Source organism: Pedobacter punctiformis, from assembly GCF_027213715.1.
GTDB classification, from domain to species: Bacteria; Bacteroidota; Bacteroidia; order Sphingobacteriales; family Sphingobacteriaceae; genus Pedobacter; species Pedobacter punctiformis.
Window position 1 is genome coordinate 346030 of record NZ_JAPWGM010000001.1, and the last position, 115343, is coordinate 461372.

Here is a 115343-nt window from a genome sequence, read left to right on the forward strand (position 1 = left end):
ATTGATAGATTAACTCCTCTTTAATAGTTAAAATTAAGCACACAAAAAAAGCCTTACAACTTTCATTATAAGGCTTTTAATCTGCTCCCTCTGCTGGGCTCGAACCAGCGACCCTCTGATTAACAGTCAGATGCTCTAACCAGCTGAGCTAAGAAGGAGTGCTGGTCTTCCCAAAATCAAGTCTAAATGTGCTTTTTAGTACATATACCCTTGTTCGTTTTGGGAATGCAATATTAGGGCTTTTAAATTATTTATGCAATATTTGCAGAGAAAAAAAATTAAAATAATTTAAAATAATTTATATGAGCCTGATAATCATAGGTAGTGTAGCTTTCGATGCTATTGAAACTCCCTTCGGGAAAACGGATAAAATTGTTGGTGGGGCAGCAACTTACGCAAGTTTAGCCGCTTCTTACTTCTATAAAAACACAAAAATTGTTGGCGTTGTAGGCGACGATTTCCCTAAAGAGGCAATAGATACTTTTACCGAACATGGCATTAACACAGAAGGCTTACAGATTAAAGCCGGAGAAAAATCTTTTTTCTGGTCAGGTAAATATCACAACGACATGAACAGTCGCGATACTTTAGTGACTGAATTAAATGTATTGGAAAATTTTGATCCGATTATTCCGGATAGTTATCAGGATTGCGAATATTTAATGCTGGGTAACTTAACGCCTATTGTTCAGCAAACGGTAATTAACCGTTTAAAAAACCGCCCCAAATTAATCGTAATGGATACCATGAATTTCTGGATGGACATTATGATGGATGATTTGTTGAAAACCATTAAAATGGTTGATGTTTTAGCCATTAATGATGCAGAAGCCCGTCAACTTTCAGGTGAGTACTCTTTGGTTAAAGCCGCTAAGAAAATTTTAGCCATGGGCCCAAAATATTTAATTATTAAAAAAGGCGAGCATGGTGCTTTGTTATTCAATGAAGATCAGATTTTTTCTGCACCAGCCTTACCTTTAGCTGAGGTTTTTGATCCAACAGGTGCTGGTGATACTTTTGCCGGTGGTTTTATTGGTTATTTAGCCAAAGTTGGAACCATTAATTTCAACAATATGAAAAATGCAATTATCTACGGTTCTGCATTGGCTTCATTTTGTGTAGAGAAATTTGGAAATGAAAGGTTGCTAAACTTAACAGACAAAGAAGTAGCGGATAGAATTAATCAATTTGTGAATTTAAGTGCGTTCACAATTGAAGCATAAATAAATTTGGAGGGCCGGTAAACGGCCCTCTCCTATTAAAACCCAGCCGGTGCCGGGTGCTTACCTTTAACGCTAATAATTGTTTACTGATTACAGGCTGCAAGCTCTGGCTTACATTAATTTAAATGCCGGAGATGATTTGCTTAACCTGGAAAGTGTAACCGCAGCCAATGGTTTTAGCGAAAGAACTTATCCAGAATTTTTCAATCGGCATTAAATATTTTTTTTTCAATATTTAAAACTGATGAGGATGACGAAGGCAATGGAAAAACTTTTAGAAAGCGATTTAATCATTAGCGAAATCGCCTATTCGGTTGGTTATAAAGGCATCCCCTCTTTCAGCAGTACGTTTTCAAAAATGTTTGGTAAAAGATCTTCGGAATTTAAAGATTCAAAGCACACTACACTAATCAAACTTTAGCTTACTTTAAAACACCGATAATGGTAAACTTTTCAAAAACGGTTTCGGTATGTGGTGCATCAGGCATTTCATCAGTTAAATCCTGCCCTGCCCAATGTTCATAATGTTTACCATTTCGCCATAAACGGCTTTCGGTTACTTCGTAAATAAATCCTTTATAGGCCACCCAAATTTGAGGTTTATCCTGCCCGTTGCGCAATGCAAGCTGTTGTTTGGTGTATACAGGCAAATCCATTAACGGGCTACCCTACTTTTAAAAAATTGATACAGATAAACATTCATCAGCAATAAAGCCATCAGGTAAAAATGATCCTCAAAAGGAATTGTTCCAACCCGCATGCCTAATATTTCTTTACTGTTATAAAGCACAACCGGAATAGAGGTTAAAAAACCATTAACGATATAAAAAGGAATTAATGAAACCAGGTAGGCCCTGTAAAACCGGTACATAAACCTGATTTTTTTATTGACGTATTCTACATAGGCCAGCACAATAAATAAAAAGCCGAAGTTGATGAGTGTATACCACTTACTATAGCCAAAAAACAAAATTGCTACACACAGGCCCAAAACCAGGTTGCTTATTGCCAGACTGTATTTTTCTAAACCATTAGCTGGAAAATAGGCGTTTAAACATTCATAAATAAAGATGCAGGCATAAGGCACCGTTAAAAAGAATAAAATTTCTTCAATCGGCAAGCCTAATAAGTTTATTCCGGTAATATATTTTGGATTAAATGACCAGATATCTAATTTCACAAACAAAAGATCCCAGGCCAGGAAAACAGCACCGGTTAACAAAATTGCGGGCAGCACGAACTTCCATTTACTAAAAAAATGAACCTTTTTATCGAAAGATAAAACCAGTGGAAAAAATAGTACAGCAAGATTAATAAGTAAATAAGTATAGTTCATTTATAAGTGTTTTTGGAATATTTTAATTTCCTGTGCCGTACAACGTTTACTGTCAATCATAAACTTAGCAACATTTTTAATCAGTTCTTCATCAGTGCTCCCAAAGTTATGATTTTGATATTGCTTTACAATTTCCTTTCTATCCACATCCAAATCTTTACTGAAACCCAGAAATGCAGGTGTAAAATGTTCTATCGAAAAACGCATAAAACGGATTTCCATGTTTTCCTTATCCATGGCTATCGCTTTTTTCATTGTTTTGAGCGACCTGCTTACAAATTTTATCTTATTGTAAGGATTCCATGAATGTTTGGCCTTCAGCGCTTCCAATGTTCCGGTATAGGCCGTAATTAATGCTGTTTTATTGGGTAATAGATTTAATTTTTTAAAAAGAGAGTCTGTTAATTTAGAATTCTCCACCGCTTTAACCATATTGGTTTTTAAGATGGCTATTTCCTTATGATTAAGTTGTGCATAGCAAAAATTGCCTGTTATAACGCAAAGCAATAAAAATATGGTTTTCAATTTAGTCATGTATCCGGCAAAAATAACAAAACATACCATTTTACAGGACTATAGTTTTTGAGGGATAATTTTCTTTAGTTTATCGGTTATCAACATTATACAAACAAATTCCCATTTATTTGCTTTATTTATATCAATGAATAAAAAACCTGTTGTAACGGTAATTGGTGCCGGTTTCGCCGGATTATCTGCTGCCGCTTTACTGGCTAAAAACGGTTGTGATGTTACGGTAATTGAAAAACACGATATGTCGGGCGGCCGGGCACGTACCTGGGAAAAAGATGGTTTTACATTTGATATGGGTCCAAGCTGGTATTGGATGCCTGATGTTTTTGAAAATTATTACAAGTTGTTTAACAAAACGGCTTCAGATTTTTACCAACTGGAAAGATTAAGTCCAGCCTACCGGATTTATTTTGGTAAAGCAGATACTATTGATGTTCCGGCAACGCTGGAAGCACTTTACCAGCTTTTTGAAACTTTAGAACCAGGAAGCCGTAAAAATCTTGATGTTTTTTTAGCCCAGGCGAAATACAAATATGATGTGGGAATGAACGAATATGTGTTCAAGCCTTCGCATAGCGTACTAGAATATTTCGATCCACGACTGGCCATAAGCGGCATTAAATTACAGCTGTTGGGCAATATGCGAAAACATGTACACCGCTTATTTAAAAATGACAAACTGCGGAAGCTTTTAGAGTTTCCGGTTTTATTTTTGGGGGCTACCCCTCAAAACACACCAGCTTTATATAGTTTAATGAATTATGCCGATTTAGTTTTAGGCACCTGGTACCCGATTGGCGGGATGCACAAAATTGTTGAAGCCATGCAACAAATTGCAGAAGAGCAGGGTGTAAAATTTGTTTTCAATACAGAAGTAACCAAAATAAAGGTTAACAATGGCCGGGCTGAAGAAATCCAGACCAGACAAGGCAATTTCAAAACGGATTTCGTTGTGGGTAATGCGGATTATCATCATATTGATCAAAAATTACTCGAACCACAATACCAGAATTATAGTGCAGCTTACTGGGATAAAAGAACCATGGCACCATCCTGCTTATTATTTTATATTGGGTTAAATAAAAAGTTAAAAGACATTTTGCACCACAATTTGTTTTTTGATGAAAATTTTGATCTGCATGCTGAAGAAATTTATAGCCGTCCGCAATGGCCATCAAAACCTTTATTTTATGTTTGTTGTCCTTCGGTAACAGATTCAACAGTAGCTCCTGAAGGATGCGAAAATTTATTTTTCCTGATTCCATTGGCTCCTGATTTAACAGATAGCGAGGTAGAAAGAGAGAAATACTTTGATTTACTGGTTAGCCGCTTCAAAGATTTAACGGGAAATGACATTAAAGATAATATACTGTTTAAACGCAGTTATGCCATGGATGATTTTGGGGAGGATTATCATGCGTTTAAAGGAAATGCTTATGGATTAGCTAATACCTTAGCACAAACCGCTTTCTTGAAACCGAAAATGAGAAGTAAGGTAGCAAATCTTTTATATACAGGTCAGCTAACCATTCCTGGGCCCGGAGTGCCTCCTGCAATCATATCCGGACAAGTGGCTGCCCGGGAAATAATAAAAAAATTAAAAAAGGCTTGACAAATTTAAAATTTCGCTTATCTTTATAACCACAAAACAAAAATACTGCATTTACCCTTTAAAAAAGACAATAAAATTTAAATCAGCAGGTGTTTCGGAATTAGAGAGAAGGATGTTGAAATACAAAATAAGAATCAACTAACCAAATATATGATAAGCAAAAAGGCCCGGAAGTTTCCAGGCCTTTTGCTTTTTAAGCACTTTCCTTTTTTCAAATAAAAAGATCTTGACGAACTAAAAATAAAAAAGCCCGGATAAACCGGGCTTTCATTATTATTTAAGGTTATGAAACCATTTCAGCAATTTGAATTTCTTTAGAATACGTTTTCAGGTATTTTTTAAGAATTCCTCTTGCCACATGAATCCTGGTTTTAACTGTTCCAATCGGAATGTGTAACATATCAGCAATTTCATGGTATTTATAACCTTCAAAATAGCGGATAAATGGCACATAATATTCTTCTGGTAACTGAGATAATGCTTTGTTAATATCTCCCAGTACAAATTTGCTTTCAGCATCATTCTTTGTGGCACTATAAGAAAGGTTTGCTGATGATATGTCTTCGCTTTGCGTAATTAAGGTATTAGTTTTAACCAAACGACGATAATTATTAATGAAAGTGTTTTTCATTATTGTAAACAACCATCCTTTTAAATTCGTACCTTCTTTAAACTTATTATAGTACGTAATCGCTTTAAGCATCGTATCCTGCACAAGGTCATTTGCGTCTTCAGCATCTTTTGTAAAGTTTAAAGCATAAGATCTAAGAGATACCGAGTGATGGTTAACCAGATGATTGAATTCAAATTTTGTCATGATGTTTTAGCTTTAGGTAAGATTTAATAAACAAATGAATTGTCCAATATTTCATTTAAAACCAAACAAACTTAATACCAAAAAACATTTATGAGGCAGCAAAACCATGACAAGCCGTTGAGGCTGCTTTTCGTCACAAAATATTTACTTCACGTTCTAAAGTGACTCCAAAAGTAGACTTTACACTGTCTATAATCTGTTCAGATAATTGGTATACTTCCTTTCCGGTCGCATTTCCATGATTAACCAAAACAAGTGCCTGGTTTTTCCAGGTACCGGTTTCACCAACAATTTTGCCCTTCCAACCACATTGTTCAATCAGCCAGCCGGCGGCCAGTTTAACCTTCCCCTCTGCTGTAGGATAATGCACAACATCGGGGTGATTTGCCACAACATCTGCAAATTCATACTTTTCAATAACCGGGTTTTTAAAGAAACTCCCTGCATTACCAATGGTTGATGGATCCGGTAATTTACTGACACGGATATGCGAAACCGCAGCAGAAACATCTGCAATGTTGGGTTTTTGGACACCTCTTTTTTCAAGCTCTGCCTCAATAGCTCCATAAGAAGTATTGATGTTAGGCTGCGTGCTCAAATTAAAAGTAACTGAAGTAATAATATATTTTCCTTTTAACCGTGCCTTGAAAACACTTTCACGATAACCAAAATGGCATTCTTCGTAATTAAAGGTTTTAAAAGTTCCGGTTTCAATTTCAAAAGCGGTGCAGCTTTCGAACACATCTTTTAGTTCTACGCCGTAAGCTCCAATATTTTGTATGGGCGATGCACCAACCGTACCTGGAATTAAACTTAAATTTTCTATACCGGCAAAACCATGTTCAACGCAATAATTTACCAGATCGTTCCAAACTTCTCCTGCTCCGGCAGTCACTTTAACGGTTTCACCAGCAATTTCATTGGAAATTCCTTTAATACTCATTTTTACAACCAAACCATCAAAGTCTTTCGTAAAAAGCATATTGCTTCCACCACCCATAATCAAAATCAGGTTGGATTTTACAATTTCTGATTCAAAAAGTGCTTTTAAATCATTTTCACTAAATATCTCTGCAAAAAAACTTGCTTTAACATCTATACCGAACGAATTGTATGGCTTTAGTGAAATATTTTCCTGAATATGGAACATAGTTGGTTTTTATTTTGTCCAAAAGTAAGAAAATAGTGTATGACTTGCAGAATGATTTCAGTTACGTTCTTTATAAAGGAATAGATAATCTTTTGGTTCACGACTTAAAGAAAGGCTTGTAAAATAAATAATCTTCTGAGGGTTTCTGTAGAAATAATGCCAAATAAGACGATTCAACTGTTTAGTAAATCTGACACGATGTACAAAACAAAGCGCCGTAAAGAGATATAAACCAGACAGAAACAGAATTATTGTCACAGAACTGCAAGGTTATGACAGAAATCTCCGTCATTGATTAACAAATAATTTTTTTAGCACTATTTTTGACCAAAATATTAAAAAAGTCAGAAAGTAGAAAAGTAAAATGATTGTTGCTGATAAAAAAAGAGAACTAATTATTGATGGTGCGATAAAGCGTTTTACACATTTTGGAATAAACAAAACCACCATGAATGATATTGCTGAGGACCTTTCCGTTTCAAAGCCTTCACTTTATTATTATTTTCCGGATAAAAAAAGTTTAATTGTAGGTGTTATTGAACGTGTTTTTAATGATTTTTTCGACCTTTTGAAAAAGAAACATAATCCCAATCAACCGCTTATAGATATTCTTTACAATACAATAGAGGTCAGAAATACCTTTTTTCAGAAATATTACATGCTGAGAATTGCAGAAGGTATTCCTGATTTACTGAACGATGATGTAATTAAGAAAAAACTTACCTCATTAAAAAGTTCGGAAAAAGAATTTTTTGCTCAAATATTCATCCAGGCACAAGTAAAAAAAGAGATTATCCATGAGGACATGAACCATATAGCTGAACTTTATCTTGAAAGCTTAATGGGATTAACCAACATGTGCATCATGGAAACCGGAAAGGATCTTTTTCCAGATAAAAAGGCACTTTCCAGAATGACTCAAAAGCAAAAAGATCTTTCTACCATTTTCACTAAAGGACTTAAATGCTAAAAGAGATCATTTAAAAATTTAAATACGAATAAACCTTAATCCGGTAAGAATTAAGGAACAGATAAGAACCCAAAAACAAAAATCAATACATTATGCTTAGAGTAAAAACGGTAAAAGTAATGCTTATCCTTATTGCAGGCATTGCTCTACCATCATTAGTATCAGCGCAACAGAAAGTCACACTTAAAGATGCACTTACTTTTGCGCTTCAAAATAACAGTAATGTTCGCAAGGCTAAACTGGATATAGAAAAAGGAAGGTACAAAGTTGAGGAAGTAAGGTCTCAGGCTTTGCCTCAAATTACAGGTAATGCCGGCTTAACGTACAATCCAATAATCGGACAACAGGTTGTTGATTTTGGCGGACAATTGCAAACGCTGAAGTTTGGCCAGAAATGGAATTCATCTGCCGGTGTTCAGCTTTCCCAGCAACTATTCAATCAGCAGGTTTTTACAGGCTTAAAGGCTGCAAGATCGAGTGAAGAGTATTATAATCTTACTTCTCAATTAAGTGAGGAGCAAATTATAGAGCTGGTTGCCAATAATTATTATCAGGTATTGGTAAACAGACAACAGTTAAATGTAATTGACACTAACATTAAAAATGTTAAAGTTGTAGAAAAAATTGTTTCTAATCAGTACAAGAATGGTTTGGCCAGAAAGATTGATGTTGACCGTATTAACGTAAACCTGACTAATTTGAACACACAACGTGAACAAATTGTTAATGCCATTACGCAGATGGAAAATCAATTAAAATTCTCAATGGGTATGCCGGTTTCAACACCAATCAGTTTGCCTTTTACTGAATTAACAGAGGTTACCCAATTGCCACAATTTGCAGACTCTATTGACCTGGCAAACAGAACAGAGATTAAACTTTTAGATAACCAGGATAAACTTTTATCGCTGCAGAGAAAGGCTTATGTAGCAGAATATTATCCTACCCTGGCGCTAACAGGAAATTATACGTATTCAAGTCAAAGTAATGGTTTCGACTTCTTAAATTCAAACAGCACCGCCATTGGTTTTGGTTCATCGGCTGTAGGTTTAACTTTAAGGGTACCAATTTTTAACGGATTTTTAACACGTTCAAAAATTCGCCAGGCTGATATTGACATTAAAAAAGCTCAGGAAGACAGAAGAGAATCAACAAACTCATTGAATTTAGCTTATGAAAATGCAAAGATTCAATTACGCAATAACCTGAATACCATTAATGCACAACGTAAAAATGCGCAGCTTGCGGATGAAATTTACAGAAGCACGCAAAACAACTACAATAACGGCTTAGCTTCGTTAACGGATTTACTGGAGACAGAAAATTCACTTACAGAAGCACAAAATAGCTATACACAGGCATTATTAAATTATAAAATTGCCGAAATACAATTAATAAAATCAAACGGAAATATTAAATCGCTAGTCAAATAGAAATGAAAAGAGTAATTACCATAATCGTTGTAATTGTTATTGCACTTGGTGCAATAGCTTACGTATTAAGCAACAATAAAAAGAAGAACGAAGAAAAAACTGCATTCATTGCTAAAGGTAGTGGCGCTGTAGCCGTTCGTGTTGCATCAGTAGAGAAAAAAGCTGTAGATCTGGATTTTAGTGCCAACGGCAACTTTATTCCTAAACAAGAATTAAACCTTTTAAACGAAAATGCAGGTCGTATTTCTGCTATTTATGTTAAAGAAGGCGATCGTGTTTCTAGAGGGCAATCTTTAGCTCGTATTGACGCTGAAATTATTAATACAGACAGACAAACTGCTGAAGCAACTTATCAAAATGCATTAAGAGACGAGGCCAGGTACCAAAGTTCTTATCAAACCGGGGGGGTAACTCAACAACAGTTAGACCAGGCTAAACTAGCCACCAGAAGTGCAAAACTTCGCTTACAGGCTTCGCAAAAAACATTAAGTAATGCTGTGATTAAATCGCCAATCAACGGTATTGTAAATAAAAAATACATTGAGATAGGGGCTTTTGTAAATGCTCAGGGTACGCAGTTATTTGAAATAGTTGATGTTTCTAGATTAAAACTAAAAGTTAATGTAAACGAATCTCAGGTCGCTAATTTGAAAATTGGTGATAAAATTGACATCAAATCTTCAGTATTCCCTACAGATAAATTTAGCGGTCAGATTACCTTTATTGCACCTAAGGCAGATGGAACATTAAATTTCCCAATTGAAATTGAAGTTGCAAACAATGCAAAAAACGCTTTAAAAGCAGGTATGTATGGCACTGCTGTATTCAACTTCCCTCAGCAAGCACCTAGTATTTTAATTCCACGTACTTCATTTGTGGGTAGTGTAAGCAGTAACGAGGTTTTTGTATTGGATAAAGCAAGCAATACATCAAAACTGCGTAAAGTTGTTGCCGGTCGCATTTTAGGAGAGAACGTTGAAATTCTTGAAGGATTAAACGAAGGCGAAACTGTAATCACCAGCGGACAAATTAACTTAACTGAAGGTTCTCCGGTGAGCATTGTTAAGTAAGGCAAATTTTGCAAATATAAATTCGCTTCACGTGTATAACGTGAGCAATATTAGAAGAAAATGAAGATAACAGATATATCTATAAAAAGGCCGTCGCTGGTGATTGTGGTTTTTACCGCACTTACTTTGCTGGGCTTGCTAAGTTACTTTTCGTTGGGTTATGAGTTATTGCCAAAATTCTCAAACAACGTAGTATCTATTTCAACCATCTACCCGGGTGCATCGCCAAATGAGGTAGAGAATACGGTAACCAAGAAAATTGAGGATGCCGTATCTTCAATGGAAAATATCAAGAAAATAAACTCTGTATCTTTTGAGAGTTTATCTACAGTTACCATTACATTAACAGATAAAGCCAATATTGACATTGCTTTAAATGATGCACAACGTAAGGTAAATGCTATTCTTGCAGAATTACCGGATGATGTTAAAACACCATCATTGAGTAAATTCTCGTTGGATGACTTACCGGTAATTACCATGTCTGCATCAGCTAACATGGATGATATTACCTTTTATGATTTAATTGATAAACGTATTGCCCCGGTAATTTCACGGGTAAGTGGTATTGCCCAGGTAAACCTGATTGGTGGTTCTGAGCGTGAAATACAGGTTGCTTTAGATGCAGATAAATTACAAGGCTACAATCTTTCTGTACCTCAGGTGCAGCAAATGATTTTAACTTCAAATCTGGATTTCCCTACGGGTAGTGTTAAAACCCAAAATCAAGACGTTTTAATCCGTTTATCCGGTAAATACAAAAGCATTGACGAACTTCGTAAACTGGTTTTAACAACCGGGAAAGACGGTTCTCAAATCCGTCTGGGTGATGTTGCTGATGTTCAGGATGCTCAAAAAGAAACTGAAAAAATTGCCCGTATTGATCGTAAAGGTGCAATTGCCATTCAAATTATTAAACAAAGTGATGCAAATGCTGTAGAGGTAAGTAAAGGGGTTCATGCCATTATTGAGCAGTTAAAGAAAGAATATGCTTCGAATAAGCTAGATATTAAAATTGTAAATGATAGTTCGATCTTTACATTAGAATCTGCTGATGCCGTAATTCACGATTTAATTCTTGCGGTAATATTGGTGGCATTCGTAATGCTTTTCTTCCTGCACAGTTTACGTAATGCGTTAATTGTAATGGTATCCATTCCGGTATCATTAATTGCAACTTTTATCGGTATCAGTTTATTTGGCTTTACTTTAAACTTAATGTCATTATTAGGGCTATCCCTTGTGGTGGGTATCCTGGTGGATGATGCGATTGTAGTACTGGAGAATATCCAGCGCCACATGGAAATGGGTAAAAATAAAGTTAGAGCAGCATCAGATGCAACAAGAGAAATCGGTTTTACCGTTGTGTCCATTACTTTTGTAATTGTTGTGGTGTTCTTCCCTATCGCTGTAAGTACAGGTTTAGTGTCTAATATTTTACGTCAGTTCTGTATTGTGGTAATCATTGCTACATTACTTTCGTTGGTTGCTTCATTTACCATTGTACCATTAATTTTCTCAAGATTTGGTAAGCTGGAGCATATAGAAGGTAAAAATATCTTCGGTCGCTTTATCCTTTGGTTTGAAAAACAATTAAAGAAATTTACCAACTGGATTACCGGTATTTTAACCTGGTCGTTAAACCATAAAGCATTAACCCTGATTATTGTTGTGGTGATGTTCTTTAGTTCTTGCGGATTATTGGCAACCGGATATATTGGTTCGGAGTTTTTCCCTAAATCAGATAAAGGTGAGTTCTTAGTTCAGCTGGAATTACCAAAAGATGCTTCTTTAGAACAAACCAACTTCTTTACGCAAAGAGCGGAAGCTTTTTTAAATAAACAACCAGAAATTACGCAGTTAATTACGACAGTTGGACAGGCAAGTGGAGATTTTGGTGGTACACAGGCTACCGCATATAAATCGGAAATTAATGTAAAGCTTGTTGAGCGTGATCAGCGTAAAGGTGTTTCATCTGATATCTTTGCAACGAAGATGAGCCGTGCCTTAGCCAAAGAATTGGTTGGTGCTAAAGTTAAAACCGTGCCAATTAGTATATTGGGTATTGCAGAAAATGCACCAATATCATTAGTTGTAATGGGTTCTGACCTGGATAGCGTTCTGAAATATGCCGAAGGTGCTAAAAGCGTTCTGGCTGGTATTTCGGGTGCTACGGAGATCAAATTATCAGTAGAAAAAGGTACACCTGAAATTAACGTTCAGGTAGACCGTGATAAAATGTCTGCATTGGGCTTAACCCTTCAAACGGTTGGTTCTACTATGCAAACTGCATTTAGTGGTAATACCGATGGTAAATATAGAAAAGGTGAATACGAATACGACATTAATATTCAGTATCAGGATTTTAACCGTAAAAATATTGATGATGTACGTAATCTTATATTTGTAAATTCTGGCGGTCAGCAAGTTAAATTATCACAGTTTGCAACCATTACAGAAGGTTCAGGTCCAAGTCAGTTAGAGCGTAAAGACAAGTCAACTTCAGTTGCAGTTAATGCGCAATCAATTGGTCGCCCAACCGGTACAATCGTTGGAGATTTCCAGGCTAAATTAGAAGAGTTAGAGAAAAATGGCAAACTTAAAAAGCCTCTAGGTGTAAGTTATACATGGGCGGGTGATCAGGAGAACCAGGCCGAAGGTTTTGGTACTTTAGGTATTGCTTTACTGGCTTCGATTATTTTGGTTTACTTAATTATGGTTGCGCTTTACGATAGTTTTATCTATCCACTGGTTGTAATGTTCTCTCTGCCACTGGCAGTAATCGGAGCTTTACTGGCGCTGGCCTTAACCAATAACTCAATTGGTATTTTCACCATATTAGGTTTAATTATGCTAATGGGTTTGGTGGCGAAGAATGCGATTATTCTTGTCGATTTTACCAACCACATGAAAGCCGAAGGAAAAACTACCAGAGAAGCTTTAATTTTAGCTAACCATGCCCGTTTACGTCCAATTTTAATGACCACCATTGCCATGGTGTTCGGTATGCTTCCAATTGCATTGGCAAGCGGTGCTGGTGCAGAATGGAAAAATGGTTTGGCATGGGTTATCGTAGGCGGTTTAACCAGTTCGTTATTCTTAACCTTAATTGTAGTACCGGTAGTTTACCAGATATTCGATAATATGTTAGACCGTTTAGGATTTAACAAAAAAGGTAAAACTATTGATGACTTAATGGTTGAGCCTTATGACCATAAAGATGTTCACGAATATGATATGGAACATTAAAATATAAAAAAGTAACAATCAATTTAAAGGCCGCCTTACCCAAGGGCGGCTTTTTTTGTTTAACCTGCATTACGCTCCGTTTTCGGACAAAGACAATATGAATCTGATTACTGGCGTTATCAACTCAGTCATTTTATTAATAATTATAAACCGAAACACTAAAAAATCATAAATTTCTGGTGTTCCTGCTTCAAAACAAATTGCCTGTCAATATTGTATATTTAACTATGTTTAAAATCATTCTAAGCCTCATTTTAATAAACTTAACCCTCTTTGTTAAAGCCCAGCACCCTCCTGTTTTCGATGGCATGTCTATCGATACCTCAGTTATAAAACTATACGATTTAGAAGTTCAGCTGGTTAAATACAGTTATAAACCTAATGGGGTAAAATTTTTAGCCGTCCATGACGATGAGGATACAGGGATTAAAGCCGGTTTTGATTACATCAGATGGTATGGCGGAGAAATTATAGACAGTCAGTACGGAAGCATCAGAGATTATAATTTTACCTATATGGACGATCCATACCGGATTGACCCTAATGCCATTTATACAAAAAGTGGTGTACACAGCCGGCTTAAAAAAAATCTTTACAGCACCGGCGAGGTAGAAGAATCTTTACTTAAAGCAGGCGAACAGATCCTGAATTTTTACGATCCCAAATCAACAGGTTATATCCTTACGCTGCACAACAATGGAGATGGTGGTTTTGGCATTTCATCGTACCTGCCGGGATACGATTTATCCAGTACGGCCGATTCGGTATATATTAATTTTCAGATGGATGGCGATGATCTGATTTATGTAACTGAGCCCCAGTTATTCAGTAGTTTTAAAAAAGCTAATGTTAATGTAATCCTTCAGTCTAAGTTTGCGCATAATGATGGCTCCCTTTCTGTTTATGCCATGCAAAATAATATTCCCTATGTGAATGTGGAGGTACAGCATGGGCATTTAGAGGAAAATTTAAGGCTTATAGAATTATCTGTAGCTGTTTTAAAAGAATATGATCTGATTAAGAAGGAATGATTATTTCACCACATGACTAAAAAATACATGGTCAGCACCACATCCATCCATTAATTTATCTTTTTAATCTTGGTAACTAAAAATGTGATCAATAAACCAAAAATGGAAATTATTCCAAAAGAATAACGCAGACTTGATAATTGCGAAACATAACCAATTAATGGTGGGCCAAACAAAAATGCAAAATAGCCTATGCTGGAAACCATTGTTATGGCTTTGCCTGCCGGCACTTCTTTATTATTGCCGGCTATGCTATAAACCATTGGAACGATACTGGAAACTCCTAAACCAATAAGCATAAAGCCAAAAATGGCAACAATAATATTAGGAAATATTACAGCAAGTGCCATACCAATGGATATAATTGTACCACTAATTTGCAACAGCTTTTTCCGCCCAAATTGTTGGATTAAGTATACGCCTAAAAATCTTCCACTTGCCATCATAAACATAAACGAAGCATATCCAATGATCGCTCTGTTATGAGGTAACTTTACCACATCTTCAAAGTAAATAGCGCTCCAGTCAAACATTGTTCCTTCGGTAGCCATACTGCAAAATGCAATAACACCCAATAATATTAAGATACCTTGCGGCATGGTAAACAACTTTGTTTTCTCCGCAGCAACATCCGGTTTTTTATAGTTTAGTAATTTTGCACCATTAAATGCAATATTTGTGAAAGAGATTAATGCAATAATCCAAAAATGAGTATACATGCCCAACTTTAAATTAACCAGCCCTAATGCAATTAATGCACCTGCTAAATTACCAATGCTCCATGCACCATGGAAAGAACTCATAATTGGTTTACCGTAGTAATTCTCGCCCGCAACTCCCTGGGTATTTAAGGCGATATTGCAAAGGTTACCTGTTATTCCAAATAGCACTAAAAAAGCTGCAAGCTGCCACCCTGTAGTTGATAAAGCCAAAAAAGTTAAAGCCAGGGCATAAAGTGGCGCCGTTGCTCTGAGCATTTTTTTACTCCCAAAATGTGTAGTAAGTTTTGCAGAAAAAAACATAGTAATAATTTGTCCGGCGGGTAATGCAAAAAGAATAGAGCCTAATTCTGCATCGTTTAGCCCCATTGAAGCTTTAAAGGTTGGTATTCGGCTTGCCCAACTTGCAAAACAAACGCCCTGCATAAAGTAGAAAGCAGATATGGCCAACCGGACTTGCTTTGGAGAGCTTTGCACAATTACAGGTTTAACTTCTGTTTGATCTAAAATTTCCTGATTTGCGTTTATTTCTTCCAAAGTGTACAATAGGTTATGACTATAATTGTTACAAAGGTCTTAAATCTATCGCTAATAGTGATAAGTTTTATCATTTATCTTAAAAATACTTGCATAATCTTATGATTTGTTTAACATTTATTCAAGCGGCAGTCTTTATTACCTAACTTACAATTTTATTGTACAATTAATTTTAAAGGGTTAAAAAAATGATTTAATGGGCCATTACCTTCGCCTGTTTTAATGCCCCTACCCGTTAGTATGGCATTAGTAATGTAGGCTTTAGCCTTTTTAACTGCGGTTAAAAGATTATTCCCTTTGGCCATTTCTGCCGCAATGGCTGAAGAAAGCGTACAACCTGTTCCATGTAAATTGCTGGATTTGATAAAATTGCCTTCCAATATCACTGGTTCTCGGGCTCCATCGATCAAAACATCATAGATTATCGGCCCCGATAAGTGTCCACCTTTTACAAGAACAGCTTTTGCACCCTGATTGATGATTTTTTGACCTGCAGAAATCATTTCTTCAACATTATTAATGCTTTGCCCCGACAGCATAATGGCCTCATCAATATTTGGAGTAACGAGTGTAACTAAAGGAAATAATTTTTCTTTTAACTGATCAATAGTATCTGGTTCAATTAAACGATCACCACTGGTGGCAATCATCACAGGATCTAAGATTATGGGTATATTTTGATCATATCCGGAAAGTTCTTCTCTTATCACCTCTACTACATCAGGCTGGTTAATCATACCTATTTTAATGGCTGCAGGTTTTATATCTCCTAAAATAGCCTGCAACTGATCTCTGATTATTTCTACCGGTAAAGCATGAACAGATTTTACACCCAAAGTATTTTGAGCGGTGACCGCAGTAATCACACATGTGCCGAAGCAACCCAGTGCAGAAAATGTTTTTAAATCGGCTTGTATTCCTGCTCCACCACCACTATCAGAACCGGCTATTGTTAATGCATTAATATAATTCATAATAAAGACTTCATTTCGTATATAACTTCAGGGGTCTTTAAATGCAGGATGCATTGCAAGCAGTTTTGCAGATAACTATTTCCTACGCCGGTATAATCCGGATCAGGTGATGAGGGTATAATCTCAGCCAGTAAATAAAGGCACCCCTAAAGTTTTATGAGTTGCAATATAAGGCTTATTTTTTATTGAGCATATGGATATTAAGAAAGGAAAAGCTGAAAGCTCAGAGACACAAGCGTAAAACAAACTTACTAAACGCTAAAATTTCTCTGTAGTAGCATTAAAATTGTGTATAAAAAAAAGCCGACAATTTCTTATCAGCTTTAAGTTTTGCATGAGGGATAGGCGTGTAAATCCTTTTTTGCTTTTTCTGCAAAAAAGATTGAAATAGATAGCCCGACCCTTGCGTAGCCTGGGGCATGCCCAAATTATTATTTTAAATGTGTATTGCTCTGTTATCAGTTGCAGCTAAAGCAGCTTCTTTTAATGCCTCTGTATAAGTTGGGTGCGCATGACAGGTACGTGCGATATCTTCTGCAGATGCACGGAATTCCATTGCAATCACCGCTTCAGCAATCATATCTGCAGCTCGTGGACCAATCATATGTACACCCAAAACTTCATCTGTTTCTGCATCAGCTAAAACTTTAATGAAACCATCTGTATCCATACTTGCTTTTGCACGTCCGCTGGCTTTGAAAGGAAATGAGCCTGCTTTATATTTTTTACCTTTTTCTTTTAACTGCTCTTCGGTTTGACCAACTGAGGCAACTTCCGGCCAGGTATAAACCACACCTGGAATTAAGTTATAATTGATGTGTGGTTTTTGTCCGGCAATGGTTTCTGCAACATAAGTTCCTTCATCCTCTGCTTTGTGTGCCAGCATTGCACCGGTAATAACATCACCAATTGCATAAACGCCTTTAACAGCAGTTTCCAAATGTTCGTTCACCGGGATTTTTTTACCTCTTTCTTCAACCGTGATTCCGATTTTATCCAAACCTAAACCTTCGCTATAAGCGGTACGACCAACGGCTACTATGCAATAATCTGCATCAAAACTAACGGCTTCGCCTTTGGCATTATTTGCAGTAACGGTAACGGTTTTTCCTTTTACAGAAGCACCGGTAACTTTATGCCCCATAAAAAACTCCATGCCTAAAGATTTCTTTAATACCCGCTGAAGTTCTTTACCCAGGCCGGCATCCATTGTAGCAATAATGGAAGGTAAAAATTCGATAACCGAAACTTTTGTACCTAAACGTGCATAAACAGAACCCAGCTCTAAACCGATAACCCCACCACCAATAACAACCATGGTTTTAGGTACTTCTTTAATATTTAAAGCTTCAGTTGAGGTAATGATCCGTTTTTTATCAATTGGTAAAAATGGCAATGCTGTAGGTTTAGAACCCGTAGCAATAATTACATTTTTGGCGGTTAATGTTTCTGTAGAACCATCGGCTTTTGTAACCAGGATTGTATTTTTATCAACGAAAGAACCAACGCCTTCGAAAGAATCTATTTTATTTTTTTTAAATAAATATGTAATACCCGCAGTATTTTGAGCAACTACATCATCTTTACGGGCAATCATTTGTTTCATATCAACCTTTAAATCTTTAAGGTTAATACCATGAGTGGTAAAAGTGTGGGCTGCGTTATGGAAATGTTCAGAAGAATCTAACAATGCTTTTGATGGAATACAACCTACGTTTAAGCAAGTGCCTCCAAAAGTTTTATATTTTTCTACTACGGCAGTTTTTAAGCCTAACTGGGCACAACGGATTGCTCCTACATAACCACCAGGACCTGAACCGATAACAACGACATCGTATTGCATAATTTATGGATTTTTTTTGATGACCCAAATGTAGAGAAAAAAGGTTAAACGTAAAAGGCAGAACATGCTATGCAAAAGACATAAAGCCGTAAAATTATGCTATCCTTACTGCTTCTGTTTACCTAAGTGTTTATGGCATTACTTCGAACAAAAAGAATTGCCCTCTCTCCGTTTTGGCAAAATTATCGTCTACCATAAAAATCAGGGTATTATGCCCATTAGGTAATTTTGGCCCAAATGTTACGCCTTCAAAATTATCGATGTACCGGTTTAAAGTATCAAAATCGAAAAGTAATTTCTTTTTTAAGGGTTTTGGTGGGTTCTGAATAAAAGAAGGATTATTGATTTCGTTCTCTGCATCGTTTAAATCAACCAGAAAAAGTTTAATAAAAGTATGATCATCGTTCCCTTTTGCCCAGGCCCGTTCCATAACCAGTAAGGTATGATCATTAACGGCCAGAATTTCTGATATGCCATTTACATTCCAATCCATATCAACCGTAGGTTTAACGGGCAATGCACCTAAATTATAAGCATATTGAGCAGTATTCTTTTTACTTTTGGCATCAAACTTCAAAATCCGGGTCAATGCCTTATCATATTCAAAAGCAGCCTTTGGTCCATCTTCATACCTGGGCTCTTCTAAGCTGGCATAAATGGTTTTATAATGATCGGCATAAGTTGTGCCCTCAAAAAGTGCATTTTTTCTTACGCCGTTTTCAGTTTTTGTAAATTGAAATCCGGCAGGCAATGGGATCGTATCAACAAATTTGCCCTCTAAAGTAATGTTGGTTAAAGTGGGTTGAACAATTATGGTATCACTACCTTTAAATAAACGTTCGCCCTCACTGCTCCACAATAATTGTTTGGTTAATGGATTGTAGCGAACCGATTCTCCATCGGCTTTTACCTTTTTGGTAGTACCCAGTTTAGGGTATTGCTCGCCATTTTCCTGCTGCATGTAAGTAACTCCGGTAAACTTTACCGTGTCGATTTTATTGTTGCTGATATCAATTTTTGCGGTATAAATCCTCGCCGTGCCAAACTGCGAAGGGTCATCGCTAATGATAAAGTATTGATTGTTTTCAGCATCGTAATCTATACCGGATAAACCACCAACAAGGGTATAGTTATAGGAAGAACGGTTTGGAAGTACATATTCACTTAAAAATTTGATAGACGAAATGGTTGTTTCCTTTTCGTGCTGATTAGATACCAGCCTTTGAGAAGAGCAGCCGCAGAATAAAGTAAAACTTAAAAGTAAAAAAGAGAGTTTAGCTGTAATTTGTTTCATTCTATGCTGGTGTATTGTAGAATGTAAAAGTATAGAAATTGATTAAATAAGCCTATAAAAAAGCCACAGAACCACAAAGCATACAGAGCAACTGTAAAACCTGCGTTTCTGTGGCAGAAAAATTAATTATAAATTATTAAAACAGTTTACCAATAACCCGGTAACTTGTTTTATTTCCATCTATCACTTCTTCGTAGTAAACATCATCAGGAGAAACCAGGTATTTCTCATTTTTAATGGTTACTTCTCTGCAACCTTCGGGCAACTGGTCAATAATATCACCTATTTGATAGTTTGGTGCAGCACTGTCGCTACCTGTATTTAAAACTCCATCTTTACCCGCTACAATATAAACGGCTTTACCATCGGCATTAGTGCTTTGAGTATAATAAACACCTTTATATTCATAGTAATTTTGTCCGTTAATGGTAACCTGCTGTGCATCAGAAGGCAAATTAGGCACTTCTGCACCCACCGGCGGAACCACTACTTCGTAATTATCATTATTTTGCTGATAAAACAAACCTCCTGAATAATAATACTGACTTGGTCCAAACCAAAACGGATAATAACCAAATGGCAATACATTAATACGGAAACCTAAAAATGGGCGGTAATAATTGTAATAACTATAATATGGGCGGTAACTGTAGTTTGACCTGTAACCATAACCTGGCCTGTAACCATAGCCTGGTCTGTACCCCGAACGATAACCCGAACGGCCTGAAACATATCCCGGGCTTGATGGTCTTACTGAACCATATCCAGGTCTGTAACTGCTTACACCAGGTGCTCTTGAAACTCTGCTGCCTGTTGAAGCCTGCATAGAAGGCTGTCTGGAAAATGAACCGCCCCTTGACGGACTTGCAGAACTTATTCTGCCTCCACCCGATCCTCCACTCCTGCTTGCCCGCTGTGCGGAAGCATCATCTACATTTAGTGCAGTTATCATCGCTGCTATAGCAATAACCGCTAATCCTTTATTAATTAAACTCTTCATTTTCTGTGCGTTTAAATGATTTTCTAGTAAGACGATGAAAGTGACCAAAAGATTATCTCATCATATAAATTTAACTAAATTCTGATATAGAAATGACGAATTGCAGCTATTAAAAATTATTATCTTTTGCTAACAAACCTTTTACCTGATGTTTTTTTCCTAATCAATCCTTATCTCTATCTTTAAATTTTATTCCTCAAAACCATTTTAAATGAACTTTACTAAATTTTACAGCCTTTTATTTTGTTTAATGCTCTCTAGCCAGCTATTTGCTCAACAAACAGATTCGGCCTATGTTAGAGAAAATTACACTAAAATAGAGCGCCAAATTCCTATGCGTGATGGTGTAAAACTTTTCACATCCATCTATATTCCTAAAGATCAATCTAAAAAATACCCTTTCCTGATTAACCGGACACCTTATACGGTTTCCCCTTACGGAGAAGACAAATACAAGACCAGTTTAGGTAATTTCCCGGCTATGATGCGTGAAGGTTTTATTTTTGTTTATCAGGACGTTAGAGGAAGATGGATGAGCGAGGGTACATTTGAAGACATAAGACCTCAAACCACCAAAAAAGGCAAAAAAGATATCGATGAGAGTACAGATACTTACGATACCATTGACTGGCTGGTTAAAAACGTAAAAAATAACAATGGCAATGCCGGTATTTACGGCATTTCTTATCCGGGTTTTTATTCGACTACCTCTTTACCAAATGCACATCCGGCTTTAAAAGCGGTGTCGCCACAGGCTCCGGTTACGGATTGGTTTATGGGAGACGATTTTCATCACCGCGGAACGTTGTTTTTAATGGATGCTTTCAGTTTTATGAGTTCTTTCGGCGTGCCCCGCCCAAAACCAATTACGCCCGATAAAGGCCCTAAAGGTTTTCAATTCCCCATTCAGGATAATTATCGTTTTTATCTGGAAGCGGGCTCTGTTAAAAACCTGAAAGAGAATTATTTTGCAGACAGTATTAAATTTTGGAATAACTTATTTAAGCATTCAAACCTGGATACCTTTTGGAAATCGCGTTTGATTCTTCCACACCTGACTAATGTTAAACCCGCAGTTATGGTTGTAGGCGGTTTCTTTGATGCAGAAGATGCATACGGAACTTTTGCGACCTATAAAGCTATTGAAAAACAAAACCCAGGTGCCAATAATATTTTAGTTGCAGGTCCATGGTTTCATGGCGGCTGGGTTAGAAGTGTGGGCAGCAGTTTTGGAGATATCCAGTTTGGACAGCCAACCAGTACACAGTATCAGGAAAATTATGAGCTACCTTTCTTCAGGCATTATTTAAAGGGAGAAGGTAATTTTGATGCAGCTGAAGCCAATATTTTTGTAACCGGAAGTAATGAATGGAAAAAATTTAAAACCTGGCCTCCGCAAGAAACAGAAACGAAAAACTTATATCTGCAACCCAACGGCAAACTTGCTTTTGAAAAAGTTGGCAGAACCGATAGCTGGGACGAATATGTAAGCGATCCTAATAACCCTGTACCTTACCAGGATGGGATTCAGGCTAAAAGGACCCGAGAGTATATGATTGATGACCAGCGTTTTGCTGCCCGCCGCCCGGACGTTAAAACTTTTCAAACCGATGCCCTGACGGAAGACATTACATTAACCGGACCTGTTTTAGCTAACCTGGTAGTGTCTACCACAGGTACAGATGCCGATTATGTGGTTAAATTAATTGATGTTTATCCTGAAGATGCCCCAAATCCCGTTCCTAATCCAAAAAACCTGATTATGGGTGGTTATCAAATGCTGGTAAGAGGCGAGATTATGCGTGGCAAATACCGCAATAGTTTTGAAAAACCTGAGCCTTTTGTTCCCGGTGCAATCACTAAAGTAAATTATCCTCTGCCGGATGTTGCCCATACCTTCAAAAAAGGACATAAAATTATGATTCAGATTCAAAACTCCTGGTTCCCACTGGCAGACAGAAATCCACAAAAGTTTATGGATATTTATCAGGCAGAAAAAGGAGATTTCCAAAAAGCAACACAAAAAATTTACCACGATACCTTTAACAGTTCTTACATTACCGTATCCGTTTTAAAATAAACCAAATGAAATACCTTAAACTTATTGTTTCCGTTTTTCTTTTCTCCTCATCTGCTGCATTTGCACAAGGTGATGCAGGTTACGCAAAAGAAAATTACACCAAGAAAGAAGTTTACATTACCATGCGTGATGGTATAAAACTTTTTACCGCAATTTATACCCCAAAAGATGCATCGGCACAGAAAAAATATCCGATGATTATGCAGCGTACCTGTTATAGCATCGCACCGTATGGTGAGAGTAAATTTCCTGCACGTTTAGGCCCTTCAGAATTAATGATGAAAGAAGGCTATATTGTGGTGATGCAGGATGTACGCGGCCGCTGGAAAAGTGAAGGCACCTGGACAAACATGACGCCAGTTATTGACAATAAAAAAGCAAAAACCGATGTTGACGAAGGTTCGGATACTTACGATACCATTGACTGGCTGGTTAAAAATGTAGCCAATAACAATGGAAAAATTGGTCAATGGGGCATTTCCTATCCAGGTTTTTATACCGCAGCAGGCATTTTAAGTAACCACCCTGCTTTAAAAGCTTCCTCTCCACAGGCGCCAATTTCTGATTTTTTCTTTGACGATTTTCACCACAACGGATCTTTCCTTCAAAGTTATTTTTTCACCTTTCCGGTATTTGGCGTTCAAAAAACTGATACCACTTCTAAAGCCTGGTACAGCAATCAAACAATTAAACCCAATACTAAAGATGGTTATCAATTTGCTTTAGATCTAGGCTCTTTAAACAATGCAGATAAATATTATAAAGATAATTTCTTCTGGCAGGAAACGGTTAATCACCCAAATTACGATGAGTTTTGGCAAAAACGCGGTTTATTAAAACACTATGGCACCATTAAACCTGCGGTAATGCTGGTAGGTGGCTGGTATGATGCTGAAGATTTGTCTGGCCCTTTAAATATTTACAAAACCATTGAAAAGAAAAACCCTGATGCCTATAACACCATCGTAATGGGGCCTTTCGGGCATGGAAGATGGAGTCGTGAAACTGGCCATACTATGCACAGCAATGTATATTTTGGCGACAGCATTGCAACTTTTTACCAGAAAAATATCGAGGCCAAATTCTTTAGCCATTTCTTAAAAGGCAATGGAGATAAAAATTCTGGTTTACCAGAAGCCTATATGTTTGATACAGGCAAAAAAGAATGGGAAACTTTTACCAAATGGCCAACAGAAAAAGCCACTAAACAAAAGTTATATCTTGCTGCTGATGGAAAATTGAGCATGACAGCACCCACCACTACCGGGTCAGTTAATTATGTGAGCGATCCGGCCAAACCCGTTCCCTACACTGAAGACATTACGACTACACTGGGTTTTACCCCTCATAACTACATGAGCGAAGATCAGCGTTTTGCTGGCCGCAGACCAGACGTTTTAGTTTATCAAACTGATGTACTAACAGAGGATGTTACTTTGGGCGGCGAAATTATGTCGCATTTAAAAATTGCCACCACCGGAACAGATGCTGATTTCGTTGTTAAGTTAATTGATGTATATCCGGGTGATGAGCCGAACAATCCGTATATGCCGAACAAAAACATCACTTTGAGTAATTACTGGCAAATGGTCCGTTCAGAAATTATGCCTGCACGTTTCAGAAATAGTTTTGAGAAACCAGAAGCTTTGGTTGCCAATCAAAAAACGGATGTGAATTTCCGTTTGCAGGATGTATTGCATACTTTTAAAAAAGGACACAGAATTATGATTCAGGTTCAGAGTACAGCTTTCCCTTTATTTGCCCGTAATCCGCAAAAATTTGTAGATAATCCTTATAAAGCTGCAGAAGCTGACTATATAAAGGCTACACAAACCATTTTTAATGATAGTTTTGTTGAAGTAGATATTATTAAATAAAAATGAAGAAACTCTTATTTTTACTTGCCCTGGGTTTGGGCATCTCTTCTGTTCAGGCACAAATGCTGGGTAAAGATCAGCCTAATGCCCGTGCAGATAGTTTGCGTGGAACTTTAACACCGCTACGCAGCTGTTACGATATTAATTATTACCACCTGGATATTAAAATAGATATTGATCAGAAATTGATCAGTGGCAGCAATGAATTTGCCTTTACCGCCACGCAGGATTTCAAAAAATTACAGTTTGACCTTTTCGCAAACCTTAAGGTAGAAAAAGTTGTTTATCAAGGTGCGGAATTAACTTTCACGAGAGAGTTTAACGCCGTATTTGTGACTTTCCCAAAAACCATTAAAAAAGGCAGTAAAGAAAAGTTTACTGTATTTTACTCGGGCAACCCGGTTATTGCGAAAAGACCACCCTGGGATGGTGGTTTTATCTTTAAAAAGGATGCAGATGGTAATCCATGGGTTTCAGTAGCCTGTCAGGGTTTTGGCGCCAGCTGCTGGTGGCCGAACAAAGACCATCAAAGTGATGAAGTAGACAGCGTTTTAATCAGCATCAGTGTACCAAAAGGCTTGCAGGATATTTCTAACGGAAGATTAAGAAGCACAGTAGAAAAACCAGATGGTTATACCCAATACAACTGGTTTGTAAGCAACCCGATTAACAATTATAGTGTAACTTTTTATGTTGGCAAATATGCACACTGGCAAGATAGTTATGCAGGCGAAAATGGCAATTTAAGCATCGATTACTGGTCCTTAAAAGCCGATAGCGCTAAAGCCCGCCCGCACTGGGATGCCGATGTAAAACCAATGTTAAAATGTTTTGAATACTGGTTTGGCCCTTATCCTTTTTATAAAGACGGGTATAAACTGGTGCAGGCACCACATTTGGGCATGGAGCATCAAAGTGCTGTTGCCTACGGGAATCAGTTTAAACAAGGTTATTTAGGTCGCGATTTAAGCGGTACCGGGCATGGCTTAAAATGGGATTTTATTACGGTTCATGAAAGTGGCCACGAATGGTTTGGAAACAATATTACTTCAAAAGATATTGCCGATATGTGGGTTCACGAAGGTTTCACTAATTACTCTGAAGTTTTATTTACAGAATGTACAGAAAACAAAACTGCCGGAAATGAATATGCTGTTGGTTTACAAAAAATCATTTCAAATGATATTCCTGTAATTGGCCCCTACGGTGTAAATAAAGAAGGCTCAGGAGATATGTATCCAAAAGGCGCCAATTTAATACATACCATTCGCCAGTTAATGAATAATGATGAAAAGTTCAGACAATTGCTTAGAGGATTGAATAAAACTTTTTACCACAAAACCGTAACCACTGCAGAAATTGAAAACTATATTGCTAAACAAAGCGGCTTAAAACTGGATAAAGTTTTTGATCAGTATTTACGCCATACCCAAATTCCGGTTTTAGAATATAAAATAAAAGCAGGCGCATTATCTTATCGCTGGCTAAGCGATGTTAAAGGTTTTGATATGCCTGTAAAAGTTACTTTAAAAAATGGAACATACGATTTAATAAAACCAACAAACGATTGGAAGACAATTAAAGTTGATGCAACCATAACCGCATCAAGCTTTAAAACTGATCCTCAATTTTACATTAAATCAAAAAATGTAGAGTAAAAATTAAGCCGTTAAAATCATCAGAAAAGTGGGAGAAAATTTAAAGTTTCTTCCACTTTTTTTATTCCGTTTAAAAGGTAAAAGATTATTTTTTCCGATGATGCAACTTTTTTGAAGTTCAATCGTCTTATAATTAAAGTTAATAACCCGCCCCAAAAACCTATTCGGGGCATAATATCTAAACCATGAAAAAATTATTCCCAATTTTATGTGCAGCTTTAATGCTTTCAGCAAGCTTCACCACAATAGCTTCACCTGTTAAAACCAACATTACTAAAATCTCCGACGATGAGCGTAATGTGAAAAATTTTAGTGGCGTTGCAGCAGGTGGTCCAATTACCGTTATTGTAAAATTAGGCAATACGGAGAGTTTAAGATTTGAAGGTGATGCCGATGCAATATCTACTTTAGTAACTGAAGTAAAAGGTTCAGTATTAATTATTCGTCCACAAACAAGCTGGACAAGCTGGTCTAAAAAATACGAAGGCAAAAAAATCATTGCTTATGTAACTGCTAAAAAAATAAGCAGTTTAACCATGAGCGGCGATGGAAGTATTTCTGTTGATGGCACAGTCAACGGTTCAGAACTAAATGCAACTTTAAGTGGTTCGGGCGAAATTAAGGTAAACGTAAATACCAATGATGTTAACGGTGTAATTAGCGGCTCAGGCAACTTAAACATCACCGGCAAAGCAGAAGAAGCCAACGTTACCATTAGTGGATCGGGCAGATTTAACGGCAAAAGCTTAACGGTTGAAGATCTTTCTACCCGCATTAGTGGCTCCGGAACGGTTAATATTCATGCAGAACGCAAAATCGACGCTGTAATTAGTGGTTCGGGCAATGTAAATTATACTGGTAATGCTGAGGTTGATAAAACTGTAGTCGGATCAGGAAGAGTTCGTAAAAACTAATAAAATATAAACAAATTAATCATTAGCGCTTGTGGTTTCACTGCAAGCGCTTTTTTTATGTTGATTTTTCAAAATTTGATTAACGATTACCATAAAAGCATTAATTTGCATATATGCTAACGGAAGCATTAAAATCACTGTTTAACAGAGACCTGAATAAGCTCAAATTTGAAATAGAATCTTATAAAACGGAACCAAATCTGTGGGTAATTGATAAAAGCATCCTAAATCCAGCCGGAAATCTCTGTCTGCATTTGGTTGGCAACCTGAACACTTACATTGGTGCAATACTTGGAAATACAGGTTATATCCGAAACCGGGAATTAGAGTTTTCCTTAAAAAATATTCCAAAGGCAGAACTTGTACAGAAAATCGAGGAAACCATTTCAGTTGTAAATAAAACACTTAAAGGTTTAAGCGACGAAGACCTTGCGGCTGAATATCCACTGTTGGTTTTCGAAGAAAAAACGTCTTCAGAATTTTTTCTTGTTCATTTAACTACGCATTTAGCTTATCATTTAGGGCAGATTAATTACCACAGACGTTTGCTGGACATATAAGAAGAGAGCGGTTTTTCCATAAACCCACCATGGTGACAAGCATCATTTATGGAATAATTCACCGGATACAACAGGAATGTTGTTCCGGTGAGCTTATGATTTTAAAACTGAACGCCTATTGCGAAAAAGTTTTCGATGTAATTAATTTTCTGACTCGCTTTATCCGAATCATCATGACCTGTAGTGTGCACTGTTTTTAAATTAGTAGCACCCAGCTTAGTCGTATTTTGGAAATAAACATGTTTCCATGGGTAGAACTTTAAACCCGCTTCAACAGAAAAGCCATAACCGGCCACATTCCAGTTATTGTTTCGGCCAAGCTGAAATAATCTTACGTCAGAACGTGGTACCATCATACCAAATCCAACACCTGTTTCCAATGTTAACGATGTGTTTCCAGAAGGCGCTACCCAAATGTCATCATATCTTGCAATCTCAATATTTGCATAGTTAAAGCCATCCGTATGCTCATAAGTGAGCATACTTTCTTTAACATTTATTTTTTCGCCATTGTAATTCCCTGCCAAAGCGCCTGTCGGAACATTATCTACCGTAATGTTTGGCCCGATATGCCCAGTAATTGCTACGGTTTGAGGAATATCCATTACATATTTCATGTGGTCCCAACCAATCGATACGCTATAATTATCTTTAATAAAATAACCCACACGAATATTATATTGAGGGACAGAAATAAGTGACGGATTTAAATAACTCCAGTCTAATTTCGATTGCCTGTCATGCGCAACTACATCTTTTAAAGTGAAGTCGTAATTTGGTCCCGTAAATCTGATATCACTTTTGTCATACCAGGAATGGTTATATCCCCAGTGGAAGAAAAAATTACCTTTACGGGAAAAATTTCTTTTATGTTCAGGGTTGAATAAGCTTTTTGAAGCCGGAGTATTTTCTGTTGAAGAAGTCTTTATTTCCTGGGCCTGCATCCGCCTGCCAAATAAGAGTGCGATAAATAAAATGGAAAATCGTTTCATTGCCGCAAATTGAGCAAAAAGCAATTTCATTTACAACACATTTAACAATTTGTATATCTCACTCTACAAAAAATGACTTTAAAACATTAAAACCTCGTATAAAGCGCAAGCTGAATTACATTATTTATTGTATTATGCTGCGCACCATGAGCGGCTTGATTTAAATACCCCACCTCGACATCTACCTTTTTAGAAAAACGATAACCTGTGGCCAGATACAACCTGTTCTGATCAAAAAAGCTATTATTTATCTGATCCTTATTTTGAATGTTTAAGAAAACCTCATTCTGTAAGGCTACAAAGGGCCCTTTTGTAAAAGTTGGCTGTGATTTTTGTAAAGGCTGTATCAGTCTGAAAAAATAACGGAACCGCTGGGCAAAAACATCTTCGCCGGTTCTTTCTATAAAACGCTGCTCCACCCTAACCCTGTGGCTGGCAAAAATTGATTTTAATTTATGGGTATAAATGTATTGCTCAAAAATCCGGTGTTCATTTAAGGTTGTGTTTTCTAAACCATCTACCCTGTTTTGCGTGGTTTGCCACAAATATCCTAAGGTAACATTATGTTTATCGTTGATAAAATAAGTAAGTCCGGGCCTTACCAGCGTGTTGCGTAAATAATCCCAATGATCGGCAGAACGCAATTGCAAATCGAATTGCAAACCCCAATGTTTGTTAAACCTGGTATTGTTAAGGTACATAAACCAGCCTGTATTTTGATATTGCGTTTGCGCAGACAATTTGCCCAATGCTAAAAACAGCATTATAGCACTAAAAAGTACTTTTCTCATGATTAGATTAATTCCGGTTAAATCTGTGTGCCGCTAAAATAATATAAATTGAATAACCAGGCAATTAACACGGCATTAATTCACCAGCCCGATTTCCATTCCACATGGATATTAGTGTTTTAAACATGCTAAAACCTGTAATATTTAAATTTCATTTAGCCATAAACAATTAAAAATTTATCTTCGTTAAAGATTTGGCTATTTTAAGGGTTTAAAATCCGTAGGATTTGCCTTAATTTTTAAAAATTACAAACATAAAAATCAAATAATAAGATGATTATTGAACCAAGAATGAGGGGCTTTATCTGTTTAACTTCGCATCCTGATGGTTGCGCACAAAACGTAAAGAACCAAATTGAGTATGTAAAATCTAAAGGTGCAATTAACGGCCCTAAAAAAGTATTGGTAATTGGTGCGTCAACCGGTTTTGGTTTAGCATCAAGAATTACCGCTGCTTTCGGTTCTGATGCAGCTACTATTGGTGTTTTCTTCGAAAAAGCGCCTTCTGAAGGTAAAACAGCATCACCTGGATGGTACAATAGTGCTGCTTTCGAAAAAGAAGCACATGCTGCTGGTTTATATGCAAAAAGCATTAATGGAGATGCTTTCTCAAAAGAAATTAAAGAAAAAACCCTGGCATTAATTAAAACTGATTTAGGTCAGGTTGATTTAATCATTTATAGCTTAGCCTCACCGGTTAGGAAACACCCGGATACAGAATTTCTGCACCGCTCAGTGTTAAAACCTATTGGTGCCCCATTCAGCAATAAAACAGTAGATTTCCACACCGGAAACGTTTCTACAGTTACCATTGAGCCGGCTAACGAAGAAGACATTGCCAATACAGTTGCTGTTATGGGTGGCGAAGACTGGGCCATGTGGATTGACGCTTTAAAAGCTGAAAATTTACTGGCAAATGGAGCCACAACCGTAGCTTATTCATACATCGGCCCTGCTTTAACAGAAGCTGTTTACCGCAAAGGTACAATCGGTCGTGCTAAAGACGATTTGGAAGCTACTGCATTTAAAATTGGCGATCAATTAAAAGACATTAACGGACAAGCTTACGTTTCTGTAAATAAAGCCCTGGTTACTCAGGCAAGTTCTGCAATTCCGGTTATTCCTTTATACATTTCGTTATTATACAAAGTAATGAAAGCAGAAGGCATTCACGAAGGTACGATAGAGCAAATTCAGCGCTTATATGCCGATCGTTTATATACAGGGAAGCCTATTCCTACCGATGATAAAGGCAGAATTAGAATTGACGATTGGGAAATGCGTGAAGATGTACAGGCTCAGGTGGCTAAACTTTGGGAAGAAGCAACAACTGAAACCTTACCAACTATTGGCGATTTACCAGGCTACAGATCTGATTTTTTAAGCCTGTTCGGTTTCGAAATTGATCAAGTTGACTATCAGAAAGATACTAATGAAATGGTAGAAATAGAAGGATTAGTATCTTAAAATAAACATCCGGTTGCCTGGTTGCGCTATTGCAATCATAGTAATTTGAATGTTTTTTTTCGATAAAAACATAATGGCTGGCGTTTCGTCAGCCATTTTTTTATTAATTTACCTCCATGAATTTCGAGCTACAACCCGTATTGGAAAATGAATTAATAAAAATGGTTCCCTTGAAGGAAACTGATTTTGAAGTTTTATACCAGGTTGCTTCTGATCCTTTGGTTTGGGAACAACATCCAAACAAAAACCGCTATCAAAGAGAAGTTTTCCAAAATTTTTTTAAAGGCGCTATGGAGTCTAATGGCGCTTTTCTTGTCCTGGAAAAAGCAACGGGAAATGTAGTAGGCAGCTCAAGATACTACGAGCTTGACGAAGAAAATAAATCTGTAGCGGTTGGTTATACTTTTATTGGCCGCGATTACTGGGGCAATGGCCACAATAAAGCTATGAAAAAACTCATGTTTGACCATGCTTTTCTTTTTGCAGACAAAATCATTTTACACATCGGTGCACAAAATTTTCGTTCGCAAAAAGCAACTGAAAAATTAGGAGCGATTAAGGTTGCTGAACAGGAAATTGCCTATTATGGCGAACCTACGAAATGGAATTTTATATACGAGATTAAAAAAGAAGACTGGCAAAAAAGATAAAGTCCATTTTTCTTAATGTGAAGTTCTTTAGCTTAAACCGTCATACTGTACACTTTACCTCCTGATTAAAAATTTGAATCTGCAGTTCGTCCATCAGGTTTAATTTACAGCGGTTTACATGCCCAGGAATAAAATCGTGATTGTAATTTAGTATTGTTATATTTGTACAAATCCCGGATATTTCATTCCCGGATCACAAAACAATTAAATAAAATATGGCTAAATCTCAGGCAACGTACAGTAAAAAAGAGAACGAAAAGAAAAGATTAAAAAAGAAAAACGACAAACAGGAAAAAAAAGAAGAACGTCAGGCAAATGCTAAAAAAGGCTTGAAGTTAGAAGACATGATGGCTTACGTTGATGAGAATGGTAACATTTCATCTACTCCACCAGATCCAAAGAAAAAGAAAATCATTAATACAGAAGATATCCAGATCGGTATTTCAAGACAGGAAGATATTATTGATGAAAACCCTGTTAAAAAAGGAACAGTTACGTTCTTTAATGATAGTAAAGGTTATGGCTTTATTAAAAATACTGAAACACAAGACAGTATTTTTGTACACGCTAATGGTTTAACCATGCAAATTAAAGAAGGTGATAAAGTGAGTTTCGAAGTAGAAATGGGTCAGAAAGGACCAACCGCTGTTAAGGTTGCTAAAATTTAATCTTTAAGTTTTACGCTCTGGTTTTAAGGCTAAAGCCTCAAAACGTCCAAATTATTGCAGAATATTCTGCTGCGCCAGGTTTTATAATCATTTATAATTCCGTCTATTTAAGCATAAAACCTTGCGCATAATTTTTTCTCTCAAGGGAAATTATCCATTAAAAAAACATTTACTTTTATTTATATACGGTTAAAGTTTCAGGTTTTACCTAACTTTAATTAGTGTTATTAATTAATAAATCAGGTAAGACAATATTCTTTTTAGACTGAGCGGGCATTTATAAAACAGGCAGAACTTTAAATAAAAGGAGATTTTTAATGCGATATTACTCCCTGACTATTAAGACAATACACCGGACCCGGAAAATAAAATAAAAAATAATCTGCCTTCAGTGTGGAATTGGTATGGTTTTTACATCATTAAGAAAACACACAAAGAAAATTAGTTATATGAAAAAGTTATTAATATTTGCATCAATTGCATTTTTTGGCTTAACAACTGCCATGGCTCAACAAGTAGATTTACGTAGAAAAATTAATGTTAGCGGTTCCGCTGAAACTGAGGTTACACCTGATATCATCTACATCAGCATTTCGTTAAAGGAATATTTAAAGGACGGTAACAGCAAGAAAAAAGTTGAAATTACTACTTTAGAAAATCAATTATTTACTGCCGTACAAAAAGCAGGTATTGCCAAAGAAAACTTAACAGTAAGCAATTTAAACAGCTGGAATTACGAAACTGAAAAGAAAAAGAATCCAGACTTTTTAGCAAGCAAACAATATCGTTTAAAAGTAAGCGACTTAAACAAGTTTAACGATATTATTGGTTCAATTGATCCTAAAGGAATTTCAAATACCAATATCGAAAGCTACGATTATTCTAAAATCGAAAGTTTAAAAAAGGATTTAAAGATTAAAGCTTTACTATCCGCAAAAGAAAAAGCGGCTTACATGGTTGAGGCGCTAGGAGATAAACTAGGTAGTGTAATCGAGATTCAGGATGGTGGCGACAATGTAATACAACCTGTTTACAGAAATTACACGATGAAATCGGCAATGGCTGACGGAGCTGCTGAATCTGCCCCTGAAATTGATTTTAAAAAGATTAAATTAAACTTCACTGTAAACGCAGTTTTCGAGATTAAGTAATCATCTAATATTTAATTACAATTATTTTAAAACCTACCACAACATTTTGGTAGGTTTTTTGTTATGAAATCATCAGAACACTAAATTTTAAATATTATGAAAAAATTCATTTACACTTTAGCTTTAATTTTCAGCTTAGGACTTAGTTTTAATGCTGCACAAGCTGCTGACAAACCAGCAAAAAATCCTACTGAGTTAACGGCTGAACAAACGGTTCAATTGGAAAAAATCAAAAGCCGTGTTGAAGAAATCAGAGACATGGATAAATCTAATTTAACTAAAGCAGAACGTAAAGCGTTGCGTAAAGAGTTAAGAGAGATGAAAAATCAAGCCCGTGCAATCTCCGGAGGTGTTTATCTTTCAGTTGGTGCAATTATCATCATCATTTTACTGCTTATTTTGATCCTATAATCTATTTTAGAAAACATCACATTTCTCTAATAAAAAAAGCTTCACAATTTAAATTGTGAAGCTTTTTTTATTTTGGCCCCTGAGCCAAAACGATTGAGTTGAAACTTAGTCAATCCTATCGAAACCTGTATATTTTACCAGAGCTTCCGGAATTTTAATTCCATTTTCTGTTTGGTAGTTTTCTAAAATAGAAGCTACAATACGGGGTAAAGCCAATGCACTTCCATTTAACGAATGTGCCAGTTGAGTTTTTCCGGTTGCGCCTTTAAAACGTAATTTTAAACGGTTGGTTTGATAGGTTTCAAAGTTTGAAACTGAAGACACTTCTAACCAGCGTTCCTGTGCGGCACTCCATACCTCCATGTCGTAAGTCATTGCTGAAGTAAAACCCATATCACCACCACATAAACGCAATACACGATAATGTAAACCCAGTTCTTTCAAAAGAGACTGAACATATTCACTCATCTGTTCCAGCGTTTCGTAAGATTGATCCGGATGCGTAATTTGAACAAGTTCTACCTTATCAAATTGGTGTAAGCGGTTTAAACCACGAACATGCGCACCATAAGAACCGGCCTCTCTGCGGAAACAAGGTGTATAAGCTGTATTCCTGATTGGAAGATCTTCCTCTTTTAAAATTACATCCCGATATAAATTGGTCACCGGAACTTCAGCTGTCGGAATTAAATATAAATCGTCAACAGTTGAATGATACATCTGTCCTTCTTTATCCGGCAACTGTCCTGTTCCAAAGCCTGAAGCAGCATTAACCAAATGAGGTACCTGCATTTCTTTATAACCAGCATCAACCGCATGATCTAAAAAGAAATTGATTAGGGCACGTTGTAATCTCGCTCCTTTGCCTTTATAAACCGGAAAACCTGCGCCGGTAATTTTTACACCAAGTTCAAAATCTATAATATCATATTTTGCAGCCAATTCCCAGTGTGGCAAAGCCTTTCCAGGTAATTTTGCAGGTTCACCATACGTATAAATGGTTTCATTCTCTTCTGCAGTTGATCCTTTTTTAACCAATTCTCCCGGTAAGTTAGGTAACTGAACCAGCAAATTAAACTGACTGGTTTCCAGTTCTGCTAATTTTTCAGAAAGACCTTTAATATTTTCTTTATGAGAGGTTGTTTGCGCTTTTATTGCTTCCGCTTCTTCCTTCTTACCGGTGCGCATTAAATCACCAATTTGTTTGGCAGCGGCATTTGCTTCTGCAGAGATGCTATCCAGCGAAGTTTGAGTTTGGCGGCGTTCTTCATCAATTTTGATGATTTCATCTACCAATTCTGGTTGTTTAAAATTACGTATACTTAAACGTTCTAAAACTTTCTCTCTATTTTCGCGGATATAGTTAACTTGCAGCATTATTTTAATTTTTAACAAAGATAAGATTGAATTACGAATTACGAGTTACGATTTGAGATTTTTATATGCAACTTCCAATCGTATTTCGTAAATCTAACATCTAAAATTAATGGACGGTAAACTATTTCTTGTACCAACACCAATTGGCAATTTGGAAGACATGACTTTCAGGGCTATCCGGATTTTAAAAGAATGTGATTTAATTTTGGCCGAAGATACACGTACCAGTGCACCAATGCTTAAACATTTCGGTATTGACAAAAAGGTTTTTGCGCATCATCAGCATAATGAACATAAGGCAACTTCTGAAATTATCAGGTTTTTGAATGAAGGCCAAAAGATCGCCCTAATTTCTGATGCAGGAACGCCCGCCATATCCGATCCGGGTTTTTTTCTGGTACGCGAGGCAATTAAAAATGAAATTGCCGTTGAATGTCTTCCGGGAGCAACAGCTTTTGTACCGGCGCTGGTGAATTCTGGTTTACCTGCGGATGCCTTTGTTTTTGAAGGTTTTTTGCCCGTTAAAAAAGGCAGACAAACAAAATTTAAAAAACTGACAGAAGAAGACCGCACCATTATACTTTACGAAAGTCCGCACCGTTTATTAAAAACCCTGGAAGAATTTGCTCAGTACCTGGGCGCAGACAGACAGGCATCGGTAAGCAGAGAGTTAACCAAGATGTTTGAAGAAACCGTACGCGGAACGCTTGCAGAAATAAAATCGCATTTTGAAAACAATATTTTAAAAGGAGAATTTGTAATTTGCATTGCAGGAAAGCCTGCAGGAAAAACAAAAAACAAATATGAAGATGCTGAATAAATCAGCAAACATAAAACACATCAATTTAAAAAAGAATTATGATTAGCATAGATAGATTTTTAAGTGACGAACAGGATCCAAAGGCTGTTGAAAAAGTGATTGGAAAATTAAATGACCTTTTAACAACCGGTGAGGAAATTTTATACTTAGCGGTACAAAAAAAACCAGCCGTTAACCTTGCTCCTGACAGCATTGCCATTACCAACAAACGTATTTTTTACTGTGAGCCAAGTAATTTGGGCCTGACCATGAATTTTAAAGATATTTCGTGGAAGAGTGTTAAAGAAGTTTCCTTTAAAGAAGAGTTTTTTGGTTCAAAATTTATCTGTGTTCCGCAGCATGGCGAAAACATCGTAACTGAATTTATTCCAAAAGTACAGGCGAGAAAATTACACCAGGCTGCAAACGACCAGCTGGAGCAATACAAAGAATTGTTAAGGCAACAATTATTGGAAGAAAACAGGGCTTCAGCTGCAGCCGTTAATTTAACGCCGCAGCCACAAGCCTTTGCAGATATTCCGGTAGCAGAGCCTGAGCCCGAACAACCTGTAATTCAAATTGCCGAGGTTGTAGAAGAGCCCGAAGATGAAACGACTTTAAAATTGCGCAAGCTTAAAACTTTATACGATAAACACCTGATTACGCAGGAAGAGTACGAAGCTAAGAAAGCAACTATTTTAGATAGTTTGTAAGTAATCCATTCGTCAGCCTGAGACTGGAAGCATCTCTAAACCTAGTTGCACTGCATCATTTATGTTAAAAAACAAGGTCAGTTCCTGTCGTACAGAGACTTTTATTGTCTCAGGCTAACCAGTAATCTTATATGAAATCCAAACAAACTTACCTCCTCGCCTTACTTAGTGCAATTTTACTTTGGCTGGCATGGCCACCCATGCCTTACACCACGCCATTATTGTTAATTGGTTTGGTACCCCTATTTATTGCTTTGGATGCCATTATTAAAAGTGATGTTAAAAAAACCGGCAAAAAATTATTTTTAACCGCAGGTTTAACTTTCTTAGTTTGGAATACGGCTTCAATTTATTGGGTTTACAATGCTGTAAAAGCCTACAACGGAGCAGCGGTTGCACTTCCTGTTTCTTTAATTCCTTATGGTTTAGGTGCCTTTTTAATGACTTCGGCTTTTTGGCTGTATTATCGTTTAGGCAGGTATGTTAATCAAAAGATAACGTATGCAGGTTTAATTTCTTTTTATATTGCGTTAGAATATCTGCAACAAACATGGGATTTAGCTTTCCCCTGGATGACCTTGGGTAATGGATTAGCAGGTATGCACCAACTGGCCCAATGGTATGATTATACCGGTGTTTATGGTGGTTCTTTATGGATATTAATCAGTAATATTCTGGCTTTTGAAGCTTATAAAAAATTAAAATCTCAAAGTGGGTATTTGAAATACAGACCAACTGCCATTTGGTTATTGGTGGTATTGATCCCCATCGGGATTTCTTTAACTAAATATTATAATGCCGGGCAAAAAGGAACACCTTCCAATGTTGTAGTTGTTCAGCCGAATATAGATCCGTATCAAAAGCTGGAAAATATTCCTCCCGTTGAGCAAATCAGAATTTTGACTCATCTATCCGATTCTATAGGACAAGTGAACACAGAGTACTTTATCTGGCCCGAAACCGCCATTCCGAACTATGCTGATGAAGACAGAATCAGATCAAATCCTGATTTTATTAGTCTGCAGAATTTTATAAGCAAATACAAAAACGGATCTTTAATTACCGGTATTGAAAGTGTGAGGTTTTATCCGGACAAAAAAACCATCTCCGCAAAATATGATGAACAAGGCAATAGGTATTGGGATAATTATAACTCTGCCATGCAGGTTGAAAATTCTTCCAATGTTCAGTTTTATCATAAATCCAAGCTCGTACCCGGTGCGGAGAAAATGCCCTTCCCAAAAGTTTTTTCATTCTTAGACTTTGTTTTTGCAAAACTGGGAGGAAGTGTTAGCGGATGGGGATGGCAGGATGAACCTGGTGTTTTTTATGCACAAAGTGGAATTGGTGCGGCGCCTGTAATTTGCTACGAAAGTTTGTGGGGCGATTGGATCGGGAAATCTGTTAAAAATGGCGCTCAGTTTATTGCCATTATTACCAACGATGGCTGGTGGGGCAATACATCAGGTAAAGATCAGCATGAAATGTATGCCAAATTAAGGGCTATTGAAACCCACAGAGATGTTGCCCGATCAGCCAATACAGGTATTTCATGTTTTATTAATCAGCGGGGCGATGTAGTAAAAAGAACAGCCTGGTGGACAAGAACTGCAATTAAAAATGATATTAATTTAAATGACGAAATTACTTTCTATGTAAAAAGTGGTGATGTTATTGCTAAACTATTAAGCTTTGCTGCCATTTTATTAGCCTTAATTATTCCTTACAGAAAGTGGATAAAAAAATAAAACCTATGAAGCAAAAACAAACCATGCGTTTAATTTTTTTAGCGCTTATACTGGCACTTAATATAGGTTGCGATCAGGTTTCTAAAAATATTGTCAGAAATAACATTAGCGAATATGAACACATCAGTGTAATTAAAGATCGCTTTACTTTAACTAAAGTAGAAAACAGCGGCGCCTTTTTAAGTTTGGGCGATAATATGCCTTACGTTTTCAGGCTTATTATTTTATCGGGCTTACCCATCTTATTTTTAGGCTATGGCCTTTACTTCTTGTTTACAAAGCAAAACCTGCCCAAAACCTTTCAAATTGCGTTATGCTTTTTAATTGGTGGCGGAATCGGAAATCTTTACGATCGGATTGTTCATGGTTCGGTTACGGATTTTATGCACATGGATTTTAAAATCTTCCAAACAGGTGTTTTTAATTTTGCAGATATATCCATTATGATTGGAGTTGGCACTTTGCTCTTCCAATCAATTAAAGGTAAATTTTTCAAACAAGAACCCACTTTAACAGAAACAGATTAAGGCAGCTTTTTAGAGCAATTGCTTAAACAAACGGCAAAACTCAAGAAAATTAATGTCTTTTTCATAACGATTTAATTTTTAGAATTTAGATACGCTACGTAATCAAAAGTTTATCAATTGATCATAAATAATTGTACTTACTAAACAAACATTCGATTATCTTTAATTGTTTGTTTAGCAATCATCAAAAACCCACATAGAACATGAAAAGAAATGCAACAGCCGTTTGGCAAGGATCAGGAAAAGAAGGTAAAGGTAATTTAACCACTCAAAGTACAACATTAAGCAATACACAGTATTCTTTCAACTCCCGCTTTGCAGAAGGCGTAGGTACAAACCCCGAAGAATTAGTCGCTGCAGCGCACGCAGGTTGCTTTACTATGAAACTTTCTTTTAATATAGATGAAGCAGGTTTTACTGCCGAAAAATTAGAAACTAAATGCGATATTAATTTAGATCCTGCACAAGGCGCAATTGTAGAATCTCATTTAACATTAACTGCTACCGTTCCTGGATTATCAAAAGAAAAATTTGATGAACTGGTTGCAGATGCAGAGAAAAATTGCCCGATTTCTAAATTATTGAATACTAAAATAACAGTTGATGCTACTTTAGCTTAAACAAAAGCGGAAAGACGAAAACTAATTTATCCCCTTGTTAGGATTAACTTAACAAGGGGGTTTTTATTAAATCATATATTTTCCTACAATCGGCATTCGTCTGCCCATGCCGAAAGCTTTTGGTGATACCCTCAAAATTGGTGGGGTTTGATAACGTTTAAACTCAGCGATATTAACCATTTTCAAAATTCTTGTCACCAGGGCTTCATCATAACCTGCGGCTACTATTCTGGCCGAGCCTTTTTTTAATTCGATATGCTCATAAAGGATTTTATCCAGGATGCCATAATCAGGCAGCGAATCAGAATCTTTCTGATCGGGTCTTAATTCAGCTGATGGTGGTTTAACGATGGTATTAACCGGAATAATTTCTCTTTCCTTATTGATGTATTTAGCCAATTCAAAAACCTGCGTTTTGTAAACATCACCAATTACACCAATAGCACCACACATATCGCCATATAGCGTACCATAGCCTACCGCACATTCACTTTTATTAGAAGTATTAAGCAAAATGTATCCAAATTTATTGCTCATCGCCATCAACACGGTACCGCGGATTCTGGCCTGTATGTTTTCTTCTGTCAGGTTAAAAGGCAAACCTTTAAAAGCAGGTGCCAGCATATGATCAAAAGCCTCCGCAGCTTCTTTAATTGGAATAATTTCGTGCATGCAGCCAATATTGTTGGCTAAACCTAATGCGTCTTGTACAGAGTGATCTGACGAAAATTTAGAAGGCATTAAAACAGCCATCACATTTTCTGCACCTAATGCCCGGCAAGCCAGTGCGCAAACTACAGCAGAATCTATCCCGCCAGATAAACCCAAAACAGCTTTGGTAAAACCAGATTTTTTAAAATAATCCCGGATCCCTAAAATTAAGGCATCGTGTATTTGTTCAATATCAGTAGCGCGTGGGCCTTCGGGGTATTTATTGCGCACACTTTCTACTTCTTCCAAATCAAAAACCTGAAGATCTTCTTCAAAAGATTTCATTTCGGCTTTTTTCTCTCCTTCCGCATCAAAAACTAAAGAGCCTCCATCAAAAATAATTTCGGTTTGCGCACCAATCTGGTTTACATAAAACAGCGGAAGTTTATATTTTTTGGCATTATCAGCCAAAACCCGGATGCGCTCTTCATCATGTGTATAAGAAAATGGTGAAGCCGCAATATTAATCATCACGTCAGGTTGCTCCTTAATCAGCTCGTCCATTGGGTTAGAAACATACAAAGGATTATCATTGATGTTCCAAAGATCTTCACATATGGTTAATGCAATTCTTTTTCCTTTAAAATCTATACATTTAAAACGTGTTGCAGGCTCAAAATAGCGATACTCATCAAATACATCATAAGTTGGCAAAAGTGCTTTTTTTGTAATGGCCTTTACCTTACCTCCTTCAATAAAATAAGCTGCATTAAACAAGTCTTTACCTTGCAAAACATCATTTCTAACTGGCAAACCTACAATACAGGCAATATCTGTACAATGTTTGGCAATTTCCCGGGCTGCATTTTCACAAAGCGAGATAAACTCATCAAACTCCAAAAAATCACGTGGCGGGTACCCACAAATAGCCAGTTCGGCAAACACAACTAAATCTGCGCCCTTACCTTTAGCGGCTTCTATATTGCTGATGATTTTTTGAGTATTAAACTCAAAATTGCCAATGTGATAATTAAGTTGTGCTAATGCTATTTTCATTAGAATATAATTGTTTTTAAAAGGTTATGCACCTTCATGATTTATTTCTTAGTCATTAAAAATCAGGATAGCTACATTTCAATAATAGGGTATTAAAAGAATATTCCCGGGTTTAATGCGATATAATGGTTTTTAACATTTTTGCTCTTATCTGTTACAATATTAATAAAACCATTATTTAAAGTCACACCTGCGAGAATACTCATATTTCCTATTTTTTTCATGCTTTATGTGTTTATATTTGTTGTACATGATGTATAACGTAAAACACAGGCAAATTTATCTATTTTTTCTTTTTGCCATCACATTTATTTCCTGTAAACAGAGCAACCGGCCTGATGTAAGTAAAATAAACCTTGATATTAAAGTAGAACGATTTGATCAGGCACTATATGCAGGTAAAGGGAAAGACATTTCGCAAACCGATGCCTTTTTAAATAAAAATTATGGTTTATTCTACGATGATTATATCCACCGTATGGTTGGAACGCCTGAATACAGTAATGCAGAAATACTAAACACGCTTTATAAAGATCAGGCTTATACCGATTTAACTAAAGAGGTTGACAGCGTTTTTCCAAACTTAAAAGCACAGGAAGCAGGCTTAACTGAAACTTTTAAATACATTAAGTACTATTATCCACAAGCAAAAATGCCAAGGTTTATTGCCTTTGTATCGGGGTTTTCTTATCAAATGCCCGTAGGCGATCAATATTTAGGCATTGGTTTGGATATGTTTTTGGGTAAAGACAGTAAATTTTACAAAGGGATTATTGAAAGTGTACCCCTGTATTTATCAAAGCGGTTTACACCGGAATATATTGTTCCGCGTGTTGCAGAAACTTACGCACATGAGGAGCTTTTTCCTGAACCGGATGAAAACAAATCGCTTTTATCGAAAATGATTTTTCAGGGAAAAATTTTATACTTCCTGGATAAGGTATTACCCGAAAATATTACCGACTCAACTAAAATTGGTTATACAACTGATCAATTGGGCTGGGTCCAAAACTTTGAAGGCGACATTTGGGCTTATTTCCTGGAAAATAATTTCCTTTATCAAACGGATTATCAAAAAATCCAGGTATTCCTTTCCGAAGGACCATTTACACCGGGGCTTGGAGAAAACCGTGACTCTGCACCGAAGCTTGGCGTTTGGACGGGCTGGCAAATTGTTCGCAAATATATGAAGGAAAATCCACAGGTAACTTTACAGCAATTAATGGCCGAAAAGGATGCACAGAAGATTTTAAATTTGTCGAAATATAAACCCAAACAGAAGTAGTATTTAGCTGACTAATTTTCAATAAAATCAAATATTTGTAACAAATAATCGTTCTCAAATCTAATCACTATCATCTCACATATATAAATGAAAGTTGGAATCGTATTATCAGGCGGAGGCATCAGAGGAATAGCGCATTTAGGTGTTTTAAAAGCATTCAGTAATTTAGGGATCACTTTTAGTCATATTAGTGGCACCAGTGCAGGCGCAATAGCAGGCGCCTTTTTTGCAGCAGGCATAGATCCCGAAGAAGGTTTAAATATTTTTTTAAAAACCAAGTTATGGCGCTTCGTTCGTCCTTCGGTGGGGTCGCTCGGTTTAATTAATATTGAAAATACAGCCAAAATTTTAAAAGAATATTTTCCGGACGACCATATAGAAAAACTTAAAATTCCTTTAACCATTGCGGCTGTTAATTTTAGCGAAGGCAGGTTAACTTACTTTACAGAAGGTCCGTTGATCCGTGCCATACATGCGTCCAGTTGTATCCCAGGCATTTTTAAACCGATTATGATTGATGGGCAGATGTACGTAGACGGTGGAATTTTAAATAATTTTCCTGTTGAACCGTTGATGGAAGATTGCGATTTTATTATCGGATCGTCCTGCAATCACCTTAAGCCTGTAGATAAAATTACCGGAATCACCAATTTAATGGGCAGAGCCGGCATTATGTCGATTAATCATGATATGGAAAGGAAGGCCAAATTCTGTAATGTAATGATTGAACCTAAAGGCTTGGGTGCCATCAGCACTTTCGACATGAAAAGAGCAGAAGATATTTATTGGCTGGCGCATGAAGAGGCTTTAAAAACCATTAAAAACAGCCCAACAATCAGAGCACTGATTACAAAATAACTTTATTAATCTTGCCAGGAATGCTTTAGCGTATTTCGGCAGGATTATTTTTTAAGTGCAACCAATCGCTCGCCCTCTAAAACCGGGATTGATTCGCACACATCTAGCTGCAGACAAAAAACAACATCTTCTTCAATATTTAATTCGGCCAAACGGTGACTGTGCGAAGATTTATGTAAATATTGTCTTAAATCATCTTTTGCCAGCAAGTACAAATCTTCAGCAGCTACGCTGGAATCATCAAAATGCTCGAAATTTTTTCTAAGTTTGTTTACTACTGCACCGGCAAATAAAGTATCTTCTAAATTAAACTGATCTTTCCATCCCGCACAAAGTAAAAGCACATTTTTATCCTGATTTTTTAAATAAGTACAAAGTGAATCTAAGTTTAAAAAAGAACCTATTACCACCTGAAAAGCTCTTTTATTAGCCAAATGCAAGGCTTTGGTTCCATTTGTTGTAGTTAAAACAATGGTTTTTCCGGCAACCTTATCTTTGGTATAAGAAAAAGGAGAATTACCAAAATCGTAGCCGGCAACCACCTCGCCATTTCGTTCAGCGGCAAGTAAATAACCTTGATCACTATAGTTCAAACAATCTTCAACGTTTGCTACCGGAATAATCGCTTCTGCTCCATTGTCAATTCCGTAAGTAATGGAAGAGGTTGCTCTTAAAATATCAATAACAACAACAATGCTTTGCTCAATATCATATAAATCAATCAGCGCCGGTGTTAAACAAACTTCTATTTTTTTTGACATTGAAGTATAGGTATAAGGCTTAAAGTGTAAGGTTTAAGGCTCTGGCATTTTAACGCTGAACCTTAAACCTTACCCATTGCCTGAAAATTATTTATAAAAAGGAAACTTAACAATTTTTGCCTTAATTGGTGTGTTGCGAATGCTGATAAAGATTTCAGTACCTTCTTTTGCAAAATCTTTTGCTACATAACCCATACCAATTGCTTTTTGCAAGGATGGAGCCTGTGTTCCTGAAGTTACTTTACCAATAACATTTCCTTCAGCATCAACAATTTCATAATCGTGACGTGGAATACCGCGATCGACCATTTCGAAACCTACTAATTTTTTTTGAATGCCAGCTTCTTTTTGTGCCAGTAATGCCTCAGAATTGGTGAAAGCTTTTGAGAATTTGGTAATCCAGCCTAAACCAGCCTCAATTGGTGAAGTTGTATCGTCGATATCATTTCCATATAAACAGAAACCCATTTCTAAACGTAAGGTATCACGGGCACCTAAACCAATTGGTTTAATGTTATAGGCAGCGCCTGCTTCAAAAATTGCATTCCAGATTACCTCTGCATGCTCGTTTTCAAAATAAATTTCGAAACCACCAGCACCGGTATAACCAGTTGCAGAAATTAATACGTTTTCAACGCCCGCAAAAGTTCCTTTAACGAAAGAATAATATTCCATCGATGCTAAATCAACATCTGTTAAACTTTGTAAAGCATCTGCTGCTTTAGGACCCTGAATAGCTAAAAGAGAAGTTTTATCAGAAATGTTGTGCATTTCTACTGCTTTGGTATTAAACTGCTGAATCCAGTTCCAGTCTTTTTCAATATTCGATGCATTTACAACAAGCATATAGCTTTTTTCATCCAGGCGATAAACCAAAAGATCATCTACAATACCCCCGTCTTTGTTTGGCAGGCAAGAATATTGAACCTTACCATCATAAAGTTTAGAAGCATCATTACTGGTTACACGTTGAATTAAATCTAAAGCATTTTCACCCTTTAAAATAAACTCACCCATGTGGCTTACATCAAAAACACCAACTCCATTACGAACAGTTGCATGTTCTGCGTTTATACCTTCGTACGTAACAGGCATATTGTAGCCTGCAAATGGGACCATTTTAGCGCCTAAAGCGATGTGTTTTTCTGTTAATGCCGTATTTTTCATTCTTGATTTTCTTGTCGGCAAAACTACTAAGAAAAAGACAAAAATTTGAGGTTAATTTTAAAGGAAATTTGCTTTGTTATTTGGAAATGAATAGCAGCATTCTATGGCTATTTTAGCCCCGCTTTTTGTTTCTCCCGGAGAAAAACCGGAATTCACTCCAATCGGGTTTATTTAACTAAAAAAAGTACAAGAAATAAACCATTAAATGAAGAAAAACTAAACACTAACCAGTCCTTCATAAATTTTGAGCATTTTAGAAGTAATCAACTGGATACTGTGGTCATTTTCGACAGTTTTACGAGCATTATCACCGATTTCCATCCATTTTTTAGGGTTTATGATGCATTGAAGAATGGAACGGTAAAATTCATCGGCAGAATCTGCTATTAAAATATCGTGCCCATGTTTACAATTAATCCCTTCTGCAGCCGTTGTGGTCGCAATTATACATTTCTTCATTGCCATCCCCTCAATAATTTTTACCCGCATACCCGTTCCTGAAATAAGCGGAACAATCATAATGGCCTTTGAATTCATAAAGTCTACGGCATCGAACACTTCTCCTTCCACAATCAGGTTTTCAGAATCGTATTCGAAGAAATGTTTTTGCATATTTTTTCCGGCGATATAAAAACGAAGATCTTTGTTTAATTTTTCAATATCTGGCCATATATCATCCAGAAACCACTCCAACCCTTCCTGATTGGGCCGCCAGTCCATAGCACCTAAATGAAATAAAGTAGGGAAACTGGTTTTACTTTTATCTACTTTATATTTTTCTAAATCGATAGCTACCGGAAAAACACTCATCGGAACTTCGCAACCAAACCTTAAAATATCCTGTCTGTCGGGCTCACTAATGGCAAAAATTTGATGAAAGCGGTTAATCTGATCTGTTTCGTAAGCTTTTAACCGTTGCGCAAGGAAAGCAAGATATTTACGCCTTACAATAAATTTTTCCAAATGTGAAAGCCGTTCCCACATCGTAAATTCAATATTGTGTGCTCTGTAAATCAGCTTTGCATTACTGTTTGCTTTTACCGTGTCCAGGTAAGGAACCACAAAAAGACCTTCAAACTGAATGATATCAAAAATATTTTCACGCAAAATACTTTCCAGTTGTTTTGCAGCATCTTCACTAAAATACCTGGAGACGTTATATGATTCGTTTGTGAAAATATTAAAAAATGCAGACCATACATTTACATCGGTATCCAGATCGTAAGTATAATATTTGATCTGGTCAAAAATAGGGTCATAAATATCTTCAATATCGATTTTGCCTTTTGATGGGTTAAGGCTAAACAAAGTAATATCTGCACCAAGCTGCAGCAAGCCTTTTATGGTATTATAAACCACAATTGGATAACCACTATTTGGCGGAAAGGGAACCCGCTTAGTAATTAGCAAAATCTTCACAATGCCGTGAAAATACGAAATTTAAGCGTTTTTTAAAAACAGTTCCAGCTGCGGATCGCTAACATTAAAAGTTTTACGGTGAAATGGCGATAAACCAATTTCTATTACCGCTTTGCGGTGGGCAACTGTAGGGTAACCTTTGTTCTGTGCCCAATTGTAATGGGGAAAATCTGTGTGAAGATTACTCATAAATTGATCACGATGGGTTTTAGCCAAAATAGAAGCTGCGGCAATGTTTAAATACTTTCCATCACCTTTTATAATGCAACTATGCGGAATTTGCGGATAAGCCTTAAAACGGTTTCCATCAATAACCAAATACTGTGGTTGTGTTGCTAATTTTTGGATGGCCCGGTGCATAGCCAGAAAAGATGCATTTAAAATATTAATCTGGTCTATCTCTTCGTGATCTACTGAAGCTACGGCCCAGGCCAGCGCTTCTTTTTCTATAATTGGCCGAAGATCTTCTCTTTGCTTATGACTCAGTTGTTTAGAATCGTTTAAACCCTCCAGATAAAAATCTTTAGGTAAAATTACCGCTGCTGCAAAAACAGGCCCTGCAAGGCAACCTCTCCCCGCTTCATCACATCCGGCTTCTAAAAATTCTTGCTGATAGCAGTTTAACAACATAGGTCAAATTTAATATTTATTAATATTGGTAATGTTATTTTCCGCAAAATTATTTATTACTTTTAAGAAAAATGAAAAGCAAAACGGTATTTATTGTATTACTCTGGCTTTTTGGTTTCACTTCTTTTGCACAAAAAATGAAAACCAAATCTATGCCACCTCCAATACCTCCAGGTAGGAAAGAATATAACAACCAAATCAATAATCAAATTTGCAAATACAGAAATAGCTATTCAGCGCAATATAGATTAAAATTCTATCCATTTAATAAATACCAAAAGGTTGCACTTATTTCATTTGAACAATCCAATTATCCTGAACCAAAGCTAATAATGATAGATTCTTCTAAAAACACCCCAATTGCAAATGTAGAAATTGATTCTATTGGTTATTTCCCAGTGAAAAATCATAAATTTTATCCAAGTAAAGCAAAAGAAATAAAAATTTTATCCCCGTTACAAATTAATGCGCTTACAAATATCTTATACAATTATGGATATGCTTCCGTTAAAAAAAATCAGGTTTTGGTTATTGAAAGATTTGGGTGTTATAATCCCAGAAATGCGATTTTATTCTTCGATGAAAAAGATAACGTTGCAGCATATATTGAGCTTTGTTTTGAATGCCGTGGTAATGAACTTAGCTCTGATAAAATTGAGATAGGTGTTCTTTGTGAAGGAAAATACGACTTGATAAAAAAATTCTTCCTTTCAGCTGGCATTAAATATATAAAAGATGATAAAATACAATGAAACATTAGCCGACCGCGTTCGCGAACTTTTAATGCATTTAGAAAAAGTTGAAGAAAAACTCATGTTTAGTGGGCTGGTATTTATGGTAAATGACAAAATGTGCATTGGGGTAAAACAGCATGAACTAATGTTGAGGATTAATCCTGAGCAGGAAGAAGAACTAGTCGAAAAAAATGGTTGTACACAAATGGTTCATGGAAAAATAATCATGAAAGGTTATGTTTTTGTAGAAGAGGAAGTATTACAAAGTCACCGGGAACTTAACTATTGGGTAAAACTTGCTTTAGATTTTAATCCGCTGGCCAAAGCATCAAAAAGAAAAATTAAGTCAGATAAATAACAAATTGATGCGGGGTTAATGAATTCAATATGCCAAAATTATCTTCATTATTTTTTGGTTATCTTTATTTAACCAATCAAACCAAATCATTAAAAACGCTCTCATCATATTAATCCTTTTGCAGGGCTTTTATATATCCATGCAAGCACAATCGTATGTAAAACGAAATACTTTTACTACGAATGAGGGTTTACCGAGCAATCATATTTATGATATTGTTGAAGATAACAAAGGTTTTTTATGGATAGCAACAGATAATGGGGTTTCGCGCTTCGACGGTAAATATTTTCAAAATTTCTCGATAAAAAATGGGCTGCCTTCTAATGATGTTCTTCAAATATTAAAAGATGGCGATGGCAATATTTGGGCAAACAGCTATAAACAACTTCCTGCCTATTTCGATGAAATCCGTGGTTGTTTTGTAACCATTAAGAACCATAAATATTTAAATATTATTTCTAAAACTTTATTGGCGTCTTCGAATTTAAAAGATGGCTCTATAAAATTTTACAATCAAATAGGTTGTGTTATTTTTAAAAACAAAAAAATAATTGATTATAGGTACAAATCTCAAATAGAAGATAAATTAACCTTTAAAAAGGGAATTATATCTATAAGGTTCCGAACCTATTTAAAAGAGAATTCAAATTACCTCTACTCAAAGGATAAATTGATTGACTCTATTGTATTGAAATCTAAATTTAATTTTGCAAAGAGGTATTTTACACAAAACGAAATTTTTCAATTTACAATCAAAAATATAGTCTATAAAATTTCTAAAATCAATGTATCCCCGCTTTCTTATCAATTAGATTCGCTTATCGTTCCTAAAAATATAGCCTGGCACAAATTTTCTAATCAAAACATGGTTTTAACGAGCCCTGAAGGTGACGTATATGTATATGACAAAAATAATTTATCCGGTATAGGCAAATTAGAAAACAACATTAATGCAAATTGTGCCTACATTGATAGATTTAAAAATATATGGGTAGGTACACTGGATGAAGGGCTGGCTTATTATAGCAACAATAAAATTGGAAATATTAATACCTCATCGAACTATGTTAAACCAAATTTTTTAAGCATTGCAATAAATGACAACCATGAATTGTTTGCCGGCAATTATTATGGGCAGATTTTAAGCATAAAAAATAACAGAATAAAGAAATTTCAATTTCATAATATAAATTATCCCATATGGATTAGGAAAATAATATGTGTTAAGGATAAAACTGTATTGATAAAGGATATGGGATACAGTATTAATTTTAAACCAAATGTTAACATTTTTAGCCCTAAAAATGAACTCATCTCGCTTAAAACAGCTGCTGCTTTAAATGATAGTCTGATTATTTTGGGAACAATATGGGGGCTTAAAGAATTAAACTTAAACAATGGAAAAACCCGTTTCTTAAATAGTGATTATGACCGGGCACTGAGCTTGGTAAAAGCCACTGATAATCAAATTTATTATCTGGGACCAAAAGGATTATACAAATATTCGTTAAATGCAAATATTTCAACTTTCATTCCTTTAAATAAAGCTTCGCTAAATGAAAACTTATCGGTTTTAACCTTCGCAAAAGATAGTACGTTGTGGGCAAGCTCTTTAAGTGGAAATTTGTTGATTTTTAAAAACGATAAAATATTTGCCTCTATCAAAAGAGACGCAAGCCTTCCAGAAAACATTACCTGCATGCTTGCTCATCAAAATAAAATTTGGATTGGCAGTAAAAAGGGCATAGCCATTTTAGAATATAAATTTACCGGCAATAACCTGAATTACACTATTAATAACATTTCTAAAACCGATGGTTTATCATCAAATACCATAAATGATTTAGCCATTAAAAATGATACGGTTTATGTTGCCACTGAAAATGGCATTTCTGTAGTTCCTGCAAATTATCAAAATCCAAAATTTGAAATCTCTCCTGAGTTAACTGATGTTAAAATAAATCAGGTAAATAAGCCAATATCTACAAGCTACACATTGGAAAGCAATCAAAATAACATTACGCTTCAATTTGCCGGAATAGAACTCAGCGGACATTTTAAAGCAATTCAATATGCTTTAAATAGTGATAAAAACTGGAGTAGTTTAGATGGAAATACCTTAAATATTCAACTAAACAGTGGAAGTCATACCATTTTGATCAGAGCTGTAGATGTAAACAATCAAATTAGTAAACGAACTTTAAAACTCAATTTCTTTATTAAAACACCTTTTTACAGAGCATTATGGTTTTGGACTGCAATAGCCATTTTAATAACAGCTATAACCTTTTGGTGGTTTAACCTGATGAAACTTCAAAGACAAAAAACCATTTTCGAACAAAAACTAGCTTTAGAATTACAGAGAAAGAAGATAACGGCTGATTTACATGATGATATTGGTGCAACTTTAAGCAGCTTGCAATTAAACAGCGCTGTGGCAAATCAACTCATTAATACAGATACGAAGCAAGCAAAAAAAATTCTTAATAAAATCGAAGATCAGTCTAAAAATCTTGCTGATAAAATAGGCGATATCATTTGGAGTATGAAACCTGGTAAGGATGAATTTATGACGATTAGCAGTCGCATAAAGAATTTTGCCAATGATATTTTAGGTGCAACAAATATCAATTATAAAATATTAATCGATCCAACCGTAAATCAGGTTATCAGAGATATTTCTACACGCAAAAACATTGTACTCATTACAAAAGAAGCGGTTAACAATGTTGTAAAATACAGTTGTGCCACAGAAGCGCTTATCAGTTTAAAAATTAAAAATAGCCTGATTCAACTGATTATCCAGGATAATGGAACCGGATTTAATATTTGTGAGGAAAAAGGCAATGGGCTGGCCAACATGCGCAAAAGAACTGAAGAATTAAATGGAACATTTACCATTAATTCAGTCTTAAAAAATGGCACAACTATTTTGGTTAATATTCCGCTTATCCCTTAATTTAATGACAATGCTTTGTAGATTATAATTTAGCTTTGTATTATGGCCATCCGCATTTTTATTTATGATGACAGTACTGACAGAAGAGACAGCCTTAAAGCCTTGCTGAGCCTGAACGATAATCTTAAATTTATTGGTGAGGCTTCTAATTGTAAAAATGCAATACAGGATATAGAAAGCTGTTATCCTGATGTGGTGCTGATGGATATTAATATGCCTGAAGTTGATGGATTGGAAGGCTTAAAACTGATTAAAAATAAATTTCCGGAGGTTAAGGTGTTAATGCAAACGGCTTATGATGACAGTGAGAAAATATTTACCAGTATAAAAAATGGCGCCAGTGGTTATATTTTAAAAAATGATAAGCCTCAACGCATTTTACAGGCCATTGAAGAGGTAAGCGAAGGTGGCGCTGCAATGAACCCTGCAATTGCTCAAAAAGTACTCGACTATTTCAAGCCATCTAAAAAGAAATCACCCCTAAGTCCCAAAGAAAACGAGGTTTTATCTTTTCTGGCCGAAGGTTTAAGCTATAAAATGGTAGCAGATAAACTTGGGGTAAGTTATACAACGATCAATACCCATACCAAACGGATTTACGAAAAACTTCATATATCATCTTTAGGCGAAGCTATTGCCTACTTCTATAAAAATCTTAAGTCTTAATTTAAACTTTTCCTGCCTACCTATATCTAGGGATTTTTCCATCTGCATAAATGTTCAATTTCATAATGACATTAACGTAAATCATTATGAAAAAAATTATTCGAAAAATCTCGGAGAAATTATTCTTCCTCCAAAGAACGTATCATCAATTTAAATGGATTCACAGAAGGATCATGAAAACCAACAGGTATTAACCCTGATGCTTCAAATAAAATTCATCTTCAAAAAATTCAAAATTTTTAAAATCATTTATTATGAAAAGAATATTTACTACAATATTAATTTTCTGCTGCATACTAAACGTAACAGCGCAAACCCCCTTTGAAAGACCGGGAAGCCCCAATGGTGGAATAACGACAAAAGGCGGAAAAAACCCAGGTGGTAGCATGCTCCTATCTGTTGGTGGCGGTATTACAAGTCCGGGTACAGCGACAAAAAATAACGCCAACTTATCTAACTTAACTCAGTTTAGCATTGGGGCTTATGTACCTGTACTTTCTTATGGTGGAGCAAGTGGTGGCGTAATTAATAAAACCTTTGGTATTAATGCAGGTGCAGAATATTTCAGTGGAAATAAAGATTACAATATCACCAATTATAGCCCCTATAACATAACTGGTCAAACCAACAACCCAACAGTTGTTGCAAAAGGAACTGGCAGCCCGAAGGCAGCTGGATTTAAAACAGAGGCCGGTATACAAGCCAATTTTTCTTTTGGACAAATTACTGTTTCACCAATTTTAAACGCGGCTTATATTAATATTAAGCAAAAGGCTTTTTCTGTGACACAAAGTAGCTCAGTCAATGGAAAAACCTATGATTATAACCTATACAGCCAAACGGAAACTAAAACCAACGGATTCGCTTTTATTCCAAAATTGCGTTTATCCTATTTTCCCGGCAGGCTTGGTTTATTTGTAGAGGGGAATTATACTATAGGGCCAGCAATTACTAACGCAGCCACAACATTTAAACCCCAGGGTACATCCAATACACAAGGCTTTTATAACATAGATCAAATGTTAACGGGTACTAATACAACAGCAACAAAAATAACAAAATATAATGCCATTGGTATAAATGGCGGGCTAATGCTTGCAATTGGTGGGGAGAAAAATACGGCTAGATTGAAAGGAAAAGTTATACGTATGGGTGATAAAAGCGCAGTAAGGGGAAAAAGATATTTTACTGATACTCAAAAAATAATAGATGAGCAAGATAAAACCAAAGATGCTATAGAGGAACTGAAATTACCTGAAAATATTCAAAAAGCCATTGATGAACAAGATAGAAATGCGGTAAAAACATTTGAACATCTTAATAAACCTCAACAAAAAACTCAGTCAACCTGTAATTTTAATGTTCAAAACGTTGATATAAAATGTAATGGAAAGGATTTGCAGGGAAATAAAAAGTATTCCATTACAATTTATTATAAAAATTCTTCTGCTATAGGTGTATCAAGTTTGGGTCATTATAGTAATCCCAATATAGAAACTACAAGTAATGGCAATTACGTGGAAATTTTACCCGGTGGCACAGCTACAATTAGTAATCTTTCTCCTGCTGTAACTGCCAAAAATTTCATTGCATCAGGAGCCACGCAAACCATAACTTTTGATTTTGTTCCTCAATCCGGCTTTACATCATTAAACATTAAAGGACACACCATTAATGCCGGTGCTTCAGGCAATTGTGATGATCCAATATTGCTTAATCTGCCTAATTGTTGTGAACCATGCGATCTAAATCCTATAACTGCAAATTCAGTTTCAATTAGCCAGTTAAATGCTAGTGCGGGGACCATTAATGTTGTTAATTCTATTTCCTCCCCTAACAATATAACAAGAATAGATGCAGATTTAGTGAGTGTAAAATACATTCCTGCAAATAACGATTGTATTAAATGTAATAACCTCTCTATAAACCAGAATAATTTTGTTGGTACAAATAAAATTATCAGTTCGGGCTGGGACAATAATGGAAATCCGTCAACATATGGGGGTGGAAATTCTAACCCCATTATAACCCGGTCATTGACCTTTAATAGTGCAAACAGTTCAGGTGTTAATCTTTCTACAGCGATTAGTATTAGTCACACTTTAGGAGTTCCACCCAATTCATGTTGTGGCGATACTGTAGAATTATGGATAAGATACACCGTTTGGGATAAAGATTGCCATGTCTGCGAAAAACTGGTAAGATCTACCATTTCACGCACCGGAGCTTGTGGTTCTATAAATGGTGGTGGAACAGCAAGTCCCTCTACGGCTGCCGAAACTTCTCAAATACCAACAAAACTTTAAATTATAATAAGATGAAAAATATAATATTCATATTAATGCTTTGTTTTACAACAAGCTTATGTCTTGGGCAGGATTATAATAGATTAGCTGAAAGCGCAGCAAGAGAACAGAAAATAACAACCAAAGAGCTAAAAACTTTTAAAGAAAAATACATCTTATCATTAAAAAAGGCAATAAACAATAACAAATTATATCAACCGCCTCTATTAAGAGAAGCTGATATATGTGATGATGGTGGATTTGAAATTAAGAATTTTTCTAATTGGACCTGGAAAATGGTAGATAATAGAAAGGTTGGTAATGCAATTGTATTTAATGCTAATGAAAGTGGCACAGGCACATTACACACTTCTGCAATCACATCCACAACAGCACTTTCACAATGGGAAATTGTTTCAACTGGTTACGATGATTTATTTCCGGCATTACCAAAAGTTCACTCAGGAAACAGGGCTCTTAAATTAGGAAGAAAAGAAGGAACAGGTATTTTACCTTATTGTAGTGCAGAATCTATAGATAAAACTGTTACAATTACAGCCGCTAATTCACAACTCACTTTTTGGTATGCCTTAGTACTACAAGACCCTTTCACAAGTGCAAATTCACATACTGCTGGCCAGGCTCCTGCCTTTGGAGTGAGGGTAAAATCGGGATCAACCTCCTATGTTCCTATATTACCTGCTATAACAGGTGCATCAACAACACCCATTGAAGCACTTAATAATCCTTTTCTTTTAAGTGGAATGCCACCTCCGTACACAGAATCAATTGCAATGAGGCCATGGACTTGTGGAAGAGTTGATTTATCGGGATATATAGGACAAACCATTACAATAGAGTTTATTGTTAACGACTGCACTCATGCCGGACATTTTGGCTATGCCTATTTAGATGATATTTGCATGGGATGCCAAAATTCTGATATGGGAGATGCAAGTTTACAAGCAATTTCGAAAGACTGTGGACCAAGTGCTTCAGTATCTGGCTCATATTCTTTACCTCATAATTCTACCAGTGCAGGTACATTAACATCATTGCAAGCATCGCTTTATCAAAATGGCCTTCCTGTTACTGGTCAAACAGTACAAATTCCGTCAGGTAATATCAATACGGTGACTAAAACTTTTTCATTCCCGATGTCACTGTTCAGCAGCGTTCCAGCGGGAAATTATGATATTGTAATTAAGGCAACTTTCCTGTTTTTAGCTAATCCTATCGTTACTACTTCTACTAACAGTGGTGTAATTGCAGGCATAAATAATGATTGGAAGTCAATTTGCCAGGTAAATTCTTGCTGTCAAAACACCTTAAAAATGGTAACTCCTGTATCTGTACCGCCCAGTTATCCCTATAACGGAGGAACTTATAGCGTAGAATACTATAATATTACAGCCCCTTCAAATGTCCCTATTACCGAAATAAAAGTAGAAGTTACCAGTTTTGAGTGGTTAGATGGCCTTGAAGACTGTAAACAATGTCAGATAAGAACCAGTAACCTTGGTTCCATTTTTGGAGGAGTAAGTGTTGGAGGAGTTTTAAATGGTCCCGCCATTCAACCCTATGGAAATGGTACCGCAATTACCTCTAATAATAACGAAGTGATATTTTCATTTCCTAATGGTAAAATTTTAAATGCAGGAGATTATTTGAGGTTAACTTATATTTTACCTCCTGAGAAGAATTTATCATGTTGCCAGACAAAAGCAAGGGTATGCCGAAAAATTACCTGGAGAGATATTAATTGTAATTACTGTGAAGTTTATGATTGTTCGACTATTGATTTAAAGAATAAATCAGAATTGAAACCAGGCGCTCCCTTACCAGATCTTTTAATGCTTTATCTAAATTCTAGAGGAATTTTCGCAACTGGACATGCTGATGGATTTTAAGCTGTTTTAATCTAACCAGAAACCTGGCACCATATAGCTGGGTTTCTGGTTTTAAACCGTTACATTTTGCCCTTTAACGTCAAAAGCATCACGCAAACCGATGGCCAAAACATTAAAGGCATAAACCGTAAACATAATGGCTAAGCCTGGTAAAACGGCTAAATAAGCTGCATCCATAATAATATAGCCGTAGTGTTCTTTAATCATACCACCCCAGCTTGGCATCGGAGGTTGTGCACCAAAACCTAAAAAGCTTAATCCGGTTTCCAACAAAATGGCTGAAGCAAAATTAGAAGAGGCTACCACTAAAATTGGTCCCGCAATATTGGGTAAAATGTGTTTTATAATGGTTCGTGAAGTACTAAAACCTAAAGCCCTTGAAGCCTCTACAAACTCTACTTCTTTTAAACCCATCACCTGGCCTCTAACCAGTCTTGCTACATCAACCCAGGTAGATAAACCTACAGCGATAAAGATTTGCCAAAAGCCTTTTCCCAGGGCAAAAGAAATTGCTATAACCAATAATAGCGATGGAAGCGACCAAACCACATTCATAAACCAGCTGATTGCGGCATCTACCCTACCACCAAAATACCCGGCAATGGCACCTAAACTTACCCCAATAAATAACGAAATTAATACAGCCATAAGGCCAACAGATAAAGAAACCCGGATACCTAAAATTAAACGGCTTAACAGGTCTCTTCCATAAATATCTGTTCCTAAAAGAAATTTTTGGTTGTATATATTATGTTGCTCAAAAAGCGTTTGGGTATTGCCCAATTTTGAAGGCAGCATACAGTTACTGCATAATTCTCTAAGATCGTATTTGGTTTCTTCTGCCTTTTCATCTTCACCAATATATTCACGAACCAGTACCTGATCGTTTACAATTCGCCAGGAAGTAATTGGAATGCTTTTAAAATTTGGTTCCCGTCCATAAAACATTCTTTCAAAAAAACCAGCTTCTTTCACTTTATCATTTTTACTGATGATGAGGAATTGAAAAGACCTGCCCGGTTTTTTATTGCTGAGTTGCAGATGCATTACATTTGCATTAGGAGAATCATCAGGCATAATCAGATAGCCTAAAATACCCATCAGCATTAATAGCAGAATAAATATAAGACCCGCAAAAGCGAATTTATTCCGCTTAAACTTTAACCAAACTTTTTTTGATGGGCTATTATCCATTATCTAACCATCCTGCCTTTCCAGTTGTATTTTCCGCTATTTCCGGCAATGCCGATGTAGACCATGTATAAGATATGCAGTACATTTAAAACAGGAATTAAAATCAATAACTTTCTTCTTCTGGCAAATCCGGTTACATCCCATAAAAATAAGGTTTCTAAAAACATTTTTACGATCAATTGCCAGAAAACAACAGGTAAAAATCCGGTGATAAATAATCCGATGACAAAATTAGCCAGCATACTTACATTAAAAAGCCAGATTAATACGCCCAGCACAATAATGCCTTTGTTTTTATAACGGGTACTTTTAGATGCCCAGCGTCTTCTTTGCTGGATAAATGCATTTAAATTTTCTTTGGCATGCGTATACACAATAGCCTCTCTGTTTTTAAGAAAACCAATGCGGTCAGGGTATTTAGAAGCTATTTTGTGCAGCAACAATTCATCATCTCCAGAAGCCAGATCATCGATTCCTTTAAATCCACCTACCTCATAAAAGGTTTCTTTTTCGTAGGCAAGGTTGGCTCCATTACAGGTAGAAGGCTGTTTATTTCCAATGGTAGATGCTCCAAGACCGATTAAATACAGAAATTCCAGAGATTGCAATCTTTCAAAAAAACTTTTTTCTTCAAAATAAGCAACCGGCGAAGAAATCATTTTATATCCTTTTTCTTCATATAAACCAACAACCGTTTCCAGCCATTTCGGTCCCATCCGGCAGTCTGCATCGGTTGTAATAATTAAATCTCCTTTACAGGTACTGATTGCGGTTTGAATGGCTTTCTTTTTATAAGAATTTAATGCCCGGTCTTCGTTTAATTTAATGAGTTGTACGTTCCGGCTGGCATAACTTAAAACAATTTCAGCCGTACGATCTGTAGAATGGTCATCAATAATAACAATTTCTGTCAGGTCTTTTGGATACCCCTGCGCAAGCAAATCCTCAATGGTTTTGGCAATTTTATCTTCCTCGTCACGGGCAGCAACAATAATGGATACCCTGGTTTTTGGTTCATTATTTTGTGACTGAAAATAAATGAGTTTATGCCAGCCACGGATAAAGCTGATCACTAAAAAACCATAAATTAAGGTTAATGCAGCGGAAAGTAGACTAATTAGATTTAAGATTGCCAAAAAAGTTAAGTTTAAAAACGAAATAAGTGCCTAATATAGCAGGAATTATAATATTTATGAGCCAAATGCTCGCTGTACATGCAATAACCGCCGCATGCTGATCGGTAATGTGTTTAAATAACTCTACGGCGGTTACGCTCCGGATCCCTACATCGAACAAATCTAAGGATGGTAGCGCAGACTGAATCAGAAACAAAATACAAATCATCATTACAATATCTGCATGGTGCAATCCAGGAACCAGCCAGACAAAGAGAATAAAATACTGAGAACTAAACACCAGATAACGGGCAAAACAGTAAGCCAGTATTTTAAGAAGTTCGGCTTTTTTATATCTCGCCAGTACGCTGTAAAATTTCTTATATTTTCGGGTAAATTTTATAGATAAAAGGATCCCGTTAAGCCATTTGATATTGAAATAAAATACAATAAAAAAGAAGCAAAAAGCAATGGCCAGTATCACAATGGCACTAAAAAACAAGGGATCAACGGGAATAAAGCGGTGCACAAAAAAACATGCCGCTATAGCCCCAAATACATTGGTTAAAACCATTTGCCCGATATTACCAACAGCCATGGCCACTACACCGATAATGCGGCGTTTTGGAGATAAGAAAAATACCCTGCCGCCATATTCGCCCAAACGATTGGGGGTAAAAATGGCTAGTGTTAACCCGCAAAAAACAGATTCTATTGCCCGCCACAAAGAAATTTTTTCTATATGGCTCATCAATCTTTTCCACTTTACAGCTTCTAAAAACCAGTTAAAAAGCATCAGCAAAACAACTACCCCAATAACCAGGCTTATTTCTACTGTTCCAATATTATGCAGCAGTTCGGCAAAATTATTCAGGTTTTTATTTGCAACCAGCTTATGATAAATAAACCAGAACGCAAATACAACGATTGCTGCTTTTATTAGAATTGAAAGTATTTTTTTATTCCTGTCCGTCAAGATTATCTTTTTAGTTTGCAAATATGCTTAATATTGCTGTAATGTTGAACGAAAAAAAGGAACGGATCATTATGGGCATAGACCCCGGTACGGCGGTAATGGGTTATGGCGTAATTTTGGAGAAAGGAAATAAGACCGAATTATTAAGCTTGGGTGTGGTTAAAATGACACATCTGGATGATCCATTTTTAAAACTTCAACGGATATTTGAAAAAACAGTTGTTTTAATTGACCAATACAAACCGGATGTTTTAGCCATTGAAGCGCCTTTTTACGGCAAAAACATACAGGTGCTTTTAAAATTAGGGCGTGCGCAGGGAATTGCGATAGCGGCTGCCCTGTCCAGAAATATCTCCGTTACCGAATATTCTCCCCGAAAGATTAAACAATCCATTACAGGCAGCGGCAATGCGACTAAAGAGCAGGTTGCGGCAATGTTGCAAAGGTTATTGAACTTTAAAGAAACCCCGGAATTTTTAGATGCTACCGATGGTTTAGCGGTTGCAGTTTGTCATTCTTTTCAAAAGATAACCTCCGGCGGCAAATCCAAAACCTATTCTGGTTGGGAATCTTTTGTGAGTGATAATAAAACCAAGGTTAAAGGTTTGGCAGCTAAAGTTAAAAAGTAAAATTATTAAAATGATTATTACGAAGTACAAGACAACCTTAATGTGCTTTTATATATAAGCCCTTAATAAAGATTGCCTTGTATCCGCAATGATGGAAAATTTAATATTACCGAGGATTATTATCTATTAAATCTTTTGTAGCGGCTTCTACAGCAAGTTTATTTTTCCTGATAAAATATTTGATGATAAAGAATGTGGCGACACCCAACACAACCAGCATCCATAAATTGGAAACCGCAATGATGATTTCTTTAAAAATTGTCCATCCGTTTACAATGCCCAGCCAAAGTCTTTTCCCAAAGGCCGGACGGTAATCGTATAAATTATCGTTGGCTACAATCATGGTTTTAACTGTATTGTCCTGATAAAAGTTAAGGGTAATGGTACTGAATTTTACCCGGCTATCGATTTGTACATTCTCAACTTTTTTATCTACGTAATCATCTTTGATGGTCAGAGCAGATTCGACATTTGCACTTTTTTTATTGGCAACTTTGTTGATTCTGGTTATTGCATCCACCCGGTTTTGAGCTTTTAGCCTGTTGGATAAATAAGTAATGCTTTGATCATCCATTTTCATGGACTGATGATCGACAAAGACCGCCATTTTTGCAATTGTATTGGTAAAATCGTCAAGTTTTTCAGAAGGAACTTTTGCAACTAAATAGCCATCGGTACGATACGAAGTAATTTCTTTTAAAGAATCTGTTGACTCTTTTACCTTATCTGTTTCCTGAATGTTGCTTTCGATGGAAAACTCGGCAACAGTACCACCTTCGCTTTTTATGGCTGCACTTAACTGTTCTTTTGTGTTCTGAACATCTTTGACTCTAAACCGCATATCTGCAGTTTTAATAATTTTAGGTGCTGCGGTATCCGCTGAAACCGTATCAGCAACTTCAGCCTTTTCAGCACTTGCGTAATCTGCTTTTTGGCTGTTTTGGCAGCCAAAAAAAGTTACAACTATGGCAATAGCAATAATATTCCTTTTCATGATTCTGAGGTTCTAAAAAATTAATCATTTTTAAATATTTGCTTCAAATGGCCATTAGAAGTTCAGCGTTTGGTTAGTCTTAACGCTGTATTTTACCTTAATACCACAATTGTATTTAGGTAACCCAAATAATTAAATATCTATATACAGATGCACGCCAGCGAAAAATTCCATAAAAAAGCCGGTCATGATTAAACATGACCGGCTTCTATATCCAGAGAGAAAATATGCTTATGCGTCTAAAATTTTGAATACACCTTTAATGCAAATAATTGAACCAATGAAAAGTATAATCCACGAAACTAGAGATAAAACCCACGAATCAAAAGCAAAACGAGCATAAGTACCAACCATACAAACCAGTACTCCAAAAATCATTAATTTATAAATACCCGGCTCATTAGCCTTTTTCATGCTCTCTGTATTGTGTTTTAATTCGTTTTCCATAATTGTTTTATTTTATGATGCTGCAAAAGTAATACTTATTGCTGAATAATTATAACTCCTTAGTAACTTTTTAATCGTTCTAATCTCTGTTTTGCTTTATCCTGATCACTCAGTTTTTCACCCTGATACAAAGGTTTTTCCCAATCGCCATACATTGGATTTGGCAATACAATATATTTTGTACCAAACCAGGTTTGATTTTCATTCACCTGCTCAAAAGTGTCTTTACCTTCACGATAAAAAATATTCGAAAAATCACTTAAATTATCTCCGCAAAGCAACAGAATATTATATTTTTCTGCAACATTTTGTCTTCTTGGTTCTTTATTTGAAGTTCCTTTCGAAACCATTAAATGTGCTTCATCGGCATAAGGGAAACCAAATTTCTGCAAATTTTTCAGGGTTGCACTATAATCCTTTTCATCACGGTTACTCAGGTAAATGGTTTCGATATTTTTGCTTGCGGCAAATTTTAAAAAAGCCAGGGCACCCGGAACGGTATCGGCCTGTACCAGGTTTGTCCATTCAGTCCAGTCTTCCGGAATATAACTCGCCTCTTTCTTTATTTCATGTCCCTGAAAGGCCGAATTATCTAAAACGGTTTCATCAATATCTACAATAACGCAATTGGGTTTAGTTGTTTTAACTTCCCAAAGCGCTTCTTTTAAGGATAAGCGTGCAAAGTTATAGGCTTGAAAACATAAGGCCCTGTACTCGCCCGAACGTTGTTGCCAAAGCACAGCATTAGTATAATCTCTGGCAGGAGATTGTGCAAGGCTAAAAAGCGGGGCAGCAAAGCAGAAAATAACGAATATATATTTTTTCATGTTTTAAAATTAGAAGCACAAAGATAGGGCTTGAATCCTAACTTTCTGTCATTTTGTGGTATGAAGCAATCGCTATAAAAAACAAAAAGCCCATCTCAATTAAGAAATGGGCTATGATTATTTTAATTACAGACATCGGACTAAAAACTTCCGCCTCCTGACTTTTTCTATCCGTTCAATGCTGCTGCACCACTTACAATTTCGGTTAACTCGGTTGTAATTGCTGCCTGACGGGCCTGATTGTATGAAAGTTTCAACGCTTTCAATAATTCACCGGCATTTTCAGTTGCTTTATCCATTGATGTCATACGTGCGCCATGCTCAGATGCGTGAGAATCTAAAACGGCTTTGTATAACTGTATTTTAATTGATTTAGGAATTAATTCAGAAACGATCTCTTCTTGTGAAGGTTCTAAAATGTAATCAACGTTAGTTGTTTTTGCATTTGTAACCACCGGATCTTCAGTTTTTGCTAAAGGCAATAACTGTTCTGAAGTAATAATTTGTACTGCGGCATTTTTAAACTGGTTGTAAACCACTTCAACTTTATCAAATTCGCCCTTAATAAAACCGGCCATAATGGTGTCGGTAATTTTAGTTACGTTTTCAAAAGTTAAATCAGCATATACCTCGTTATTGTTTCCAATAATGTTGTACTTACGTTTTTCGTAAAAATCCTGTGTTTTCTTACCGATTGAGATAATGCTCACGTTACCGTTTTTTAACTGCTCCGCATATTTCTCAGCAATTAAATTATTGGCCGCTTTAATTACGTTCATGTTAAAAGCACCTGCCAAACCACGGTTTGATGATACGGTAACAATTAACACCTTATTAGGCTCACGTTCCTGAATAAAAGGTGACGAAGAACCTTCTAAACTTGCAGATAGATTACCTAAAATCTCTTTAAGTTTAGTAGCATAAGGACGCAAAGCGATAATTGCATTGGTAGCACGTTTCAACTTAGCTGCCGAAACCATTTTCATAGCTTTGGTAATTTGCTGCGTTGATTGTACTGATGCAATCCGGTTTCTTACTTCTTTTAAATTAGCCATTCTTTATTATAGTCTTCAGCCTTTAGTCTCAAGTCCAAAGTCGACTGGCGACTGCGGACTTAAGACCCGGGACTAAATATTAATATTTACTTGAAATTTCTTTTGCAACTGTATCTAAAACACCTGTAATGGCATCATCAAATTTACCAGCTTTTAATGCGGCTAAAGTTTCAGGATGACGCATTTCTAATTGCGTTAAATATTCAGTTTCAAATTCTTTTACTTTATTAACCGGCACATTACGCATTAAGTTTTTAGTACCTGCGTAAACAATTGCAACTTGTTTCTCAACCGTAAATGGAGAGAATTGCGCTTGTTTTAACATTTCTACGTTACGTACACCTTTATCTAATACAGATTTTGTTGCAGCATCTAAATCAGAACCAAATTTAGAGAATGCTTCTAACTCACGGTATTGTGCCTGATCTAATTTTAAAGTACCGGCAACTTTTTTCATCGATTTAATCTGAGCGTTACCACCTACACGTGATACCGAGATACCTACGTTAATAGCCGGACGAATACCTGCGTTAAACAAGTTAGACTCTAAGAAAATCTGACCATCTGTAATCGAGATTACGTTGGTTGGAATATAAGCAGATACGTCACCAGCCTGAGTTTCGATAATTGGTAATGCAGTTAATGAACCACCACCTTTAACAATCCCTCTGATCGATTCTGGTAAATCGTTCATTGCTTGTGCAATCTCATCATTAGAGTTGATCTTCGCAGCTCTTTCCAATAAACGACTGTGTAAATAGAATACGTCACCTGGATAAGCTTCACGGCCCGGTGGACGACGAAGTAATAATGATACTTCACGGTAAGCTACAGCTTGTTTAGATAAATCATCATAAACAATTAAAGCTGGTCTTCCAGTATCACGGAAAAACTCACCAATTGCAGCACCTGCAAATGGTGCATAAAACTGCATTGGAGCAGGATCAGCAGCCGAAGCAGCAACAACAACTGTATATGGTAAAGCGCCATTTTCTTCCAATGTACGTACAATGTTTGCTACAGTAGAGTTTTTCTGACCGATAGCAACATAAATACAGAACACAGGCTGACCTGCTTCATAAAATTCTTTTTGGTTGATAATGGTATCAATACAAACGGCAGTTTTACCAATCTGACGGTCACCGATAACCAACTCACGTTGTCCACGACCGATTGGAATCATTGCATCAATTGCTTTAATACCGGTTTGTAAAGGCTCATTTACCGGCTGACGATAAATTACACCCGGAGCTTTACGCTCTAAAGGCATTTCGTAAGTTTCGCCTAAGATTGGACCTTTACCATCTAAAGGCTCACCTAAAGTGTTTACTACACGACCAAGCATACCTTCACCAACTTTAATAGAGGCAATTTTTTTGGTACGTTTAATTGTATCCCCTTCTTTGATCTCGTCTGAAGCACCCAAAAGTACCACACCCACGTTATCTTCTTCAAGGTTTAATACAATGCCTTGCAGGCCGTTCTCAAATTCAACCAGCTCACCCGATTGAACTTTAGTTAAACCGTAAACACGGGCAATACCGTCGCCTACTTGCAACACGGTACCAACTTCCTCCAGTTCGGTTTCTGATTTGAAGCCCGCCAATTGCTGTCTGATAATTGCCGATACTTCGTCTGGTCTTACCTCTACCATAATTTTACTTTATATCTTTTTGTAAATGTAAATCTTGTATTCTATTTTGTTTAGCTCAATATGCAATGCTTATTGTGCAAATTCTTTTTTCAGTTTACTTAAACCGCTGGCAATACTTGCATCAAATTGCTTATCGCCAACTTTAAGAATAAAACCACCAATTAGTTTTTCGTTAATTTTTTCGTTAACGATAACCTGGTTGGCACCTAATTCTTTTTTAACTATTGCAATGATCTGATCTTTAGCTGCCGCACTTAAAGCACTTGCAGTAGTTACATCAGCAGTAACAATACCTTTTATTAAATTATATTGTTGTATAAACTGTTTAGCTGTTGCAAATAATATTGCTGAACGGCCTTTATTAACAACAATCGTGAAAAAAGATATGGTTAACTTACCTACTTTATCAGCAAAAATACCGTTCAAAATACCAGTCTTTTTGTCTAAAGGTACAATAGGGTTTTTCAATATCGCTTCCAGTTCAGGGGTTTCATCAACCACTTTTTCAAAAAGAACCATATCATTATAAGACGCTTCTAACGCGTTGTTTTCAACGGCTAAGTCTATTAATGATTTGGCGTATCTGCTTGCAACTTTAATTTCTGACATAAATTTTAGTTATGCGACATGAGATGTGAGATAGGAGAAACCAAATCGTTCTCAAATCTAACGTCTCAAATCTAATGTCTTAGTTTAGTTCAACGTCTTTTAACAAGTTAGCAACTAAGGCTTCCTGTTTTGTTTTATCATCCAACTGAGTACGTAAAACGCGTTCAGCAATTTCTAACGATAACGAAGAAACCTGATCTTTAACTTCGGCTAAAGCAGCTTTCTTTTGGTTTTCGATTTCGATTTTAGCTTTCTCAATTAGTTTAGAACCTTCTACCTGAGCTTGTTTTTTAGCTTCGTTAAGGATGCTATCTTTAAGGGTTTTAGCTTCCTTCAAAATTTCATCACGCTCTGCACGGGCTTGTTGCATTAAATCCTGATTTTGAGCCGTTAAACGAGCCATTTCCTGTTTAGCCAATTCAGCTTTGTTAAGCGCCTCATCAATGCTTTGCTCACGTTCGTGAATAGCTCCTAAAATAGGTTTCCATGCAAATTTTCTAAGTAATATCAATAAGCAAATGAACGCTATCGCTGTCCAAAAAACCAATCCTATGCCTGGGGTTACTAATTCCATTTTATCTAATTTTTTTAATCTTAATCTTGTTAATAAGATCGGGTAAATAACCAATCGTTAAATACCCAATCTAATTTTTTCAGTTTGAATTATTAACCGTTTAAGCCTAATAATGCAACTACCACACCGAATAAAGCAGCACCCTCAATAAGGGCAGCAGCGATAATCATTGCAGTCTGAATTTTTGATGCAGCTTCTGGCTGACGAGCAATACCTTCCATTGCTTTACCACCTACTTGACCGATACCAATACCAGCACCGATTACTGCTAAACCGGCACCAATTGCCGCGATTGAACCTACCATAACTAATTTAATTTATATTAATTTGTAAAAAATAGTTTTCTGTTAATGATGCTCTTCTACTGCCATACCAATAAATAAAGCAGTAAGTAATGTAAAAATAAAGGCCTGTAAAAATGCTACCAGTAATTCTAACACATCCATAAATAATACGAATGCTACAGAAACCGGAGCGATAGCCAATGTTTCGAAAATAAATATTAAGGAAATTAAACTTAATACAATAATGTGACCGGCTGTAATGTTCGCAAATAAACGAATCATTAAGGCGAATGGTTTAGAGATAATACCAATCAACTCTACAGGAATCATAATAGGATATAACCAAAATGGCACATCTGGTTTGAAAATATGCTTCCAATAGTACTTATTACCATTAATATTTACAATAATTAAAGTACCCAAAGCCATAACAAAAGTTAAAGCAATGTTACCGGTTACGTTGGCACCTCCCGGGAAAATTGGAACTAAACCTAATAAGTTGTTAAACCAGATAAAGAAAAATACGGTTAACAGGTAAGGCATAAACTTAGCATATTTATGTCCGATGTTTGGTTTTGCAATGTCATCTCTTACAAAAACAATAATAGGCTCGATAAGCGATTGCAAACCTTTAGGTGCTTTACCTACACGTTTTTTATATGAACCAGCAACGGAGATAAACACAATAAGGATTAACAAAATTGCCACAAACATGGCTGCAACGTTTTTAGTGATAGAGAAATCAAGTACGGTTTTACTTACAGCTTCGTCAACCTGACCATTTGCGCCAATAACCTTAACCTTATCCTCTACTAATCTGTAGGTATTAAAGTTTCCTTTATAATCTTCTTCACCATGGTGAAAATGACCAGAAGAAAAAACCTCTAAACCATTAGATGTATACAAAATTACAGGAAGGGGTAAAGAAGTGTGACCCCACAGATGCCACATATGCGAATCCGCAATGTGTTCCATAATTACTTTAGTTGGCTCAAACTTTTCTTTGCCATGCGCTGTTTTACCTTCTGCATGTTCGCCTGAAACCGCTTCAGTAGTTTTAACAACAGCAGTATCTACTGGTTTAATACTGGTATCAGTCTGAGCAAAAGCAGTGGCTTTAACAGACAAAAACGCGATTAAAAGCGTAAAAACAACAATTAGCCTTTTAACTTTCGACACAAAAACTTGGTTACAATCCATTTATTGGCAGTTTTTTACTTTAAATTTTGGTGGCGCAAGTTACGTAACAAACAGTAAATTTCAAAGGCCGTAAACAATAAATATAAAGAAAAAAAATTTAGAAGAAATACAAGCCCTATTCCCTTCGCTTTTATACTGTAAATCAATACAAAAGCCATACAAAAAATCATCTTCACCGCAATTGATCCCATAATTGCCATTACACCCATCTCCGGATCTCTTTTAACACCTATATCAACAAGAATATAAGCGATATAAGTTATGCCGGCCAAAAAGCCAAACATGACCCAAAAGTTGGGCACAAATAACTGTATGCCTGTAAATAAAGATGGTAAAACAGCAACGATACCGATTAATAAGCCGGTGAAAATAAAATAGAAACTGGTAAATTTGGCTAGAGTCAAACTAAATAATTCTTTTCAATATTATAAAACGCTGCAAAGATAGGGTTTTACCATCAAGTGCCAAGTATCCGTTTTATAAAATAAACCACTTTAAATCAACAGCTAACAAAGTGCTGAAGCATTTAAAATATTTACGCTTTATAATTACCCTTTTGTAGCCTGCCTAATGGCCTGATATAAAGCAATGCCAACACCAAGCAACCCAAATATTGCTGTAAATATTTGTAGCTTACCACTTCTGTTCTGATCAATTTTATAGCCTATAAAAGTTAGTAAACCAATAGTAGCAATCATTTGGAAACCAATGGCAGAATATTTGGCTGCACTGTTAAGCTTTTTACCTGTATTTTCTTCTTTCGGATTTTCCATTTTAATGCAATAATTAAATTAACTTTGAATAATTAATATTTGTTGCCAAATAAAATAATTTTGCATACTTTTTGTTTAATGTATACACTAAAGAGATTTTTTATACTTGAAAAATAACGCCAACAAAACCTTTCATCCTATACTTCTTTGTTTTGCATTGCTATTTATGTATAGCTGTATAACGCCTAAAGATACTGCCATAAGCCGTAAGATGCAAAACTTAACTGCCAGGTATAACTATATATATAACTCAAATGTTTTACTTACAGACTATAATGAAGGTTTAGCACAAACTTATAGTGATAATTATGAAAAAGTTTTGCCTGTTTACCTTGATCCTGAACCACAGGTTAATTTAGTGTTAACCCCAGGCATTTCTAATAGACAGCTGGATGACGTGATTCATAAAGGGCAGGCTGTTATTAATGATAAGAGCTTTAGTAATTATATAGATGATGCTTATATGCTTTTAGGCCGGGCAAATTATTTAAAAGGCAATTACTTTATCGCCTCAGAATATTTTGATTATACCGCAAAAACCTATAATAATAATTTAAAAACATACATCATGGCTTTAAACTGGAAAGCCAGAAGCCAGATGGAGCTTAATAATTTAAGCAAAGCAGATTTGATTTTAGATACGATGTTGCGTGCAGCAGATTTATTAAAGAAGGATCTTGCCGAACCTTTAGCAACAACTGCTCAAATGCGTATTTATCAAAAACGCTATAAAGAAGCCATGTTATTGCTCGAGGCTGCCATTAAAGCACCTAGCGAAACTCAACAACGCGTTCGCTGGAGGTTTATCCTTGCTCAGTTACAGGAAAAGGAAAATAATTTGCAGGATGCTTATCTTAATTTCACCAAAGTAGAAAAAAGTAATGCGCCTTTTGAAATGTATTTTCATGCCAACTTAAACCGCATTAAACTAAAAGCTTTACTGGGTGGCGAAAAATTAAATAAAGAGCAACAATTGCTGGCTTTACTAAAAGATGATAAGAATTCGGATTACGTCGACCAGATTTATTACCAGGTGGGTGAATTATTTTCTGCAGAAGGCGATTACGTTAAAGCAGAAGAAAACTATCAGAAATCTATTAAAAACAGCAGCCGCAATCAAAACCAGAAGGCCCTGTCCTATCTAAAAATTGCCGACCTGAACTTTAAACAGTTTAACAACTATGTGAAGGCCAAACTGTATTATGATAGTACGGCGATGATTTTGCCTAAAAATTTCCCTGATTACGACAACATTGTTAAAAAGGCACATAATCTTCAATACTTAACGGACAGGTACACCATAATATCTACAGAAGATACCTTACAAACCATTGCTAAATTACCAGCATCAGAACATGAGGCCAAAATTAAATCGTGGTTAACGCCCATGGTTAAACGAACTAATTTAGGTACTGCCAGCAGTGGTTCAACATTTGTAAATGATCCGGATTTCCCTAATGAGCCATCAAAAGCCAACACAACGACTTCAGGATTTGGCAATACCTTTTATTTTAACAATACAACGGCTGTAAGTAATGGCTTTGGCGAGTTTAGAAAACGCTGGGGTACCCGGTCTTTAGAGGATAACTGGCGTCAAAGTGTTCGCTCTGCAGCACAAGAAAACAACCAGGTTTTGGCAGGTGGAAATGTAGCTAATGGCACTACAACTAATACCGATCCGAATGCGCAGACAGGAAATGATCAAACTGCTTTAGAAAAACAGTATCTGGATGCTTTACCACTAAACGCTGATTTATTGGCAAAGTCTAATCAAAAAATCATTGATGCGTATTTTGAAATTGCCAGTTTTTACCAGCAGGAATTAAATGATAAAGCAGAGGCAAATAAAGTTTACCTGGAACTATTAAAACGTTTCCCGGATAATAACCATTTAGCTGCCGTTTATTATAGTTTGTTTTTAAATAGCCAGGGCGTAAATCAGGCCCAGGCCGAAGAATATAAACAATTGGTATTAACCAAATTTCCAAACTCAAGCTTTGCGAAGACAATTTTAGATCCGTCTTATTCAGCAAAACAAAACCAGTTGGAAAACATGGCCAACAACAACTACAACCTTGCTTTTGATAGTTATTTAAAGAAAGATTACAGCAGTGTAATTAAGCAGTCAAATGATAACATTGCTGCATTCCCGGATAATGATCTGGCCCCTCAATATGCTTATTTAAAAGCTATAGCGGTAGGCCGTACTTCAAAAGTAGATGCTTTACTAACCGAGTTTAATGCCATAAATACACTTTATCCAAACGATGTAATTATTACCCCTTTGGTTAGAGATCATTTGAAATATATTGAGGCTAATCTGGATGAATTTAAACAGCGGAAATTTGCCCTGATTGATTTTGATCCAAATGAACCAAGGTTTGTAAGCCAGGCTACGTCGACAGAAGCACCGGCAAAACCGATTAACCCGGATATTAATGCCGCTACTGAGGTCAAAAAAGCAGAAAAACCGATTGAAAATCCTGTTGTTAAAGCACCGGAGAAAGTGGATAACATAAAAACACCGGACGCTAAACCAGTCAGTATATTTAGTTTGGCAACATCTGAAACTTATTACTTTGTAATTGATGTTGCTGATGCTTCATTAACATTAAGTTCTTCAAGGTTTGGTATCGGACAGTTTAACCGTGGTAATTATCCCGAGAATGATTTAGCCCATAAACTGGTTGAACTGGATCAGGATCAGTTAATTTATGTGACCAGCTTTATTGATTTGGAAGATGCTAAAATATACGAAGAAAGCATTAAAAACCATTTAAAAAGCATTATGAAAGTACCCGCAGGCACCTATAAAAGCTTTATCATTAGTAAAGAAAATTTTGAAAAGCTAACAGACCGGGCACGTATTAATGAATATATTGAGTTTTATAAAAGCAATTATAACAATTAGGCAAAATCTGAATTAACCACTTCTAAAAAAGTTACATAAAGTTTAAGATTCATAATCTGACAACAATAAATAAAGGTTTAGCATATTAACTTCTTATTTTTGTTGTTTCTAAGTTTAAAAAACGATTGCCATTACAAATTGCGTTTTGGTCATTGAATAAAATACATTAAAATGAATAAATCCCTTTCTAAAGAAGATATAAAAAGATATAGCCTGCGAATCTGGAAGATTGTAATTGGTGGCATTGCTTTATTTGCCATTTTTATTTCTTTGATTGGTGTTGGTGTATTCGGCGAATTACCATCTTTCAGGGATATAGAACATCCTAAAAGCAATCAGGCATCTGAAATTATCGCTGATGATGGCCGTACACTGGGAACTTATTTCGTTCAAAACAGATCGAATGTTGCCTATAAAGACATTTCGAAAAATGTAATAAATGGTCTTATCGCGACAGAAGATACCCGCTTTAAAGAACATTCGGGTATAGATTTTAAACGTACCTTTTCAATTATACTTTATAACCTCGTTGGAAAAAAACAAGGTGCAAGTACCATTACGCAACAGTTGGCTAAAAATCTTTTCCCCAGGGAAAACAACCTTAACTTTTTCACTTTGGTGTTAACCAAGTTTAAAGAATGGATTGTAGCCGTAAAACTGGAAAGAAATTATACGAAGGAAGAAATTATCACCATGTATTTAAACACGGTTGATTTTGGTAACCAGGCTTATGGAATTAAATCGGCTGCCCGAGTTTATTTCAATACAAGCCCGGATAAATTAAACCTGACAGAAGCGGCTACTTTAGTGGGGATGCAGAAAGGAATTACCATGTATTCGCCTACCCGCCACCCCGAACGTTCAAAAGCCCGGAGAAACACGGTATTATCCATGATGGTAAAATCAGATTTCATTACCCAGCAGGAATTTGAAAAACAAAAAGAAAAACCACTCGATTTACATTTTAATGCCGCTACGGTTAACGATGGTATCGCTCCTTATTTCCGTTCTGTATTAAAAAATGATATTAAAACCATTTTTCAGGAGCAATCTATTACTAAACCAGATGGAACCCCATACGATCTGGATCGTGACGGATTAAAAATTTATACTACCATAAACTACGAGATGCAGGTTTATGCAGAGGAGGCTCAAAAAGAATACATGAAAATTTTGCAGCAACAGTTTATAAACAGCTGGAAAGGCCGCAATCCTTTTAAAGATAAAACCCTGCAAATTGAACAAGGCATAAAAAGATCAGATCGTTATAAATCGCTAAAGTTAGAAGGTAAATCTGAAGAAGATATCCGTAAAGACTTTAACACCCCTACCGAATTGACCATTTTTACCTGGAAAGGAAATATCGATACCACTATGAAACCTATTGATTCTGTAAGGTATTACAAAATGCTTTTGCGTAATGCCATGATGACCATGGACCCGACAAACGGACATGTAAAAGCATGGGTTGGGGGTATTAATTACGAGCACTTTAAATATGATCAGGTAAAAATGGGCACCAGGCAGGTTGGATCGACTGCAAAACCATTTACCTATGCAGTTGCAATTGAGAATGGTTATTCACCTTGTTTTACGGTTCCTAACGTACCGGTTACCATTGATGGCTATGGTACACCGTGGACACCAAAATCTTCCGGAACCTTACAAGGCACTTTAACCTTACAGAAAGCACTGGCCTATTCGCAAAATTACATTACCGCTTATGTAATGAAACAGGTTGGTCCGGTTGCCGTGTCTGCTTTAGCCACTAAAATGGGCATACCAAATGTTCCTGCTTATCCTTCTATTGCATTAGGTTCATTTGATGCCTCGGTTTATAATATGGTGGGTGCTTATGGTGCTTTTGCAAATAAAGGTTATTATACCCAGCCGATTTACCTTTTACGGATTGAAGATAAAAATGGTGTTGTGCTTTATTCTAAAAAAGCAATTCCGAAGCCGGTAATGAGTGAAGAAGTTGCGTATGTGATGACGCGTATGCTTAAAGGAGTAATTACAAACGGAACAGGTTCCAGACTAAATTATAAATATAAAATTAATGCACCAATTGGAGGTAAAACGGGTACCACTCAAAATAACTCCGACGGTTGGTTTATGGCCATTACACCACAGCTGGTTACCGGCATCTGGACGGGTTGTGAAGACCGGGCATTTCACTTTATAAGTACCAGAGAAGGTGAAGGTGCCAATACTGCACTTCCAATTTTTGCAGGTTTTATAAAACGGGTTTATGCAAATCCGGCTTTAAAAATAAGTCATGCAGACTTTGAAGCTCCAAAAACACCAAAAACCATCACTTTTGATTGTAATGAGTACCAACAGCAGGAAGATGGCACTAAAACTGAGCTTGATGAAAAACTGGGATTTTAATCCTTTAGATTTTTGTTAGAAGCTGAAAATATAAAAAGTCCACAATCCATTTTAAATATGGGTTGTGGATTTATAGCTATATCGGTTTTGGATATTCAAAATGATCCGAAAAAAATGAAATTAAAATTCTTTAAGTTTTGTGATTTTTAATTTCGAATCCTAATTTGTAATTGATGAGCAGTTTCGATCATAAAACAGCATTAACGGCAATTCCGCATAAACCGGGTGTATACCAATATTGGGATGCAGAGGGCAAGCTCATGTACATTGGTAAGGCAAAAGATTTGCGCAACCGGGTTGGTTCTTATTTTAATCAGGATAAGCAACAGTTTAATGGCAAAACCAGGGTTCTGGTCTCCCGAATCCGCAAAATTACCTTTACCATTGTGGATACCGAAATTGATGCCTGGCTGCTCGAAAACAGTTTAATTAAAAAGCATCAGCCTAAATTTAACATCAATTTAAAAGACGATAAAACCTATCCATGGATTATTGTTAAAAACGAACCTTTCCCTCGGATTTACTGGACGAGGAAAGTAATAAAAGATGGCTCGACCTATTTTGGCCCTTATGGATCAATTGGGATGATGCACACCATTTTAGACCTCATTAAGGAAACTTACCCACTCAGAACCTGTAGTTTGCCTTTAAACGAGAAAAATATTGCTGAAGGTAAGTTTAAAGTTTGCCTTGAATATCAGATCGGCAATTGCAAAGGACCTTGTCAGGCCTACCAGCAGGAAGCAGATTACAATAACAATATTGCTGAAATAAAAGAAATACTGAGTGGTAAAATCGGCAATGTAATCCGGGAGGTAAAACTGATTATTAAAACCGCTTCGGAAGAATTGAATTTTGAACTTGCACATCAATATGCGAGAAAGTTGCAGGTTTTAGAAAAATACCAAAGTAAATCGACCGTTGTAAATAGTGCCATTACCAATGTGGATGTGGTTAGTATTGCCGCAGATGAACGTTACGCCTTTGTAAATTATCTGAAAGTAATGAATGGGACGATTATACAAACGCAGACCATAGAAATTAAAAAGCAGCTGGATGAAAGTGATGAAGAATTGCTGACAACGGCGATGCTGGAGTTCAGGACAAAATTTAACAGTACTTCAAAAGAAATTATTGTTCCGTTTGAACTTTCCTTAAAAGACGAAAGTTTAAGGTTTACCATCCCCAAACTGGGTGAGAAAAAGAAACTGCTCGAGCTTTCGCAGAAAAATGTACTGTTCTTCAAAAAAGAAAAGCTTAATCAGTATGAGAAATTAAATCCGGATTTAAGAACCGATCGCATTTTAACCCAAATGCAAAAAGATTTAAGCTTAACTCAACTGCCAAAACATATTGAATGTTTTGATAACTCAAACTTTCAGGGAAAATATCCCGTTTCGGCTATTGTGGTTTTTAAAGATGCTAAACCATCTAAAAAAGATTACCGCCACTTTAATGTTAAAACGGTTGAGGGGCCAAATGATTTTGCGACTATGGAAGAGGCCGTTTTCCGTCGCTACAGGAGAATGTTAGATGAAGATCAGTCTTTGCCTCAACTCATTATCATTGATGGCGGTAAAGGGCAGCTATCGTCTGCTGTAAAGAGTTTAAAATTGTTGGGCATCTATAATCGGGTAACTGTGATCGGGATTGCGAAAAGACTGGAAGAATTGTTCTATCCCGGCGACTCGTATCCACTATATCTGGATAAAAAATCAGAAACACTAAAAGTAATTCAGCAGTTGCGGGATGAGGCCCACCGCTTTGGGATTACTTTTCACCGGAAAAAAAGAGATCAGGGAACTTTAAAAACGGAGCTAGAACAAATAGCCGGAATAGGTAAAACCACCGCAGATAAATTGCTTACTCATTTTAAATCAGTTAAAAAAATTAAAGAAGCTACAGAAAAGGAATTATCTGAAGTTTTAAATAAAAAGCAAGTGATTACGCTACTGGATTATTTTAAAGCTCAGTAGCCACTTTGGATATTGTCATTCTGAACACCATGAAGAATCTCATACCATCACTACTTAATTGGTGATGCTTGTAAAGCAAAAAGGTTCCGGCGTAAAGCCGGAACCTTTTTTATTAATATTCCCAAAGAGATTGTTCGTAATCCAGAACAGATTTCTTAATTCTTTCTGATTCATAAAGCCTGTCTCTTGGATCAGTTATAATATCTCTGATCTTATTATCTCCAGGATTTGATTCTTTAACAATATAACTGCTGAATAAGCGGCGGATAAAGAAATCATCAAAACTTAAAGATGATGCATCATTATTGGTGTTGATTAAACGTTTCTTTGCCAAAATCTCCCTGGCTTCAGGATAATAAATCCAGAATACCGGTTGCCATTGTTTAGATATCTCATTAAACTTTAATGGCGCAATACCCACAATACGAGGTTCAAAAATAGAACGTTTTACATCAAAAATCCAGTCTTCTTTAATCCTGAACTTCAGGAATAACTCTGGGTTAAAATCATTGGTTACCGTTGTTACAGTACCTGTTTTATTGTTAGATACCTCTGCGGTTCCTAAAGCTGATCTTGCAGCTGAATCTGCCGACATTGGATTATTAAAAGCATCATCCTCATTTAATACGCTGTCAATTGGAGAATATGCCGTTAATTCTTCTGATTTAATTGCAGAAATAAAGACATCAATTAACCTTGATTTTGGTGATTTTAAAACAGAGTTAATGGTATCACGCAAATCAATTTCACGCCAGATGCGTTTTGCATAAAAAACATCTTCTTCACGTACATCCGCCAAAGGCACCATTTCGGTACTATCAATATCCTTACGGGCATAGTAGCCGTCTTTTGGTGGTACTTTTAATTTTTTCTTGCCAATTTTAGTTGGCGCCTTTGTAACAATTGTATCCGTAGCCACAACCGGAGGTGGTACTGCAGTTGCCGCTTTTTTAACAGGCTTTTTCTGTGCATAAGCAAAGCCAACACATAAAATTAAAACCAGTACACTTAAAATCCTTTTCATCATCTTATTTATTTAGCCGTAAATGATATAGATGGCAAAATTTTCTGACGTCCATCAGGTCCCTGAGACACAATATCATCAAAAAATACACGGGTACCCGGTACAATTGCATTTAATGCACTTCTAACAGCACCTGTAAAACTTCCGCCAGAACCTGGAATGGTTACCGCTTCCTGTCTCGGTTTTATAATTGTCATCTTATATCTTAAAATTCTGAAAGAAACATCGAACGGAAAATCATCCAGATCGGCTTCTATTTCAGATTCACTTTTTAATTGTACTGAAGCAACATCGCCTCCCATACGGCCACCAACTTTAGCAACCGGAGCAGGAATACCTTTTACTCTGAACTTCTGAACACCAAGGTTTACAGTTTTACCTGCGTTTGATGCAGTTACATTAATAGAAACTTCCTGTCCAACCTGTCCACCTGAAACGTTAACCATATAGTTGCCATTTCCACCAGACATTGAGCCTGCAGAAATAGAAGCTCTAACGCTTTCTAAAGGAAAACCTGCAGCGGATACCGCAAATGGATTTGGGATACCTGCATAAATAACATTCATTTTGGTCGATGAAACTGTTGCAGAAGGTTTTGCCACCTGATAAGTTTGTTCAGGTGTTTTGTATTCCTTAATCTGACCATCAGTTTGTTTAACACGGATGGTTCCTACCCATTTAAATACACCTACATTTCCGGTACCGCCAGTATATGTTCCTTTACCGTCTTTAACTGACAATTTACCTCCACCAACTGAAATATCCGGGTTAGATTTAGAATCACTTGCAGTTAAAAATACTTCAGCAGTATAGGGTTGCCCCTGGATTACATAAGAAGTTGGTGCCACAGCAACTGCCGCAAACTTATCGATGTTAACCAATGCTTTATCCATGTTTCCGAATAATTTTTTAACAACTTCCGCTTCAGCATTTTTAGTATCTGTTTGCAGTTTTGTTAAAATGGTCATTGCAGCAGTTAAAGGCGTACCTTCTCCAAAATAAACTTCCTGCCAGTTTCCTTTGCTCTTTTTTACTGGATCTTTTGCTTCAAGAGAGAATGAAATGTTTTTACGGTCTGCCTCGTCTAATAACGCAATTAATTTTTCCCGTGTTGCATTAACCTTTTCTTTCAGTTTTTCGCCCTCTTTCCCATTAATCATAATGTTTTGAGCAATATCCATGTTATCACGTCTAACCAAATCCTCAGTTTCCGGATCTATTCCATCACCCTGCTGTTTAAATTTTTCTTTTAAACTTTTGATGTAGTTATCTAAATCATCTGCAATTGCTTTAGCCTGTTTTGCTTTATCGTAAATTGGCTGCGCCCGTGCTGGTTCTTCTTTTAATTTTGAATTTTCGAATGCAGCAAAAAGCTGATCGATACTTAAATTAACGTTACTTTTAGACGTTTCTAAACTGTCGTTAATATTTTTAAATGCATTTAATATTGTGTCTGATACGTTTAAGGCAAGCATGGCCAGTAATACCAAATACATGATATTAATCATCCGCTGCCTTGTTGTTTCTTTTCCGCCTGCCATGTGATATGTAGCTTTTTTAAATTAATTAAAAACTAAACTATTATACACGTGGGCCATTCATAGCCGAGAGCATGTTACCGTAAATTGCATTAAGTGATGACAAGTTTTTAGCTAATTTGTTCACCTCTTCTTTAAACTGTTTCGAATCTTCCATCGATTCGTTGAAGTTTTGCATGGTAAGAGACAAATTCTGGTAGAACTTGTTCATCGATTTTAAGTGTGCGCTTGAATCCTGTAATTCTAATTCATATACCGCATTTAACGCCGATAAGTTTTTAGCCAGGTTGTTTACCTGATCGTGATAAGCCTGAGAATCTACTTTACTCTCGCCCATTGCTCTTAAATTTTGAGTAGCACTATCAAAAGCAGCACTCAAATTATCAAATCCTGCAGATGCAGTTTTAACTTTACCGGTAAATTCATTAGTCGCAGTAGAAGCATCAGCAACATTAGAGATGGTTGCAACCTTATCTCCAAATGTACGCAAGCCTGTTCCAAGACTTTCAATTAAATCTGGTCCTATTTTAGCATCCGAAAGCATTTTATCCAATGCAGCTGTATTAGAAGCGCTGGCCACTGCAGCAACTGGTCTTGCCGAAGCCGTAGGCAATTCGCCTTTAAAATCTTCTCTTAATTCAGGGTACACTCTTTCCCAGGCTGGTTCTGGCTCTGGAGGAAAGAAACCTGTTAAAAAGAATAAAATGGACTCTACACCAAGGCCAATACCGATCATATAATTACCTAAGATCCCGCCTATATGCAAAATTTTAAATAATGCACCTATAATTACGATACTTGCTCCCCATGAAATCGCTACGTGTAACCAGCCTGGTTGTTTTTTTGCTGCCATAAAATTTTAATGTTTTTCTTTAGTTTTTAGTTTTGGTCTTTTTAGTTTCTCAGATCTGTTCCCGGGTATGAAGAAACGCATCTAAAGCCGATATATGATCTTTGCTGATCCTGATATTCGTAAGTTGAAACCGCATTTTGAAGGAAATACCCTGTATCTTTCCAGGATCCGCCTTTTACAACTTTACGTTTCAAATATTTACTATCTTCTTTCCCTGCTACATAAGTAAAGTTAGGGTTCAAATCGTGTAATAAAGGACTTGCTGATTTGTTATATGCAGTAATTGTCCATTCAGAAACGTTTCCGGCCATGTTGTATAAACCATAATCGTTAGGAAAATAAGATCTTACGCCAACGGTGTAAATACCACCATCGCTGGAGTAATCTCCACGCCCCGGTTTAAAGTTGGCTTGTAAACAGCCTTTTGTATTTCTGATGTAAGGACCGCCCCATGGGTATTTTGTTTTAGTATTACCACCTCTTGCAGCATATTCAAATTCTGTTTCGGCAGGTAATCTATAATCAGATCTTGAACCCGCAGGCATTTTTCTTGCTGTAGCAACTCCATCATAAAGTCGGGTACGCCAGTGAGAAAATGCTTTTGCCTGTTCCCAGCTTACGCCAACCACAGGGTAATCATCATAAGAAGGGTGATTGTAGTAGCCACGAACCATTGGATCGTTTTGCGAGTACGAATAATCGGTTTTCCAAACCATTGTATCCGGATAAATCGCAACAACATACCTGTCAATATAATCCTGACGCTTGCTGTTTGGATCTTTATGGCCAATAGCCGCTTTATCCATATTTAACTCAGCATAAGCATATTCGAATTTACGAACGTCAAATTCTTTTCTTCCCGGTAAGGCATCTAAACCAGAATAATACATGCCATCTAACTGGCTTGCCTGTGCTCCAGCAGTTGTGCCTCTGCCGCTATTGCGCCAAATGTTAGCCCCATTTACACCAACTTTTTTCCAGTCAATATATTTATCACCACCCAAACCTGCCGCCGCACCGTTTCTTGGGGCAACCGTAAACTGAGCAGGCATTCCCATCATGGTTACAGCGATAGAATCGCGTACCCAGTTGGTAAATTGACGATATTCAGCATTGGAAATTTCGGTTTGATCCATGAAAAACGCACTGATCGTCGTCACTCTGCTGGGTCCGTTCTGAGAAAATGTAATGTCTTCATCAGATCCACCTAATGGAGTATGACCCGGTGGAACATAAACCATTCCTAAAGGGATCCTGTTGTTTTTAAATTTTCGGTTATAGGCACCTACTAACTCGCCTTGACCACCATGGCCACAACTTGCCAGCAATACACTTACAGCCACAATAGCCAGAAGGTAAATTTTCTTCATATTTTTATAATGTGTAAAACACAATTAGGATCATTTTTATCAAAAATCACTGAAATTATCAACAAAAGCAAATATTTTATTTTAAAATCGCCACTAAAAGGAAATAATATTTTATTTTAAAATCCTAATCTCCCATTATTTTCGTTACAATATTCCGTGACCATCTAATAACTTTAAAATTACGAATTTATTGCACGACCCCTAAAATAAAATGTTACCGTATTATTTGTTCGATACTTTAATGTAATTCTCGATTGCCATTGTCATTGAAGGAACTCCGGGAGTTGGTGCTGCGATATCAACAATTAAGCCCATATCAGTAGCCGCTTTGCTTGTATTGCTACCAAATGCTGCAATACGGGTATTATTTTGTTTGAAATCCGGGAAATTCTTAAATAACGACTGGATACTTGACGGGCTAAAAAATGCAATCACATCGTAGAAAACTTCAGCAAGATCAGATAAGTCACTAACCACTGTTCTGAATAAAACTGCCGGTGTGAAATTATAGCCACTTTTTTCAAGGAAATTCATAGTATCCTCAGTCGCTACATCCGAACAAGGGTAGAGAAACTTCTCATTGGCGTGTTTTTTCAACACTTCTGCTAAATCAGCAGCAGTTTGTTTTCCGAAGAAGATTTTACGCTTACGGTATTGAATGTATTTTTGAAGATATAAAGCAATGGTTTCTGACAAGCAAAAATACTTTAAATCTACGGGTACATCATACCTCATTTCTTCACAAATCCGGAAGAAGTGATCAGCTGCATTACGGCTCGTAAAAATTACGGCTGTAAAATCGGCAAGGTTAATTTTATCTTTTCTAAAATCCCTTGCAGGTACGCCCTCTACATGAATGAAAGACCGGAAATCAACTTTAAGGTTGTGTTTCTTAGCCAAATCAAAGTAAGGAGATTTTTCTGTTTCAGGTTTCGGTAAAGTAACCAAGATACTTTTTACTTTACGAATTCTAGCGTCATTTTTTTCTTGCATTTCCTTTTTCCTGCTACAATCCTATTGTTTTAATTAGTATTAAAATAGGACATATTTCGAGGCCGCAAAAGTACAAAATTAAATGCATTCTAGAAAACTTATTATTAGAAAGTATGGTTATACCCGCCCTTAGTAATTGAAACGCAAATATTATGCCTAACAATAAGAAAGCCAGCACAATATATACAACGCCATATTTTAACGGAGAAAGCGCAAAAGCAACCACCAGAGGAATAAATAACAAGGATGCATTAAAATAACTTAAATATAATATGGAGATGTATTCTCCTACCGGTTTTTGAACATTAAACAAATAACCCAGGAACCTTAAAATAATAAGTTTCAATGCGTAAAAAACAATAATGGTAATGGAAATGGTAAAGAAAAACTTAAACCCCTGCTGCACCTGATACATATCGTAATACTGGGCAACAAGAAAGAAAAACATGCCCAAAATAAAACCGAACTGAATAAAAAGCAACAGAAAGGGCCACGAACTAAAAAGATTATCTTCTTTATTGATGTTATTTAAAACCCGGTTACTAAAAAAGGATTGAACTATTGCGGATAATTGTTTTGAAAAGGCCGTTTTAAGAATCGCAAACACCAGTAACATGATAAAAATAAAGCCCAGCAACCACACATTTCCCTTTGGAATTGCATGCCCAAGCTGATAAGGATTAACCTTCTTTTTTAGGTGCTGATATTTTTTTTGCCAGGCCAGCAAATCAAGCGAAGGGAATAAATATTCTTTCTGAACACTATCCAGCAAAGCATTTTTATTAATAGCGGTCTCTGGTAAAACCCAGGTATGCCTGATGATGGAATCCGTAACAAACTTTTGTCTGGCAAGCTGGGCAGAATCTAGTCTGTAACGCCTGTATTGATATTTTTTTACAACAACACTATCCGAAACAGCAGGAATTTGTTGCCCTTCAGCAAAATTTGCACTCAGTAAAAAAGCAAATAAGATGAAAATAAATCTGGGCATTTCTGCAATTTAAAATTAAGGAGCAAAAGTACTTGAATATTTATGGTTTACACAAAAAATAAATCCATTTAAATTGAAATCCACACCTTCAGGTTTTATAACGAGCGATGCATCGCTCAAACAGTTTTAAATAAATCTGCAACATCAAGTTTTTATATTACAACCTATTCCGTTAAAAAAGGTTAAATAAAGTTGCTCTTTTTATTTTCAGCTAAAATTCTAATTAAATTGTCAGGATGAAAGCCTTAAAATTTAAATTATTCCTCGCTCTACTGCTTGCAGCATCAATAGCCAATGCCCAAAATAGATTTAACGGAAACTTTGAAAGCATCGACGACAAAGGTAATCCAACTGGCTGGGACCTAACCTACAACAATCAGAATAAATATGAGATAAAGTTAGATAGCAGCATTAAAAAACAGGGTAAGTACTCGGTTTCAATTACTTCAAACACTAATACTTCCAGTGCAGCGATTAGGTTTCCGATTAACAAAACATTCATTGGTAAATCGATTATTCTTATCGGAAATATTAAAACTGAAAATGTTCAGGCTGGCTTTGCTGGTCTTTGGCTAAGAACTGAAAGTGCAGATGGGCGGGAACTTGCCTTTGAAACCATGGAAACCCAAAAGCTAGAAGGCACACATGACTGGAATGAATATATGATAAGGGCACCCTATAATGATGATGAGGCTGTAAAAATAACAGTAGGCGCTATGTTGGCTGGCAAAGGAAAGATTTGGGCCGATAGTTTGCGGATTTATATAAATGAGGAATCAATTGAAGTAGCGCCCACCAGGCAGGCTTCCGTTTATAACGCAACGAAAGACCTGGCCTTTGAAAACGGATCGGGAATAGATACCATTATTCCAAATACCCAAAACATCAAATATCTGACTCTTTTAGGAGAAACCTGGGGCTTTTTAAAATATTACCACCCCGCAATAGCAAAAGGAGCGTACAATTGGGATGCTGAACTTTTTAGAATACTGCCGGCTATATTAAAGGTAAAAAGTGACCGGGAATTTTCTAACACCATTGAAAAATGGGTAAGCATTTTGGGACCTGTTCCAGCATGTAAAGACTGTAAAAAAATACCAATTAATAAAGTTATAGCCGTTAAACCGGATTATGGAGACTTATTTACAAATACAGTTTTTACTCCGAGTGTAAAACTGAAATTAAACTTTATTCTATCCAACAGCAATAACAAAACGCATTATTACATAAGTAAGGCAGCGTCTTCCAATCCATCATTTGACCATGAAAGGTTATATCCTAAAATGAAGTATCCTGATGCCGGGCATAGATTACTGTCATTATATCGCTACTGGAGCATTATTCAATATTTTTCGCCCAACAGGGAATTGATTACAGAAAACTGGAACACCGCATTACCTGCATTTATTCCACAATTACTCACCGTAGCCAATCAAAATGAGTACGTAATGACGATGGTTAAACTGATTAGCGCCACACATGATACTCATACCTTTATCAGTAGTAAAGTTTACGATGATTATCTAGGCAAATTCAGGCTTCCTTTTCAAGCTAAATTTATAGAAGATAAACTCGTGGTAACCGCTTATTATAAAGATACTTTAGAGGTCAAAAATAATCTAAAAATCGGGGATGTAATTGCCTCCATTGATGGAACTGATGTTGATGTACTCATAAAAAAGTATCTTCCTTTTACACCAGCCTCAAACTATCCCACCGTATTACGAGATATGCCAAAAAAATACCTGCTGAGGAGTAATAATCCAACATTTAAAGTTGGCGTAATCAGAAATGGCAATGCTATTTCTATCAATCAGCAGGCCCCCGAAGAAAAAAACCTTAACACTACTTATGACTGGGATCCCGATCCGAAAGCACCAGGTTATAAATTAATAAACGATCAGATCGGTTACATTTTCTGTAAAAAATATAAGGTGAAAGATCTTGACAGCATCAGAAATGCGTTTAAAAATACAAAGGGCATAATTGTAGATATGCGCAATTATCCATCTGATGAAATGGAACAATCGCTAAGCACTTACTTTAAATCTGACTCTTCTAATTTTGTTAAATTCACAAATGGCTCCATACTCAAACCCGGAACGTTTACTTATTCCGAACCTGTAAAAAGCGGCACTAAAAGAAGCGATAATTATAAAGGTAAGATTGTGGTAATCGTTAACGAAGCAACCCAGAGCAATGCAGAATTTGTGACCATGGCTATTCAAAGTGCAAAAAATGTAACAGTAATTGGGAGCACAACTGCAGGCGCAGACGGAAATATATCGGCTATTCCTCTACCCGGCAATTTTACGACGTGGGTATCCGGAATCGGAGTTTATTATCCTGATGGCACCAATGCACAACGCAAAGGTGTAAAAATTGATCATTTGGTTAAACCTACAATAGAAGGCATAAAAAAAGGAATCGATGAGCCGCTCGAAAAAGCAAAAGAAATAATCAGGGGTAGTTATTAGTTTATATGTTTAGGAGAATAGGCAACCTGGAGTAAAGAAGCATTTTTCTTCAAAACATTCTTAAAAATGCCTTGTTTAAAATAAAACAACCTAAGAACAAATGACAACATTAAACGAACACAATGCTAAAGTAGTTGTATTAGATTTTTTAAATGCACTAAATACGGAGAATTTCGATCTGGCAAAAGAACAGCTTGATGAGAACATGACTTTTAAAGGTGTAATGGGTGAACGAACTGGTGCCGATAATTACATTAACGACATGAAGAAAATGAAGTTTAAATACAACATTCAAAAGCTTTTTGCAGATGATCATGAGGTATCGGTTTTCTTCGACATTAACATGGGCGAAAAAACAATTTTTTCATCAGGTTGGTACACTTTGGAAAACGAAAAAATCAAGTCCATAAAAGTTTTATTTGATCCGAGGCCCTTGCTTTAAACAATGAGTTATTTCATGGATAGGTAAAATCAATCCGGATTGAAACATATTCTCAACATTGTATACAAGATTATCACCTATCTTTGTCAGAATGTCTGGCATCTATATTCATATTCCCTTCTGTAAAAAAGCTTGTCACTATTGCGATTTTCATTTTAGCACTTCGTTAAAATACGCAGATGAAATGGTCGAAAGCCTTTGCAAAGAAATTAAGCTAAAAAAAGACCGGATTAAAGATCAGGTTGGCAGCATTTATCTTGGTGGCGGTACACCTTCTATCCTGTCAGAAGCTGGTTTACAAAAAATATTTGATGCCATAAACCAAACCTTTTCAGTTAGTGCTGGTGCAGAAATTACCATTGAAACCAATCCTGACGACCTAACGGCGCAAAAACTGAAGGAGCTTAAACAGCTTCCCGTAAATCGCTTTAGCGTAGGAATCCAATCCTTTTTCAATGAAGATTTAATCTGGATGAACAGGGCACACAATGCTTTGGAAGCCGAGGATTGTATAAAAAGAAGTCAGGATGCAGGCTTTGAAAACCTCACGCTTGATTTAATTTATGGTTATCCTTTGTTAACAGATGCCAAATGGCTTAGCAATATTGAGAAGGCAATAGATTTACAAGTTCCACACATTTCGGCCTATGCCTTAACAGTTGAGCCCAGAACAGCGCTTGCACATGCTATAAAGAGCAAAAAACAAGTGCCGGTAAGTGATAATCAAAGTGCGGCACAATTTGTAATTTTAATGGAAAAACTACAAGCAGCTGGTTTTGAACACTATGAAATCTCAAACTTCGCAAAGCCCGGTTGTTATGCCATACACAATACCAATTATTGGAAAGGCATAGATTATATAGGTATTGGCCCATCGGCGCATGGTTTTGATGGTTATAACAGGTACATGAATCCCGCTAACAACGCACTTTACACCGAAACTTTAACCGGGAATAAATTGCCTGAAATTGTGGAAGAATTAAGCCTGAACGATCGCTTTAATGAATACGTTATGACTTCTTTGCGCACGATGTGGGGCGTAAATCTTGAAAAAATAAAAACTGATTTCGGAAAAGATTTCCTGGAGGAGACTTTATATAACTTAAAAGGTTTCGAAGATAAAGATTGGTTAATTAAAAAAGAGGGAATCCTTACTTTAAGCAAGGAAGGAAAATTATTTGCAGATCACATTGCATCAGAATTATTTATAATAGGTAACGACTAAATTGAGTTTGAATAATTAAGCAGTTATTTAAATTCTATAATTTTTAAAAATATGTCAAAAATTGTATGGATTACCGGCGCATCTTCCGGAATTGGCGAGGCACTGGTTTACAAATATTTTAAAGCAGGTGATAAATTAATTATTTCTGCACGCAACCGGGATGAACTATTCAGGGTAAAAAGCAACTGCCAGAATTCTTTTAATGTTCATGTATTGCCATTCGATTTAAACGAAACGGAAACCCTAAGCGAAAAGGCAGAAGCGGCCATTCGTATTTTCGGTAAAATCGATTTATTAATTAATAGCGGCGGAGTAAGTCAGCGGTCTTTAGCTTTAGAAACCAACTTGCAAACCGAGCAAAAAATTATGAATACCAATTTTTGGGGGACTGTAATTTTAAGCAAAGCCGTTTTACCTGTAATGATTGCCAATGGTGGCGGACAAATTGTTTGCATAAGCAGTTTGGTTGGCAAATTTGGCACTAAATTCCGCTCTGCTTATTCGGCTTCCAAACATGCTTTGCATGGGTATTTTGATTCGTTAAGATCAGAAGTTTATGATCAAAATATAAACATTACCATTGTTTGTCCGGGATTTATAAAAACACAGGTTTCAGTAAATGCCTTAACAGGAACCGGAAAAAACCAAGGAACCATGGACGATGCTCAAAACAATGGAATGAGTGCCGAAGCCTGCGCAACAGAAATTGTTACAGCTATAAAAAACAAAAAAGAAGAAGTTTACATTGGTGGTCAGGAAACCAAAGCGGTATTATTAAAACGTTTCTTCCCAAAAATTTTCTCTAAAAAGGTAAGAAAAGCTAAAGTGGTTTAATCCAAAATTTAAATCGCGGTAAAAACCGGATTAAGTAAACCGTATTGAAGCGGCATCCCCCGGTTTTTCATCGGGGATATAGCGAAAAGACGGACTGCACAATCCGATTTGTACTACAGCACTTTTCCAAATCATTAAAATAGTTTCAAAAAAACAAAATTAATGAACTAAAAATCAACCAATTATAATTTTTTATTACTTTCTTAAAAACCAGTTTTTGTAAGTCCTCGTAAATGAGTTCAAATAACAAAAACTTAAAAATAGAAATAATGAAAAAATTAATCCTATCTGCAATGGCCATCGTTAGTATGGCATTCACATCCCAGGTTTACGCTCAAAAAAATCCAATGGTTGGCGGTGCAGCAATGTATGCAACTAAAGATATTGTAGACAATGCCGTAAACTCAAAAGACCATACAACATTGGTAGCTGCAGTTAAAGCTGCCGGTTTAGTTGAAACTTTAAAAAGTGCAGGGCCCTTTACCGTTTTTGCACCAACAAATGATGCGTTTAATAAACTACCGAAAGGAACAGTAGAAAACCTGGTTAAACCTGAAAATAAAGCAACTTTAACCAAAATTTTAACCTACCATGTTGTGGCAGGCAAAATGGGCAGTAAAGAAATTGCTGCAGCAATTAAAGCAGGCAAAGGTAAAGCAATGTTAACTACCGTAGAAGGTGGTAAACTTTGGGCCTGGATGGAAGGTAAAAAATTAGTATTGAAAGATGAAAAAGGTGGAATGAGCACTGTAACCATCGCCAATGTTTGGCAAAAAAATGGCGTAATCCATGTGATAGATACCGTGTTAATGCCAAAATAATATTTAGTCATCCCTATAAACAAGAACGTTTTTGCTCAGGCAAAAGCGTTTTTTTGTTTCTGCAAAGTAACTTTCTGACTTTTTTTGTTTAATTGTCAGACTTTTTTCATGATTTATCTTCCCTTATATGTTGATGTGGCTAATTAATTAATTTTGCTTGCATTAATAATAAGTTAACATGAAATTCGATTTATCTCCAATAGATATAGTTGAAGACATATCTAAAACTGATTTTGAAAAAAACTACTTAAATCCACGCAAACCATTGATCATTAAGAATATGGCTAAAAAATGGCCTGCTTACCAAAAATGGACAATGGATTATATGAAAGAGGTAGTTGGCGATAAAAATGTTCCTTTATACGACAGTTCTAAAGCTGATCCCTCTAAGCCAATAAATGCCGCGGCCGCTGAAATGAAATTCGGCGATTATATAGATCTTATTAAAGAAACACCGACTGATTTACGCATATTTTTATTCGATCCAATTAAATTTGCGCCCAAATTATTGGAAGATTACATTGCTCCTAAAGATTTAATGGGTGGCTTTTTGGATAGTTACCCGAATATGTTTTTTGGTGGCAAAGGTTCGGTTACCTTTCTGCATTATGATATCGATTTAGCACATATTTTCCACACGCACTTTAATGGCAGGAAGCATGTTATTTTATTTGACTACAAATGGAAAGAACGTTTATATCAAATTCCATATGCTACATATGCTTTAGAAGATTACGATGTAGAAAATCCTGATTTTGAAAAATACCCGGCTTTAAAAGGAGTTAAAGGGGTGGAAGCATTTTTAGAACACGGTGATACGCTATTTATGCCTACGGGCTACTGGCATTGGATGAAATATCTGGACGGATCTTTTTCTATTAGTTTAAGAGCCTGGGATAAAAGCTGGGCGGTTAAAACAAAAAGCTTGTACAACTTAACCTTACAGCGTAAATTTGACGACTTTATGAAAGCGAACTTCAGAGAGAGGTACATGAGCTGGAAAGAAGAACTTGCTATTAAAAAAGCAACCAAGGCATTACAAAAAAATTTACCCCGATAAAAAGACCGGATTTAGAGAATAATTGAATGAAGCTAAGCCAAAAGCAGAAAAATTCATCTTGTTTTATTCTATTGTTCGATAATTAAAAAAGCATGCATCAAAACATTGTTAGGATACAAAAAAACATTGAGCCGCTCAGACAGCAAATTATTAATCACAAAGTTTATTCTTCGATAAGCGACCTGGAGGACTTGCAAATATTTATGCAGCATCATATTTTCGCCGTTTGGGATTTTATGTCGCTGTTAAAAGCCCTACAAATCAATTTAACTTGTACTACCCTACCCTGGTTTCCGGTTGGCGATGCCGTAACCAGACAATTGATTAACGAAATTGTAGCTGGCGAAGAATCAGATGTGGATGCAGAAGGGCAAATTAAAAGTCATTTCGAACTTTATCTGGATGCCATGGAACAATGTGGAGCAAATACTGAGCCCATTAATTTATTTTTAAGCAAGCTAAAAAACGGCAGTACTTTTAACGATGCTTTTGAAACCGCTAAAGTTCCTGCAGCGGCAAAAGATTTCGTAAATGCTACATTCGAAACCATTAATACAGGTAAAATGCATTTACAGGCAGCAAGTTTTACTTTTGGCCGTGAAGATTTAATTCCAGGTATGTTTTTTTCGATGGTAACCGATTTAAATAGCACTCAGCCTGAAAAGGTATCCATATTTAAGTATTACTTAGAACGTCATATTGAAGTAGACGGTGATCACCATAGTCATTTAGCTTTACAAATGACTGAAAAACTTTGTGAAGTTAATCCTGAATTTTGGCAAGAAGCCGAAAAGGTAACTAAACAAGCTCTAGAAATGCGTATAAAACTTTGGGATGCGGCTTATGTAGAAATTAGTACCCGAAAAGTACCGGCCTAACACCCCAACATAGATTAACAAATGGTTAATTAACTGCAAATTTTTGAATAAGTAATTTTCGTCACATTTGCTCGTTGGTGTCTTATATATTAAATAAATTTTACACATTTGTTGTTCGGTTACAAATAACCGGTTTAAGCGCATGAGTTTCATTTTAAAACCAGTAGACATTGTTGAGAGTATTACTCCGGAAGATTTTAAGAAAAATTATCTGAAAACAAAACGTCCGTTAGTTATTAAGGGCTTAACCAAAGACTGGCCAGCAAGAGAAAAGTGGACAACTGAGTATTTGAAAGAAATTGGTGGCGACCTGGAAGTTCCTCTTTACGATAATTCAAAGGCCGATCCTTCAAAACCAATTAATGCTGCAACAGCACATATGAAATTTGGAGATTATCTTGATTTAATTAAACGAGAACCAACAGAATTAAGAATTTTTTTCTTTAACCTGTTTAAAAAAGTTCCAAGTTTAATTAATGATGTAAAAATCCCAAAAGATTTAATGGGCGGTTTTATTGAAAGCATGCCAGCAATGTTTTTTGGCGGTTCCAATTCAGTAACGTTTTTACACTACGATATCGACTTACCTCATATCTTCCACACCCATTTTGGAGGGAGAAAACACATTATTCTTTTCGATAATAAATGGAAAGACCGTTTATATTGCTTACCAAATGCAACCTATGCATTGGAAGATTATGATGTAGCAAACCCTGATTTTAAAAAATTCCCTGCTTTAAACGGTGTTGAAGGTTATGAAGTTTTCTTAGAACATGGCGATACCTTATTTATGCCAACCGGAATGTGGCATTGGATGAAATACCTGGATGGTTCATTCTCATTAAGCTTACGTGCATGGGATCAATCCATTACCCGTAAAGTGGCAAGCGTTTGGAGCTTATTTACCCATGGCGCAATCGACAGTTTAATTAAAATGACTTTTAAAGAAAAATATGCCAATTGGAGAGAGAAAAAAGCAGTTAAAATTGCTGAAAGAGCGCTTGCAAAAGGCAGACCTTAAAAAATATTAACACATGAATGAGATGGGGCATCGTTTACGATAGCCCCATTTTTTATTTAGCACGATTTAAATTAACCTAATCACTTTCACTGGTATTATTTTTGTTCATCATTTAGCCTAAAAATATTATCTAAATAATCTCAAAATTTATGGCTGATCTAAAGCAAATTCTAAGCAATGAAAACATCTATTCAGGGCAGGTAAACATTAATGGTATAAACTGTACCGTTGGCTATATTAAAAAATTTAAATGGAGCTGGTTTGCCACCCAGCTAAATACTTTCATCATTATAGGTGAAACTGACCAACCCGTGAACAGAGCCGTTATCGAAAATTTTTCTGCTACCTGTTTAAATTACGCACTTGCAAATAATAAAGGCTGGCCCAGAGGATTACAATCCGGTGTTGGTTCAATTGCCGTATTAATGGGGAATAAAATAGAAGGCGATGCAATTTATTTTGCTGAGAATGCCTCAAAAAAACATTGGTCGGCATTTGAAATACCCGTACTGTTAGATTTGGAAAAAAGACTGGTATACAAATATAAAAGCACACCTATCTGGGGAACTATTTACTTTTCATATTTCACGCAAACCATTAATTGGCTTGTCAGCAAATTATAAACCACTCATTTAAAATCACGATACACTATTATTTATGTCAATCCTAACCGAAAAACAAAAAATGCTTGCAGGTAAAGCCTATCAGGCGGGTGATGCAGAATTATCAAAAGAAAGATTAAAGGCAAGAGAAATTGTTTTTGAATTTAATAGTTTGGCCCCAAAATTTATCAAACAACGGAAAGAACTATTAAAAAGGCTATTTGGCAAAACAGAGAAGATGTTTTATGTAGAGCCACCCTTTAGATGTGATTATGGCTATAACATTGAAATAGGCGATAATTTTTACGCAAATTTTAACCTGGTAATTTTAGATTGTGCTAAAGTTAGTATTGGAAATAATGTGTTTATTGCTCCAAATGTTGCAATTTATACGGCCGGACACCCAATTCACCCGCACCTGAGAGATCAGGAATATGAATGGGCCCAGCCCATAACCATTGGCGACAGCGTTTGGATTGGCGGAAATGTAGTGATTAACGCAGGTGTAAAAATTGGCAGTAACGTTGTTATTGGTTCGGGCAGCATAGTTACAAAAGACATTCCTGATAATGTTTTGGCCGTTGGCAATCCGTGTAAAGTTATTCGTCAAATTACCGACGAGGATAAGGATTACTATTATAAAAACTATAAACTGGGCGAATAATAATCTGGATTTTAAACTCTGTAAGGTATTAGATTCAGTGGTAAAAATCAATTAACTTTTAATGATTTTATCGCTGAATCAACTACTCCGCTATTTTCTTTACTTTCTTTAACATCACTATTAAATACAAAAGAATACGTTTTTTTATTCAGGTTAAAAACTGTCAGCGTACCATTGTTCCGGGTGGTTACTATTTTGGTTTCAAAGCCCACTCTCAGGGCATCAATGTTCCCAACTTTAACCTTCTGAACCTTATCCAGCAACCCAAATTCAATATTTCTTTTGCTATGGCTGGCTCTTAAACTCTGTATTAAATTTTCAAGCACCTTATCAAGTTCCTCCTTTTCATTAACGGATGTAATCACCAAATAAGCATCTTTACTAAAGGGTTCTTTATTGGTTATCGAAATAATCCGGCTACTATCTACACCTTCAATAGGTCTGTCTTTTGTTACTTTCCAATACTTGGGTAAACTCATACTTAACCCATCTTTACTATAGGTTACAGGAGGCGGTTTTTCTCCTGATTTATAGTTACAGGCAACAAACAAAAACGTAATTATAACACTGAATGATACGAATCTGATTTTTTTCATAATTTATTTAGATTAAGAACTATGATCTACCACAACTTTCCACTCCCCTTTTATCTTTTTTAGCAATAAGGTAAAAAACCCCTTTGGTTCATCTTTCTCTCTTTTCAAATTCCAGCTACCCAAAACAAAGGCAACATCTTTATTTAAAAATTCTACTTTTTTAATTCCAAAAGTTAAATTACCCATGGCTGCCTGATCAGGATAACCACGTTTGTAATTATCCAGTGTTTTTTGCCAGCCGTAAGTTGGACCGCTTTTACCAACAAACAATAAGCTATCGTTTTTTGCATAGCCTTGCATATAGCTTTCTACATCGCCCTTATTCCAGGCGATTCTTTGGTTTTCCAACACATTCAGAATAGCTTGTTTATCTTTTGGTGTTTGCGCTGAAGCTACAAATCCAATAAAAAACAAAGCAATCGTTAATCGTTTTTTCATTATTGAAATTAATTAATAAAAATGACATTTATTTTCTTCAAAAACTAAATTTATAAAATTGATTTTAGGCTTTGCCCTTCTGCGTTAGGGATTGTAAGGGTTTAGTGTCAATTTTTTATTGGCACCGAAGTAAAACGCAGCCCTGAAAAGCCCGACCGTCTCCGATTTTTTTTATCGGAGCGGGAACGCCCAAATTAGCTGGCAGTTGACAGTTATTCCCAAATTGACTAAAAACAGTTCCACTTTAAACTTTCAGCTCTAGTCTGTCAGTTCTTTTTTAGCTTTAAGCCTTGTCCTAAATTATGACACCACGCTTAAATTAATCCGTTGCTAAACTTTTATCTTCGATAATCCGTTTATAAAAGCACATGAGAGGTTTTCGTTTTTCTGATTATAAGCCCGGCGATACACCTAAAGGTGGGTTTGATGAGTTGTTGAAATTATTCAGCGAATTGCTGAACTATACAGCTGGAGATGCGGCAGAAGCTTTGAGCTGGCTGAATGAACTGGATAAGCAATACAAGCTCACCAATAACGATTACGGCATTGGCAATTTTATTGACGATTTGAAAGAAAAAGGTTATTTAACCGAAGACAATCAGACCGGAGAATTTAAAATTACCGCCAAAACCGAACAAACCATTCGAAAATCTGCTTTGGAAGAGATTTTTGGCAAGTTGAAAAAGGCCGGAAGAGGAAATCACAACAGTAATCAATCTGGTATTGGTGAAGAAAAAAATGCCGACAGACGCGAATATAATTTTGGGGATAGCCTGGATCAGATTGATATGACGGCATCTATCCATAATGCGCAGATTAATCATGGCATTGGTAATTTCACTTTAACAGAACGGGATTTGGAAGTAGAAGAAAAAGATTTTAAAACTTTAACTTCAACGGTTCTCATGATTGACATTTCGCACTCCATGATTCTGTATGGTGAAGATAGAATTACCCCCGCTAAAAAGGTTGCGATGGCTCTGGCTGAGCTGATTAAAACCCGTTACCCAAAAGACACACTGGATATTGTAGTGTTTGGCAACGATGCCTGGCCAATCAGTGTTAAAGATTTGCCTTACCTGCAGGTTGGTCCATACCACACCAATACTTATGCAGGTTTGGAACTTGCTGCAGACTTGCTTCGCCGCAGGAAAACACACAACAAGCAAATCTTTATGATTACGGATGGGAAACCAACCTGCCTGAAAGAAAATGGAAAATATTATAAAAACAGCATGGGTTTAGATCGTAAAGTAATTAATAAAACCCTGAATATGGCGGCACAATGCAAAAGGTTAAAAATTCCGATCACCACCTTTATGATTGCTAAAGACCCCTATTTACAACAGTTTGTCCGCCAGTTTACCCAAATAAATGGAGGAAGAGCATTTTATAGCTCGTTAACCGGTTTGGGTGAATACATTTTTGAAGATTATATTAAAAATAGAAAAAGAACTGTTCGATAAGCAGTTCTGTAAATTTTAAACCCGTAATGACTAAACGCACTAATAAATATCAACTTATTTTAAAGGAAATATCTTTAGCCAAAGAAGAGGATATTAAAAATGAACCCTTAGAACTTGAATTCGACAACCACGATAATATATTCGAGATTATTAAGACCATAAAAGGCAAAAATTTATTCGAAAACGAGCAGCAAAGCGCTGAATTTGCCATTGGGTTAAAAATGTTTAGTGAAGTGATGATTAAAAATAGAGACAATGCACTTTTTACGGAGCTTTTTCCTGTGTTTGGCTCTTTTATGAGAAAATTAAAAAGCCACCAATAATTTAAAAACGCCCTTTTAATACAATTAATCTGTATGGACATTAAAACATTAGGCCAGTTAAAGGCTACAAATTATACTTCACGAAGCGTTAAAGATGAGCTAAGAGAAAATCTGATCAAACAACTTCGCGATAACAAAGCAGAATTTCAGGGCATTATTGGTTATGATGAAACCGTAATTCCTGAATTACAAACCGCTATCCTTTCCCGCCATAATATTTTACTTTTAGGCTTACGCGGACAGGCAAAAACCAGAATTGCCCGGCTAATGGTCAACTTATTAGATGAGTATGTACCTTATGTTGCCGGGAGTGAGATATTTGACGATCCTTTAAACCCAATTTCCTGGTTTGCCCGAAATGAAATTGCAACCAAAGGTGATGAAACAGAAATAGCCTGGTTACACCGCAGCGAACGTTATACAGAAAAGCTAGCAACGCCGGATGTAACTGTAGCCGATTTAATTGGCGACGTAGATCCGATAAAAGCCGCCACATTAAAACTTACTTATAATGATGAGCGGGTCATCCATTTTGGGTTAATTCCGCGTGCACACCGCAGCATTTTCGTAATTAATGAATTGCCGGATTTACAAGCGAGAATTCAGGTTGCATTATTTAACATGCTACAGGAAAAAGACATTCAGATTCGTGGTTTTAAATTGCGTTTGCCTTTGGATATTCAATTTGTGTTTACCGCCAATCCGGAAGATTATACCAATCGTGGAAGCATTGTAACACCTTTAAAAGACAGGATTGAAAGTCAGATTTTAACGCACTATCCAAAAAGCATCGAAATTTCGAGAAAAATTACTTTTCAGGAAGCTAAATTATCACCAGAACAAAAAGCGAATATAGAAGCCGATGGTTTAGTGAAAGATCTGGTAGAACAAATTGCATTTGAAGCCCGAAAAAGTGAATATATCGATCAGAAATCGGGTGTATCGGCCAGATTAACCATTTCTGCTTATGAAAACCTGATTAGTACGGCTGAAAGAAGAATGCTGATGGCAGGCGAGAAAAATACTTTTGTTCGTTTATCAGATTTAGCTGGAATTATTCCGGCAATTACCGGAAAAATAGAACTGGTTTATGAAGGCGAGCTGGAAGGGCCCGCTCATGTAGCCACCACTTTAATTGGTAAAGCGGTAAAAACTTTGTTTGCCAGGTATTTTCCAGATCCTGAAAAGGCTAAAAAAAGCAAAACAGCTAATCCTTATACCGAAATAAGCGAATGGTTTACCGAAGGAAATGATCTTGATTTAACAGATTCGCTTACAAACGTAAAATATAAAAAGGCCTTAATGATTGTGCCCGGTTTATATGATTTGGTTAAAAAGTTTCACCCAAAATTAAGCGAAAATCAAACTTTACTTTTAATGGAGTTTGTTTTACATGGATTAGCAGAATATTCTCAACTGAGCAAGAATTTCTTAAACGGAGGTTTTGGTTTTAGCGACATGTTTGGAAGTCTTTTTAATGCCGAGTTTGATGAGGAAGAAGATGAAGACGATTTAAGATAACACATTATTAACAGAAATATTTAATTTAGGCGGGCCGAAAACCTGCCTTATTTTTTAATCAAAAACGAATAAATTCTTTCAAATGGGAAGATTACCATTAATTATTGTTGCCTGTATCTTTATTATTGCTTTCGACATTTACTGTTATAAAGCCATTATTTCAGTTTTTAAAAAATGGAAACCGAATACCAAAAAAATCTTCAGCATTTTATATTGGGGCTATAGCATCTTACTCATTATCGGTGTTTTTTGTGGCATATACTTAAACCTGTTTTTAACTTTAAGAGCCATTATTTTAGTTGCATTCTTTTTAACGGTTGCTTGTAAACTCGCGATGCTCCCATTTTTACTGGCAGATGATTTAAGAAGAGGATTTATAAAGCTTTTCAGGGCAGGCAAGAAAAAGGAAGTGGCTGCGAAAGAAGATTCAAAGCCGGTAAGTGAAGCTGAACCGATTTCCCGGTCTGAATTTTTGGTAAAAGCTGGCCTGGTTGCCGCAGCAGTTCCTTTAACTTCGCTCAGCTGGGGCATTATTTCCGGCGCATACGATTATCAGGTTAGAAAAGTTGATTTAATTTTACCCAACCTTCCAAAGGCTTTCGACGGCATCAGAATGGGGCAAATATCTGATATCCACTCAGGTAGTTTTTACAATAAAACTGCGGTTAAAGGCGGCGTAGAAATGTTACTGGCTGAAAAAACTGATTTCATTTTCTTTACCGGTGATTTGGTCAACAACCTGACCAACGAAGTTAAAGATTACCAGGATATATTTTCGAAAGTTAAAGCTCCTCTTGGTGTATATTCCAGTTTAGGAAACCATGATTATGGCGATTATTATTTCGGCCGTGAATCATCCCCTGCCAAGGTTAAAAACCTGAAAGACATGGTTGATGTACATAAAGTGATGGGCTACGATTTATTAATGAATGAAAACCGCCGCTTAAAAGTAGATGGTGAAGAAATCGGGATTTTAGGCATTGAAAATTGGGGGATGGGCCGTTTTCCTAAATATGGTAAAATGGAGCTGGCGGTAAAAAACACAGACGATCTACCTGTAAAACTCCTGTTAAGCCACGATCCTTCACATTGGCGGGGTGAAGTATTGGAAAAATATCCTCAAATTGATGCCATGTTCAGTGGTCATACCCACGGAATGCAATTTGGAGTTCGCTTAAAGGAATACCAATGGAGCCCGATACAATACATATATAAAGAATGGGCAGGTTTGTACCGTGAAAAAAATCAACAACTATATGTGAACGTTGGTTATGGCTTTTTAGGCTATCCAGGCAGAGTTGGAGTTTTACCGGAGATTACAATTTTCACCCTGAAAAGAGCATAAATAATATTACATGAGAGAATAATTCTCTCATGTAATTATACTTGTTATCCGGCATTAAAACGGTAACCCACACCACGTACAGTTTGTAGTAGTTGAGGGTTATCAGGATTTAATTCTATCTTTTTACGCAGGCGCACAATGTGCATATCCAGCGTTCTGGTGTTTACATCTGAGTTGTAACCCCAAACTACTAACATTAACTCATCACGGTTAATTACCTTACCCGGATTACGCAAAAAGTAAAGGAGAATCCGGTTTTCTAAAATGGTTAATTCAATCTTTCTGCCCTCTCTAAATAAAGTATGAATATTAGGATGGTGCTCCATGTTGCCAAAACGGTGAATTTCAGCGGTATCTTTATTCACAATAAACTTAACCTTACTTTCCAGCATGGCCACTAAAACATCCATATTAAATGGCTTGGTTATATAATCAGAAGCCCCAAAATTGTAAGCATCAATCTTATCTACGTCCTGTGCTTTTGCAGTCATCATAATAATCAGGTTTTCAAACCCCTGTCCGCGTACACTTTCGCAAACATCAGATCCCTGCTTACCCGGCAACATCCAATCCATCAAAACAATATCAGGCTGATCTGCTAAAATCATTCTTTCACCAGCATCCCCATCATTAGCTTCCAGTACATTGTAACCTTCAGCTTTTAAACGATGTGCAACTAAAAAGCGAAGATTTTCATCATCTTCTACGATTAATATTTTTACTTCTTTAGACATTTATATTGTATTATAAGGTTGTGATGCTGAAAGTTGTCGTGTTGACCAGCAACTTAAAACCTCTCAGCATTTTAACATTTCAATTTTTATTTGTTATAAGGCAGCACAATTTTAAACTCTGTACCTGTGCCTACTCTGCTTTTTACTGTAATTTCTCCCTGCATAAAGTTAACCAGTTCTTTGCAAAATGCCAAACCAAGCCCAACGCTCCCCATTTGGTTGTATTCATTCTGAATCCTGAAAAACTTCTTAAATATATTGTTTAATTCGCTTGATTGTATACCTATTCCTTTATCGGTAAATCTAAATACCAATACACCTTTAATCAACTTGGCACTAATGTGCAATATCTTCTTATCGGGCTTAGAATATTTATAGGCATTTTCAGCCAGGTTATCGAATAAACTTCCCATTAAAACCGGATCGGTAATAAAGGTTTTAAAACCTGCTACTTCATAGGTCATGTTAAAATCAGGATGTTTTAAGGTATGCGATTCAATAGTACTTTCTATAAAATCGCGAATATTAACCTCTTCCTCATTTAGCTTTATGGCTTTGTTTTCAATTTGGGTAAAGGCCAGTAACTTATTCATTAAGCCATTTAACTTGTCGGCTTCTTCATCCAGTATTTTACCATATAAACCAAGTTCTCTTTCGGATAAAGAGGTTGCGCTTTTAATGTTGTTCCCTGCAATTTTGATTACGCTTACAGGTGTTTTAAACTCGTGGGTAAGGTTATTTACGAAATCGTACTGCAGCTTAAACATTTTACTGTTGATGTTTAAATTACGAAAAATTAAAAAGGCAATTAACAACAACACGCCATAAACCAGCAAAAGCACCATGGCAATTGGTAAAAAGTAAATAAATATCTCTTTCTTAATATGATCTTTCGAAGAAATAAAATAGAGTTTAAAATTTGAAAACGCATTGGGCAGTGCAATTTCAGTCGTCATATTTTCATCTGAAATGTTAATCGGATCATAGGTAAGCGCCTGTACCTGTATGCTTTGAAAAAGTGAGGGCTTTGTATTTATAATTTTAATTTTAGACGGGTCGAGCTGAAAAACAAACATTCCTAATTTATAAACCGGCGATTGCGGAAGTTTTTTGTGCAGCATTTCTTTGTACACTTTCAGCTCCTCAAAACTAGGAATATTTAAATAGGTAATCTTGTTGGAAGCCACTACGGAAAAGTTGGTAAATAATTCTTCCTGTCCGGGAACTTTAGCGGTATCCAAACGACCGATATAACTCAAAAGCTGTAAAGCCATTGGATTAAAATCACTGTTTACATCAAATGATTTCCGGTTTTCTTCTGAATATATTTTAATTGAATCTGCAGATACATTTTTCCCAAACTGATAGATATTTTTAGGACCAAAGCCAAAAGATTTTGAATTTACACCGTCTTTTACCGGCATATTTTTAACCTCCGAATCGTAAAAAGTAATTTTAGATACAAAAGGATATTTGAGGGTTGTGGTATCGGCAAACCGGGAAGCCGAAGCAGAATCCAGATAACCGCTGTAGTAGGATACCTGCGGCATTTTGATTTGAAAAAAATCATTGTAAGGTTTAATGGTCTGTTCAAGCACGTTTACCTTCTCAGAAACAAATTCATTCTCAATATATTTCTTACTAAAATTAAAAGCCAGAAACAAGGAAAGGATAAACAAGATGGAAATGAGTACAATGAAAGTTACAATAAGCAGAAAGTTCTTACGATAGCCGCTTTCTTTATCCAGTGCCATACGCTATTTTCTGTTGATATTATCTTTTAAAAACTGTTCCAATGCTTTATACATAACTAAACGGCTCTGTTGTCTTTTTATCGGATCAGGTCCCTCTTCTTTTTCTATATGCGTTACAGCAACCCCCCTTTTTTGTAATTCCTTAATAAACTGAATCCCTTCAGCAATATTTATATGCGGATCTTTCGGATTTTGTGCAATAAAAACAGGCGCACGGAAACGATCGGCATGAAAAACCGGCGAAGCAGACCGTACATATTCAGTATCGGTTATTGGATTGCCCACAATTTCATAGTACATCTGCAATTTAGATTTTAAAAACGGGGGTATCATTTTAAAATAACTAAACAAGTTTATTACGCCCGAATTTGATCCGCCACAACTGTATAAATCAGGGTTTTTATATAAGCAGTTTAAAGCAATATATCCCCCGAAACCATTTCCGTAAATGGCAACTTTTTTTGAATTTACAATTTTTTGCTCAATTAGCCACCTCACCCCAGCATTAACATCCTCCTGTATTTTATCATCGAGCTGTTTAAAACCTGCTGCATAAAAGGTTTTTCCATAACCGATAGAACCTCTGTAATTTACCTGCAATACGGCATAGCCCCGGTTAGCTAAAAACTGAACATCTGCATTGTAACCCCAGCTGTTGCGCCATTTTGGACCATCGTGCGGAAGTACTACCAGTGGCAAATTAGAAGCCTTTTTATTTTTTGGCAAGGTTAAATAACCATTGATGGTTAATCCATCAACACTTTTATAACTAATTGGCTTCATTTCGCACATATCTTCTTCTTTTATTGAAGAATTAATATCTGCCAGTTTCCTAAGTTTATTCTGATCGGCAAAATATAAATAATAAGATCCCGGATTTTTATCAGTGAAGGTTCTGACCACAAAAACATTATCCAGCTTATCCTTATCCTCCACACGCCATTCTGTACCTGGTAGTAAAGCATCAATTTTATTATAATTAACCCGTATTGTAGAATCCAGATAGAATTTTTCCTTTTTCCAGGTTTCACAGGTTACAAAAATCATTTTCTTCTTCGCCCTGGAGTATTTTGCTTCGATTACATTTAAGGTATCATTGGCAAAAAGAATTTTCTTTTCCTTTCCTGTTTTCAGGTCAAGCTCAACCAAAGCATTCTTATCCCGGTTAACATTCGAGATTGCATAAAGCACATCAGGTTGATCTTCTGCAATCGCGACCGGATCCAGTGTGGTTTTAAAATTATTGGTAATAACCGCTTTAAAAGGCTGACTTTCGTTTTCGCGGTACATTAATGTTTTATTAACCCCATCGTTTGCAATTGCCATTTTAAGGATTCCCTTGTTATCTGTAATCCAATCGGTAATGTTGCCCGGGTTTTTTGCCGCAATATCCATTTTACCGTTTCTAACATTTAAGCGGTAAACATCAAACACAGAAGAATCGCGTTTATTAGATGAAACAATAATGTACTTATCATCAATAAGTTGGTTTTCGATCACATCCATTCGGGCTTTTTCATTTGAACCCAATTGAATTTGCTTGCTCCCATCCTTATTAATCACAAAAAGATCAGATTTCCTGTCTTTCGAATCATCCCTTGTATAGTAAATCAGTTCATCGTTACTAGTCCAGGTATAAAAACTTAAAGTCTTTTCAGTAAGGTGAGTTAATTGCAAGCTTTTTCCAGTTGCAAGATCTTCTACAAACAGATTTGGCTTTTTATCCTGTAACTTAATATACGACAAGCTTTTACCATCCGGAGAGATGTGATAAAAAGCCTTATCCTGCGTTTTAAAGAAGTCATCGATGGGTATGGTTTTCCCTTCTTCGAAACCTTTACAGGCACAAAATAAAGCAACCAAAACCAATATCAATACTCTATTAACCATATAATTTTCTCCCGGGAGCACAAAAATAAACTTCATCACTACTTAAATATGATATACACCAACAATGTTACTAATTATGGGATGTGGTTCAATTTAGGATTTAAATTTCTTTGTAAAGAAAACTCAGGTAACATTATTATTGTATCTTTAAAATACTACAAATATTTTAAATTTTATAGATTTTAACAGACAAAATCTTTTGAGGTTGCCGCTTTTTTAACTTCATTTAATTTTTTTAATTTAGCGAGTATGAAACGTTTACTTTTCATCGTATTTTTCTTGCTATACAATGGTGTAAATGCTCAGACATTTCGCTCCAATCAACAAATATCTCCGGATGAAAGTGCTTTAGCCATTCAATACTATCAGGCAAGTGATTATGAGAAAGCAGTTGTTCTTTTAGAAAAGCTTTTTTCCACTCCGAATAACGAAGCTTATTTTGATTTATATTTTAATTGTTTAGTTAAACTTAAAAAATATGATGTTGCCGAAAAGCTGGTCAAAAAACAAATCAAACAATCCTCCCAAAATGAAATTTACCTTATAGCATTAGGCAAGCTTTACCAGGAAAAAGGTGATCTGACCTCCGCAAGTAAAATTTTTACCGAAGCCATTAATAAGCTCCCTAAAGATGAATATGCCATCCGGTCACTGGCGAATAATTTCTATCGCTTTGAAAATTATGAATTCGCTATCCAAACCTTCAAACAAGGTAGAAAGTTACTCAACAATAATCAGCTTTTCACTTTCGAGTTGATCAACATTTACAGGTTTAAGAAAGATAAACCTATGCTAATGCAGGAATATCTGGATGCCTTAAGTTCAATGCCTCAATTATTGGCACAGGCCGAAGCTGTTTTGCCTGCAGTTTTTGAGGACAAAAGTGATTATCAAAACTTCCAGATTGGTATTTTAAAGAAAATCCAGAAAGAACCTGATGCCGAAATTTATGTGCAGCTTTTAACCTGGAATTACATTCAGCAACAGGAATATGATATGGCCCTGCGCCAGTTAATTGCTTTTGACAAACGTACAAAAGCAGATGGCGGAACCCTATTTAATGCCATTTATACTTTTGTAGATAACGGAGCCTACGAAACCGCCATTAAAGCATATGAATATTTACAAACCAAGGGGAAGGAAAATGCTTATTATTTACCTTCGAAAATTGAATTGTTAAATACCAGATACAATATTCAAACTGCCGGAAAATATAACGTTACCGATTTAGACTTATTGGCAAAAGACTATCAAACCTTAATTGATGAATATGGTAAGAATAAAAATACTTTATTCGCAATTAAAAAATGGTCTATCCTGCAAGCCTATTATTTAAAACACCCCGAAAAAGCCGGGACAGTGCTTGAAGAGGCAATAAAAATGTCCGGAATAAACAGCACAGATATTGGTCAGCTTAAATTAGACCTCGGCGATGTTTATATTTTAACCAACCAACCCTGGGAAGCTTTTTTAGTGTATGAACAGGTAAGCAAGCAATTTGAAGGACAAGCCATTGGCAACGAGGCCCGTTTTAGGAGTGCTAAACTTTCTTTTTACCAGGGCAATTTTGAATACAGCAACGGACAATGTTTAGTTTTAAAGGCAGCTACTTCTCAACTGATTGCCAATGATGCCTTAAATTTAAGTTTACTGATTACGGATAACATTCAAACACCTGCAGACAGCAATGCGCTGAAAATGTATGCCGATGCAGAAATGTTAGTATTTAGAAATTTGCCCGGTGAGGCAGTAAAAAAACTGGATAGCATTACACTTGCCTACCCTCAAAATAGCCTAGCTGATGCAGTAATGATGAGTAAAGCCAGGATTTTTATTAAATCCAGTGATTTCCAGCGGGCTGCAGACCTACTAAAAAAGGTTACCGAAGATTTTAAAGATGGCATCTGGACTGATGATGCTCTTTTTACACTGGCTGATTTATATGAAAAAAAGCTAAACGATATTATTCAGGCTAAACTTTATTTCCAAAAATTAATAACCGATTATCCCGGAAGCATGTTCAGTGCTGAAGCCAGAAAGAGATTCCGAAATTTAAGAGGTGATGGGGTTTAGAATGCATATTTCATTTTACATCCCTGCATAAAAGTCTATCTTTGCGTTATGCTTTTATACAACGTAACCTTAATTTTAGATGATGCTGCTGCCGAAGAGTGGTTGCAATGGGCTCAGGATATTCATATTCCTGTAGTAATGGCTACAGGTCTTTTTGTATCGCACCGGTTATTAAAAGTATTGGATTCGCCAAACGAAGGCATTACTTATTGCGTACAGTATGTCGCAGAAAGTCAGGAGCAATACAATCAGTACTTAAATATTCACGCACCCGCATTACAGGAAGATTTAAATACAAAATTTAAAAATCGTTTTGTTGCTTACCGTACGTTAATGGAGTTTGTTGGATAGACTTCAGACGCTTCATTAAAGAACTCCGATTTATTTCAGTTTCTCGTTATTCTTATGTCTGTCAGCATCGCGAATTTTTTTTTTCTCGAGGTTCTTTTCCAGGGCTTCGGTTAAATTAATTCCAGTTTGATTGGCCAGACAAATCAATACAAACATAACATCGGCCATTTCATCGGCCAGGTTTACTTCTTCATCACTTTTTTTAAAAGATTGTTCTCCATATTTTCTCGACATAATACGGGCAACTTCTCCCACTTCTTCCATTAAAATGGCCGTATTGGTTAACTCATTAAAATAGCGGATTCCAGTAGTTTTAATCCAGTTATCTACAGCTTGTTGTGCTTCATTAATTGTCATTTTGTTCTTCCTTTATTTCAGACCGAAGTATTTTGTTAAGATCTATATTGGCATCTTCCAGCAAGAAAACACTTGTCCCGTACTCTCTTGAAAACTTATTTGTTACTTCACCAATCTTAGTAATTTTCCTAAAATAAGGTTTTTCTCTTTTTCTTTCCGGGTCACTTTCGTTAAATTCTCTTATAAAAATTAAATCTTTAACCGGCTTATCCAGCTTAAACCAATATAAATAGTCGGCATTATACGAAACCGCTTTTATATTTTGAATAATAATTAACCGCTCCCGCTTGTCCGTAGTTGTCTGCACGTACCAGCACAGCTGATTTATCTTTAACCCGTTGGTAAGCCATATCCGTGAGCTTAGCCATTTCCTTCCAGCCTTGCATATCCGCATAATCTTGTGGCAGCTGATGATTTTTACCATCTTCCCAACTGAGCATGCCTACCCTTTCAAATCTTTTATGATGGGCAACAATTTGATCCGGACTATAAACCGGCATAATAAGCGGCATCAAATAAATAAACGAACCTATTGTAAAAGCAAACAGCAATATGGTTAAAGTATATCTTTTTGATAAAAAACGACCTGAATAAACTGCTCCAAAGGCCAGCAAAACCGGATACAAGCCCAAAGCATAATAATCTTTAGCTTTAAAATAGCTAAATACTATAATGGTAAACAAGTAAGTGAGGATTACCCAGCGGTGCTTCTGAAAGTCTTTATAAAAAATTAAGCTCCCAATACCTGCCAACAGAATAAAAATTGAGTTGATAAAAAAGAGGATTTGACCGATAAAAAAATCAATACGATTTACATGAACCAGTTGTGTTTCCTGCAAAATTTTCATGTGCTTTAACACCGGAAAATGATGATTAATTTGCCAGATTACATTTGGCGAAATAATTAATAGCGCAAAAAGAATGGCAAAATAAAGATGTTTATCCGTGAATATTTTTCTTTTTGAGGTAATTAATATAGCTGGCAATAAACCAATAAGAAGGAAAAGTATGTTGTACTTATTTAAAAAGCCCAAAGCAGTAAAAAAAGCAAAATAATAAAGGTACCTGGCTTCATTCTTATCAAAGTACTTTAACAAATAATAGAATATGGCTGTCCATGCCAAAACATCAAAAGAATTAGGTTGATACAGCGTATTTAGTCTCAAAAATGAAGAACACAAACAAGCTACGGCGACCAAACATTTTGCCAGTAAGCCTCCTTTCAAAAAATCAACAATTTTCCAGCAAAAAACGATTGTAAAAGCTCCAAATAATGCAGGAAAAAGTTTAACGAAGAAAAAGCCATTTCCTAAAGCTTTAATTAACCAGGAAAAAAGAGAGGTTAAAGGCGGAACAGAGGTAAAACCCGCAGCCAGATGGTTAGCCTGATCTAAATGTAAATATTCATCCCGGTGTAATTCGTAAACTGAATTTACAAGCAAAAAAGACAGTACTAATTTTAACAGTATAAAAAACAGGAGGCAAAAATATTCGGGCAGTGGTTTCGAATTTTTATTCATTGTATCAATAATGAAGCAGGTTGATTTAAATCTAATATAATCGCTTTCAGCTATAAAACTGCCTAAAAAATTACATCTCCTTTTTTGATCGTTCTTTAATTAATTAGTTACATATACACACAAGTTTTTAATGCCTGCATCAACTAATAAATTTGCTTAAACTAACGAACAATACTATTAATTTAACCCGCCTATTATTCTTTATTCTTCGTATCCATCACAATCGTAACAGGGCCATCGTTTAATAAACTGATTTTCATATCAGCGCCAAAAATTCCGGTTTCAACTTTTTGTCCTAGTAATGCCGATAACTTCTCAATCATTTTCTCATATAAGGGAATGGCAACATCAGGTTTTGCAGCCCTTGTAAATCCAGGGCGGTTTCCTTTTTTAGTTGCAGCAAACAGGGTAAACTGACTAATTAAGAGAATGTTTCCACCAACATCGGCCAACGCTTTATTCATCAAACCATTTTCATCGCTAAAAACCCGAATACCAACAATTTTTTGTGCAAGCCAGTCTAAATCCTCCATGGTGTCTGCATCTTCGATACCCAATAAAACCAGAAATCCGTTTTCTATCCTTCCGGTTGTGCTGCCTTCCACTACGCAACTTGCTTGTGTAACTCTTTGTAAAACTGCCCGCATTTTATGCTATTTTTGATGAATTAATTGATATGCGCAAGATAAGTATTTTAATAATTTCTGTTCTTTTTATAATCGGCTGTAAACCTAAACCAGTGGTACATCCAACTTTTTATTACTGGAAAACCGATTATCAAAATAAAAAAACAGAAACAAATTATTTGGATTTGTTTAAATCAAAATCTCTGTACGTGCGCATTATGGATGTCGATTTTGATCCCGATGCCCAACAACCCGTTCCGGTATCGCCAATCAAATTTTCTGATCCTTTGCCTGCCCAGGTTAACATTATTCCCGTGGTATATATTGTAAATCAGATGTTCAATAATCTCGATACTTTAAAAAATGGAGAACTGGCCAGCCGCATTGCCAGGTTTGTTGATGCAAAGGTTAAGCAGGCCGGGAAACAAAATTACAACGAGTTGCAAATTGACTGCGACTGGACAAAAACAACACGTGTTCAATATTTTAATTTCCTTAATCAGTTACAAAAAAATCCATTAATGAAAGGGAAAACCATTTCGGTTACGTTACGGCTACATCAGGTTAAAAACCTGACAACAAGCGGAATCCCTCCCGTTAAAAAAGTAATGCTGATGTGTTACAATATGGGAAATTTGCGTAAGTATGGGCCTCAAAATTCTATTTTAGATATGCACGAAATGGAGTTATATTTAAAAAATGATCTAAAAAGTTATCCTTTAAAATTAGATGTTGCTTTACCTATTTTCGAATGGGCTGTTGTGTTTAGAAAGCAGCAATATGCCGGGATATCCAAACGCCTTAATAAAACCCTGTTTCAGGATAAGAAACTTTTTAAACGCAAAGGAGATTCCAATTTATATGCTTTATTAGTGGATTACCCTGTGGCCGGATTGAAAAAAGACGATGAGATCAGATGGGAAGAAATTACTTTAAACGATTTGCTTGCTTCATCCAGATTTTTATCTCGATATTTACCTTCAGAAGAACGAAATCTCGTTTTCTACCATCTCGACATTGACCTTTTAAAACATTTTACACATGAAAACTTTCAAAAAGTTATTGCTGATTTTTAGCGTTTTTTTTCTCACATTTTTTGGCGAAATAGCCATAAATCTTGCTTGTGGAGGAGAAATAGATCCTTACGATTATTACATCTCTTATTTCCATAACAATGTGGAGGGTGATGAATATTCGCCATTTGCTTATAACCAAATGGCTTATTTAAACAGTGAAGATGATGTGGAAAGTGAACCTGAAATAAATAGCCGCGAATGGGCCAAATACCTTGATGTAAAGGAAAATGATGTGTTTAAGGTAATGTACCAGGCTGATAGTGCCACAAGCGTAAAACTTTCTAAATATAATGGTTCTATTAGCGAATTGCCGGATAGTTTACAAAGTAACACCTTTATACAGGGTTTAAGTAAAAACAAAAGCGCTTTAAAATATTATGTTTTTGCCAAAAGTTGCGAGCCTTTAGCCAATGTGGAATTTGACCTTTGGAATCCGCAACCACGGGATAGTATGGCCATGAAGGAAAAAGGTGAAGAGGCTTTAAAATTAACAACGGTCGAAAAAGATGATTTTTTAAAGCTTCGTTACGCTTATCAAACCGCAAGAATGTTCCATTATGCGGGTGCCTTTGATGCCTGCAAATCGGCTTACAACAATTTTATAAAAACAAATAAAACCAATAGTGCTGTTAAAGGTTGGGGCTTAGCTTTATACGCAGGGTCTGTACGTAAAACCGGAAATCCCGAAGAAGCTGCTTTTTTATTTTCGAGAGTTTTCGCTGGAAATCCGGAACGAAGGGTTCAGGCTTATAAAAATTATTTTTATACCAGCACACCAGTAAACAATGCTTTAAAATATGCGAAAACTAATAACGAAAAGGCCAATATTTGGGCGATAAGTAGTTTTGGAAATTCTGATCCGGGCCAAATAGGTTTAGAAAAAGTCTATCAGCTGGAGCCAAAAAGTTTATTAAATGGTGCACTTCTGGTACGCGAGGTTAATAAGTTAGAGCAGCGTTTAATTTCAGCTAACGACATTGCAAAAATATCTTATAGCTATTATTTTTACGATGATCGAGAAGGTAGCCAATATAAAGACAGTATTAAAAATGAAAACCTTAAATACCTAAACCAGATTAGAAATTTTGCCGTAAAGCTTGCTTCTGAGAAAAAATATCCACAGCCTGAACTGGGCACTTTAACTGCTGCCTATTTATCGTGGATGGAGAATAAAGATTTTCTTGCTGCCAATTACCTTGCTATTCTAAACCCGGATAAACTACCGCAAAGACTTCAAAATCAATATAGAATCATTGATCTTTTAATTAAATCTAAAAACATAAAAAAAGGAAATTCCTTTAATGAAAATGATTTGATGGGCACATTAAAATGGTTGGATGAAAAACGTTTTGAAGAAAATAAAGAACAGCCTAAAGGTCAGGGATATTATGGATGGGGTAACGAAAACAAGCGATTTACGTTAACAGCCAGAAACTTTTATCAGCAAATATTGGCTCCGGCTTATATTAGCATGGGTGATACCGCAAAAGCAGCTTTGGCGATGGTAAAAGGCGACTTGAAGTACAAGACGTTAAATCAAAACTCATTATTTGAAAACATGAGCTACCAAAGCACCTCTTTCTGGCGACAATATTTAAGTCCGAAAAGTATGCAGGGTATTGCGGTTTATAAGACTAAAGCAAAGGGAAATGATTTAACAGGTTTACTGGCAAGGGCATTAAATCAATTAAAAGACGATGATTTTTATGAGTTGTACGGAACTACTTATTTACGTACACATCAGTATGAAAAAGCGCTAAATATGTTCAACAAAGTATCTGCGGGTTATGAATATTTCAGCCCTGAAAACTGGTATGCTGAAGATGCAAATTCGAAACTTTATGCCAATCCATTTATTGAAACCATTAAAGATTATCCTAAACAATATGTGGCGATTAAGGCCAATATAACCAAAAAGGAATTTGCTAAAGAAATGTTGCGTTTACAAAAGCTTATTGTAAGCGATAAAAAGAATGCTGCATTATATTACTATAAAATGGCTAATGCGGTTTATCAAACCGGATATTACGGAAACAGCTGGTTTTTAATTAGTTACGACTGGTCTACTTATGATAATTACAATAAGCCAAAATATGGTTACGATATAGATTACAAAAAAGCACAAACGGCTAAAAATTGGTATTTAAAGGCCAGAGCGTTAAGTACAGATCCCAATTTTAAAGCTAAATGTACTTTTATGCTTGCAAAATGTGCCCAAAAACAAATCATCATGAATGCTAACCCAATGTCGTTTGCCTATTACAACACGAACGATGTTAAGTATAAAGATTTTATTAGAGCAAATTATAACAACCCGTATTTTAAGGAATTAAAGCTGAAATATGCTAAAACACCTTTTTATGAAACCGCTGTAGGCGAATGCAGTTATTTAGGCGATTTTATTGCCGGAAAATAAAAACTAAAAACTAAAAAGGGCATCAAATATTTGATGCCCTTTTTTATTATTTCACAAATTCTAAATCTACCTTTTTGAATTTTCCAGATTTTTTACCACCTGATTAAGGCGCTTGCCCAGGTAAAACCTGATCCAAAAGCTGCCAAACAAACCAAATCCCCATCTTTTATTTTTCCAGCTTCCCAGGCTTCGCACAGCGCAATTGGCACCGAAGCTGCCGTTGTATTTCCGTATTTCTGAATATTATTAAAAACCTGGTCGTCGCTTAACCCCAACAGGTTTTGTACATATTGGCTAATGCGCAGATTAGCCTGATGTGGCACCAGCATATCGATATCCTTTTCCGTCAGGTTATTTGCAGCTAAAGCTTCTTTAATCACTTCAGGAAATTTAACAACCGCCTTTTTAAATACTGCAGGTCCATCCATGTAAGGTAAAGCGGCACCACTTTCCAATATTTCTTTCGTCATAAACAAACCACCCAGTTCCTGTTCAGGATATGCAGGTTTATCTTTTAGCCATTTATTAGCATGTGATCCGGGATAATACATCGCTAAAATTTCAGCTTCTGCACCATCGCTGTGCAAATGCGTGCTTAAAATTCCTTTCCCGGGCTCATCCGTTGGTTGTAATACTACTGCGCCTGCCCCATCACCAAAAATTACCGATACATTTCTGCTTCGCGTTTCAAAATCCATTGCAAAAGAGTGTTTCTCACTTCCAACCACCAATACATTTTTGTACATACCTGTTTTTACAAACTGATCTGCCACAGAAAGTGCGTATACAAATCCAGAGCATTGATTGCGAATATCCAAAGCGCCAATTTCGCCCATGCCCATTTCACGCTGAAGCAGTACCCCACAACCCGGGAAATAATAATCAGGACTAAGTGTAGCAAATACAATAAAATCTACCTCTTTTGCTGTTATTCCAGCTCTTTCCAGGGCAATTTTCGAAGCTTCAATCCCCATTGTGGTAGTGGTTTCTTCATACCGGTCTGCAAACCTTCGCTCTTTAATACCGGTTCGCTCCTGAATCCACTCGTCACTGGTTTCCATAAAACGACTCAAATCATTATTGGTATATACATTTTTCGGAACATAATATCCTATTCCGGCAATTTTAGATTGATGCATGCTCTTTATTTTATTTGGTTAGCAAAAGTATTAAAAGAAACGGTAGATAAAAGAGAGAGGTAAGATACAACTCTACAACGGTTTGCAAAAACCTATTTTCCTTATTACATAACACATCTTCCACAAAAACATATTATATCTTCCGTAAAATTTGGTTATTTTTGCAACATGGCTACAGAAACACAGGAAGAAACCTTTACCCTCGAAGAAATTTTAACTTCTATTAAAACTGTACATCGCCTTATTTTGTGGAATGATGATGTAAATACCTTTGATCATGTAATTTACTGCATGATGAAGTATTTGGATTATAACGAATCTCAGTCAGAAAAAATTGCCTGGAAAGTACATAACGATGGAAAATGCCCGGTTTTAGAAGGCTCTTTTACCGAAATGGAGGTTTACCGTAAAATTCTTCAACAAGAAGGGTTAACCGTATCTGTAGATTAACAACCCTGCTTTATCAATAAATTAGTTAAGGCTTTTTAGCACACCGTTTAATTCTGCCTGAGTGGTTTGCGTTTTATCTTTTGCATACCATCCATGTAGTTTTTCGGCAATTACCATCATGTCACTACTTTCCTTTTTCCAATCGGCTAGTAAGGTTTGTAAAACCTGTGGACGAGGTCCCCATTTTGCTAAAACATTTTCACTATTTTCATCTAATACCAAAAGCACAGGAATTGCTCTGCCTCCGTTTGTTAAATGCGCATCAATAAGTGGAAGATTCTGATCACGCAACACAAATTTAAGCTCAAATTTATCTGGTGCAGTTAAAGTAATTTTATTAAATATTGGAATAATCTGTGCTGCATCTCCGCACCAGCCTTCGGTAATAACCAGTAGTTTATATTTAGCTTTTAAACCGGAAATAACCATTTGTAAGTCTGCATTTAAGGCCACTGTTTTATCTACCCTATTCATTCTTTGCACATTCATTTTACTGTAATGCAGCATTGCTTCTGAATTATCCGGACCGGTTGTTTGCCCTTCGGCTAAAAGCTGATCAACCAACTGACGGTAAGTGGAATAATCCATTCCCTGCTCTTCAAAAATTTCGCGATAATTAATCATAATGTTTTCTAAAATTACAGCGCAAAGGAAAGGAGAAATTCAATTAAAATAATCATGGCTTTGCAAGAAAAAATGACCCGCTTACTCCATATGCATTGCCATGTTTTGTCTTTCTGAATGCCATTAAGAATCTTATACGGGCAAGAAATTACATTAGATTTTAAGCAGAGAATAAGAGATTGCTTCTTCTTTCCTCCTTCAGCAATAACGATGTATTAATTTCTGTTTAGCGAATACATAAACAACCAAGGGGTTAGAAAACTCAATATTTGCATAACCATAATCGCTTTGCAAATCCAAAGCACTGTTTCAACGTTAAGTTTTAAACCGGCATGGTCAATTTTTCGGAATCCATAAGCTTAGCCTCAACAGAAACTTTAAAAGAAAAATTGGAAGCCGGCAATTTTGTTTCTTTTGTTGTCAAAAGAAAAAAGCCTGTCTGGCCAAGACAACAATAATGATACAATTACATCAATGAACTGACGTGTTTCGTTAGTGCCACAAAATCATCAACGGTGAGTTGCTCTGCACGTTTTTCAAAATAGATGTGATCATCCATTTTATCTTTTGGCATTACTGCAGATAAAGCATTACGTAAGGTTTTTCTTCGCTGATTAAACCCTGCCTTTACTACACGCCAAAACAATTTTTCATCACAATCCAATTGCTGTACATCATTACGGGTTAAACGGATTACAGCAGAATTAACCTTAGGCGGTGGGTTAAAAGTGCCGGGCTTCACTGTAAACAGGTATTCGATTTTATAATATGCCTGAAGAAAGACACTTAAAATGCCATACTCTTTGTTTCCGGATGGTGCTGCGCAGCGCTGTGCAACCTCTTTTTGAAACATTCCAACCATTTCCACAACTTTATTGCGGTTATCTAAAATCTTAAATAAAATCTGTGAGGAAATATTGTAAGGGAAGTTACCAATTATAGCAAAGTTGCCTGGAAAAATGGCATCAAAGTCTAGTTTCAAAAAATCTCCGTTAATCAACCGGTCTCCAAGCTGAGGGTATTTTTCATTTAAAAAATGAAACGACTCTGTGTCGATATCAATCAGATAGGTTTGTAAATCTTCGCGTTCCAACAAAAAGTCGGATAAAATGCCCATGCCAGGACCAACCTCTAAAACCTGGTTGTATTTATCGGTATTCACCAAACTTTCTACAATCCGGTTGGCAATGCCTTTATCGGTTAAAAAGTGCTGACCTAAATGTTTTTTCGCTTTTACTAAACTCATTGCTACAATTTCATTTGCCACAGAAACACTGAAATCACGAAAAAAAATTAAAAGCATTGCTTCGTTTTTTCTCCTGTGTACACCGTGTTTCTATTGCTGATGTATTTTCTACAAAATAACTAATTTTTATCCGGTAAGCACCCGTTTAATCGAAAATCAGTAATTTGCGCTAAAATTCACCATTTATTATGAGCGATAAACTTAAAATTGGAATCAGTATAGGCGATGTAAACGGCATTGGGTTAGAAGTAATTATTAAAACATTATCAAATCCAGCTATTTTAAACTATTGTACACCAATTGTTTATGGGCATACTAAAGTTTCTTCTTTCCACCGAAAAGCCAATAATCTTGGCGATTTCAACTTTAATGTGATTAATCAGGCTAATCAGGCGCAGCCAAAAAAAGCGAATATCATTAATTGCTGGGAGGAAGATGTAAAAATTGAACTGGGTCAGGTAACCG

105 protein-coding genes, 1 tRNA gene and 1 riboswitch (1 of these 107 running past the window's edge) are annotated in these 115343 nt (G+C 36.2%); of the genes, 55 read left to right on the plus strand and 51 right to left on the minus strand.

Translation table 11 applies throughout. The annotated features are described in order from the left end of the window. Positions 1 to 84: 84 nt before the first annotated feature. Positions 85 to 158 (minus strand) — tRNA-Asn (locus tag O0955_RS01545). A 144-nt stretch (positions 159 to 302) separates the two neighbouring features. Here O0955_RS01545 and O0955_RS01550 point away from each other — a divergent pair. Then, positions 303 to 1223: a PfkB family carbohydrate kinase gene (locus O0955_RS01550; protein ID WP_269425767.1), complete on the plus strand. Its 921-nt coding sequence runs from the start codon at positions 303 to 305 to the stop codon at positions 1221 to 1223. 217 nt (positions 1224 to 1440) lie between these two features. Then, positions 1441 to 1644 (plus strand): helix-turn-helix domain-containing protein, encoded by a 204-nt coding sequence (locus O0955_RS01555; RefSeq protein ID WP_269426591.1) that lies wholly within the window; start codon positions 1441 to 1443, stop codon positions 1642 to 1644. Position 1645: 1 nt separating this feature from the next. Here O0955_RS01555 and O0955_RS01560 read toward each other — a convergent pair whose 3' ends face one another. From O0955_RS01560 to O0955_RS01570, 3 genes are read right to left on the minus strand one after another with little or no spacing between them, the layout of a single operon-like run. After that, positions 1646 to 1879, minus strand: coding sequence for a cytochrome b5 domain-containing protein (locus O0955_RS01560; RefSeq protein ID WP_269425768.1), 234 nt, complete (start codon positions 1877 to 1879; stop codon positions 1646 to 1648). Beyond that, positions 1879 to 2559, minus strand: a complete 681-nt coding sequence (locus O0955_RS01565; protein WP_269425769.1) for a lycopene cyclase domain-containing protein — start codon at positions 2557 to 2559, stop codon at positions 1879 to 1881. The genes O0955_RS01560 and O0955_RS01565 overlap by 1 nt, the downstream gene beginning before the upstream one ends. Then, entirely contained in the window at positions 2560 to 3093 is a 534-nt protein-coding gene (locus tag O0955_RS01570; RefSeq protein ID WP_269425770.1) for a hypothetical protein, read from the minus strand. A 127-nt stretch (positions 3094 to 3220) separates the two neighbouring features. On the opposite strand from O0955_RS01570, the gene O0955_RS01575 reads away from it, so the two are divergent. Then, positions 3221 to 4702, plus strand: coding sequence for a phytoene desaturase family protein (locus O0955_RS01575; protein ID WP_269425771.1), 1482 nt, complete (start codon positions 3221 to 3223; stop codon positions 4700 to 4702). Between the two features lie 283 nt (positions 4703 to 4985). On the opposite strand, the gene O0955_RS01580 is transcribed toward O0955_RS01575, so the two are convergent. Both O0955_RS01580 and murB read right to left on the minus strand, forming a co-directional pair. Then, positions 4986 to 5519 (minus strand): RNA polymerase sigma factor, encoded by a 534-nt coding sequence (locus tag O0955_RS01580; RefSeq protein ID WP_269425772.1) that lies wholly within the window; start codon positions 5517 to 5519, stop codon positions 4986 to 4988. A 133-nt stretch (positions 5520 to 5652) separates the two neighbouring features. Next, a complete protein-coding gene (gene murB / locus O0955_RS01585) occupies positions 5653 to 6669 on the minus strand; it encodes a UDP-N-acetylmuramate dehydrogenase (RefSeq protein ID WP_269425773.1) in 1017 nt (338 codons plus the stop codon). A 364-nt stretch (positions 6670 to 7033) separates the two neighbouring features. Here murB and O0955_RS01590 point away from each other — a divergent pair, with 364 nt between their 5' ends. From O0955_RS01590 to O0955_RS01610, 5 genes are all read left to right on the plus strand, one after another. Then, entirely contained in the window at positions 7034 to 7639 is a 606-nt protein-coding gene (locus O0955_RS01590) for a TetR/AcrR family transcriptional regulator (protein WP_269425774.1), read from the plus strand. Positions 7640 to 7731: 92 nt separating this feature from the next. Beyond that, positions 7732 to 9072 (plus strand): TolC family protein, encoded by a 1341-nt coding sequence (locus tag O0955_RS01595; protein WP_269425775.1) that lies wholly within the window; start codon positions 7732 to 7734, stop codon positions 9070 to 9072. A gap of 2 nt (positions 9073 to 9074) precedes the next feature. Continuing rightward, positions 9075 to 10142, plus strand: coding sequence for an efflux RND transporter periplasmic adaptor subunit (locus O0955_RS01600; protein ID WP_269425776.1), 1068 nt, complete (start codon positions 9075 to 9077; stop codon positions 10140 to 10142). 60 nt (positions 10143 to 10202) lie between these two features. Further along, positions 10203 to 13391: an efflux RND transporter permease subunit gene (locus O0955_RS01605; protein ID WP_269425777.1), complete on the plus strand. Its 3189-nt coding sequence runs from the start codon at positions 10203 to 10205 to the stop codon at positions 13389 to 13391. A 227-nt stretch (positions 13392 to 13618) separates the two neighbouring features. Further along, positions 13619 to 14422 carry a hypothetical protein gene (locus O0955_RS01610; protein WP_269425778.1) on the plus strand — a complete coding sequence of 268 codons (804 nt, stop codon included), beginning with the start codon at positions 13619 to 13621 and terminating at the stop codon, positions 14420 to 14422. A 50-nt stretch (positions 14423 to 14472) separates the two neighbouring features. On the opposite strand, the gene O0955_RS01615 is transcribed toward O0955_RS01610, so the two are convergent. The 5 genes from O0955_RS01615 to O0955_RS01635 all read right to left on the minus strand — a co-directional run bounded on the left by O0955_RS01615 (position 14473) and on the right by O0955_RS01635 (position 20789). Then, the gene (locus O0955_RS01615; protein WP_269425779.1) at positions 14473 to 15678 is read right to left on the minus strand and encodes an MFS transporter; all 1206 of its coding nucleotides are present in this window, start codon (positions 15676 to 15678) and stop codon (positions 14473 to 14475) included. A 155-nt stretch (positions 15679 to 15833) separates the two neighbouring features. Further along, the gene (thiD, locus tag O0955_RS01620; RefSeq protein ID WP_269425780.1) at positions 15834 to 16652 is read right to left on the minus strand and encodes a bifunctional hydroxymethylpyrimidine kinase/phosphomethylpyrimidine kinase; all 819 of its coding nucleotides are present in this window, start codon (positions 16650 to 16652) and stop codon (positions 15834 to 15836) included. Positions 16653 to 16714: 62 nt separating this feature from the next. Next, positions 16715 to 16810, minus strand: a riboswitch (TPP riboswitch). Between the two features lie 278 nt (positions 16811 to 17088). Then, positions 17089 to 18495: a dihydrolipoyl dehydrogenase gene (gene lpdA / locus O0955_RS01625; protein WP_269425781.1), complete on the minus strand. Its 1407-nt coding sequence runs from the start codon at positions 18493 to 18495 to the stop codon at positions 17089 to 17091. A 130-nt stretch (positions 18496 to 18625) separates the two neighbouring features. Next, on the minus strand, positions 18626 to 19789 hold the full coding sequence (locus O0955_RS01630; protein WP_269425782.1) for an esterase-like activity of phytase family protein: 1164 nt from the start codon (positions 19787 to 19789) through the stop codon (positions 18626 to 18628). Between the two features lie 136 nt (positions 19790 to 19925). Then, positions 19926 to 20789 carry a DUF6515 family protein gene (locus O0955_RS01635; protein ID WP_269425783.1) on the minus strand — a complete coding sequence of 288 codons (864 nt, stop codon included), beginning with the start codon at positions 20787 to 20789 and terminating at the stop codon, positions 19926 to 19928. Between the two features lie 211 nt (positions 20790 to 21000). On the opposite strand from O0955_RS01635, the gene O0955_RS01640 reads away from it, so the two are divergent. From O0955_RS01640 to O0955_RS01660, 5 genes are all read left to right on the plus strand, one after another. Next, positions 21001 to 22869 carry a CocE/NonD family hydrolase gene (locus tag O0955_RS01640; protein ID WP_428982388.1) on the plus strand — a complete coding sequence of 623 codons (1869 nt, stop codon included), beginning with the start codon at positions 21001 to 21003 and terminating at the stop codon, positions 22867 to 22869. 5 nt (positions 22870 to 22874) lie between these two features. Next, positions 22875 to 24746 (plus strand): CocE/NonD family hydrolase, encoded by a 1872-nt coding sequence (locus O0955_RS01645; RefSeq protein ID WP_269425784.1) that lies wholly within the window; start codon positions 22875 to 22877, stop codon positions 24744 to 24746. A 2-nt stretch (positions 24747 to 24748) separates the two neighbouring features. After that, positions 24749 to 26404: a M1 family metallopeptidase gene (locus O0955_RS01650; RefSeq protein ID WP_269425785.1), complete on the plus strand. Its 1656-nt coding sequence runs from the start codon at positions 24749 to 24751 to the stop codon at positions 26402 to 26404. A 185-nt stretch (positions 26405 to 26589) separates the two neighbouring features. Further along, complete coding sequence (locus tag O0955_RS01655) at positions 26590 to 27318, plus strand: head GIN domain-containing protein (protein ID WP_269425786.1); 729 nt, start codon at positions 26590 to 26592, stop codon at positions 27316 to 27318. 113 nt (positions 27319 to 27431) lie between these two features. After that, positions 27432 to 27878: a DinB family protein gene (locus O0955_RS01660; RefSeq protein ID WP_269425787.1), complete on the plus strand. Its 447-nt coding sequence runs from the start codon at positions 27432 to 27434 to the stop codon at positions 27876 to 27878. Positions 27879 to 27979: 101 nt separating this feature from the next. Here the strand turns inward: O0955_RS01660 and O0955_RS01665 are convergent, their stop codons facing one another. Together O0955_RS01665 and O0955_RS01670 are read right to left on the minus strand one after the other, a co-directional pair. Next, positions 27980 to 28900, minus strand: coding sequence for a hypothetical protein (locus O0955_RS01665; RefSeq protein WP_269425788.1), 921 nt, complete (start codon positions 28898 to 28900; stop codon positions 27980 to 27982). Between the two features lie 56 nt (positions 28901 to 28956). After that, positions 28957 to 29661, minus strand: a complete 705-nt coding sequence (locus tag O0955_RS01670) for a DUF2490 domain-containing protein (RefSeq protein WP_269425789.1) — start codon at positions 29659 to 29661, stop codon at positions 28957 to 28959. A 273-nt stretch (positions 29662 to 29934) separates the two neighbouring features. On the opposite strand from O0955_RS01670, the gene fabV reads away from it, so the two are divergent. The 5 genes from fabV (at position 29935) to O0955_RS01695 (ending at position 34008) form a co-directional block, all read left to right on the plus strand. Continuing rightward, the gene (gene fabV, locus O0955_RS01675; protein WP_269425790.1) at positions 29935 to 31128 is read left to right on the plus strand and encodes an enoyl-ACP reductase FabV; all 1194 of its coding nucleotides are present in this window, start codon (positions 29935 to 29937) and stop codon (positions 31126 to 31128) included. A 116-nt stretch (positions 31129 to 31244) separates the two neighbouring features. Continuing rightward, positions 31245 to 31778, plus strand: coding sequence for a GNAT family N-acetyltransferase (locus O0955_RS01680; protein WP_269425791.1), 534 nt, complete (start codon positions 31245 to 31247; stop codon positions 31776 to 31778). 215 nt (positions 31779 to 31993) lie between these two features. After that, on the plus strand, positions 31994 to 32446 hold the full coding sequence (locus O0955_RS01685) for a cold-shock protein (protein ID WP_269425792.1): 453 nt from the start codon (positions 31994 to 31996) through the stop codon (positions 32444 to 32446). A 449-nt stretch (positions 32447 to 32895) separates the two neighbouring features. Beyond that, positions 32896 to 33597, plus strand: coding sequence for an SIMPL domain-containing protein (locus O0955_RS01690; RefSeq protein ID WP_269425793.1), 702 nt, complete (start codon positions 32896 to 32898; stop codon positions 33595 to 33597). A gap of 96 nt (positions 33598 to 33693) precedes the next feature. After that, positions 33694 to 34008 (plus strand): hypothetical protein, encoded by a 315-nt coding sequence (locus O0955_RS01695; protein ID WP_269425794.1) that lies wholly within the window; start codon positions 33694 to 33696, stop codon positions 34006 to 34008. A gap of 105 nt (positions 34009 to 34113) precedes the next feature. Here the strand turns inward: O0955_RS01695 and serS are convergent, their stop codons facing one another. Next, positions 34114 to 35385, minus strand: a complete 1272-nt coding sequence (serS, locus tag O0955_RS01700; protein ID WP_269425795.1) for a serine--tRNA ligase — start codon at positions 35383 to 35385, stop codon at positions 34114 to 34116. A 109-nt stretch (positions 35386 to 35494) separates the two neighbouring features. On the opposite strand from serS, the gene rsmI reads away from it, so the two are divergent. From rsmI to O0955_RS01725, 5 genes are all read left to right on the plus strand, one after another. After that, a complete protein-coding gene (gene rsmI / locus O0955_RS01705) occupies positions 35495 to 36205 on the plus strand; it encodes a 16S rRNA (cytidine(1402)-2'-O)-methyltransferase (protein WP_269425796.1) in 711 nt (236 codons plus the stop codon). 38 nt (positions 36206 to 36243) lie between these two features. Then, the gene (locus O0955_RS01710; protein WP_269425797.1) at positions 36244 to 36897 is read left to right on the plus strand and encodes a PH domain-containing protein; all 654 of its coding nucleotides are present in this window, start codon (positions 36244 to 36246) and stop codon (positions 36895 to 36897) included. Positions 36898 to 37028: 131 nt separating this feature from the next. Further along, positions 37029 to 38645, plus strand: coding sequence for an apolipoprotein N-acyltransferase (lnt, locus tag O0955_RS01715; RefSeq protein WP_269425798.1), 1617 nt, complete (start codon positions 37029 to 37031; stop codon positions 38643 to 38645). Positions 38646 to 38650: 5 nt separating this feature from the next. Next, on the plus strand, positions 38651 to 39172 hold the full coding sequence (lspA, locus tag O0955_RS01720) for a signal peptidase II (RefSeq protein ID WP_269425799.1): 522 nt from the start codon (positions 38651 to 38653) through the stop codon (positions 39170 to 39172). Between the two features lie 203 nt (positions 39173 to 39375). Then, positions 39376 to 39792, plus strand: a complete 417-nt coding sequence (locus O0955_RS01725) for an OsmC family protein (protein WP_269425800.1) — start codon at positions 39376 to 39378, stop codon at positions 39790 to 39792. Positions 39793 to 39858: 66 nt separating this feature from the next. Here O0955_RS01725 and O0955_RS01730 read toward each other — a convergent pair whose 3' ends face one another. Beyond that, on the minus strand, positions 39859 to 41499 hold the full coding sequence (locus tag O0955_RS01730) for an NAD+ synthase (RefSeq protein ID WP_269425801.1): 1641 nt from the start codon (positions 41497 to 41499) through the stop codon (positions 39859 to 39861). Between the two features lie 92 nt (positions 41500 to 41591). Further along, the gene (locus O0955_RS01735) at positions 41592 to 41723 is read right to left on the minus strand and encodes a hypothetical protein (protein ID WP_269425802.1); all 132 of its coding nucleotides are present in this window, start codon (positions 41721 to 41723) and stop codon (positions 41592 to 41594) included. 26 nt (positions 41724 to 41749) lie between these two features. Between O0955_RS01735 and gldB the strand changes: the two genes are divergently transcribed. Together gldB and O0955_RS01745 are read left to right on the plus strand one after the other, a co-directional pair. Beyond that, the gene (gldB, locus tag O0955_RS01740) at positions 41750 to 42784 is read left to right on the plus strand and encodes a gliding motility lipoprotein GldB (RefSeq protein ID WP_269425803.1); all 1035 of its coding nucleotides are present in this window, start codon (positions 41750 to 41752) and stop codon (positions 42782 to 42784) included. A gap of 87 nt (positions 42785 to 42871) precedes the next feature. Then, complete coding sequence (locus O0955_RS01745) at positions 42872 to 43642, plus strand: patatin-like phospholipase family protein (RefSeq protein WP_269425804.1); 771 nt, start codon at positions 42872 to 42874, stop codon at positions 43640 to 43642. 44 nt (positions 43643 to 43686) lie between these two features. On the opposite strand, the gene O0955_RS01750 is transcribed toward O0955_RS01745, so the two are convergent. The 4 genes from O0955_RS01750 to rnhB all read right to left on the minus strand — a co-directional run bounded on the left by O0955_RS01750 (position 43687) and on the right by rnhB (position 47619). After that, positions 43687 to 44403 carry a 2-phosphosulfolactate phosphatase gene (locus tag O0955_RS01750; protein WP_269425805.1) on the minus strand — a complete coding sequence of 239 codons (717 nt, stop codon included), beginning with the start codon at positions 44401 to 44403 and terminating at the stop codon, positions 43687 to 43689. An 87-nt stretch (positions 44404 to 44490) separates the two neighbouring features. Beyond that, positions 44491 to 45570: a glycine cleavage system aminomethyltransferase GcvT gene (gene gcvT, locus O0955_RS01755; RefSeq protein ID WP_269425806.1), complete on the minus strand. Its 1080-nt coding sequence runs from the start codon at positions 45568 to 45570 to the stop codon at positions 44491 to 44493. A 216-nt stretch (positions 45571 to 45786) separates the two neighbouring features. Continuing rightward, the gene (locus O0955_RS01760) at positions 45787 to 46989 is read right to left on the minus strand and encodes a glycosyltransferase family 4 protein (RefSeq protein ID WP_269425807.1); all 1203 of its coding nucleotides are present in this window, start codon (positions 46987 to 46989) and stop codon (positions 45787 to 45789) included. Positions 46990 to 47010: 21 nt separating this feature from the next. Beyond that, positions 47011 to 47619: a ribonuclease HII gene (rnhB, locus tag O0955_RS01765; protein ID WP_269425808.1), complete on the minus strand. Its 609-nt coding sequence runs from the start codon at positions 47617 to 47619 to the stop codon at positions 47011 to 47013. A 71-nt stretch (positions 47620 to 47690) separates the two neighbouring features. Here rnhB and O0955_RS01770 point away from each other — a divergent pair, with 71 nt between their 5' ends. The 6 genes from O0955_RS01770 (at position 47691) to O0955_RS01795 (ending at position 56531) form a co-directional block, all read left to right on the plus strand. Continuing rightward, on the plus strand, positions 47691 to 48371 hold the full coding sequence (locus tag O0955_RS01770; protein WP_269425809.1) for a hypothetical protein: 681 nt from the start codon (positions 47691 to 47693) through the stop codon (positions 48369 to 48371). Next, positions 48355 to 48711: a TfoX/Sxy family protein gene (locus tag O0955_RS01775; protein WP_269425810.1), complete on the plus strand. Its 357-nt coding sequence runs from the start codon at positions 48355 to 48357 to the stop codon at positions 48709 to 48711. Before O0955_RS01770 ends, O0955_RS01775 begins: the two co-directional genes overlap by 17 nt. A gap of 139 nt (positions 48712 to 48850) precedes the next feature. After that, on the plus strand, positions 48851 to 51670 hold the full coding sequence (locus tag O0955_RS01780) for a sensor histidine kinase (RefSeq protein ID WP_269425811.1): 2820 nt from the start codon (positions 48851 to 48853) through the stop codon (positions 51668 to 51670). A 42-nt stretch (positions 51671 to 51712) separates the two neighbouring features. Continuing rightward, a complete protein-coding gene (locus O0955_RS01785; protein WP_269425812.1) occupies positions 51713 to 52336 on the plus strand; it encodes a response regulator in 624 nt (207 codons plus the stop codon). A gap of 254 nt (positions 52337 to 52590) precedes the next feature. Then, positions 52591 to 54642, plus strand: a complete 2052-nt coding sequence (locus tag O0955_RS01790; protein ID WP_269425813.1) for a hypothetical protein — start codon at positions 52591 to 52593, stop codon at positions 54640 to 54642. Positions 54643 to 54653: 11 nt separating this feature from the next. Continuing rightward, positions 54654 to 56531 (plus strand): hypothetical protein, encoded by a 1878-nt coding sequence (locus O0955_RS01795; RefSeq protein ID WP_269425814.1) that lies wholly within the window; start codon positions 54654 to 54656, stop codon positions 56529 to 56531. A gap of 51 nt (positions 56532 to 56582) precedes the next feature. Here O0955_RS01795 and O0955_RS01800 read toward each other — a convergent pair whose 3' ends face one another. The 3 genes from O0955_RS01800 to O0955_RS01810 are packed head-to-tail and all read right to left on the minus strand — an operon-like array spanning position 56583 to position 59816. Next, a complete protein-coding gene (locus tag O0955_RS01800) occupies positions 56583 to 57725 on the minus strand; it encodes an ABC transporter permease (protein ID WP_269425815.1) in 1143 nt (380 codons plus the stop codon). Continuing rightward, complete coding sequence (locus O0955_RS01805; RefSeq protein WP_269425816.1) at positions 57725 to 58861, minus strand: glycosyltransferase family 2 protein; 1137 nt, start codon at positions 58859 to 58861, stop codon at positions 57725 to 57727. Before O0955_RS01805 ends, O0955_RS01800 begins: the two co-directional genes overlap by 1 nt. Then, positions 58839 to 59816, minus strand: a complete 978-nt coding sequence (locus O0955_RS01810) for a lysylphosphatidylglycerol synthase transmembrane domain-containing protein (RefSeq protein ID WP_269425817.1) — start codon at positions 59814 to 59816, stop codon at positions 58839 to 58841. The genes O0955_RS01805 and O0955_RS01810 overlap by 23 nt, the downstream gene beginning before the upstream one ends. A 41-nt stretch (positions 59817 to 59857) precedes the next feature. Between O0955_RS01810 and ruvC the strand changes: the two genes are divergently transcribed. After that, positions 59858 to 60445 (plus strand): crossover junction endodeoxyribonuclease RuvC, encoded by a 588-nt coding sequence (gene ruvC, locus O0955_RS01815; protein ID WP_269425818.1) that lies wholly within the window; start codon positions 59858 to 59860, stop codon positions 60443 to 60445. Positions 60446 to 60551: 106 nt separating this feature from the next. On the opposite strand, the gene O0955_RS01820 is transcribed toward ruvC, so the two are convergent. The 10 genes from O0955_RS01820 to O0955_RS01865 form a co-directional block, all read right to left on the minus strand. Then, a complete protein-coding gene (locus tag O0955_RS01820; protein ID WP_269425819.1) occupies positions 60552 to 61439 on the minus strand; it encodes a DUF4349 domain-containing protein in 888 nt (295 codons plus the stop codon). Between the two features lie 231 nt (positions 61440 to 61670). Next, positions 61671 to 61886, minus strand: coding sequence for a hypothetical protein (locus tag O0955_RS01825; protein WP_269425820.1), 216 nt, complete (start codon positions 61884 to 61886; stop codon positions 61671 to 61673). Between the two features lie 59 nt (positions 61887 to 61945). Continuing rightward, complete coding sequence (locus tag O0955_RS01830) at positions 61946 to 62713, minus strand: 5'-nucleotidase, lipoprotein e(P4) family (RefSeq protein WP_269425821.1); 768 nt, start codon at positions 62711 to 62713, stop codon at positions 61946 to 61948. Positions 62714 to 62880: 167 nt separating this feature from the next. After that, the gene (gene atpG, locus O0955_RS01835) at positions 62881 to 63768 is read right to left on the minus strand and encodes an ATP synthase F1 subunit gamma (RefSeq protein WP_269425822.1); all 888 of its coding nucleotides are present in this window, start codon (positions 63766 to 63768) and stop codon (positions 62881 to 62883) included. 79 nt (positions 63769 to 63847) lie between these two features. Then, positions 63848 to 65422 carry a F0F1 ATP synthase subunit alpha gene (gene atpA, locus O0955_RS01840; RefSeq protein WP_269425823.1) on the minus strand — a complete coding sequence of 525 codons (1575 nt, stop codon included), beginning with the start codon at positions 65420 to 65422 and terminating at the stop codon, positions 63848 to 63850. A 69-nt stretch (positions 65423 to 65491) separates the two neighbouring features. Next, positions 65492 to 66031, minus strand: coding sequence for an ATP synthase F1 subunit delta (atpH, locus tag O0955_RS01845; protein ID WP_269425824.1), 540 nt, complete (start codon positions 66029 to 66031; stop codon positions 65492 to 65494). A 79-nt stretch (positions 66032 to 66110) separates the two neighbouring features. Further along, entirely contained in the window at positions 66111 to 66605 is a 495-nt protein-coding gene (locus O0955_RS01850) for a F0F1 ATP synthase subunit B (RefSeq protein WP_269425825.1), read from the minus strand. Between the two features lie 92 nt (positions 66606 to 66697). After that, positions 66698 to 66910, minus strand: a complete 213-nt coding sequence (atpE, locus tag O0955_RS01855) for an ATP synthase F0 subunit C (protein WP_025144011.1) — start codon at positions 66908 to 66910, stop codon at positions 66698 to 66700. 42 nt (positions 66911 to 66952) lie between these two features. Then, the gene (gene atpB, locus O0955_RS01860; protein ID WP_269425826.1) at positions 66953 to 68089 is read right to left on the minus strand and encodes a F0F1 ATP synthase subunit A; all 1137 of its coding nucleotides are present in this window, start codon (positions 68087 to 68089) and stop codon (positions 66953 to 66955) included. Positions 68090 to 68637: 548 nt separating this feature from the next. Continuing rightward, positions 68638 to 68862: an AtpZ/AtpI family protein gene (locus O0955_RS01865; RefSeq protein WP_269425827.1), complete on the minus strand. Its 225-nt coding sequence runs from the start codon at positions 68860 to 68862 to the stop codon at positions 68638 to 68640. Positions 68863 to 69028: 166 nt separating this feature from the next. Here O0955_RS01865 and porW point away from each other — a divergent pair, with 166 nt between their 5' ends. From porW to uvrC, 3 genes are all read left to right on the plus strand, one after another. Then, positions 69029 to 71773, plus strand: coding sequence for a type IX secretion system periplasmic lipoprotein PorW/SprE (gene porW / locus O0955_RS01870; RefSeq protein ID WP_269425828.1), 2745 nt, complete (start codon positions 69029 to 69031; stop codon positions 71771 to 71773). A 171-nt stretch (positions 71774 to 71944) separates the two neighbouring features. Continuing rightward, positions 71945 to 74164 (plus strand): transglycosylase domain-containing protein, encoded by a 2220-nt coding sequence (locus O0955_RS01875; protein WP_269425829.1) that lies wholly within the window; start codon positions 71945 to 71947, stop codon positions 74162 to 74164. Positions 74165 to 74337: 173 nt separating this feature from the next. Then, entirely contained in the window at positions 74338 to 76140 is a 1803-nt protein-coding gene (uvrC, locus tag O0955_RS01880; protein ID WP_269425830.1) for an excinuclease ABC subunit UvrC, read from the plus strand. A 112-nt stretch (positions 76141 to 76252) separates the two neighbouring features. Here the strand turns inward: uvrC and porN are convergent, their stop codons facing one another. The 6 genes from porN to O0955_RS01910 all read right to left on the minus strand — a co-directional run bounded on the left by porN (position 76253) and on the right by O0955_RS01910 (position 82909). After that, a complete protein-coding gene (gene porN / locus O0955_RS01885) occupies positions 76253 to 77167 on the minus strand; it encodes a type IX secretion system ring subunit PorN/GldN (protein ID WP_269425831.1) in 915 nt (304 codons plus the stop codon). A 5-nt stretch (positions 77168 to 77172) separates the two neighbouring features. Further along, entirely contained in the window at positions 77173 to 78705 is a 1533-nt protein-coding gene (gene porM, locus O0955_RS01890; RefSeq protein ID WP_269425832.1) for a type IX secretion system motor protein PorM/GldM, read from the minus strand. A gap of 40 nt (positions 78706 to 78745) precedes the next feature. Continuing rightward, the gene (gene porL, locus O0955_RS01895) at positions 78746 to 79555 is read right to left on the minus strand and encodes a type IX secretion system motor protein PorL/GldL (RefSeq protein ID WP_269425833.1); all 810 of its coding nucleotides are present in this window, start codon (positions 79553 to 79555) and stop codon (positions 78746 to 78748) included. Positions 79556 to 79596: 41 nt separating this feature from the next. Beyond that, a complete protein-coding gene (porK, locus tag O0955_RS01900) occupies positions 79597 to 80925 on the minus strand; it encodes a T9SS ring complex lipoprotein PorK/GldK (protein WP_269425834.1) in 1329 nt (442 codons plus the stop codon). Positions 80926 to 81147: 222 nt separating this feature from the next. Then, complete coding sequence (locus tag O0955_RS01905; RefSeq protein ID WP_269425835.1) at positions 81148 to 81918, minus strand: uroporphyrinogen-III synthase; 771 nt, start codon at positions 81916 to 81918, stop codon at positions 81148 to 81150. Between the two features lie 13 nt (positions 81919 to 81931). Continuing rightward, positions 81932 to 82909, minus strand: a complete 978-nt coding sequence (locus tag O0955_RS01910; RefSeq protein ID WP_269425836.1) for a DUF4271 domain-containing protein — start codon at positions 82907 to 82909, stop codon at positions 81932 to 81934. A 236-nt stretch (positions 82910 to 83145) separates the two neighbouring features. Between O0955_RS01910 and O0955_RS01915 the strand changes: the two genes are divergently transcribed. The 10 genes from O0955_RS01915 (at position 83146) to O0955_RS01960 (ending at position 92933) form a co-directional block, all read left to right on the plus strand. Continuing rightward, positions 83146 to 85386 carry a S41 family peptidase gene (locus O0955_RS01915; protein ID WP_269425837.1) on the plus strand — a complete coding sequence of 747 codons (2241 nt, stop codon included), beginning with the start codon at positions 83146 to 83148 and terminating at the stop codon, positions 85384 to 85386. Between the two features lie 100 nt (positions 85387 to 85486). Continuing rightward, positions 85487 to 85828: a nuclear transport factor 2 family protein gene (locus O0955_RS01920; protein WP_269425838.1), complete on the plus strand. Its 342-nt coding sequence runs from the start codon at positions 85487 to 85489 to the stop codon at positions 85826 to 85828. A gap of 91 nt (positions 85829 to 85919) precedes the next feature. Continuing rightward, complete coding sequence (hemW, locus tag O0955_RS01925; RefSeq protein ID WP_269425839.1) at positions 85920 to 87053, plus strand: radical SAM family heme chaperone HemW; 1134 nt, start codon at positions 85920 to 85922, stop codon at positions 87051 to 87053. Positions 87054 to 87104: 51 nt separating this feature from the next. Next, complete coding sequence (locus O0955_RS01930; RefSeq protein ID WP_269425840.1) at positions 87105 to 87887, plus strand: SDR family oxidoreductase; 783 nt, start codon at positions 87105 to 87107, stop codon at positions 87885 to 87887. Between the two features lie 269 nt (positions 87888 to 88156). Beyond that, positions 88157 to 88708, plus strand: a complete 552-nt coding sequence (locus O0955_RS01935; RefSeq protein ID WP_269425841.1) for a fasciclin domain-containing protein — start codon at positions 88157 to 88159, stop codon at positions 88706 to 88708. 178 nt (positions 88709 to 88886) lie between these two features. After that, on the plus strand, positions 88887 to 89768 hold the full coding sequence (locus O0955_RS01940; RefSeq protein ID WP_269425842.1) for a cupin-like domain-containing protein: 882 nt from the start codon (positions 88887 to 88889) through the stop codon (positions 89766 to 89768). Positions 89769 to 89860: 92 nt separating this feature from the next. After that, the gene (locus O0955_RS01945; protein ID WP_269425843.1) at positions 89861 to 90646 is read left to right on the plus strand and encodes a DUF3050 domain-containing protein; all 786 of its coding nucleotides are present in this window, start codon (positions 89861 to 89863) and stop codon (positions 90644 to 90646) included. Between the two features lie 142 nt (positions 90647 to 90788). Then, the gene (locus tag O0955_RS01950; protein ID WP_269425844.1) at positions 90789 to 91667 is read left to right on the plus strand and encodes a cupin-like domain-containing protein; all 879 of its coding nucleotides are present in this window, start codon (positions 90789 to 90791) and stop codon (positions 91665 to 91667) included. A gap of 149 nt (positions 91668 to 91816) precedes the next feature. Next, entirely contained in the window at positions 91817 to 92290 is a 474-nt protein-coding gene (locus O0955_RS01955) for a hypothetical protein (protein WP_269425845.1), read from the plus strand. Positions 92291 to 92324: 34 nt separating this feature from the next. Continuing rightward, the gene (locus O0955_RS01960; RefSeq protein WP_269425846.1) at positions 92325 to 92933 is read left to right on the plus strand and encodes a sugar O-acetyltransferase; all 609 of its coding nucleotides are present in this window, start codon (positions 92325 to 92327) and stop codon (positions 92931 to 92933) included. Between the two features lie 47 nt (positions 92934 to 92980). Here O0955_RS01960 and O0955_RS01965 read toward each other — a convergent pair whose 3' ends face one another. Both O0955_RS01965 and O0955_RS01970 read right to left on the minus strand, forming a co-directional pair. Beyond that, the gene (locus tag O0955_RS01965) at positions 92981 to 93529 is read right to left on the minus strand and encodes a hypothetical protein (RefSeq protein ID WP_269425847.1); all 549 of its coding nucleotides are present in this window, start codon (positions 93527 to 93529) and stop codon (positions 92981 to 92983) included. 12 nt (positions 93530 to 93541) lie between these two features. Next, a complete protein-coding gene (locus tag O0955_RS01970) occupies positions 93542 to 93967 on the minus strand; it encodes a YybH family protein (protein ID WP_269425848.1) in 426 nt (141 codons plus the stop codon). A gap of 368 nt (positions 93968 to 94335) precedes the next feature. On the opposite strand from O0955_RS01970, the gene O0955_RS01975 reads away from it, so the two are divergent. The 4 genes from O0955_RS01975 to O0955_RS01990 all read left to right on the plus strand — a co-directional run bounded on the left by O0955_RS01975 (position 94336) and on the right by O0955_RS01990 (position 98622). Then, positions 94336 to 95433, plus strand: coding sequence for a vWA domain-containing protein (locus O0955_RS01975; RefSeq protein ID WP_269425849.1), 1098 nt, complete (start codon positions 94336 to 94338; stop codon positions 95431 to 95433). A gap of 26 nt (positions 95434 to 95459) precedes the next feature. Further along, a complete protein-coding gene (locus O0955_RS01980) occupies positions 95460 to 95756 on the plus strand; it encodes a DUF3861 domain-containing protein (protein ID WP_269425850.1) in 297 nt (98 codons plus the stop codon). A gap of 33 nt (positions 95757 to 95789) precedes the next feature. After that, positions 95790 to 97277 (plus strand): magnesium chelatase ATPase subunit I, encoded by a 1488-nt coding sequence (locus tag O0955_RS01985; protein ID WP_269425851.1) that lies wholly within the window; start codon positions 95790 to 95792, stop codon positions 97275 to 97277. 82 nt (positions 97278 to 97359) lie between these two features. Next, on the plus strand, positions 97360 to 98622 hold the full coding sequence (locus O0955_RS01990; protein ID WP_269425852.1) for a metallophosphoesterase: 1263 nt from the start codon (positions 97360 to 97362) through the stop codon (positions 98620 to 98622). 44 nt (positions 98623 to 98666) lie between these two features. Here O0955_RS01990 and O0955_RS01995 read toward each other — a convergent pair whose 3' ends face one another. From O0955_RS01995 to O0955_RS02005, 3 genes are all read right to left on the minus strand, one after another. Next, positions 98667 to 99356 carry a response regulator transcription factor gene (locus O0955_RS01995; RefSeq protein ID WP_269425853.1) on the minus strand — a complete coding sequence of 230 codons (690 nt, stop codon included), beginning with the start codon at positions 99354 to 99356 and terminating at the stop codon, positions 98667 to 98669. 86 nt (positions 99357 to 99442) lie between these two features. Next, entirely contained in the window at positions 99443 to 101110 is a 1668-nt protein-coding gene (locus O0955_RS02000; RefSeq protein ID WP_269425854.1) for a sensor histidine kinase, read from the minus strand. 3 nt (positions 101111 to 101113) lie between these two features. Continuing rightward, positions 101114 to 103036: a S9 family peptidase gene (locus tag O0955_RS02005; protein ID WP_269425855.1), complete on the minus strand. Its 1923-nt coding sequence runs from the start codon at positions 103034 to 103036 to the stop codon at positions 101114 to 101116. 213 nt (positions 103037 to 103249) lie between these two features. Between O0955_RS02005 and O0955_RS02010 the strand changes: the two genes are divergently transcribed. Together O0955_RS02010 and O0955_RS02015 are read left to right on the plus strand one after the other, a co-directional pair. After that, positions 103250 to 105073, plus strand: coding sequence for a tetratricopeptide repeat protein (locus O0955_RS02010; protein WP_269425856.1), 1824 nt, complete (start codon positions 103250 to 103252; stop codon positions 105071 to 105073). 48 nt (positions 105074 to 105121) lie between these two features. Continuing rightward, positions 105122 to 105424 (plus strand): DUF4286 family protein, encoded by a 303-nt coding sequence (locus O0955_RS02015; protein ID WP_269425857.1) that lies wholly within the window; start codon positions 105122 to 105124, stop codon positions 105422 to 105424. Positions 105425 to 105454: 30 nt separating this feature from the next. On the opposite strand, the gene O0955_RS02020 is transcribed toward O0955_RS02015, so the two are convergent. The 4 genes from O0955_RS02020 to dtd all read right to left on the minus strand — a co-directional run bounded on the left by O0955_RS02020 (position 105455) and on the right by dtd (position 107948). Next, positions 105455 to 105781 carry a nucleotide pyrophosphohydrolase gene (locus O0955_RS02020; RefSeq protein ID WP_269425858.1) on the minus strand — a complete coding sequence of 109 codons (327 nt, stop codon included), beginning with the start codon at positions 105779 to 105781 and terminating at the stop codon, positions 105455 to 105457. Beyond that, entirely contained in the window at positions 105771 to 106088 is a 318-nt protein-coding gene (locus O0955_RS02025) for a hypothetical protein (protein ID WP_269425859.1), read from the minus strand. Before O0955_RS02025 ends, O0955_RS02020 begins: the two co-directional genes overlap by 11 nt. After that, the gene (locus O0955_RS02030; protein WP_269425860.1) at positions 106021 to 107223 is read right to left on the minus strand and encodes a glycosyltransferase family 39 protein; all 1203 of its coding nucleotides are present in this window, start codon (positions 107221 to 107223) and stop codon (positions 106021 to 106023) included. Before O0955_RS02030 ends, O0955_RS02025 begins: the two co-directional genes overlap by 68 nt. Positions 107224 to 107495: 272 nt before the next feature. Continuing rightward, positions 107496 to 107948, minus strand: a complete 453-nt coding sequence (gene dtd / locus O0955_RS02035) for a D-aminoacyl-tRNA deacylase (protein ID WP_269425861.1) — start codon at positions 107946 to 107948, stop codon at positions 107496 to 107498. 29 nt (positions 107949 to 107977) lie between these two features. On the opposite strand from dtd, the gene O0955_RS02040 reads away from it, so the two are divergent. Together O0955_RS02040 and O0955_RS02045 are read left to right on the plus strand one after the other, a co-directional pair. Next, a complete protein-coding gene (locus O0955_RS02040; protein WP_269425862.1) occupies positions 107978 to 109003 on the plus strand; it encodes a hypothetical protein in 1026 nt (341 codons plus the stop codon). After that, the gene (locus O0955_RS02045; RefSeq protein ID WP_269425863.1) at positions 108969 to 111419 is read left to right on the plus strand and encodes a hypothetical protein; all 2451 of its coding nucleotides are present in this window, start codon (positions 108969 to 108971) and stop codon (positions 111417 to 111419) included. The genes O0955_RS02040 and O0955_RS02045 overlap by 35 nt, the downstream gene beginning before the upstream one ends. Before the next feature lie 92 nt (positions 111420 to 111511). On the opposite strand, the gene O0955_RS02050 is transcribed toward O0955_RS02045, so the two are convergent. Continuing rightward, complete coding sequence (locus O0955_RS02050; RefSeq protein ID WP_269425864.1) at positions 111512 to 112558, minus strand: 3-oxoacyl-ACP synthase III family protein; 1047 nt, start codon at positions 112556 to 112558, stop codon at positions 111512 to 111514. A 168-nt stretch (positions 112559 to 112726) separates the two neighbouring features. Between O0955_RS02050 and O0955_RS02055 the strand changes: the two genes are divergently transcribed. After that, complete coding sequence (locus tag O0955_RS02055) at positions 112727 to 113008, plus strand: ATP-dependent Clp protease adaptor ClpS (protein ID WP_269425865.1); 282 nt, start codon at positions 112727 to 112729, stop codon at positions 113006 to 113008. A 21-nt stretch (positions 113009 to 113029) separates the two neighbouring features. Here O0955_RS02055 and O0955_RS02060 read toward each other — a convergent pair whose 3' ends face one another. Together O0955_RS02060 and rsmA are read right to left on the minus strand one after the other, a co-directional pair. After that, positions 113030 to 113632, minus strand: coding sequence for a thioredoxin family protein (locus O0955_RS02060; RefSeq protein WP_269425866.1), 603 nt, complete (start codon positions 113630 to 113632; stop codon positions 113030 to 113032). A 466-nt stretch (positions 113633 to 114098) separates the two neighbouring features. Further along, on the minus strand, positions 114099 to 114878 hold the full coding sequence (gene rsmA / locus O0955_RS02065; RefSeq protein ID WP_269426593.1) for a 16S rRNA (adenine(1518)-N(6)/adenine(1519)-N(6))-dimethyltransferase RsmA: 780 nt from the start codon (positions 114876 to 114878) through the stop codon (positions 114099 to 114101). Positions 114879 to 115066: 188 nt separating this feature from the next. On the opposite strand from rsmA, the gene pdxA reads away from it, so the two are divergent. Next, positions 115067 to 115343, plus strand: partial view of a 4-hydroxythreonine-4-phosphate dehydrogenase PdxA gene (gene pdxA / locus O0955_RS02070; RefSeq protein ID WP_269425867.1) — the 5' portion only. The gene runs 803 nt beyond the window's last position; only the first 277 of its 1080 coding nucleotides appear in the window; it begins with the start codon at positions 115067 to 115069; its stop codon lies off the right edge, out of view.

Coding starts and splice junctions, on each gene's coding strand:
- O0955_RS01550 (WP_269425767.1), top strand. CDS start 303: ATGAGCCTGATAATCATAGGTAGTGTAGCTTTCGATGCTATTGAAACT.
- O0955_RS01560 (WP_269425768.1), bottom strand. CDS start 1,879: ATGGATTTGCCTGTATACACCAAACAACAGCTTGCATTGCGCAACGGG.
- O0955_RS01565 (WP_269425769.1), bottom strand. CDS start 2,559: ATGAACTATACTTATTTACTTATTAATCTTGCTGTACTATTTTTTCCA.
- O0955_RS01570 (WP_269425770.1), bottom strand. CDS start 3,093: ATGACTAAATTGAAAACCATATTTTTATTGCTTTGCGTTATAACAGGC.
- O0955_RS01575 (WP_269425771.1), top strand. CDS start 3,221: ATGAATAAAAAACCTGTTGTAACGGTAATTGGTGCCGGTTTCGCCGGA.
- O0955_RS01580 (WP_269425772.1), bottom strand. CDS start 5,519: ATGACAAAATTTGAATTCAATCATCTGGTTAACCATCACTCGGTATCT.
- murB (WP_269425773.1), bottom strand. CDS start 6,669: ATGTTCCATATTCAGGAAAATATTTCACTAAAGCCATACAATTCGTTC.
- O0955_RS01590 (WP_269425774.1), top strand. CDS start 7,034: ATGATTGTTGCTGATAAAAAAAGAGAACTAATTATTGATGGTGCGATA.
- O0955_RS01595 (WP_269425775.1), top strand. CDS start 7,732: ATGCTTAGAGTAAAAACGGTAAAAGTAATGCTTATCCTTATTGCAGGC.
- O0955_RS01600 (WP_269425776.1), top strand. CDS start 9,075: ATGAAAAGAGTAATTACCATAATCGTTGTAATTGTTATTGCACTTGGT.
- O0955_RS01605 (WP_269425777.1), top strand. CDS start 10,203: ATGAAGATAACAGATATATCTATAAAAAGGCCGTCGCTGGTGATTGTG.
- O0955_RS01610 (WP_269425778.1), top strand. CDS start 13,619: ATGTTTAAAATCATTCTAAGCCTCATTTTAATAAACTTAACCCTCTTT.
- thiD (WP_269425780.1), bottom strand. CDS start 16,652: ATGAATTATATTAATGCATTAACAATAGCCGGTTCTGATAGTGGTGGT.
- lpdA (WP_269425781.1), bottom strand. CDS start 18,495: ATGCAATACGATGTCGTTGTTATCGGTTCAGGTCCTGGTGGTTATGTA.
- O0955_RS01630 (WP_269425782.1), bottom strand. CDS start 19,789: ATGAAACAAATTACAGCTAAACTCTCTTTTTTACTTTTAAGTTTTACT.
- O0955_RS01635 (WP_269425783.1), bottom strand. CDS start 20,789: ATGAAGAGTTTAATTAATAAAGGATTAGCGGTTATTGCTATAGCAGCG.
- O0955_RS01640 (WP_428982388.1), top strand. CDS start 21,001: ATGAACTTTACTAAATTTTACAGCCTTTTATTTTGTTTAATGCTCTCT.
- O0955_RS01645 (WP_269425784.1), top strand. CDS start 22,875: ATGAAATACCTTAAACTTATTGTTTCCGTTTTTCTTTTCTCCTCATCT.
- O0955_RS01650 (WP_269425785.1), top strand. CDS start 24,749: ATGAAGAAACTCTTATTTTTACTTGCCCTGGGTTTGGGCATCTCTTCT.
- O0955_RS01655 (WP_269425786.1), top strand. CDS start 26,590: ATGAAAAAATTATTCCCAATTTTATGTGCAGCTTTAATGCTTTCAGCA.
- O0955_RS01660 (WP_269425787.1), top strand. CDS start 27,432: ATGCTAACGGAAGCATTAAAATCACTGTTTAACAGAGACCTGAATAAG.
- O0955_RS01665 (WP_269425788.1), bottom strand. CDS start 28,900: ATGAAATTGCTTTTTGCTCAATTTGCGGCAATGAAACGATTTTCCATT.
- O0955_RS01670 (WP_269425789.1), bottom strand. CDS start 29,661: ATGAGAAAAGTACTTTTTAGTGCTATAATGCTGTTTTTAGCATTGGGC.
- fabV (WP_269425790.1), top strand. CDS start 29,935: ATGATTATTGAACCAAGAATGAGGGGCTTTATCTGTTTAACTTCGCAT.
- O0955_RS01680 (WP_269425791.1), top strand. CDS start 31,245: ATGAATTTCGAGCTACAACCCGTATTGGAAAATGAATTAATAAAAATG.
- O0955_RS01685 (WP_269425792.1), top strand. CDS start 31,994: ATGGCTAAATCTCAGGCAACGTACAGTAAAAAAGAGAACGAAAAGAAA.
- O0955_RS01690 (WP_269425793.1), top strand. CDS start 32,896: ATGAAAAAGTTATTAATATTTGCATCAATTGCATTTTTTGGCTTAACA.
- O0955_RS01695 (WP_269425794.1), top strand. CDS start 33,694: ATGAAAAAATTCATTTACACTTTAGCTTTAATTTTCAGCTTAGGACTT.
- serS (WP_269425795.1), bottom strand. CDS start 35,385: ATGCTGCAAGTTAACTATATCCGCGAAAATAGAGAGAAAGTTTTAGAA.
- rsmI (WP_269425796.1), top strand. CDS start 35,495: ATGGACGGTAAACTATTTCTTGTACCAACACCAATTGGCAATTTGGAA.
- O0955_RS01710 (WP_269425797.1), top strand. CDS start 36,244: ATGATTAGCATAGATAGATTTTTAAGTGACGAACAGGATCCAAAGGCT.
- lnt (WP_269425798.1), top strand. CDS start 37,029: ATGAAATCCAAACAAACTTACCTCCTCGCCTTACTTAGTGCAATTTTA.
- lspA (WP_269425799.1), top strand. CDS start 38,651: ATGAAGCAAAAACAAACCATGCGTTTAATTTTTTTAGCGCTTATACTG.
- O0955_RS01725 (WP_269425800.1), top strand. CDS start 39,376: ATGAAAAGAAATGCAACAGCCGTTTGGCAAGGATCAGGAAAAGAAGGT.
- O0955_RS01730 (WP_269425801.1), bottom strand. CDS start 41,499: ATGAAAATAGCATTAGCACAACTTAATTATCACATTGGCAATTTTGAG.
- O0955_RS01735 (WP_269425802.1), bottom strand. CDS start 41,723: ATGAAAAAAATAGGAAATATGAGTATTCTCGCAGGTGTGACTTTAAAT.
- gldB (WP_269425803.1), top strand. CDS start 41,750: ATGATGTATAACGTAAAACACAGGCAAATTTATCTATTTTTTCTTTTT.
- O0955_RS01745 (WP_269425804.1), top strand. CDS start 42,872: ATGAAAGTTGGAATCGTATTATCAGGCGGAGGCATCAGAGGAATAGCG.
- O0955_RS01750 (WP_269425805.1), bottom strand. CDS start 44,403: ATGTCAAAAAAAATAGAAGTTTGTTTAACACCGGCGCTGATTGATTTA.
- gcvT (WP_269425806.1), bottom strand. CDS start 45,570: ATGAAAAATACGGCATTAACAGAAAAACACATCGCTTTAGGCGCTAAA.
- rnhB (WP_269425808.1), bottom strand. CDS start 47,619: ATGTTGTTAAACTGCTATCAGCAAGAATTTTTAGAAGCCGGATGTGAT.
- O0955_RS01770 (WP_269425809.1), top strand. CDS start 47,691: ATGAAAAGCAAAACGGTATTTATTGTATTACTCTGGCTTTTTGGTTTC.
- O0955_RS01775 (WP_269425810.1), top strand. CDS start 48,355: ATGATAAAATACAATGAAACATTAGCCGACCGCGTTCGCGAACTTTTA.
- O0955_RS01780 (WP_269425811.1), top strand. CDS start 48,851: ATGCAAGCACAATCGTATGTAAAACGAAATACTTTTACTACGAATGAG.
- O0955_RS01785 (WP_269425812.1), top strand. CDS start 51,713: ATGGCCATCCGCATTTTTATTTATGATGACAGTACTGACAGAAGAGAC.
- O0955_RS01790 (WP_269425813.1), top strand. CDS start 52,591: ATGAAAAGAATATTTACTACAATATTAATTTTCTGCTGCATACTAAAC.
- O0955_RS01795 (WP_269425814.1), top strand. CDS start 54,654: ATGAAAAATATAATATTCATATTAATGCTTTGTTTTACAACAAGCTTA.
- O0955_RS01800 (WP_269425815.1), bottom strand. CDS start 57,725: ATGGATAATAGCCCATCAAAAAAAGTTTGGTTAAAGTTTAAGCGGAAT.
- ruvC (WP_269425818.1), top strand. CDS start 59,858: ATGTTGAACGAAAAAAAGGAACGGATCATTATGGGCATAGACCCCGGT.
- O0955_RS01820 (WP_269425819.1), bottom strand. CDS start 61,439: ATGAAAAGGAATATTATTGCTATTGCCATAGTTGTAACTTTTTTTGGC.
- O0955_RS01825 (WP_269425820.1), bottom strand. CDS start 61,886: ATGGAAAACGAATTAAAACACAATACAGAGAGCATGAAAAAGGCTAAT.
- O0955_RS01830 (WP_269425821.1), bottom strand. CDS start 62,713: ATGAAAAAATATATATTCGTTATTTTCTGCTTTGCTGCCCCGCTTTTT.
- atpG (WP_269425822.1), bottom strand. CDS start 63,768: ATGGCTAATTTAAAAGAAGTAAGAAACCGGATTGCATCAGTACAATCA.
- atpA (WP_269425823.1), bottom strand. CDS start 65,422: ATGGTAGAGGTAAGACCAGACGAAGTATCGGCAATTATCAGACAGCAA.
- atpH (WP_269425824.1), bottom strand. CDS start 66,031: ATGTCAGAAATTAAAGTTGCAAGCAGATACGCCAAATCATTAATAGAC.
- O0955_RS01850 (WP_269425825.1), bottom strand. CDS start 66,605: ATGGAATTAGTAACCCCAGGCATAGGATTGGTTTTTTGGACAGCGATA.
- atpE (WP_025144011.1), bottom strand. CDS start 66,910: ATGGTAGGTTCAATCGCGGCAATTGGTGCCGGTTTAGCAGTAATCGGT.
- atpB (WP_269425826.1), bottom strand. CDS start 68,089: ATGGATTGTAACCAAGTTTTTGTGTCGAAAGTTAAAAGGCTAATTGTT.
- O0955_RS01865 (WP_269425827.1), bottom strand. CDS start 68,862: ATGGAAAATCCGAAAGAAGAAAATACAGGTAAAAAGCTTAACAGTGCA.
- porW (WP_269425828.1), top strand. CDS start 69,029: ATGTATAGCTGTATAACGCCTAAAGATACTGCCATAAGCCGTAAGATG.
- O0955_RS01875 (WP_269425829.1), top strand. CDS start 71,945: ATGAATAAATCCCTTTCTAAAGAAGATATAAAAAGATATAGCCTGCGA.
- uvrC (WP_269425830.1), top strand. CDS start 74,338: ATGAGCAGTTTCGATCATAAAACAGCATTAACGGCAATTCCGCATAAA.
- porN (WP_269425831.1), bottom strand. CDS start 77,167: ATGATGAAAAGGATTTTAAGTGTACTGGTTTTAATTTTATGTGTTGGC.
- porM (WP_269425832.1), bottom strand. CDS start 78,705: ATGGCAGGCGGAAAAGAAACAACAAGGCAGCGGATGATTAATATCATG.
- porL (WP_269425833.1), bottom strand. CDS start 79,555: ATGGCAGCAAAAAAACAACCAGGCTGGTTACACGTAGCGATTTCATGG.
- porK (WP_269425834.1), bottom strand. CDS start 80,925: ATGAAGAAAATTTACCTTCTGGCTATTGTGGCTGTAAGTGTATTGCTG.
- O0955_RS01905 (WP_269425835.1), bottom strand. CDS start 81,918: ATGCAAGAAAAAAATGACGCTAGAATTCGTAAAGTAAAAAGTATCTTG.
- O0955_RS01910 (WP_269425836.1), bottom strand. CDS start 82,909: ATGCCCAGATTTATTTTCATCTTATTTGCTTTTTTACTGAGTGCAAAT.
- O0955_RS01915 (WP_269425837.1), top strand. CDS start 83,146: ATGAAAGCCTTAAAATTTAAATTATTCCTCGCTCTACTGCTTGCAGCA.
- O0955_RS01920 (WP_269425838.1), top strand. CDS start 85,487: ATGACAACATTAAACGAACACAATGCTAAAGTAGTTGTATTAGATTTT.
- hemW (WP_269425839.1), top strand. CDS start 85,920: ATGTCTGGCATCTATATTCATATTCCCTTCTGTAAAAAAGCTTGTCAC.
- O0955_RS01930 (WP_269425840.1), top strand. CDS start 87,105: ATGTCAAAAATTGTATGGATTACCGGCGCATCTTCCGGAATTGGCGAG.
- O0955_RS01935 (WP_269425841.1), top strand. CDS start 88,157: ATGAAAAAATTAATCCTATCTGCAATGGCCATCGTTAGTATGGCATTC.
- O0955_RS01940 (WP_269425842.1), top strand. CDS start 88,887: ATGAAATTCGATTTATCTCCAATAGATATAGTTGAAGACATATCTAAA.
- O0955_RS01945 (WP_269425843.1), top strand. CDS start 89,861: ATGCATCAAAACATTGTTAGGATACAAAAAAACATTGAGCCGCTCAGA.
- O0955_RS01950 (WP_269425844.1), top strand. CDS start 90,789: ATGAGTTTCATTTTAAAACCAGTAGACATTGTTGAGAGTATTACTCCG.
- O0955_RS01955 (WP_269425845.1), top strand. CDS start 91,817: ATGGCTGATCTAAAGCAAATTCTAAGCAATGAAAACATCTATTCAGGG.
- O0955_RS01960 (WP_269425846.1), top strand. CDS start 92,325: ATGTCAATCCTAACCGAAAAACAAAAAATGCTTGCAGGTAAAGCCTAT.
- O0955_RS01965 (WP_269425847.1), bottom strand. CDS start 93,529: ATGAAAAAAATCAGATTCGTATCATTCAGTGTTATAATTACGTTTTTG.
- O0955_RS01970 (WP_269425848.1), bottom strand. CDS start 93,967: ATGAAAAAACGATTAACGATTGCTTTGTTTTTTATTGGATTTGTAGCT.
- O0955_RS01975 (WP_269425849.1), top strand. CDS start 94,336: ATGAGAGGTTTTCGTTTTTCTGATTATAAGCCCGGCGATACACCTAAA.
- O0955_RS01980 (WP_269425850.1), top strand. CDS start 95,460: ATGACTAAACGCACTAATAAATATCAACTTATTTTAAAGGAAATATCT.
- O0955_RS01985 (WP_269425851.1), top strand. CDS start 95,790: ATGGACATTAAAACATTAGGCCAGTTAAAGGCTACAAATTATACTTCA.
- O0955_RS01990 (WP_269425852.1), top strand. CDS start 97,360: ATGGGAAGATTACCATTAATTATTGTTGCCTGTATCTTTATTATTGCT.
- O0955_RS01995 (WP_269425853.1), bottom strand. CDS start 99,356: ATGTCTAAAGAAGTAAAAATATTAATCGTAGAAGATGATGAAAATCTT.
- O0955_RS02000 (WP_269425854.1), bottom strand. CDS start 101,110: ATGGCACTGGATAAAGAAAGCGGCTATCGTAAGAACTTTCTGCTTATT.
- O0955_RS02005 (WP_269425855.1), bottom strand. CDS start 103,036: ATGAAGTTTATTTTTGTGCTCCCGGGAGAAAATTATATGGTTAATAGA.
- O0955_RS02010 (WP_269425856.1), top strand. CDS start 103,250: ATGAAACGTTTACTTTTCATCGTATTTTTCTTGCTATACAATGGTGTA.
- O0955_RS02015 (WP_269425857.1), top strand. CDS start 105,122: ATGCTTTTATACAACGTAACCTTAATTTTAGATGATGCTGCTGCCGAA.
- O0955_RS02020 (WP_269425858.1), bottom strand. CDS start 105,781: ATGACAATTAATGAAGCACAACAAGCTGTAGATAACTGGATTAAAACT.
- dtd (WP_269425861.1), bottom strand. CDS start 107,948: ATGCGGGCAGTTTTACAAAGAGTTACACAAGCAAGTTGCGTAGTGGAA.
- O0955_RS02040 (WP_269425862.1), top strand. CDS start 107,978: ATGCGCAAGATAAGTATTTTAATAATTTCTGTTCTTTTTATAATCGGC.
- O0955_RS02045 (WP_269425863.1), top strand. CDS start 108,969: ATGAAAACTTTCAAAAAGTTATTGCTGATTTTTAGCGTTTTTTTTCTC.
- O0955_RS02050 (WP_269425864.1), bottom strand. CDS start 112,558: ATGCATCAATCTAAAATTGCCGGAATAGGATATTATGTTCCGAAAAAT.
- O0955_RS02055 (WP_269425865.1), top strand. CDS start 112,727: ATGGCTACAGAAACACAGGAAGAAACCTTTACCCTCGAAGAAATTTTA.
- O0955_RS02060 (WP_269425866.1), bottom strand. CDS start 113,632: ATGATTAATTATCGCGAAATTTTTGAAGAGCAGGGAATGGATTATTCC.
- rsmA (WP_269426593.1), bottom strand. CDS start 114,878: ATGAGTTTAGTAAAAGCGAAAAAACATTTAGGTCAGCACTTTTTAACC.